The sequence below is a fragment of the Ectorhizobium quercum genome (genome assembly GCF_026552795.1).
Lineage (GTDB): Bacteria > Pseudomonadota > Alphaproteobacteria > Rhizobiales > Rhizobiaceae > Ectorhizobium > Ectorhizobium quercum.
The window spans coordinates 57,672-170,395 of the sequence record NZ_JANFPI010000004.1; the positions used below are offsets into that span (position 1 = coordinate 57,672).

Genomic DNA, 112,724 nt, shown 5'->3' on the forward strand with positions numbered 1-112,724 from the left:
GGCGAAGCTCGAGGGAAAGTTTCCGCCTGTTCCCCTTATCGCAACGGATGAATATATCCGGCGGGTGGAGCGCGCCCAGGCGCTGATGCGCGAGAAGGGCATTGCCGCGCTCTATCTCGATACCTCGAAGAACCTGCAATACTTCACCGGCATCCAGCTGACGCTGAGCGAGCGCCTGCACGGGGCGATCATCCCGGCGGAAGGCGAGATCACCTATATTTGCCCGAACTTCGAAATCCCGAAGACGCGCGAGATGATCTCCTTCGGCGAGGAGGTCCGCGGCTGGCACGAGCACGAGGACCCGACCCGGCTGGTCATCGACATCCTTCGCCGCAAGGGCATCGAGACGGGTGTCGTCGCCATCGATCCGCAGACGCCGTTCTTCATCTTCAATGGCCTGCGCACCGCAGCCAACGCCTATGATTACGTCGACGGCGCGGTGATCGTCGGCGCCTGCCGCATCCGCAAGTCGGAACAGGAACTGGCGCTGATGAAGCAGGCCAACAGGATCACCTATGCGGTCCAGAAGGCGACCGCGGCGTTTCTGCACGAAGGCATCACCACGACCGAGGTCATGCAGTTCATCCGCCAGGCCTACACGGTTTGCGGTGCGGTTCTGCCGACCGGCAGCGGCATCGTCCTGTTCGGCGAGGCGACCGCCTTCCCGCACGGCGTTCCCTATGCGCAGACCCTGAAGCAGGGCGACGTCGTTCTGGTCGATATCAGCGGGACCTATGGCGGCTACCGCTCCGACAACACCCGCACCTATGTGTTCGGGGAGGCGAACGAACGCCAGCGCTTCATCTGGAACGCCGAGGCCAAAGCCCAGCAGGCCGGCTTCGACGCCGCGAAGCCCGGTGCGACGTTCGAGGAGGTCGACTTTGCGGCCCGCGCCGTCGTCGAGGCTGCCGGCTTCGAGAAGGATTACGGCGTTCCCGGCCTGCCGCATCGCACCGGCCACGGCATCGGCCTCGATACGCACGAATACGGCTATGTCGTGCGCGGCAACACGGCCAGGATTGAGCCCGGCAACTGCTTTTCGATCGAGCCCATGATCACCAGCTATGGCGAATTCGGCGTGCGTCTGGAAGATTGCGTCTACATGGCCGAAGATGGAGCGCACTGGTTCTCGCCCCCGGCGCGGGACATCGACGATCCCTTCGCCGCGGAAGCGTGAAAGGCAGGCCCGGTCCGGCGAGGGAACGTCACTCATGGAAGAAGCGGTTTCGTCATGACCTTCACCACACGCCCCGAGCTTCGGGGCACCTTCGGCGCGGTGGCGACGACCCACTGGCTGGCCTCCGCCGCCGGCATGTCGCTGCTCGAAAAGGGGCATACGGCCTTCGACGCTGCCGTCGCCGCCGGGTTCGTCCTCCAGATCGTCGAGCCTCATCTGGTGGGGCCGGGCGGCGAGGTGCCGATCATCGTAACGCCCGCCGGCGCGGATGAGCCGGTCGTAATCTCGGGACAGGGACCGTCACCGGCAAAAGCGACGATCGCCCGTTTCCGGGACCTGGGGCTGGACATCATTCCCGGCACCGGCCTGCTGCCGGCCTGCGTTCCCGGCGCTTTCGGTGCTTGGCTGACCCTGCTGCGCGATCACGGCACGGCCGAGCTGGAGGACGTCCTTTCCGCCGCGATCCATTATGCCGAACACGGACATCCGATCGTGCCGCGGATATCGAACACCATCGCCTCGATGAAGGACCTGTTCACGACGCATTGGCCAGGCTCTGCGGAGATCTATCTGCCCGGTGGAGCCGTGCCGCAGGCCGGAAAGCTGTTTCGTAACCCGCAGATCGCCACGCTCTACCGCACGATTCTCGATCATGCCAAAGGTGCCGGCAGCCGCGAAGCACGCATTCAGGCCGCCTATGATTTCTGGTATCGCGGCCCTGTCGCCGAAGCGATAGGAGACTATTGCGCGAGGCAGGACGTCTGGGACGTCTCCGGCCGGCACCACCGGGGCCTGCTGACCGCGCAGGACATGGCGGATTATCGGCCCCGGGTGGAAAAGGCCGTCTCCGTTGCCTACGGCGATTTCGAGGTTTTCAAGTGCGGAGCGTGGTCCCAGGGGCCGGTGCTTTTGCAGATGTTGCAGATCCTCAAGGGCACCGACATCGCCGATCTCGATCCGCTCGGCGCGGATTTCGTCCACTTGGTGGTGGAAACCGTCAAGCTGGCGATGGCCGACCGGGATTCCTGGTATGGCGACAGCCCGGACGTGCCGCTCGACACATTGTTGTCTGCGGCCTATGCGGATGCACGGAGGACGCTGATCGGCGAAACGGCGTCGCTGGACATCCGTCCGGGAGCGCCCGACGGACGCAACTGCAACATGCCGCCGTTGCGCACGGTCGGCACCATCGCCCAGCCGGGTCTGGGCGGCGGCGAACCGACGGTCGCCCGCACGCCGGACCTGCCCAATGATCGACAGGGCGAACCCTCCCTGTCGCGCGAGGGTGCCCAGCGCGGCGATACCGTCTACGTGAGCAGCGTGGACCGTTGGGGCAACATGGTTTCGGCGACGCCATCCGGCGGCTGGTTCCAGTCGAGCCCCGTCATTCCCGGCCTCGGTTTCAGCCTGACGACGCGCGGGCAGATGTTCTGGCTGGAAGAGGGGCTGAATTCCACGCTGCGGCCCTGCGTGCGCCCGCGCACGACCCTGACGCCCTCGATGGTCTACCGCGACGGCAGGCCCTACATGGCCTTCGGGACGCCGGGCGGCGACCAGCAGGACCAGTGGCAGCTCGTCATGTTCCTGCGTCACGTTCATGCCGGCATGAATCTGCAGGAGGCGATCGATGCGCCCTCCTTCCACACGGATCACCTGCCGAGTTCCTTCTGGCCGCGCGAGATCAGCCGCGGCGGCGTGACGCTCGAAGGGCGTTTTCCGCCGCAGGTGCAGCGGGAGCTTGCCGCGAAGGGCCATGTGCTGACCGTCGGCGATCCGTGGTCGGAAGGCCGTCTTTCCGCCGTCGCCCGCGAAATGGACGGAGACGTTCAGCTCGTGAAAGCCGCCGCCAACCCCCGCGGCATGCAGGGATATGCGGTCGCGCGCTGACAGTGCGCCGCCCGTTCGCGAAGGGTGCGCCCGAGCCCGGTGAGCCGGCTCATTGCGCTTTCCGCCCGAGTAGCCAGAGAAGATAGGGCCCGCCGATCAGCGCGGCGAAGAGGCCGACCGGCACCTGATAGGGGTAGATGACCACCCGCGACAGCCAGTCGGCCGCCATCAGGACGCCGGCGCCGATGAGGATCGCCGCCAGAAGCTGGTGATGCGGCCGTTGGAAGCCGATCAGCCGGGCAAGGTGCGGCGCGATCAGGCCGGTGAGGCTCAATGGCCCGACCAGAAACGACGAAATCGCCGTCAGCGTGGCCGCGAGGACCGCCAGCAACAGGCGGGCCGGCAGAACGGGAAGGCCGACGCTGCGGGAAAGGCCGCTGCCGAGCGGCAGGATGGTCAGCCAGCGGGTCATGGCGAAGAGCGGCGCCGTCAGCACGACGAGCGAGATCGCCGCCGCCCAGGCCTCGAAAGCGCCGGCGCGATTGGTCGATCCGGAAAGCCACGTCAGCAGGATGTAGCTGCGCATGTCGCCCTGGGCGAGCACCATGCTGACGACCGCCATCGAAAAGGCGCCGATGGCGATGCCGGCAAGCAGAAGGCGTTCGGCGGAAAGTCCGGATCGGCCGGCGATTGCGATCATCGCCAGAAAGGCGGCAAGCGCGCCGAGCGCCATGCCGAGCAGCATGACCGGGGGCGAGGGGAAGCCGAAGAGAAGGAGCGTCGCCGTCAGTCCCGCGCCGCCGCCGGCCGAAACGCCGAGCACTTCGGGACTGGCGATCGGGTTGCCGGTCACGCGCTGCATGACGAAGCCGGCCGCGCCCAGCATGGCGCCCGCGCCGCCGGCCGCCACGATGCGCGGCAGGCGGAATGGCAGGAGTTCGGAAAAAAGCGGCCCGAGCGCAAGGCTCCAGCCGCGATCCGCCGGACCGAGGGCAAGCACGAGGACAAAAAGGACGGCGAGCGCCGCCGCCAGCAGCGCGAGCGCGACAGCCGGCTTTCGAAGCTGGCGCAGGGCGGTATCGGCCGTGGCGGTCACGGCCGGGACCCCATGCACGCGCGGAAGCAGCAAGAGAAGCAGCGGCCCGCCGAAGAGGGCGGTGGCAGCGCCGGTCGGGGCGAGATCGGAAAAGCCGGACCCCAGCAATTGCGTCAGGCAATCGGCAAGGAAAAGCACGCCGGCACCGGTCAGCGGCGCCGCCATCGTCACCTGTCCGGTCGTGCGCGCGCCGCAGAGCCTTGCGATGCTCGGCGCGGCCAACCCCAGGAAGCCGATGATGCCGACCGTTGCGGTGACGGATGCGGCCAGCCAGACGGCAAGGACGAGGATCGCGAACCGCGCCGCATGGAGCGCGACACCCAGGCTTCTGGCACTGGCATCGTCGAGCGTCAGGATATTCAGCGGCCTGAGCAGCAGCATGGCGGCAAGGATGCCGGCGGCAAGCCGGGGTGCCAGCGCGATCACGCCGCTCCAGTCCTGCTGGTTGAGCGCGCCCGCGCCCCAGATATGGATCGACATCGCATATTCGCCGCGTGCCAGCACCAGCGTCACGCTGAGCGACGCCGCGATCAGGCTGACGATCATGCCGGAGATCGCCACCGTGACCGGGTCGAGCCCGCGCCGCCAGCTGAGCGCCAGCACGATGACGACCGCGGCGAGCCCACCGGCGAAGGCGACCAGCTCCCGCGACAGGCCGGTAAGGAGAGGGGCGAAACCCAGGCTCAGCGTCAGGGCCAGTTGCGCGCCGGAGGCGATGCCGAGCGTCGAGGCGTCGGCGATCGGATTGCGCAACACCCTTTGCAGCAATGCGCCGGCAAGGCCGAGCGCCGCGCCGGCGATCAGCGCGATGGCGGCCCGCGGCAGAAGGCTGTTCCACAGCAGGATGGCGTCGAGCGCCGCAGCGTCCGATGCGTCTCCCGGCACATGCGGGCGCAAGACCAGAAGCAGGACGAACGAGGCGATGCAGGCGGCGCCAAGCGCGGCGGCGGGCAGGACGGACGGCAGGCCGGCGCGCACCGGCAGGGAAAGACTAGCCGTTCCGGGCACGGGAAAACCTTTCCGCGAGGAAATCGGCAAAGCGGCCCGCTGCCGGAAGCGCTCCGTAGGGATTGATCGAGCCGACCGTCAGCGCGCGGTTGTCCCGCACGGCAGGCAGCGCCTTCCAGAACGCGCTTGCGGTCAGCGCCCGGACGGCATCCTCCGGATGCGGCGGAATGAGGACGATCCAGGCCTCGGGCATCGAGGCAAGCGTCTCGATGCCGAGCGGCGCGGTGGCCGAATAGCTGGTCGTGCCGGTCCAGGCATTGGTCAGGCCGACGCGCTTCAGGACTTCGCCGAACATGCTGTCGGAGCCGAAGACCCGATAATGGCGTGCATCGCCGAGATTGATCGGCAGGACGGGCCGGCCGTCGCCGCCGGCGAAGAGGGCCCTGTAGCGATCCAGCCGGGCGGCGAGTTCGTTGACCGTCCGCCGCGCCGCCGGCAGCTGCAAACGCTCGCCGATTGCCAGCGTCGCCCGTTCCGCAAGCGTATAGGGGCTTTCGCCGGGCATGTAGATCGCATGGTTTTCGACCGGCGCGATGCGGCGCATCAGCGGATCGGCCCAGGCATAGAAATTCGTATTGAAGATCAGGTCGGGGCGGGCGGCGTGGAGCGCTTCGAAATTCGGCGTGCCGCGCAGGCCGATATCCATCGTGCCCTCGCCAACCTCGGGCGTGACCGCGACCTGCCGGAACTGGCGCAGCTCGCTCGCCGCGACGACGTTGGCGCCGATGGCGAGCAGCGTTTCCAGAAGCGCCCAGTCCAGCGTCGCGACGCGCGGCCCCGCCGTTTGCGCAGGGGCGCGGCCCGCAGCGGCGAAGGCGGCGGTTCCGGCAAGCATCCCGCGGCGGGTGAACAACGGCACTTTCGATATGTCTCCAATCGCATGCGAAGCCCGGCCTTCCCGCAGGCGTCACCCGGGAAATGGCGGGCCTACCAGACCTTGCTGACCTTGAACGTCACTGTGCGGGCTTCGCCGTAGCCGCAGAAATACTGCGTGTTGCAGCCCGCGACATACTCCTTGTCGAAGAGATTGGCGACGTTCAGCGACGCCTTCCAGTCGTTCTTTTCATAACGGATCGCCGCGTCGAAGACAGTCGCGTCGGGAACGCGCAGGGTGTTGGCGTCGTCCGCCCAGGACTTGCCACGATAGCGGACGCCCGCGCCGAAGCCCAGCCCTTCCAGCGGCCCCTGCGTGACAGTGTAGTCCAGCCAGAGCGAGGCGACGACGTTCGGCACGACATTGGGCGTGTTTCCGACCAGACCGGGGTTCTCGGTAAATTCGAGATCCGTATAGGACGCCGCGGCGATCGCCTTCCAGTTCTCGTTGATGTTGAACTTGCCCTCGACCTCGACGCCGCGCGAGCGAACCTCGCCGACCTGCCTGTCGCCGAGGGCCGGCACGTTGACGGTGTAGTTCTGCTTGGTGATGTCGAAGACGGACGCGGTCAGGCTGCCGTCGAGCCAGGTCGGCTCGTACTTCACGCCGGCCTCGTACTGATAGCCTTCCTCGGGCTTCAGCGGCCCGTCGGCGCTGGTGCCGACCAGCGGGCTGAAGAACGACGCAACGCTGACGTAAGGCGTCAGGCCGTTGTCGAATTCGTAGGCCAGACCGGCGCGGCCGCTCCAGGCGGTATCGTCGGTGGAGTAGCTCGCCGTTCCCGCAAAGCGATCCTCGATCTCGTTGCTGAGGTAGTCGTAGCGGCCGTTCAGCGTCACGATCCAGCCGTCGCCGAATTTGATCTGGTCCTGAAGATAGATGCCGACCTGATTGATCGTGTAGACCTGATTCAGGTTGCGGACCAGGTCGACGGGAAAATCATAGTCCGGGTTGTTCGGGTCGAACGGCGGAAGACTGCCGAAGGGCGTCGCGAACTGGTCGGTGTGCAGGCGATAGTAGCGATAGTCGATGCCGGCCATCACCCTGTGCGACGTTCCCCCGAGGTCGAATTCGTTTTCGAGGCGATTGTCGATGTTGAATGCGTCTGCCTTCGAAGTGATGTCTTCCCCGTAAACGCCGATCGTCGCGTCGGTCTGGTCGAGGTCGAAGGGGTAGACGTACTTCTCGTGCTTGTAGAGATTGGCGTAGCGCGCGTTCTGGGTGAATGTCCAGCCGCCCTCGAATTCATGTTCGAACTCATAGCCGATCATCTTCTGCACGGCCGTGCCATCGTCGAAATCCGGTTGCCCGATGAAGGCGTCACGGTCGATCCTGCCGTAGCCTGCGTCGACGACCGTGCCGCCATAGGGAAGCAGGCCGTTGGTCGTATGACGCTGGTCGAGCCCGCTGATATGGGCCCAGATCGTCAGGTTCGTGGCGTCATCGGGCGCGTAGGTGAACTGCGGCATGATGAAGCCGCGCAGGTCCTCGCTGTAGTCGGTGTAGTTGTCCCCGCCGGCGATCTTGCCGGTCAGGCGGTAGGTGACGGTGCCGTCCTCGCTGACCTTGTCGGAAAGATCGAAGCCGAAGAAGGCGTTGCCGTTCGAGTTGATGCCGGTTTCCGTGTAGTAATAGGGCTCGTCGGTCGGGCGCTTGCGCACCAGGTTGATGACGCCGCCGGCATTGGCGCCGCCGAGCAGCACGGAGGCCGGCCCCTTCAGGACCTCGACACGCTCCAGCAGGAACGGATCGATCTGGAAGTTGCCGTAGGAATGACTCGTAAGGGCCAGGTTGTCGAGAAACAGGCCGGTCTGCGACGCATTGAAACCGCGCACATATACCCAGTCCGTATCCGGGTCCGAGCCGTAGGGCTGGGCGAAGACGCCGGGCGTATAGAGAAGCGCCTGGTCCATCTTGCTGACCGTGCCGCGGTCCTCCATCTCCTGCTTGCCGATGACGGAAACGGATTGCGGAATCTCGTTGACGGGCGTGTCGGTCTTGGAGCCGGTCGTCGTGCGTTTCGCCACGTAGCCCCGGACCGGGCCGGTCGCGTCCTCGCTGTCGCCCTCGACGACGATCGGCGCCAGCGTCGTTTCCCCGCCGGTCGCCTGCGCCTGCGCCGACCACGCCGCGCAAATCCCCAGCACTGCGACGCCGGCGCCAAGGCCCGCCCGCATCGTCGACGTCTTCATCCGTTTAATCATTGTCCGCCCCGCTCGCCCGCTTTTTCACCGCCGCTCCCCCGGAGACGGCCTTCGCTAAGGTGAGTGATTAACTCAAATTAACCGGGCCGGCTTGGCTCGATCTGCGAGAATTGTACGATTTTGGGCAATTCTTGTTGGCGAGGGCAAATCTTTGCGAAAACGCCCGGATCCTGACCCTAGGCCCGCTTGACCTTTTTCCAGCGGGCAGGCGTCGTGCCGGTATGCTTGCGAAACATCCGGGTGAAATGCGCCTGATCGGAAAACCCGGTGTCCGCGGCGACGGAGGTCAGAGGCTGATCGCCGGAGAGCAGAAGTTCCTTTGCCCGGTCCAGCCGCGCCTTCATCTGCCAGTCGTGCGGGGCCATCCCGGTCGAAGCCTTGAAGGAGTGGCTGAAATGCGATTGCGACAGGCCGGTCAGTTCCGCGAGTTCCTGCAAGCGGATGTTGCGCATGCAGTTTTCGGTGATGAACTCCGTGGCGCGGCGAAGCTGCCAGGAGGCCAGCGTGCCGCGTTTGCGGGGCAGGGTCTTCATCATCTTCAGCACGTCGATGACCAGCGCCAGCGCCAGCCCGTCGCCGTAGAGATCGTGCAGGGGCGCGGGAGCTGCGATCTCGCCGGCGATCAGTTCGGCCAGCGCCATGACGCGCCGGTCGAAGAACCGCAGCCGGGGGGACCTGAGCTTGTCCGGGTCGATTTCCTCCATCAGCCGCTGGCTGACGATGTCGGCATCGAAGTGGATATCGAGATGGCGGATGGACTGCACGTCGGTGATGTCGAGCCAGAGATCCATTTCGGCGGGGATATAGGAGATCGGGCTCTCGCGGCTGTCCTGCGGCGCGCCGCGCATCCGGGGCGAAAGCTTGACGTCCGGGCGGCCGCGGCCGCGCTGGTCGAGGAGGATGAAGAGCCGCGGGTCGCGCGCCACATAGTAGCCGCCGGCATAGGCGGCGCATTCCACGTCCCAGAGATCGGCGGTGATGCCGTTCCAGCAGCGGCGCTTGAGGCCGCCGATGACCGAGAACCCCTCGATCCTGTTCTGCATCCGCGGCTGGAATGTCATCCGGGAACCCCGTGCGAGTAAACTTGTTGCAATTTATCAACTTTGTCGGCCGCCTTCAATCCCGGCCCCTGAACGTGATTGACCGCGGCCGGGAAATTGACGAAACAGGCCCTGGTTCTCCATATTGATGCCGGCCTGCAAGGGATATCGCCTTATGTCGCTCACTCCAGACGATCGAAATCCACCCGTCCTGTCGCTGAAGGACGTGAGCTTTGCGATCGACGGGCGCGTCCTCCTGCATCCGCTGACGCTCGATCTCGCCGCAGGCAGGTCCGTTGCGCTGATCGGCCATAACGGCTCGGGCAAATCGACCCTTCTCAAGCTGATCGGCAGGCAGCAGGCGGCAAGCGGCGGCACGATCCGTTTCGAGGACAGGCCTCTGGACGCGTGGGGCGCGCGTGCCTTTGCCCGCCGCCTGGCCTATCTGCCGCAACGCACGCCCGCTGCGCCGGGCATGCTGGTCAGGGAACTGGTGGCGCTCGGCCGCTATCCCTGGCACGGCGCGCTGGGGCGTTTCAGTGCAATCGACCGGGAGAAGGTCGAGGAAGCGATCGAACTCACCGGAATTTCCGCCTTCGCGGAGCGGATGGTCGACAGCCTGTCCGGCGGCGAGCGCCAGCGCGTCTGGCTTGCCATGCTGGTGGCGCAGGATGCGGCCTGCCTGCTGCTCGACGAGCCGATCTCGGCGCTCGACATCGGACACCAGCTCGAGGTCCTGTCGCTGACCCGCGACCTCTGCCGCGAAAAGGGCATCACCGTCATCACCGTCCTACACGACGTGAACATGGCGGCACGCTTCTGCGACGAGATCGTCGCGCTGCATTCCGGCCGGCTGATCGCCCACGGCACGCCGGAAGACGTGATGACCGCCGACGCGCTTTCCCGCATCTACGACGTGCGCATGGACATCATCCGCCAGCCGTCGAGCGGAAGGCTGGCAGCCCTCGCCCGGTAAGGGGACGCCGTCGCTCAGGCTTGCCGCAGCGTCCGGGTCGCCTCCGGATCGACGCCGTGGTCCGCCGTGAGGGCGACCCCGAACAGCCGGGCGGCCTCCTCCGGGGAATAGCGCCCGAGGCGCACGTCCTCGGCCACGGCCTCCGGCGCGCGGGTCATGGGATCGCCATAGCCGCCGCCGCCGGGCGTGCCGACGCGCACGCGGTCGCCGGGCTTGAGCGGAATGTCCTGCGCCTTCGAGAGATGTTCGGGCGTGATCGCCTCTCCGTCCTTCCAGATGGTGACGGAATTGGGCCTGCCGGCCTTGCCGCCGAGCGCGCCGGGTGGGCCGAAGCGGCCGTGGTCCATCACGAAGCTTGCCGTCGCCTGTCCCCGCCGCAGTTCGATCTCGTAGTCGAGCCCGAAGCCGCCGCGGTGGCGGCCCGCACCGCCCGAACCCTCGCGCAGCGCGTAGCGGTGATAGAGGACCGGGAATTGCTGTTCCATGATCTCGACGGGCGGGGCCTTGGAAATGCCGATGGTCGAGCAGCCGTTCGCCAGCCCGTCATTGTCGATATTGCCGCCATAGCCGCCGCCGGAAATCTGGTACATGACGTAGCCGCGCCCGAGTTCGGGGTCGGTGCCGCCCAGCGCGAAATTGCCGGAACTGCCGGCGGGGGCTGCGGTGACGCGGTCCGGCAGGGCCTCGACCAGCGCGAGGAACACCGCCTCGGCGATCCGCTGGCTGACTTCCGCCGCGCAGCCGGAGACCGGGCGCGGATAATGAGCGTCGAGGAAGGTGCCTTCCGGGCGCTTCACCAGCAGCGGCTCGAAGGCGCCGGCCGAGATCGGCACGTCCGGGAAGATATGGCGCATGGCGAGGTAGACGGAGGAGAGCGTGGTGGCGAGCACCGAGTTCATCGGGCCGAGGCAGGGCTTCGACGAGCCGGTGAAGTCGAATTCGAGCGTGTCGCCCTTCGCCGTGATCGCCAGGCGGATTTCCAGCGGCTCGTTGACCACGCCGTCGCTGTCGATATGGGCGACGGAGCGGTAGACGCCTTCCGGGATGAGGCGGATGCAGGCCCGCATCTGCTCCGCCGCGCGGGTGCGCAGTTCCCCGATCGCCTGCCTGACGGTCTCGTCGCCGTAGCGGTCGAGAATGCGGCCGAGCCGTTCCGCGCCGACCAGAAGGGCGGCGGCCTGCGCCTTCACGTCGCCGATGCGCTGCTCGGAAACGCGGATGTTGGAACGGATGATGGCATAGATCTCCTCGTCCAGCTTGCCCTCCTTGAACAGCCGCACGGGCGGCAGCCGCAGGCCCTCCTGCTCGACGGAGGTGGCCGAGGCGGAAAAGCCGCCGGGCACCGCGCCGCCGGTATCCGGCCAGTGGCCGGTGTTGGAAAGCCAGCAGAAGATCTCGCCGTCGCGGTAGAAGGGCATCGCGAAGCGCACGTCCATCAGGTGCGTGCCGCCGAGATAGGGGTCGTTGACGATGTAGATGTCGCCCGGCACCGGGGCGGCGGCCCGTCCGTCGCGGATCATCTCGATCAGCGTGCGGGTGGAATATTGCATCGTGCCGACGAAGACGGGCAGGCCGCCCGCGCCCTGCGCGATCAGCGCGCCGTCTTCCGCCGAATAGATGCCGTCCGAACGGTCGTTGGCCTCGGCGATGACCGGCGAGAAGGCCGCGCGCGAGAAGGTGAGGTCCATCTCGTCGCAGACCTGTTGCAGGCCGGACTGGATGACGCTGAGCGTGATCGGGTCGATGCTCATCGGTCTTCTCCCACGGTGATGATGATGTTGCCGTCGCGGTCCTGTACTGCCCGGTCGCCCGGCTCGATGACAATGGTCGTGTCCATCTGCTCGACGATGGCCGGCCCCTCGATGACGGCGTCGGCGGGCAGGTGGTCGCGCCAGTAGACCGGCGTTTCGACAGGCTTCCCGAACCAGACGCGGCGGGTGCCGGTCTGCGCCTCGGCTAGCGTCGCCTTGCGGCCGGCCGGGTCGATGAGAATGGAAAGGTCGATTTCCGCCCGCCGCCCGATGATCGAGGTGTTGACGTTGACGAGGTTCGCCCGGACCTCGGGCAGGTCGACGTGGAAGCGCTGGAAATAGGCGGCCTCGAACCGGCTTTGAAGCTCCTCGCGGCTTGGCACCGGCCCGTCGAGCGGCACGCGCAGCAGATGGGTCTGGCCGATGAACTGCATGTCGACCGAATGGATTTCGCGGATTTCGCGGATCGCCACGGCCTCCTTGTCGATCAGCCGGCGCCCCTGTTCCGACTGTTTCGCGAAAAGCCCATGCACGGCCTCCATGTCGGCGGCTTGCAGGGGCCGGTTCACGGTGTTGACGAAATCGTGGCGCAGATCGGCGACGACGCAGCCGAGCGCGTTGGTGATACCCGGTCGCGACGGGGCGAGCACTCTCGGAATGCCGAGTTCGCGGGCAATCGCCGTCGCATGCAGCGGCCCGGCGCCGCCGAAGGCGAACAGCGCGAAGTCGCGCGGGTCCTCGCCGAGGCTGACGGACACCATGCGCACCGCGTCCGCCATGCGGGTGTTGGCGACCTTCAGCACGGCTGCGGCGGCCTGCACCGCGTCGAGCCCGAGCGGCCGCCCGAGCTTTTCCGCGAAGACGGCGGCGATCCGGTCGAGCGAGGGGCCGCCCGGCACCGAATTCAGCCGTCCGGGATCGAGGCGTCCGAGCAGCATGTTGGCGTCGGAGATGGTCGGCTCGGTGCCGCCCTTGCCGTAGCAGATCGGGCCGGGGTCGGCGCCGGCGCTGTCCGGGCCGATCTGGAGCAGGCCGGCGGCATTGATGCGGGCGATGGAGCCGCCGCCCGCGCCGACGGTGCGCACGTCGACCATCGGAACGTGGATCGGCATGGCATATTCGACCTCGATCTCGTTGGAGACCGCCGGTTCGGCGTTGCGGATCAGCGCCACGTCGGTCGAGGTGCCGCCCATGTCGTAGGTGATGAGATCGGGAATGTTCGCCCGCCGCCCGGTATAGGCCGCGGCCATGACGCCCGAAGCGGGGCCGGACATCACGGTCTTGGCAGCTTCCTCGGCCACGTGGCGGGCCGAGACCATGCCGCCGTTGCCGTTCATGACGAGCACCTCGTGGGCATAGCCGCGCGCGGCAAGCTGGTCGGCGAGGCGCTCGACATAGCGGCGCAGCAGGGGCTGCACCGAGGCGTTGACGGCCGCCGTCACGCCGCGTTCGAATTCGCGGCTTTCCGAAAGCAGCGCGTGGCCGAGCGTGATGTTGCCGTTCGGCCAGACCTCGGCGGCGATCTCGCCGGCGCGCCGTTCATGCGCCGGATTGGCATAGGCGTGCAGGAAGTGGATGACGACCGCCTCGCAGTCCTTTTCGGCCAGATATTGCAGCGCCGCGCGCAGCGCCTGCTCGTCGAGCGGCACGAGTTCCCGCCCCGAAGCGTCCATCCGTTCGGGAACCTCCACCCGGAGATCGCGCGGCACGATGGGCCGGAAGACGCCCTTCATGCCATAGGCCTGCGGGCGGGTGCGGCGGCCGAGTTCCAGCACGTCGCGGAAGCCTTGCGTGGTGATGAAGCCGGTGCGGCACAGGTTGCGTTCCAGAACGGCGTTGGTCGTGGTCGTCGTGCCGTGGACGATCAGGTCGAGCGCGGCGATATCGGCCTCGGCCGCGTCGAGCGCGTTGAGAACGCCCGCCGCCTGGTTGTCGAGCGTGGTCGGCGTCTTGGCGAGGCGCACCGTGCCTTTCGCGGCATCGAACAGCACGAGATCGGTAAACGTGCCGCCGACATCGATGCCCGCGACCTGGGATTGGGTGTCCGGCGGACAGAGTCCGCCCTTCGGTTCGCTGCTTGAAGACTGAGACACGGCTGTTCCTGATTATTTGTTAGTATACGAACAATTAATGGCTTGACAGAGCCGCTGTCAAGCGGCCTCCTTCGCTTGTTGCACGGGTTTGCCGGATGAGCGGCGAAAGGATGGTCGGCGTGGCGGAGATGATGCCAGAAAGCGGATTCCGGCCGCAGACGGATGCGCTTTCGGTGGCGGCCCGCTGGGCGGCGCAGGGGCGCCGTCTGGCGCTCGCCACGGTCATCGAGACCTGGGGGTCGGCGCCGCGCCCGGCGGGAAGCCACATGGTGGTGGATGCGGACGGAAATTTCGAGGGATCGGTCTCGGGCGGCTGCGTCGAGGGCGAGGTGATCGCGCAGGCGGTCGACGCCATTACGGGCGACCGTGCCCTGATGCTGGAATTCGGCGTGGAGGACGAGACGGCCTGGCGGGCGGGTCTTGCCTGCGGCGGGCGGATCCGGGTCCGGCTGGAGCGGCCGGCCTTCGATCTTTCGGCGCTTGAGGCGGCGCGCCGCGACCGCCGGGCGGTCGTCGTCGCAACCGCCCTCGAAGACGGTCAGGCGCGCCTCCTGCCGCTGGCGGAGGCCGCCGCGATGGTTTCTCCCGAGACGGCGGAGGCGCTCTGCCGGTTCGGAAAAGCGGTTCTGGCCGAGACGGCGGACGGCCGCGCCCTGTTCCTCAACCCCTATCTGCCGGCGCCGGAAATCGTGGTGATCGGCGCGGTGCAGATTGCCCAGTCGCTCGCCGCGCTGGCGGGCGTTGCGGGCTACGACCTGCGGATCGTCGATCCCCGTTCCGGTTTCGCGGCGCCGGAGCGTTTTCCCGGAATCGCGCTGGAAACCGGCTGGCCGGAAGAGGTTTTCGCCGCGCGTCCGGCCGGTGCCTGCGATGCGCTGGTGGCGCTTTCCCACGATCCGCGCATCGACGACGACGCGCTGGTTGCGGCGCTGGGGGCCGGCTGCTTCTATGTCGGCGCGCTTGGCAGCCGCAAAACGCATGCGAAGCGGCTGGAGCGCCTGAAGGCCGCCGGGCTCGACGAGGCAGTGCTTTCGCGCATCGCCGCACCCGTCGGCCTCGATATCGGGGCCGTCACGCCCGCCGAGATCGCGCTCGCCATCCTTGCGGAAATCGTCTGCGCCCGCCGCAAGGGCGCGGTTCCGCCCCGCAGGACGGCGAAGGCATGAGCGGTGTTGCGGCCATCGTCCTGGCGGCGGGAACCGCGAGCCGCATGGGCGGCCGCCACAAGCTGCTGGCGGAATTCGGCGGGGAGCCGCAGGCGCGCCGCGCCGCCCGCGCTGCGCTCGATGCCGGCGCAAGGCCGGTCGTCGTCGTCACCGGCCATCGCCATGCCGAGATCGCGGCCTGTCTCGACGGCCTTTCCGTTTCCGTCGCCCGCAACCCGGATTTTGCCGCCGGCATGGCCGGTTCGTTGAAGGTCGGGCTCGCCGCGCTGCCGGGAGAGGCGGTTTCCGGCGTTCTGGTCGTTCTCGCCGACATGCCGCTCGTCACCGCGGCGCATATGGCGGCGCTGGTCGCCGCCTTCGAAGCCGCTGAGGGTCGGGCAGTCGTCCGCGCGACGGCCGGCGGCGTCGCCGGCAATCCTGTGGTCCTGCCGGCCGCGCTCTTTCCCGCGCTCTCGTCGCTTCGGGGCGACCGCGGCGCGCGCGAGGCGATCCGGCTGAGCGGCTTGCCGGTGGTGTCGGTGGAGATCGGCGCGGCGGCGCTGGCCGATGCCGACACGCCGGAGGCGGTCGAGACGCTCGGCGGCGTATTGCGCGGCTGAGCCTGCGACGGCCCGGCAAATTTCGTTTGCATGCCAACGATTATCTTCTATTCTGCCCGGACAGAGGGAACATAAGAACGGGCGGAAAACATGCTCGGCATTTGCGACAAGACGGCGCCCCGTCCGGGGTGGTCCGGCGTGGCGAACCGCTGCGGATATCGCCGGTCCCGGAAGGGCGGCCGATGACGGTGCGCGCCGTGACGCTTCACGTCAATGGCGAGACCCGGACCTTCGACATCCGGCCGGAAACGCCGCTGCTCTATATCCTGCGCAACGATTTCGGCCTCAACGGCCCCAAATACGGCTGCGGCCTCGGCGAATGCGGCGCCTGCGCCGTGCTGGTGGATGGGCGGGCGGTGCGCTCCTGCGTCCTGAAGGCCGGTGCGGCGGAAGGCCGGCGCGTCGTCACGCTCGAAGGGCTCGGCACGCCGGAGGCGCCGCATCCCGTGCAGGCGGCGTTCATCGAAAGCCAGGCGGCGCAGTGCGGCTATTGCATGAACGGCATGATCATCGCCGCCGCCGGCCTGCTGAACCGCGATCCGCATCCGGACGAAGCGGCGATCCGCAAGGCGCTCAGCCACCATCTCTGTCGCTGCGGCACGCATATGGAAATTCTCGCCGCCGTGCGCCGTGCCGCCGACGCCGGCGAAGGAGGCGGCCATGATGCCGGCTGATCCGGGCGGCCATCGCGAAACGCCGCGCATCGACTATCTGGCGGAGGGGGACATCCTGCTGGTGATCCGGCCGGGCACGGCCAACGACCCCGAAATCTATCTGGCGATCCACGGCGACGGGCGGGTGAACGCCTTCAACGGCCATGTCGACCTCGGCACCGGCATCCGCACGGCGCTGGCGCAGATCGTCGCCGAGGAACTGGACATCGCCTTCGAGCGGGTGGCGATGGTGCTGGGCACCACGACGGCGGTGCCCAACCAGGGGCCGACCATCGCCAGCGAAACCATCCAGGTGACGGCTGTGCCGCTGCGCAAGGCGGCGGCCACGGCGCGCAGGCATCTTCTGGCGCTGGCGGCGGAGCGCCACGGCGTCGCCGCCGACACGCTCGCGGTCGAGGACGGCGTGGTCCGTCCGAAGGCAGGCGGCGGCTGGTCGGTCTCCTATGGCGAACTCGTCGCCGGCGCGCATGAGCGGATCGAGATCGACCCGGCGGCTGCTGTCAAGGCGACCGGCGACTATCGTATCGTCGGCAAATCGCAGCCGCGCAACGACATCGCGGCGAAGGCGACGGGGCAATGGACCTATGTTCATGACGTGCGCGTGCCGGACATGCTGCACGGGCGGGTGATCCGCCCGCCGCATGCGGGTTTCGACCAGGGGCCGCATGTGGGCCACGGCCTTGCCGGCGTCGACGAAAGCTCGGTCGCGGACGTGCCGGGCCTCGTCGCGGTGGTGACGCAGGGCGATTTCGTCGGCGTCGTGGCGACCCGCGAGGAATATGCCATCGAGGCGGCGGAGAAGCTCAAGGTGATCTGGCGCGCGCCGCCCGCGCTTCCCGATCTCAACCGGCCGGAGCAGCCGCTGCGCGACAATCCGGCGACCGAGCGGCTGCTGCGCGAACAGGGCGACGTGCGGCGCGGGCTCGAGGGCGCCTCTCCCCGCATGGACCGCACCTATGTCTGGCCCTACCAGATGCATGCCTCCATCGGCCCCTCCTGTGCCGTCGCCGACTGGCGGCCCGACCGGCTGGTTGTCTGGTCGGGCACGCAGAACCCGTTTCCGATGCGCCGCGACCTGGCGCTGCTGATGGACATGCCCGAGGCGGCAATCGTCGTCGAGCGGCTGGAGGCGGCGGGCTGCTACGGGCGCAACTGCGCCGACGACGTGACGGCGGACGCGGCGCTGCTGTCGCGCGCCGTGGGCCGGCCGGTGCGCGTGCAATTGACCCGCGAGCAGGAGCACGGCTGGGAGCCGAAGGGCGCGGGGCAGGTGATCGACGTGCGCGGCGGTCTCGACGGCGAGGGCGGGCCGGCGGCCTACGATTTCGAGACGCGCTATCCCTCGAACCTCGCGCCGACGCTGGCGCTCGTCCTCACCGGCAAGGTGTCCTCGACGCCCGATGTGGCGCAGATGGGCGACCGCACCGCCATCCCGCCCTATGCCTTCGGCAACATGCGGGTGGCCGTCCACGACATGCCGCCGATCGCCCGCGCCTCGTGGTTTCGCGGCGTGTCGGCCATGCCGAATTCCTTCGCCCATGAAAGCTTCATCGACGAACTGGCCTTCGCGGCCGGCGTCGATCCGGTCGAATACCGGCTGCGCTACCTCACAGATCCGCGCGCCGCCGCTCTGGTGCGGGCGGTGACGGAAAAGGCGGGCTGGACGCCGCGCACCCGGCCGGGCACGGCGGGCCGGGAGGGCGACGTGCTCTACGGGCGCGGCTTTGCCTACGCGCTCTACGTCCACGGGCCGTTTCCGGGCACGCCGGCGGCGTGGTCGGCCTGGGTCGCCGATGTCGCGGTCAACCGCCTGACCGGCGAGATCGCGGTGACGAAGGTGACGGTCGGCCAGGACAGCGGCATGATGATCAACCCCGACGGGGTCCGCCACCAGATCCACGGCAATGTCATCCAGTCGGTCAGCCGCACGCTGAAGGAGAAGGTCGGCTTTTCGCAGACGGCGGTGGAAAGCGTCGAGTGGGGCGGCTATCCGATCATCACCTTTCCGGAGGTGCCGGATATCGACGTGCTCATGCTGCCGCGCCCCGACGAGGAGCCGCGCGGTGTCGGCGAATCCGCCTCGGTGCCGAGCGCGGCGGCGATCTGCAACGCGGTGTTCGACGCGACCGGCATCCGCTTCCGCGAACTGCCGCTGACGCCGGACAAGGTTCTGGCGGCGCTGGAGGAGGCCGAGGGGCGCGGCCTGCCGAAGCCGCCGGAAGCGGCCCCGAAGCGCCGCTGGTGGCGTCTCGGGGCTACGGCGGCGGGGCTCGCGGGGGCCTTTGCGGGCGGCATCGCCCTTTCATCGCCGTGGCGCGCGGCCTATCCGGAGGTGCCGAGGCCAGACCCCGGCCTTTACAGCGCCGCCACCATCGAGCGCGGGCGTCTGGTCGCGGCGGCGGGCGCCTGCAATGTCTGCCACGAGGGCAGGGACGGCCAGCCCTTCGCGGGCGGGCGGGCGCTGGAGACGCCGTTCGGCACGGTCTACGCCACCAATATCACGCCCGATGCGGCAACCGGCATCGGCGGCTGGTCCTATCCCGCCTTCGAACGGGCGATGCGGCAGGGCGTTTCCCGGGACGGGCATCACCTCTATCCGGTCCACCCCTACACATCCTTCAAGGATGCGAGCGAGGCCGATCTTCAGGCGCTCTACGCCTATCTGATGACGCAGGCGCCGGTCGCCGTGAAAGCGCCGGAGACGAGGCTGTCCTTTCCCTTTTCCATGCGCGGCCTGATGGCGGGGTGGAACATGCTGTTCCTCGCGCGGCCCGCTCCGGCGGCATCACGTCCCGCCGACCCGGCGGCGGCGCGGCTGGCGCGCGGCGAATATCTGGTCGAAACGCTCGGCCACTGTTCCGCCTGCCACAGCGGCCGCAACGCGCTCGGCGCGGAAATCGGCGGCAAGGCGCATCTTTCCGGCGGTTATGCCGATGGCTGGCATGCGCCGGCCCTCGGCGGCGCGGGCGCGGGACCGGCCGGCTGGAGCGAGGCGGCGCTTTACGACTATCTTCGTTCCGGCCACTCCGCCGATCACGGCAGCGCCGGCGGGCCGATGGCGGCGGTGGTGAAATCGCTGGAACCCTTGCCCGACGAGGATATCCGCGCCATGTCGGCCTATCTCGCAAGCCTCGGCGAAGCCGTTCCGGCGGAGGAGGCCGCAGCGCGCAAGGCCGCCGCGATCGGAGCGTCGGAAGCGGCGGAGGCTAGGGCAGCGCTGGTTTCCCCGGAAGGCGCGCGGATCTTCGCCGGCGCCTGCTCGGCCTGCCACAATCCGTCCTCGCCGCTGGCGAGCCTCGCGCTCAACAGCAATCTGCACGGCGCGCATGCCGACAATCTCGTTCAGGCGATCCTGCACGGCATGGAGGCGCCGTCGACGCTGACCGCCCGCGCGAAGGCCGCCGATCTGGAGGTGATGTCGATGCCGGGTTTCGCCGCCAGCCTCAGCGACCGCCAGATCGGCGCGCTTACCGATTATCTGCGCGCCCGCTTCGCGCCGGGGGCGGCGCCCTGGCAGGGGGCGGCGGACACCGCCGCCCGGCTGCGCAAAAGCGCCGGGCATTGAAAAGGGCCGTCAGCCGACCCCGACATAGCGGTTGAGCAGCGACGGGTCCTCGCGCAGGGCCTCGACCGGCATGCTCGCCTTCGACTGGCCGTTTTCCACGAAGCAGACGCGGTCGGCGAGGGAGAGCACCGCGTCGACCCGCTGCTCGACGAGCAGGATGGCCTTGCCGCGCTCGCGCAGCTTCAGCACCACGTCGCGGATCGTCGCGATCATCGAGGGCATCAGCCCCTCGGTCGGCTCGTCGAGCAGGATGACGGACGGGTCGAGGCAGAGCGCGCGGGCCGTTGCCAGCATCTGCTGCTCGCCGCCCGAAAGCGTGCCGGAGACCTGATCCATGCGCTCGCGCAGGCGCGGGAAGAGGTCCAGCGCCTCCTCCAGCACCCGCCGGTCGGTGTGGCGGGTCATCAGGCCGATCTCGAGGTTCTCGCGCACCGTCATCTCCGCGAACAGGCGGCGGCCCTGCGGCACGTAGCCGATGCCGCATTTCGGCACCTCGTGGGCCGGCATGGCGGTGAGTTCGCGCCCGTCGAGGGTGATCGAGCCGGAGCGGGCCCGCAGCAGCCCCATGATCGCCTTGAGCGTCGTGGTCTTGCCCGCGCCGTTGCGCCCGAGCAGGCAGAGCACCTCGCCGGGGGCGAGCGACAGCGAAAGCCCCTTCAGCGTGCGGCTGTTGCCGTGATAGACGTCGAGATCCTTGATGGTCAGCATGGTCAGCCGCCTCCGAGATAGGCTTCCTGGACGGTGCGGTCGGCGCGGATTTCCTCCGGCGTGCCGCTGGTCAGGATTTCGCCGTGGTTGAGCACGGTGATGCGGTCGGCAAGCTGCATGACGACCGGCATGTTGTGTTCGATGAGAAGCACCGTCGCGGTCTTCGCGATCTCCTTCACCAGCCCGCAGAAATTCTCGATCTCGCCGTCGGAAAGGCCCTGCGTCGGTTCGTCGAGAATGAGCAGCTTCGGCTTGAGCGCCAGCCCCATCGCCACTTCCAGCAGGCGCTGGTGGCCGTAGGAGAGGTTGCCGGCGATAACCTCCCGGCGTTCGATCAGGCCGACCCGTTCGAGCGCGGCCAGCGCATCGGCGTCGAGCGCCTTTCGGTCGATGCGCGAAAGGAAGCCGCGATGGCGCTGGAGCGCGCTTTGCGCGGCGAGCGCGGCATTCTCGTAGACGCTCAGATTGGGATAGATGCTAGTGATCTGGAACGTGTAGGCGATGCCCTCGCGCACCCGCCGGAAGGCGGGCTTTGCGGTGATGTCGCTGCCCATGAAGGAGATCGTGCCCGAAGACACCGGGATGCGGCCGGACAACAGCGAGACGAAGGTGGTCTTGCCGGCGCCGTTCGGCCCGATCAGCGCGCGGATCTCGCCCTGCCGGATCTCGAAGTCCACGTTCTGCACGGCCTTCAGCCCGCCGAAATGGCGGCTGAGGCCCTTCGTTTCGAGGATCGTCACGGCAGCCATGTCATCCACCTTTCGCGGATCGTGCCGAGAATCCCCTTGGGGAAGAACAGCACGAGAAGGACCAGCGCCAGCCCCGTGACCAGCATGTAGGCCGGGGTATATTCGCTGGCGATGTCGATCATGTAGAACATCGCGGCGGTGCCGAGCAGCGGTCCGAGGATCGTGCCCGCGCCGCCGAGCAGGGTGAAGAGCAGCGCCTCGATGGAATACTGGATGGAGGCGAAGGACGACCCGACATAGGCGAACAGCAGCGCATAGGCGGCACCCGCCATTGCCGAGATCGTGCCCGAGACGGTGAGCGCCATGAGCTTCAGCCGGAAGGTGTCGTAGCCGAGCATCAGCGTACGCGGCTCGTTCTCGCGCACGGCGATCAGCGCCCGGCCGGCCGGGCCGCGCACGAGCGCCAGCGTCACGAGAAGCGTCAGCACCATCAGCGCGAAGGCGATGTTGTAGCGCACCGTGGCGTCGGTCAGGTCGAAGACGGTGCCGAACAGCTCGAAGCTGCGGGCGCGCTGCGGCAGCATCAGCCCTTCCTCGCCGCGCGTCCATTCGGAGAAGTACATGCTGGCCATGTAGGCGACCTGCGAGAACATCATGGTCACGATCATGAAGGACACGCCGGTGGTGCGCAGCGAGATCAGCCCGATGGCGAAGGAGACGACCGCACCAGTGGCGATGCCGGCCAGAAAGGCGGCCGGCACGCTCCATTCGAGGTGGAAGACGGCAAGGCCCGCGCCGTAGAGGCCGCTTGCGAAGAACAGCGCATGGCCGAGGCTGAGCAGCCCGGTATAGCCGAACAGCAGGTTGTAGCCCATCGCGAAGATCGCCAGCACCATGATGCGGGTCACGGTCAGCTCGTGATACTCGGGCAGGACGAATTGCAGCGCGAAGAAGACGAGGATGACGGCCGCATGCAGGAGGGCCGATTTGGTGAAGCCGGCATTCTTCATCGCGCTTTTGCTCCGAACAGCCCTTCCGGCTTGAAGATCAGCACCAGCGCGACCAGAAGCGTGGAGAGCATCTTGGCAAGCGTCGGCGAGAAGAAGACGGAGATGATGCCGTCGCTGAGCCCGATCACCAGCGCCGCCGCCACGGTGCCCCGGATGGAGCCGAGGCCGCCGATGATGACGACGATGAAGGACATCAGCAGGGGATCGAGGCCCATCAGGTAATGCGCCTGGCGGATCGGCACGATCAGCACGGCGGCGAGTGCGGCCAGCATCGCGCCCGCGGCGAAGACGAAGCCGTAGACCCGCCCGATGGGAATGCCGAAGGCCTGCGCGGTCTCGCTGTCGTATTGCGTGGCGCGCATGACGAGGCCGATGCGGGTGCGCGTCAGGACGAACCACACGACGCCGAGGATCGCGAGCGCAGCGGCGATGACGAAGAAATTATAGGCTGAATAGCCGAACCACGGAAGCTGGATGCGATAGTAGAAGGGCGGCGCGACGGATTGCGCATCCGGCCCGAAGGTGATGAGCACGGTCTGCTGGATGATGTAGAGCATGCCGATGGTCGCGACGATGGTCGCCTCGGGATTGTAGGAAAGCCGTTGCAGCACCAGCCGCTCGCCGGCGAAGGCGACGGCGCCGACCACCAGCGGGCTGACGATCAGCGCCGCGAAGAAGCCGACCGCCGGATGGAAGCCGAGCAGCGAGGCGACCCACCAGGCGACGACCGCGCCGAGCATGTGGAACTCGCCGTGGGCGACGTTGACGACACGCATCACGCCGAAGACCAGCGACAGGCCGAGCGCGGTCAGCGTCAGCACTGCTGCCTGCAACAGGCCTTCCAGCGTCGCCAGAAAAAGGAATGGACCGAATGCCACGTCATGAACCTCGTCATTTGTCCGGTTGTCCCATCCGGCAAGCGCGTGCCGGACGAAAGCGCTGCGCCGCATGGGCGCGGTTCCGGAAATATCGGGGAAAGAGCAGGGCTTGAGGCATTGGGGCCGCGCACGTCGGTGCGCGCGGCCCGGATGCCATCAGAGCGCCATCTGGGTGTAGTCGGCGGTCACTTCGTAGGCGCCGTCCTCGATGGAGGTCTTGTGGACCACGTTGAGCCTGCCGTTTTCCACCTTCGAGATGAACTGGTGGCCGTAACACTGGTGGTTCTTGCCGTTGAATATCTTGTCGCCCTGCGGATATTCGCGGCTTTCCGGCATGGTCTCGATGGCCTCCATCGCCTCGATGAAGGCGGCCTTGTCCTGCGGGCCCTGATAGTTGGCCGCTTCCATAGCCTGCTTGATGAAGAACAGCGATTCCCAGCAGCCGAACATGTGGGCATAGGTGGAGATGTCGCGCGGGTCCGCCGTGCTGGCGCCGTTGTCATCGACGCCGACGGCGGCACGGTAGAACTTGTCCCACTCGCTCTGGTTCTCCTGGGCGTAACGCGGCATGCCTTCCCAGAAATAGGTGCCTTCCAGGAAGGAAAGCTGCGGCGTGGCGAGGTCGACCGCCTCGATGCTGTCGATGAAGCCGAAGATTTCCGGGCGGTTGGAACCGTAGAACTGGCCGAGTTCCGTCGCGAAGGTCAGCACGGAGGGGCCGATCATGACGTGGTAGAGCACGTCCGTGTCGCTGGGGATGCGTGGGAAATAGCGCGTGAAGGACTTTTCCGTGGGCGGAATGGGGATGAGTTCGGCGATCTCGCCGCCCTGCGCCTTGATCGCGGCCGAAAAATAGTCGCGATGATCGTGGCCGAAGGCGTAGTCGGGAAAGATCATCGTGACCTTCTTGCCCAGGTTCTGGGAAACCCAGGGCGCCATCGCCGTCACCTGGCTGCGCACATCGGTGATGCAGGGCTGGAAACAGTAGCGGTTGAGCGAGCCGGACGGTATGTGGGTGCCTTCCGACACGGCGATATAGGGCATCTTCAGTTCACCGGCCCGCGGGGCGGAGCCGATGACGACATGCGAGAACAGCGCGCCGTAGACCGCGTCGACCCTGTGCTGGGTCGCGAATTTCTCGACCACCTCGGCGCCGCGCTTCACGTCGGTGCCGTCATCCTCGATGACGAGCTCGAGCGGCCGGCCGTTGATGCCGCCGTCCTCATTGATGACCTTGACGGCGGCAAGCGCCGTGCGCTCGTACCAGCGGCCGTAGGAGGCGCCGATGCCGGTGCGGTGCAATTGCATGCCGATGCGGATCGGGGCGGAAGTCTGCGCCTGGCTGTAGCGCACGAAGCCGGGTGCGACGCCGGCGGCAAGCCCGGCGCCGGCGGCAGCGCCAATTCCCAGGAGGGTGGAGCGGCGCGTGATCGCATTTCTGGACTGGATGATCTTGTCTGGCATTGAATTTCCCCTCTGTTGGAAATTGACGTCGGCCGTTGTTTTGTAATGTGGCAGATCGTTCGTCTACTAACAAAACATGAGATCCCGCCTTTGACAAGCGCCGTCTTTCGGGCTGGCTCGCCGATGGCGGTGCGATGCGTCTCCTTGTTTTTTCGTAGCGCTTTCTTGCAGGAAAGGACAGCATGGGATGCGATCGTTTTCGCGCGCGATGGACAGGCCCGGTGCGATCATGTTTGTATACCAACGATTGGCGGGGCAAGGGGATTGCGGCATGGGGGCAGGCAGGCAAGAGGCGTTTTGCGGACGGGTCGGGCTGGGCGTTACGGCGTCGGCATTCTGGTTGTGCGCCTCGGCGCCGGCCTTCGCGCACGGGGCGGAACGCGGTCTCGTGATGCTTCTTCCCGTGGGCTATTACATGACCGGCGGCGCGCTGGCCGTTCTGTTGTCCTTCTTGCTTCTGGCCGCGGTGCCCGGCCGCTGGCTGGCCGGAAAAGGGGTGCCGGCCCTTGCCTTCGCGCCCGCCGTGACCGTGCCGAAGGCGCCGGTCAGCCTGCTGGCGCTCGCCGTGCTCGCCGTCTGCGTCGTGTCCGGCTTCGTGTCGACGGGCGATCCGCTGACGAATCCGCTGCCGCTCGTCATCTGGACCGGCTGGTGGGTCGGGTTCACATTGGCCCAGGCGGTTTTCGGCAATCTCTGGCCCTGGTTCAACCCGTGGAGCGGATTGCTGGCGCTGATGCGCCGCGTCTCGGGCGGCGACGTCGGGCTGCGTCCGCTCGTCGCCCTGCCGGTTCGTCTGGGCTATGGGCTGGCCATCCTGCAATTTGCCGTGTTCGCCTGGTTCGAACTCGTGTCCATCGCGCCGGAGGACCCGCCCCGGCTGGCGCAGGCCGTCCTGCTCTACTGGGCCGTCAATCTGGCGGCGATGATCGTGTTCGGCGAGGCGGAATGGACGAAGCGCGGCGAGCCCTTTTCGGTCTTCTTCCGCATGATCGGCCTGTTCGCGCCGTTTTTCACGATGCGGACGCCACAGGGGCCGAAGCTGGCGCTGACCTGGCCCGGACTGCGCTGCCGCGAGGCCGATCCGATGCCCGTGAGCGGAACACTGCTCATCCTGCTGACGCTCGGCACCGCCTCCTTCGACGGCTTTTCCGAAACCTTCACATGGTTCGATCTCATCGGCCGGAATCCGCTGGAATTCGCCGGCCGCAGCAGCGTCACGCTTCCCAATTCCCTCGGCCTCTACGCGGCGGCGGCGATGCTCGGCCTCCTGTTCTACGGCGCGGTCGCGGCAGGGGCCGCGCTCGCCGGCGGATCGCTTTCGGACGTCCAGCCGCTTGCCGGAAGGCTGATCTATTCCATCATTCCCATTTCCATCGCTTTCCACGGCGCGCATTACCTGACGATGCTGCTGATCAACGGCCAGTATCTCGCGGCCATGCTGTCCGATCCCTTCCTGCGCGGCTGGGACCTGTTCGGAACAGCCCACTGGCACGTCACCACCTCCTTCCTGCAACATCTGGAAGGCGTGCGGATGATCTGGATCGCGCAGACTGCGGTGATCGTCACCGGCCATGTCGTCGGCATCCTCGTCGCCCACATGATCGCGCTCGATTATTTCGGAAAAGCCGGGGCGGCCGCCCGCTCGCAGCTTTTCCTTGCGGCCGCGATGGTGTTCTACACGGTCTTCGGGCTCTGGCTGCTGTCGACGCCCTCCATCGGATGAGCGTTTTGCGTGCCGCGCCGCAACATCCTCCGTTGCGATTTTAAATTCATTCGTATACAAACGAATTTAAAATCGCGCGAGAAAAGGGGATCTCCATGACCGACGTCGCAACCGCCGCAACCGGGGGGCAGCCCGCCCCGCAGCCCGCAAACTGGCCCGTTCCGGACAATGTCTTCGCCGAAACCGTGACGGCCGTCGAGCATTACACCGACCGGCTCTTCCGCTTTCGCATCACCCGTCCGGCGAGCTTCCGCTTCCGCTCCGGCGAGTTCGTGATGATCGGCCTGCCGAACGCGGCCAAGCCGGTGTTCCGGGCCTATTCGATCGCCAGCCCGTCCTGGGACGAGGAAATCGAATTCTTCTCGATCAAGGTTCCCGGCGGCCCGCTGACGGAGCATCTCCAGAAGATCCGGCCGGGCGATACGGTGCTGATGCGCAGGAAGCCGACCGGCACGCTGGTGCTCGACGCGCTCGTTCCCGGCAAGCGGCTCTACATGCTCTCGACCGGCACCGGCGTCGCGCCCTTCGCGAGCCTCATCCGCGATCCCGAGACCTACGAGAAATTCGAGGAGGTGGTGCTGGTGCAGACCTGCCGCGAGGTGGCCGAGCTTGCCTATATCACCCGCATGGTGGAGGCGCTGAAGGAGGACCCGCTGGTCGGCGAAATGGTCGAGGGCCGTCTGCGGCTCCACACCACGACGACGCGCGAGCCGTTCGAGCGCATGGGCCGCATCACCGACCTGATGACCTCCGGGCGGTTCTTCGAGGATGCGGGCCTGCCGCCCATCGCGCCCGAGGACGACCGCGCCATGATCTGCGGCTCGATGGCGATGCTGAACGACACCAAGGCCGTGCTTGAGGGCTTCGGGCTCATCGAGGGGGCCAACAACGCGCCCGCCACCTTCGTGGTCGAGCGCGCTTTTGTCGGCTGAGGCTGTCTTGCACCCGCCCATAGCGTCTGGCTGCGGGCGGGTGCGAGGGTTCAGTCGTCCTCCAGCATCCTGGCCTTGCGGCCGATGGCCGGCAGCAGCGGCAGGAGAATGGTGGCCAGCGTGATGACGATGAGGGTCGCCGACACCGGCCGCTCGATGAAGATCGACCACGAGCCCTTGCTGAGGATCAGCGAGCGGCGGAAATTCTCCTCCATGATGGGGCCGAGGATGATGCCGAAGGCAAGCGGCGCGGCGGGGATGCGCATCAGCAGCATGATGTATCCGAGGCCGCCGAAGGCGATCATGATCATGATGTCGGACACGCTGTTGCGGATGGCATAGGCGCCGACGACGCACAGAAGGGCGATGGCCGCCATCAGGATATGCGTCGGCGTCTTCATCACCAACACGACGAAGCGGATCAGGCCGAAGCCGATGAAGAAGGTCAGCACGGTGCCGAAGAAGATCGCGGCGTAGATCGTCCCGACGATCGTCGGGTTCTCGGCAAACAGCATCGGCCCCGGGCGAAGGCCGTGGATCAGCAGCGCCCCGATCAGCACCGCCGACATCGAATCGCCGGGAATGCCGAGCGTGATCATCGGGATCATGGCACCGCCGGTATTCGCGCTGTTGGCCGATTCCGGCGCGACGATGCCGGCCGGCTCGCCCTTGCCGAACGTCGCGCCGGGCCGGGCGAAGCGCTGCTCCTGCGCATAGGCGATGGCGACGGCGATGGCCGAGCCCGCCGCCGGCACGGCGCCGATGAAGGTGCCGATGGCGCTGCCGCGCAGGGTGGTCTTCCACAGGCCGGCGACTTCCTTCAGGGGCGGGAACAGCGAGCCGATCGGCGGCACCTTCGGCAGCTTGCTCTGGTCGAGGGAAATCGTCCGCAGCACCTCCGTCAGGCCGAAGATGCCGATGGTGACGGGGATGAGGTCGATACCGTTCTGCAGGGTGTGCGAGCCGAAATCGAAGCGGGCGATGTCGGTCATCATGTCGAAGCCGACCATGCCGCAGATCAGGCCGATGACGCCGGACAGGATGCCGGCGAAGGTGGAGCCCTTGGCGGTGAAGGCGAGCAGGACGAGGCCGAAGACCGCCAGCATGGTGAATTCCGGGCTGCGGAACGCCATCGCCGACTGCGCCACCAGCGGCGCGATGAGGATCAGCACGACGAAGCCGATGAGGCCGCCGAGCGTGGAGGCGATGAGGGCGTGGCCCAGCGCATGCCCGGCCCGGCCCGACTGGGCCATCGGAAAACCGTCGAACTGCGTGACGATCGCGCCCGGCGTGCCGGGAATGTTGATCAGGATCGCCGAGATCGAGCCGCCGAAGACGCTGCCGACAAGCAATGCGATCAGGAAGATGATGGCGCTGGCGGGCTCCATGCCGTAGGTCATGGGCAGAAAGATCGCCAGCGCCATCGTCGAGCTGATGCCGGGCAGGGCGCCGAGGATGATCCCCAGCAGCACCGACAGGCAGAGCATCACCATCAGGAACGGGCTTTGCAGGATCGACAGCGAAACCTGCGCGAAGGAATCGATAAGCATTTCCCGGTCTCCCTCAGGGAAGGAGTACGCCCAGAAGGCGGACGAAGGTGAAGTGGACGGCGAGCGTCAGCAGGATCGACAGCACCGCCGCGACGGCCAGCCGCTGGGCCACGGAGCCGGTGCCGGGCGAGAGGAGGAAGATCCACAGGGTGGTGAAGACGAAGGCCGGGGCGATGAAGCCGATGCGCGTGATGGCCAGCACTTCGAGCAGGATCGTTGCCAGAAAGGCGACGGGCCTTGCCATCTGCACCGCCTTTTGCCGCAGCATGCGGCGCGTCCTCTCCATGCCCGGAAACCGCGCGATCCCGGCCGCGACGAAATAGAGGCCGCCCAGGCTCAGCGTCGAAAGACACAGCACGGGCAGCATAGCCGGCCCGGGGTCGAAGCCGGGCGCCCACAGGCTTTCGGCAAGGCCGGGACTGGTGAAATAGGAATACCAGCCGACGGCGGCCCAGCCAAGGAAGAACAGCCCCCCGGCGAGATTCGCTCCGGCGGCGCCGTCTTTTTCATCGATCATCATGGCATGCTCCAAAACGGAAGAGGGGCCGCGGGTGGCGGCCCCCTGCTGGGATCAACGCTTGTTGGCCTTGACGAGGCCGGCGCCGTCCAGCACCGGATAGACGGCGTCGTCCTGCTGCTGGATGAAGGCCGCCATGTCGGCGGCGCCGGATGGCGCGAGCATCAGGCCCACCTTGCCGGCGGCTTCCTTGAAGGCGTCGTCGTCCATCGCCTCGAGCAGCGCCTTTTCGAGCAGCGCCACGCGGTCTTCCGGAACGCCGACCGGCAGGAAAAGGCCGACGAAATCCGAAAACTCGAAGGGATAGCCAGCCTCGGTGAAGGTCGGCACGTCGGGCGCGAAGAAGTGGCGCTCCGCGGCGGCGACGCCGAGGATCTTCACCTGGCCGCCATTGTGCAGGTCGGCGACGAGCGGCACGGGAACGGTGGACGACATGGACTCGCCGGAGACGAGCGCGGCCACGGAAGGGGCGAAGCCCTGATAGGGAACCGTCGTCAGCTCGATGTCGAACTGCTTCTGGATGAGCATGGCGCTCAGGAACGCGAAGCCTCCGGGGCCGTCATTGCTGTTGATGATGGCGTTCGGCTCGGCCTTGGCCTTCTCGATGAATTCGGCGAGCGATCCGATGCCGGAATCGGCGCGGACGCTGAGTGCCGCCGGCCCCTTCTCGACAAGCGCGAGCGGCGCGATTCTGGAAAGCGGCGTGGCGTTGGGGTTCATGTAGCTCTGGGCGATGGCGTGCAGGCCCATCACGCCGACCGTGTAGCCGTCCGGCGCGGCCTGCTCCACCTGCCGCACGCCCGTCGAGCCGGCGGCGCCGGGCACGTTGCTGACGACGATGGAAACCGGCAGGCGCTTGCCCAGATGTTCGGCGACCAGCCGGCCGACGATGTCATGCCCGCCGCCGGCCGGCCAGGCGACGACGAGGGTGATCGGCTTTTCCGGAAAGGTCTCCGCGCTGGCCGGAGCGCCGAATGACAGCGCCGCAAGACAGGCCAGAGCCGTCCGAATGATATTCCGTCCGTTCTTCAGTTTCATTTTCTGGTTCCTCTGGAGTTTTGGAATAACGATACGAAACACACCGGGATTGAACCCCCGATGCTCGCATGTCTTCTCTTTATTATGTCGTCTGTTTCAGCTTTGCCGATTTCGGCCGCCGCGCGGACGATCGCCCGCGCGTCGATTCCGGGCGTCAGCCAGCCAGGTTGCATGGACACGGAGTGCGCCACGGAACCGCTTTATCGCGTGAAGTCGGCATCGGTCATTCCCCTTTTATTTGTATACGAATGAATATTCGCATTCGAAATCCATCCGTCAAGCGCTTATTGCGCAGTGCGGGCCTGTTCGACGGTCAGGCCGCCGACCCTCGGCAGCGGCCGCCCGCCGGTGGTGACGGCGACGGCGATGACGATTTCGCCGGCGCGCGGCGCATCGTTGAGGCGGATGCGCATTCCGTCGAAATGCGAGCGGACATAGGCGGAATCCTTGTAGCCGAGCGGAATGTCGACGATGTCGCCCGGTCCCCCGATGGCCTTGGAGGAGGGGATGATCGCCGCACCGCCGCCCACCGCCACGCGCAGCGGCTTGCCCAGCGCCGGGTGAAGCACGGCGGCGGCGTGTTCCAGTTCGCCTGCCTCGCCGACCAGCGCGGCCTTGCCGTAGCTTTCGGCCTCAGCGGGTTCGATGCCAAGCGCCTCCATGCATTTGCGTCCGAGAAGGCCGCCCATCTCCGCGCCGATGTCGATCAGCGGCGAAAGATCGTCGGCATAGGCTCCGGCGAAGGGATTGCGCAGGACCGCGCAGGCCGCCGCCTTGCGGATCGGCGGGGAAACGGGCCGGCCCATTTCGCTGCGCGTTTCCTCGACGAAGACCGCGATCTTGCGGATATCGGCCGTCATCGCAACCCGTCCTCGCCCTCGATCTCGCTGGCCTTCAGTCCGCCGACGCGGGCATGGATGCGCGCGCCGGTGGTCATGACGAGCGCAAGCACGATTTCGCCGGCGCGGGGCGCATCGGCAATGCCCACTTCCATCGCGTCGAAATGGCTGCGCACGTAGGAGGCGTTGATATGCGTGACCGGCACGTCGAGCCGGGCGCCGGGACCGCCGACCTTCTTCGTCGAGGGCACGATGGCCCTGGCGTCGCCCAGCACGGCGCGCATCGCATAGCCGCCCGGCACATGCCAGAGCGCGCCGTGTTCCAGCTCTCCCGCCTGTCCTACGATGGCGCCCTTTCCATAGCCCTCCACCTTGTCGGGGCCGCCGAGCGCTGCGGCAAGCCGCGTCGCCATTTCGACGCCGAGCGGTTCGAGATCCTTCATGAAGCCCTCGATCTCGTCGTGATAGGCGCCGGCGAAGGGGTTCTCGATCACGGCGAGGATCGCGCCGCGCTTCAGAGGCGTTGCTGCGGGTGCACCGCCTTCGTGCAGGATCTCTTCGACGACGGTTGCGAATTTGCGGATTCTCGGTTCAGGCATGCGGTATCGTCTCCCGGTGAGGTTGAGCCGGAAACGCGGGTTCCGGCAGGGGCGGGAAGGCGGCGGCCCGGTCGGCGATGCGGCCTTCATTCTTGAGGAAAAGCGCGGCGCGGCGGATCAGGCCGCGGGCGATGAGGTGGTCGGCTTCCGCCAGGCCGGCGTCGAGCGCCCTGTCGATTTCTTCGGCGGTCAGAGAGCCGCAATCGCGCGTCACCAGCCGGTCGCCGAGGTCGCTGTCGGGGGCGATGCGGCTGGCGGGACAGCGGATAATCGCCGGATGGCCGGGCAGGTCGACGGCATTGGCGATCAGCGTCGCGGCGGCATCCGCCTGCGCGGCGCTGGCAGCGACGACGGTGACGGAATCGGCGATGCCCAGCGAGAAGCTGCGGCCGCCGCGGCCGCTGGTGGCGATGCCGCGCTCCCGTTCGGCGCCGGTCATGGCGAACGTCCCGAGGCGCGTGCCGTCCTCGCCGCTCATGGCGATGTGGAAGGTGGCTTGCGGCGACAGATGCAGGGCGATGTCGCCGCCGTTGTTGACATGGATGCGCGGCGGGCATTCCCCCGGCGGGAAGGCGGCCAGCATGGCGTCCCGAATCTCGTCGGCGACCGCACCGGCGACGGCCGCCATCGGCGTGATGAAGCGCCGGCCGGAAAGGGGACGCACGGCGGCGGTCATGCGCCGGGCCACGGTGCCCTGCGGGTCGGGTCCGTCCGGCGCGGCCGGGTTTCTCAGAAAGGCAAGTTCGGCGACGAGTTCGTCGAGGATCGTGGCGAAGCGGCGGCGAGCCGCCTCGAAGGCGCGTTGTCTCGTCCCGGATGGGATGGCTTCGCCCGGCAACCCGTCGACGCCGATGATGAGGTCGATGGGGCCGTGCTGCAAGTGCAGACGCCCGTCCGGCCCGCCGTCGAGATATCGTGCCGCAGCGCCGTCCATCGCCGTCCCCGCCTCAGTTGCCCCAGCGGAAATTGGCGGGCGCGGACGGCCACGGGATATGGTCCATCGCCGCGACCTTGCGTTCCGCCAGTTCCAGCGCCCGCTCGATGGGCACGACCGCTTCCATATGGCCGCCGAGCGCCCGGTAGTCGTCGAGCCGCATGGTGAATTCGATGGGCGCGACCAGCGCGGGGGTGGGGACGTAGCCGAAGGCGTTGCTCGGCATCTGCGTCACGTCCGCCATCACCGTGATGCCGCCGCCGGGCCAGACATAGGCCGGCGCGCCGCCGCAGGAGACATGGGTGAGGGCGTCCTTCACCGAGCGGGTGAGCTTCACCGGATTGCTTGTCACGCCGGCGCGCAGACTGCCGCCTGCGCCGCCCATGAAGAGCACGGAGGTAAGCGCCGGCTCGCAATTGTCGGCGATGATCTCGACCGATTCCTGAAGCGGCGCGGGAAGGCGCTCCTGAAGCACCGGACAGAGGTTTTCGTCGAGGACGTAGTAGGCATATTGCTCGCCGGTCGTCGAGACCATCAGCAGGCGCAGGCCCGGATAGGCGGTCTTGGGGTCGAAGTCACCGATGATCGACAGCGGATCGGAGATGTTCGTCCCGCCCCATCCCGTGCCGGGATCGGCGACCTGGAAATAGCGGCCGGGCGTCGAGCGGCGTCCCTTGATCCTGATGCCGGTCGGCGGAATATGCAGCAGCTTGCCGGCCTGGTGTTCCGACAGGACGCCGGTGATATGGTCGTCCACGACCACGACGTCGTCGACATGGCCGAGCCATTGCCGGGCGAACATGCCGATGGTGGCCGATCCGCAGCCGACGCGCATGCGCTCTTCCGTCTCGCCGTTGACCGTTGGGGCGGTGCCCGCCTGGGCGATGACGGTGGCGCCGCCGTCGATGGAGAGTTCGACCGCCTCGCGGTTGCAGAGCTTCATCAGCGTGTCGCAGGTCACGCGGCCTTCCTTCTTGGAGCCGCCGGTGAGGTGATGCACGCCGCCGAGCGAGAGCATCTGCGATCCGTATTCGCTGGTCATGACATGGCCGACCGCCTCGCCGTCGACCCGGACGATGGCGGTTTCCTCGCCGAGAAAGCGGTCGGTGTCGATCTTCACCTTGGCGCCGCAATAGCTGAAGATGCCCTCGGTGACGACAGTCACCATGTCGATGCCGTTTTCCTTCTGCGAAACGATGAAGGGTGCCGGCTTGTAGTCGGGATAGGTCGTGCCGGCGCCGACGGCCGTGACGAAGCTGCTGTGTGAATGGACGAGGTCGCCGTCCCAGTCGCCGTCCTCTGCGGATTTCAGGAAGGAAACGACCTTGCCGCCTTCCTCCAGCGTGGTCTGGATGATGGTGAAGGGATCGACCCTCACGAGCGCGCCGTTGTCGTTGGCGTAGCGGTCGCAGGCGCCGGAGCGGCCGTTGGCGATGTAGCACATGACCGGACAGGCGTCGCACCGTATCTTGTCGCCCGCGACGCTTTCCACCTGTTGCTTTACCATTCGCGTCCCCTACGTATTATCTCGGGCAGGGTGCTGCGGGACGATGCCCGTTCCCGCCTCGTGCCGACCGGCCCTGGTTCGAAGGTCGTTGCATGTTATTATTGTTAGTGTACAAATGAGTATCCGTCGCGGAACCGGTTCTGTCAAGCGCGATGCGGCCACAGCCGGAGCGTGCGGGCATGCTTGATCGGCGGAAACCGGCTCGTTATGAGCTTTTGTATATGCATTCGACGCAACGGACGGTTTCTGAGGAGCTGTTGGCATGAACGGAGAGGAAATGGCGGCGACGGAAGAGAGGATCACGATCTCGAACCGGAACGAAAAGGCCGCCGCAGGGGGCTCGTCCGCGGACGATTACCATGTGGAGCAGCAGATCGGGTTCGTCCTGCGCCAGGCGAACCAGCGCCACGTGTCGCTGTTCACCTCGATGATCGGCGACCGGCTGACGACGACGCAATGGGCCGCGCTGACCAAACTGCGGGAATTGCAGCCGACCTCGCAGAACTTTCTGGGCCGGGAGACGGCGATGGACGTCGCCACCATCAAGGGCGTGGTCGACCGTCTCGTCAGTCGCGGCCTGATCCACACCGCGCCCGACCCGAAGGACGGCCGCCGGCTGGTCCTGTCCCTGACCGAGGAAGGCAATGCCGTGATCGACCGGAACATGGACATGGCGATCGCCGTCTCCGAGGAGACGCTCGCGCCGCTCACGTCCCGGGAGCGGGCGGTGCTGGCCGAACTCTTGCGCCGAATCTGCTGAACCGCACGTGCCTGCTGAAAGCCTTGCCGCAGGCCTGAGGCGCGTCCCGGATATGTCAAAGCGGATGAGAGATGCGACGCGGCCGGTCCATTGGAAATGCGACACCGGCTCCGATGGTCAATCCCCGACCGGACCGGCTGGGCCGGGGTGCAAGGGAAGGGGCGGAGATGGAACTCCCTCTTCGGTTTTGATTTCCTCAGTTTTTCTGCCAGGTCATTTCCGCTTCGCGCCAGAGGCGTAATGCCTCGAAACGTTCATATAGGTTCGCCCCCGGCCTGTTTCGGTTTTTCATGGCAGGAGGCAAGGATGCTTAAAGCAAACCTTGGAAGTCGCCGTTGTCTTCGAGCACATCTGTGGCGGTTTCGGGATTTTGCAACAGCCTGTTTCGCTCTAGACTTCACCATTCCCGTAATATACCTTGATGCTGTAGCTGACTTGAAAATTACATCAGGTTTCAGCCCCATCGCATAGTCTCTCGCAATGAATTGCGGTTTGGGCCAGCGCTTTACTCTCCGAACATCAACATAATCTTACCGCCCAAGCGGAAGGAGTTTCTATGGCCGACGCCCAATGCGCCTGCGGCGCTCTTAGACTCACGTTTAGCGAGCCACCACAATTGACTGCGCTATGTCACTGTTTCGCTTGCCAGCGAAGAACCGGGGCGCCGTTCAGCGCCAATGCGTTCTATTCGGTTGAGTGTGTTGAAATATTTGGAGCAGCTACCGAATTTGTTCGCACCGGCGATAGTGGCCGCAAGGTCCGCATGTATTTTTGCCCCATTTGCGGTTCGACCGTCTATTGGAAGGCCGTTGCCTCACCGTCTTGGATAGGGGTGGGAGTAGGTTGTTTTGCTGACCCGGCGTTCGCGCCACCATCCGTGTCAGTATTCGAGCAATCGAAACATGAGTGGGTGAAGCTTGGCGAAGCGGTAGAGCATTTCCAAGGTCGTCCAACCGGCCGAGAGTAGGCGACGGCCTTTCTCGTGTCGCGCAATCCCAAGTTTCGCAACATAGCGGCCGCCTTGCAATCGAAGAGGAATTTCCGTCGCACAAGTCGGGCGCAAAAAAACTCGGTGACATCGTGAGGATTCTTGCGACACCTTGGGCTGCTTTCTGGCCAGCCGATTTTGAACGCTGCCATTCGGCTCCCCACCCCAATCTCAGACATGCCATCTCGGTCCTGCAATGGCCGCTTCGGGCCACAAGTGGCCGATCACTTAGCCGCTCGGCAACATGTGACCGCATTCATCCAGTCGCTTGTTCTCAATCACTGGCGACCGGTGGACCGTGTGCCGCGTGTCGAAGGTTCTGTAAGGCAGGGTGAAACGCTCATGCATGATCTCCCGGTTGCCGTCGTTTCTTCGAAACGGGCCCCGGGATGCCAGGCCCACCGGCAGCCGGGACGATGCTCGGCATTATCGCGTAATCTATGTTATGGAACTTGATCCGGCGGCATCGTTCGTTTGCGGTGTCGCAATCGCAGCGGTCGAACCTATATTAGGGAAAGAACCGATTCTGTTGACGGATGTCAACCGAATCGCAGGCTTGCAAACCCTTCGGAATCGCTCATGTGGACGCAACATCGTTATCAGGCTCTCTCCGAGCGTTTCTATGCGCCGGTCACGCTGACGCCCTGCGCGGAGCCGTCGCTTCTTCTGCTCAATGAAGCACTGGCCGAGGATTTGAACCTCGACGCGGAATGGCTGCGCTCGGCGGAGGCGGTATCCTGCCTGGCAGGCAACACGGCGCTTGACGGCGCCGAGCCGGCTGCGCTGGCCTATGCCGGCCACCAGTTCGGCAATTTCGTGCCGTCGCTCGGCGATGGCCGCGCCCTGCTTCTCGGCGAAGCCATCTCGTCGGACGGCCGTCCGGTGGAAATCCAGCTCAAGGGCTCCGGTCCCACGCGCTTTTCCCGTGGCGGCGACGGCCGGGCGCCGCTCGAGGCGGTGCTGCGGGAGTATATCTTCTCGGAAGCGATGCATGCGCTGGCCATTCCGACCACGCGCACGCTGGCGGTGATTTCCACCGGCGAACGGGTGCTGCGCGAGACCATGCAGCCCGGCGCGGTTCTGGTGCGTGTCGCCGAAAGCCATGTCCGGGTCGGCACGTTCCAGTTTTTCGCGGCGCGCGGCGATCACGAGGCGCTGCGGTTGCTCGTCGACGATGTGGTGGAGCGCAGCTATCCCGAGCTTCGGCCTCTGGAAGGGCGCGAGCGCGTGCTGGCCCTGCTCCGCGCCGTCTGCGGCCGGCAGGCCCGGCTCGTGGCGCGCTGGATGGGCGTCGGCTTCATTCATGGCGTCATGAACACGGACAATATCGCCCTTTCCGGCGAAACCATCGATTACGGCCCGACCGCCTTCCTCGATCCCTACAGTCCGGCGGCGGTTTTCAGTTCCATCGACCGGCGCGGCCGCTATGCCTATGGCAATCAGCCGGGCATGGCCGCCTGGGGCATGGCCCGCCTTGCCGAAACGCTCCTGCCGCTGATCGCCGCCGACGCCGATGAGGCGACCGCCGCGGCGCAGGCGGTGCTGGACGGCTTTGCCGACGCCTTTCAGGAGGCCTATGATCTGGTTTTCGCGCAAAAGCTCGGTTTCGCGGCAGCCGATGCGGAGGTCGCCGGTCTGTCGTCACGCCTGCTTGCGCAGATGAGCGAGGTCGAGGCCGATTTCACCGCGACATTCACCGGCCTGAACGACATCGTCGCCGGCCGCGAGCCGGAGCTTCTGCCGCAACTGCTCGGCGCCTCCCCGGCCTTCGCGGCATGGCGTCAGGAATGGGCCGATGTGCGCTCGGAGCGGGGCATGTCGCCGGAGGCCTCGCTGGCGCTCATGCAGCGCGCCAATCCGCGCTATATCATGCGCAACCATCGCGTGGCCAATGCGGTGGAAACGGCCGCGGCCACCGGCTCGCTGGCGGGTGTGTCCGACCTTCTGGACGCGGCGCGCAACCCGTTCGAAAAGAACCCGAAGCTCGACTATCTGGCGGTTCCGCCCTCGCCGGAGGAGCGCGGCCTGCGCACCACCTGCGGCACCTGAAGGCGCGTCCCTTGGCGGCATCGCCGGGCGGCGGTGCGCTTCAGCCCCTTTTCTGCGAGAGCCAGACGCCCCAGACGATCAGCACGACGCCGAGCGCGCTGGCCCACAGCACCGGCTTCTGGTCCATCAGCAGATCGAGTGCGATCCCCGTCACCATCTGCCCGCCGATCACCAGCAGCGCCGTGTTGGTCGCGCCGATCCTGACGATCAGCCAGCTTCCCGAGGCGACGAAGATCACCCCGAGCGGCCCGCCGAAATAGGCCCACCAGGGCGATCCTTCCGCGCCCGGCGGAAAGATGCCGCCGATCACCAGTCCGACGGCGGTCAGGGCGGCGAGCCCGACGACATGGTTCCAGAAGGATGCGGCCAGCGGCGAGGTGGACAGGCTGAGGCGCCCGTTGATCTGCCGGCTGAGACTGATGAGAAGCCCGGCCGAAAAGGCGAGAACGGCAGCGGAAATCACAGGCTCACCCTGCCGAACAGGATGATCAATGCGCTGCCGGCGGCGATCAGCCCCAGCGATGCGGCATCCTTCGCCGAAAGCCGGCGTCTGGCCAGTCCGAACAGGCCCCAGCGGTCCGCCGCCAGGCTGAAGGCCACCTGCCCCGCCAGCCCGAGCGCCAGTGTGCCCGACAGCGCCAGCGGCGAATTGACGGCTTCCGCCGTGAAGATCACGGTCAACCCGCCGGAAAGGCCGCCGAGATAGGCCCATAACGGCGCGCGGCCCTTGAGCGCCCTGCCCTCGCCACGGCGAAAAAGAAGGGCGATCAGCAGGATGGCGGCCACGGTGCCCGTCGCATGGGCCGTCCACGAGGCGAAGAACGGTCCGCCATAATGGCCCAGCGTGCCGTTGAAATGCGCCATCAGCGTCAGGATGCCGCCGGAGGCGAAGGCGAAAAGAAAAGGCAACGCCCGAGGGCGCGGCACGGCGGGGCTGTCCATGAAAACGATGTCCTGATCGAATCGGGAAACGGGAGACCGCCACCTTGCCATCGCCACGATGCGAAGGCTAGTGTCACTCCCAGAGACGTGGAGGAGCGGCGATGGCGGCGGTCGAGGACAGGGTGGAGATTTTCGGAACGCTGGAAAACGGCGAGACGGTGCGGCGCGCGACGATCCGCGGCGGCGGGCTGACCGTTTCCGTCATCACCTACGGCGCGGTGATCCAGGACGTGCGCCTTGAAGGCTACGGCCCTTCCCTCGTGCTCGGCTTCGACAATTTTGCGGATTACCGGCAGCATTCGCGTCATTTCGGCGCCTCGCCCGGGCGGGTCGCGAACCGCATCGGCGGCGGCACGTTCACGCTCGACGGCGCCGTCTATCATCTCGAACTGAACGAGAACGGCGTGACGCACCTGCATGGCGGCAAGGAGGGGTTCGGCAAGCGCAACTGGACGCTCACCACCCTGTCCGAAAACAGCGTCACGCTGTCGATCCACGATCCGGACGGCCATGCCGGCTATCCCGGCAATGTCGATGCGAGCGTGACCTATTCCCTGCCCGGCGACGGCGTCCTGTCCTGCATCTATCGCTCGCGCACCGACAGGCCGACGCCGGCCAATCTCTGCCAGCACAGCTATTTCACGCTGGACGAGGCGGAAACCGTGCTCGGCACCCGCTTTGCCATCGCCGCCGATCATTATCTGCCGGTGGACGAGCGCAGCGTGCCGACGGGCGAGATCCGCCCGGTGGACGGCACCCCCTTCGACCTGCGCCGCGAAACGGTGCTCGGCGACAGGATCGGGGCGGACTTCGCCGGCTTCGACCATAATATCTGCCTGTCGCCGGAACGGGTCGCCAGACGCCACGTCGCCCGCGCGGTCAGCCCGGCAAGCGGCATCAGCCTGGACGTGGCAACGACGGAGCCGGGCGTGCAGTTCTACACGGCCCACAAGCTTTCCGTGCCGGTGCCCGGCCATGACGGCCGCACCTACGGCCCCTTCGCCGGCTTCTGCCTGGAAACCCAGATCTGGCCGGATTCCATCAACAGGGAGAATTTCCCGAACGCCGTGCTGCGGCCGGGCGAGGAACTGGTTCAGGAGACGGATTACATCTTCCGCAAGGCCTGACAGCGTTAGGAAGCGGTATACCATGCCCGTTGACCGGAAATTTGGAGAGCTGCGCTAGGTTTTTCCCAAAACACGGGAGAATGACCATGCAGCAACTGCCAGTAACGTCGCGCATCATCGAATCCGTCCATTTCAGCCAGGAGGACGGCCAGTTGTACATCTGCTTCCGCAATGGCGAGCAGCGCCGCTTTGCCGACGTGCCGCCAGAGGAAGCCGCCTCGCTCTGCGAGGCGAAGTCGCCGGGCCAGTACTATCTCGACCATATCCGCCGCCGTTTCCGGCGTCTCGCCGCCTGACCGGCGCTATTTCATTGTTTTTCAAGCGATCCCGGGTGGATAACCGCAGCGCGCTGTTCCCGGGATTGCCCTACGCCTGCGAGTCGACCGGGCGCGGCTTGCCGTCCTGGTCGAGGGCGACCATGACGAAAACGGCCTCCGTCACCATTTCCCGCGTCTGGTCGTAATGGCGGCGCGCCCAGCTCTCGATCTTCAGCGTGATCGAGCTGCGCCCGACCTTCTCGATCTTGGTGTAGACACAGAGCGTGTCGCCGATCTTCACCGGCTTGCGGAAGACGATTTCATGAACGGCGACGGTGGCGGTGCGGCCCCGCGCCCGCTCGTCGGCGCGCACGGCGGCGGCAAGGTCCATCTGCGACATGACCCAGCCGCCGAAAATGTCGCCGGCCGGGTTGGCATCCGCCGGCATGGCCAGCGTGCGCAGCGTCAGTTCCATCCCGGGAGGCGTGTTCGATTCCGACATCGCATGTTCCTTCGACTGATTATAGACTGGTGTTTCCAGTGTCTGACACAGGCTCCGGCCGCAAGCAATGGTCAGGACGCATGGCAGACCCGCATTGTGCGAGCTGCAAAAATGCAATTTCCCAGTGGCGGGAATACGTCCGTACCATTATGAGGGAGCTATGAAAAACAAGCTGCATGGCTATATCTTCACGCTCGCTGCGGTCAGCATTTTCGCGGCACAGGACGGGCTGTCCAAATATCTGGGCACGCATTATCCGCCCGTGCTGGTGGCGATGATCCGCTACTGGGCGTTTGCGGCTTTCGTGCTGTTTCTGGCGGCGCGCGCCGGCGGCATCCGCCGGGCGGCGACCACCGCGCGGCCGTTCCTGCAGATCTTCCGCGGCGTCATCCTCGCCGCCCAGATCGTGGTGATGATCTATGCCTTCGCCGAGGCCGGCATGGCCATGTCGCAGGCCATCCTTCAGGGCACGCCGCTGCTCATCACGCTTCTGTCGGCGCCGCTGCTCGGGGAGAAGGTCGGCTGGCGCCGCATCACCGCCATCACCATCGGGCTGTTCGGCGTGCTCCTGATCATCAATCCGATCGGCGCGGATTTCGGTCCGCTTCTGCTCGTTCCGGTGCTCGGCGCCTTCATGTTCGCGCTCTACGGCATCGCCACCCGCGCCGTGGGCCGGGTCGACCGGTCGATGACCAGCTTCTTCTATACCGGCGTGGCCGGCGCCGTCGCCATCTCGCTGGTCGGTCCGTTCTACCTGACGCCGCTGGCCCCGCAGGACTGGTTCTGGATGGGCGTGCTGTGCATGTCCGGCATGCTCAGCCATTATCTGCTGATCCGCGCCTATGACATTCTCGAGGCGTCGGAAGTGCAGCCGCTCACCTATTTCCAGCTCGTCATCGGCTCCTTCATCGCCGTTATGGTCTTCGGCGAGCGCCTGAGCTGGAACATGGTGGCCGGCGCGATCATCGTCGTCGGCGCCGGCCTGTTCACCGTCTGGCGCGAACACCATCTCGCGGTGAAGAAGGCCAAGGGCGAGCTGACGGCCCGATAGGAAAAAGCAAGGCTGCCGCGCATTCGCGCATGCCCCCCCGCCTCATTCTGCCGGAAAGACATGCGCCCGCGCCAGCGTGACGACGCCGCGCGCGCCGGCGCTGACCGGCGTGTCCGGCGCGACGTCCAGTTCCACCTGCTCCCCGGTGTCCGTCACGGCGATCAGCCTGCGTCCGTCGGGGCGGTCGAGCACACGGGTGATCGTCGCCGCAACCCCCTGCCCTTCCGTGGAAAAGCCGAGATCTCCGGGCCGCGCATAGGCGTCCGCCGGGCCGTCGGCGATGCCCGGCGCTGCGACCCGCGCATTGCCGATGGCCGCGACTTCGCCGGAAACCGTGGCCGTGAAGCGGTTCGTATCGCCCAGAAAGCGCATGACGAAGGCGTTGAGCGGCGCGCGGCAGACCTCTTCCGGCGTGCCGCTCTGCTCGATCCGGCCGTCCTTCAGGATCACCACCCGGTCGGCCAGATCGAGCGCCTCCTCCTGATCGTGGGTCACGAACAGCGTGGTGATGCCCAGCTCGTCGTGGATTTCGCGCAGCCAGCGGCGAAGCTCGCGGCGCACATTGGCGTCGAGGGCGCCGAAGGGCTCGTCGAGCAGCAGCACCTTCGGGTCGACGGCAAGCGCCCTGGCCAGCGCCACGCGCTGGCGCTGGCCGCCGGAAATCTGCGCCGGATAGCGCTCGGTCAGCCCTTCCAGCCGCACCAGCCGCAGCAGGTCGGCAACACGCGCCGCGATGTCCTGACGGCTGCGCTTCCGTTTCGAAACCTTCATGCCGAAGGCGATGTTCTCGCCCACCGTCATGTGCGGGAAGAGGGCATAGTGCTGGAACACGAAGCCGACGCCGCGCTCGCGCACCGGAATGTCGGTCGCGTCCTCCGCGCCGAAGCGGATCTGGCCGCCATCGGCATATTCGAGACCGGCCACCATGCGCAGGATCGTGGTCTTGCCGGAGCCCGAGGGGCCGAGCAGCGCCACGAGTTCGCCGCTGCCGATGTCGAGCGACACGCCGCGCACGGCGCGGAAGGTATCGAAGGTCTTTACGACATTGTCGAGGGTGATGTTCATGGCGTTTCCTTCAAGGGCGGCTCCGCCACGAAGGCGGGGCGGTTGCGGCGGCCCGCGCCGCGCTTTTCCAGCGCCACCTTCACGACGAGGGTGACGACTGCGAGACCGGCGAGAATGGAGGCGGCGGCGAAGGCGCCAGCAGTCTGGTAGTCGTGATAGAGCAGTTCGACGTGCAGCGGCAGGGTGTTTGTCTGGCCGCGGATATTGCCGGAGACGACCGAGACCGCGCCGAATTCGCCCATCACGCGGGCGTTGCACAGCACGACGCCGTAAAGCAGCGCCCAGCGGATGTTAGGCAGGGTCACGGTCAGGAACGTCCGCCAGCCCGAGGCGCCGAGCGAGGCGGCGGCCTCTTCCAGATCGCGTCCCTGCGCCTGCATCAGCGGGATCAGTTCGCGCGCTACGAACGGCGCGGTGACGAACAGCGAGGCGAGCACGATGCCCGGCAGGGCGAACAGGATCTTGATGTCGTGGGCGGACAGCCATTCGCCGAACAGGCCCTGGAGGCCGTAGACGAAGAGATAGGCGACGCCGGCGACGATGGGCGAGATCGAGAAGGGAATCTCGATCAGCACGATCAGCAGCCGCCGGCCGGGAAAGTCGAACTTGGTGATGGCCCAGGCGGCGGCGACGCCGAACAGGGTGTTGACCGGTACGGCGATCAGCGCCGTCACCAGCGTCAGGCCGATGGCATGCAGCGTGTCGGGGTGGGCGATCGCCGCCAGATAGGCGTCGACGCCGCGGGAAAAGGCCTGCACGGCGATGACCGCCAGCGGCGCGACGATGACGATGGCCGAGACGAGCAGCACGGCGGCGACGAGCGTCCGGCGCACGGCCGGGCTGTCGCCGATGCGCGCCGTCCGGCGCGGGGAGGTCGGAGCGCTCATCTCAGCCCCTCAGCGTGTAGCGCAGGGCACGGGCCTGCATGAGATTGGTGACGGCCAGCATGACGAAGGCGGCGATCAGCAGCACCGAGGCGATGGCCGCGGCGGCCTGATAGTCGTACTCCTCCAGCCGGATGAAGGCCAGCAGCGCGGTGATTTCCGTCGACATCGGCTGGTTGCCGGCGATGAAGATGATCGCGCCGAATTCTCCGAGCGAGCGGGCGAAGGACAGCGACAGGCCGGCGAGAATGGCGGGAGTGAGCAGCGGCAGGATCACCCGCGCGAAGATGGCCCCGTCCGATGCGCCGAGCGAGATCGCCGCCTCCTCCAGTGCCGGATCGAGATCCTCCAGCACCGGCTGCACCGTGCGCACGATGAAAGGCAGGCTGGTGAAGGTCATGGCGACCATGATGCCGAGCGGCGTATAGGCGACCTTGATGCCGAGCGCGGCCAGCGGCGCGCCGAACCAGCCGGAGGGTGCGAACAGCGCCGTCAGCGCGATGCCGGCCACGGCGGTCGGTAGCGCGAAGGGCAGGTCGACGATGGCATCGAGAAGGCGCCGTCCGGGAAAGCGGTAGCGGGTCAGAACCCAGGCGAGCGCCAGGCCGAAGACGAGATTGACGGCGGTCGCGCCGAGCGCCGACAGCACCGTCACCCTGTAGCTGGCCACGGCGCGGGGCGAGGAGACGATCTGCCAGTATTCCGCCGGGCCGAGGCTCGCGGCCTTGAAGACCAGCGCCGCCACCGGCAGGGCGACGATCAGCGCCATGTAGAAAAGCGTGAAGCCCAGCGTCAGCTTCAGGCCGGGCAGAACGGGGCGGCGTTTCAACGGACATCCTCTTCAACACGGCTTCACCCGGCGTTGCGGCCGGGTGAAGGTCTCTTGCCAGATAATCTTATAGGGGAGGATCAGCGCTTGCCATAGAGGCGGTCGAGCGTGCCGCCCTCGGCGAAGTGTTCCGTCTGGATGGCCTGCCAGCCGCCGAAGACGTCCTCGACGGTGACGAGGCGGACGTCCGGGAACTGGTCCTTGTACTTGGCCGCGACCGTCTCGTCGTGAACGCGGTTGCCGTTCGCCGCGAGGATTTCCTGGCCTTCCGGCGCGTAGAGGAAGGAGAGATAGTCCTTGGCGAGTTCCTGCGTGCCGTGCTTTTCGGCCACCTTCTCGACCACCGCGACCGGGAATTCGGCCAGCAGGCTGACGGAGGGGACGACCGTCTCGAACTTGTCCTCGCCGAATTCCCTGGCGATGCCGCGGGTTTCGGCTTCGAAGGTGATCAGGACGTCGCCGATCTCGCGTTCCACGAAGGTGGTGGTGGCGGCGCGGCCGCCGGTGTCGAACACCGGAACGTTGTCGAAGATCTTCTTCACGAAGGCCTCGACCTTCACCGGATCGTTGCCGAAGGCTTCCTTGGCATAGGCCGTGGCGGCCAGATAGGTATAGCGGGCGTTGCCCGAGGTCTTCGGGTTCGGGAAGACGATCTTCACGTCGTCGCGCACCAGATCGTCCCAGTCCTTCACGCTCTTCGGGTTGCCGGTGCGGACGAGGAAGGCCGGCAGCGAGTAATAGGGCGACGCCTGGTTCGGGAAGGCCTCCTGCCAGTTTTCGGGCACGAAGCCGCCCTTCACCAGTGCGTCGATATCCGTCACCTGGTTGAAGGTCACGACATCGGCTTCCAGACCTTCGAGAATGGCGCGGGCCTGCCGCGACGAGCCGCCATGCGACTGGTCGATGGTGACGTCCACGCCCTTGTCCGCCTTGTACCTGGCGATGAAGCCCTCGTTGACCTCGGCGAACAGTTCGCGGGCGATGTCGTAGGACGCGTTCAGCAGCTTGTCGGCGGCCTGGGCATGGACGGACGAGCCGAGGATCAGGGCAAGCGCTGCGCCGGCAAGGGTGAGGCGTTTCATTTCATTCTCCGCTGATGGGTGTTTCCTCTTGATTGTGCAGAGCATAGGTGGCGCGGCCGGGGCGAACGAGGCACCGGAGGCCAAGGGAGCGAGGGGAATGACAAAATTAATCCTGAAAACCAGAAAAGGCGGGAATGAAATTCTGAATCCGCCGTAAAGCCGCCGCAGAACAAGGATTTGGCAAGCTTCGTTCATGTTTCGTTAACTATAAAAGCCGGAAAGTTGATCGTGGCGCGATGGCCGCATGCGCCCGGAACGAGCGATGACCTGCTCAGGCAAGACCCAATGGGGACTCGACATGCCCATCATCACCTTCGCCAATTCCAAGGGCGGCGCCGGCAAGACGACAGCCGTGCTTCTTCTCGCCACCGAGCTTGCCCGGCGCGGCTACCGGGTGGACGTGCTCGACACCGACCCGCAGCAATGGTTCGCCCGCTGGTTCGACGTCTCCGGCCGCGCCGTGCGCAATCTGGACGTCGTCAGCTACGTCACCGAGCAGGCGCTGTCGGACCGCATCGCCGAAAGCAGGCAGCGCGCCGATTACACGATCATCGACCTGCCGGGCGTCCGCTCGCCGCTGCTGGCCCGTGCCCTCGGCCATTCCGACCATGTGCTGATCCCCGTGCAGGGCTGCGCGATGGATGCGCAGGGCGGTGCGCATGTGCTGGAAATGCTGAAGTTTCTGGCCGACAAGGCCAAGCTGGTCATTCCCCATTCCGTGGTTCTGACCCGCGTCAATCCGCTGGTCACGACCCGTGCGCTCGCCGCCGTGCGCCAGCTTCTCGCCTCGCGCAACGTCCATGTCCTCGATACGCCCATCGTCGAGCGCGCCGCCTTCCGCGACATCTTCGAACTGGGCGGAACGTTGCAGGATCTCCATCCGGAAAGGGTTTCCAATGTCGATAAGGCCCGCGAAAACGCCCGCGCCTTCGCCCATGAGGTGCTGTCGCGCGTCTGGGGCCGCCTGAGCGACGACGACCTTGCCGCCGCCGACACCGAGCATCGCATAGGCAAGACCGCCGCCTGACGCGAACGGCAATGCCGCAACGAAAAAGCCGCCCGGAGGCGGCTTTCGTCAGGATGGAAGGGCGGCGTCCGTCACTTCGGCGCCAGCACCATCATCATCTGGCGGCCTTCGAGCTTGGGCTCGGCTTCGACCTTGGCGATCTCCTGGGTGTCTTCCTTGACCTGGAGAAGAAGCTTCATGCCGAGTTCCTGGTGGGCCATCTCGCGGCCGCGGAACTTCAGCGTCACCTTCACCTTGTCGCCGTCTTCGAAGAAGCGGTTCATGGCCTTCATCTTCACCTCGTAATCGTGGGTGTCGATGTTGGGGCGCATCTTGATTTCCTTGATCTCGACGATCTTCTGCTTCTTGCGCGCTTCAGCAGCTTTCTTCTGCGTGGCGTATTTCAGCTTTCCGAGATCGAGGATCTTGCATACCGGCGGTTCGGAGTTCGGGGAAATCTCCACCAGGTCGAGTCCCGCATCCTCCGCCATTTTCAACGCCTGATCGGTGGCGACGACGCCCAGATTCTGCCCCTCATCATCGATGAGCTGTACGCGCGGGATGCGGATTTCCCGGTTGGCGCGGGGGCCGTCTTTCGTGGGAACGTCGGCTTTGAACGGTCTGCGAATGGTCGTATTCTCCTAAAAATTGACAGTGCGCTCGTCGGGCGGCTCATGGCGAATGGGCCAAGCGTACGCGGCTGATGGCAATGTCGTGATTGCGGCTGGCGAGTCAATAGCACACCTCATCAAAAAAATCACCTGCTCCCTTAGTTTTCAGCGGTTTTAGGGTCGATGCGGCGCAAATGGACATGGCATTACTTGGCAAGGGCCCGCGCACCCGCGTAAAACGGCGCGAAAACGAACGCACAAGGAAGACGACATGAGCGCGACGAACGGTATTTCCTCCGGTTCCATCACCGTCGGACAAGGAGCCGAGGCCCGCGAGATTGCCTGGAAGCGCCGCGGCGCCGCCGGCAAGGGCCCTGCCCTCGTCTGGCTCGGCGGCTACAAGTCCGACATGGAGGGGACGAAGGCGCTGGCGCTCGATGCCTTCGCCGCGGAAAAGGGCTTCGAGGCGATCCGTTTCGACTATTCCGGCCACGGCATCTCCGGCGGCGCATTCAGCGACGGTACGATCTCGCGCTGGCTTGAGGAAAGCCTTGCCGTCATATCCCGTTTCGCGCCGGAGGAGGTCATCCTCGTCGGCTCGTCGATGGGCGGCTGGATCGCCCTGCGCGCCGTTCAGGAAATCCTTGCGCGCGGACTGCCGGTCAGGGTGAAGGGCCTCGTCCTGATCGCCCCTGCCCCGGACTTCACCGTCGAACTGATCGAGCCGGCGCTGAGCGAAGCCGAAAAACACGCGCTGGAAACGCTGGGCTATTTCGAGGAGCCGTCCGAATACGGTCCCGAACCCTATATCTATACGCGCGGACTGATCGAGGACGGGCGGAAGAATCGGGTGCTGGACGGCCTGATCGCCACGGGATGCCCGGTGCATATCCTCCAGGGCATGCGCGACACCTCGGTGCCTTACGCCCATGCGCTGAAGCTGATGGAACACCTGCCCGCCGACGATGTGGTGCTGACGCTGATCCGCGACGGCGACCATCGCCTGTCGCGGCCGCAGGACATCGAACGGCTGAAGGCCGCGCTCTGCGAAATCGCCCGCGCCTGACGCCTCGCGCGTTAACCATGTCCGCGTTCATATTCTGTTAAGGTTTGCCCGGCCGTTGACTCGTTGCGCCTTTGGTTCTTAACTCTTTGTTAAGAATTCAAAGGGACGAACCGATGTTGAGTACGGGTAAACGCATTTTCGTTGCTCTGGCCGCGCTTGTCGCCGCAAGCACGGCTGCCGGCGGCAGCGATCTGCGTCCGGCTGCCGCCATGATCACCGGTTCCGTCACCTCGCAGCCCATCGGTCACTACGAGTTCTGCCAGCGGCATGTGTCCGAATGCGCCGTGCGCAGCAAGGTCGCCGCCGCGCCGAAGCTGACCGAACACGGCTGGCAGGTTCTTCGCGACGTCAACATGTCCGTCAACGCCGAAATCATCGCGATGACCGACATGGAAGTCTACGGCAAGGAAGAGTTCTGGACCTATCCGGTCGATGCCGGCGATTGCGAGGAATTCGTTCTCGAAAAGCGCAAGCGCCTGCTCGAAAAGGGCTTTTCGGTCGCCGACCTGCTGATCACCGTCGTGCGCAAGCCGGATGGCGAGGGCCATGCCGTCCTGACCGTCCGTACCTCGCAGGGCGACTACATCCTCGACAACCTGTCGCCGGACGTGAAGCCCTGGACGGAAACGTCCTACACCTATCTGAAGCGCCAGGCGAGCTTTCACACCGGCCGCTGGGTCACGATCGAGAACGGCAACGTGCAGGTGGTCGGCGCCCTGCGCTGACGGCCGCCTTGCCGGGCAAAGGCCGGCAAGCACGCTTGCAATGCCCCGCATCCGCTCCTAAATAAAGGCCATCTTCATTCAGGCAGGACGGTGCAGTCATGGATTTCCACCCTTTCGCAATCGAACGTCAATTTGCGAATGGGGAAATCCGCCACCATGTCTGCCTTCATCTCCCTCTCCCGTCTTTCCTGGTCCACGCCTGACGGACGGCCTGTCCTTTCCGATCTCACGCTTCGTTTCGAACCCGAGCGGACCGGCCTTGTCGGGCGCAATGGCGTCGGCAAGTCGACCCTGTTCGGGCTGATCGCCGGCACGCTCCGGCCGCAATCGGGAACCGTAACCGTCAGCGGGCGGCTGGGCTGGCTGCGGCAGTCCGCCCAGCTTGCCGGCGATGAAACGGTGGCCGACCTGTTCGGCGTGCGCGAGGCCCTCGCGCTTCTCGGGCGGGCCGAGGCAGGCCGGGCCGGCGCCGACGAACTGGCGGAGGCGGACTGGACCCTGCCGGAGCGGATCGCGGCCTCGCTTGCCCGTGCCGGGCTCGATGCGGTGCCGGCAACGGCGCTGGCCTCCCTTTCCGGTGGGCAGCGGACCCGGGCCGCGCTGGCGGCAATGACCTTCGCCGACCCGGATTTCCTGCTTCTCGACGAACCGACCAACAATCTCGACCGGGACGGACGCGTCGCCGTGCGCGATCTTCTCGCCGGCTGGCGCAAGGGCGCGGTCGTCATCAGCCATGACCGCGAACTGCTGGACAGCATGGATGCGATCGTTGAGCTGACGTCGCTGGGCGCCACACGCTTCGGCGGCAACTGGACCCATTACCGGGCGGCGAAGGCCGTGCTGCTGGCGGCTGCCGAGAGTGATCTCGCCCATGCCGAAAAGCAGGTTTCGGAGCAGGCCGGCGAGGCGCAGCGGCGCCGAGAGCGGCAGGCGCGGCGCGACGGCGCCGGGCGGAAAATGGGCGCGAAAGGCGACATGCCGCGCATCGTCGCCGGCTTGCGGAAGGACCGCAGCGAGGATACCGGCGGCCGCAACGCGCAGCTTGCCGCTGACAGGCAGGCGAAGGCGGCCGAAGCGCTGGCGGCGGCGCGCGAGCGGGTCGAGATCCTCCAGCCCTTCGGCGTGCGGCTGGCCTCGGCCGATCTTCCGCCGGGACGCCGCGTCTTGCAGTTCGACAATGTGACGGCGGGCTACGAGCCCGGCCGCCCGGTGCTGCGCGGGCTTTCGTTTACGGTGACGGGGCCGGAGCGCCTTGCCGTCACCGGGCCGAACGGTTCGGGCAAGACGACCCTGCTGGCGCTGATCGCGGGCCGGCATGCGCCGGATGCCGGCGCCGTGCGGCGCTTCGTGCCCTTCGCCATGCTCGACCAGCGGGTAAGCCTCATCGATCCGTCGCTGTCGATCCGCGACAATTTCAGGCGGCTCAACCCCGATGCCGACGAGAATGCCTGCCGGCTGGCGCTTGCCCGCTTCATGTTCCGCGCCGATGCCGCGATGCAGCCCGCCGGCACGCTCAGCGGCGGCCAGCTTCTCAGGGCCGGGCTCGCCTGCGTCCTCGGCGGCGGGGCGCCGCCGCCGCTCCTCCTTCTCGACGAGCCGACCAATCACCTCGACATCGAATCCGTGGAAACCGTCGAGGCCGGCCTCAGGGCCTATGACGGCGCTCTCGTCGTGGTGAGCCATGACGAGGCGTTTCTGGAGGCGATCGGCATGACGCGGCGGCTTGAGCTTAGCCCTGCCCGATGAGGATGCCGGCGGCCAGAACCAGCGAGCCGCCGAGGACGACCTGCATGACGGCGCGGAAGAACGGCGTGTCCATGAACCGGTTCTGGATGAAGGCGATGGCCCATAGCTCGATGAACACGACGATCACGGCGATGGTGGTGGCGATCGTGAAGTCCGGGATCAGGTAGGGCAGCGCGTGGCCGAGGCCGCCGAGGGCCGTCATGACGCCCGAGGCAAGCCCGCGCTTCCACGGCGCGCCGCGGCCCGACAGCTTGCCGTCGTCATGGGCGGCTTCGGTGAACCCCATCGAAATGCCGGCGCCCACCGAGGCGGACAGGCCGACGAGGAAGGTCTGCCAGGTGTTGCCGGTGGCGAACGCCGCCGCGAAGATCGGCGCCAGCGTCGAGACGGATCCGTCCATCAGTCCGGCGAGGCCCGGCTGGATCCAGGTCAGCACGAGCTGGCGGCGGGCGGTCTGCGTTTCGCCGGCGGCCACGTCGTCCGGCCTGTGCCGGTCGCTCAGCGCATGGGCGATGCTGCCGTGGCTCTCCTCGGCCATCGCCAGTTCGCCGAGAAGCGCGCGGGTTCCGGCATCCGTCACCCGCCCGGCGGCCTCGCGGTAGAAGCGCGCCGCCTGCCGTTCCATGCGTTCCGTTTCCTCGCGGATTTTCCCGAAAGGCAGGTTCTTCTGCAACCAGTCCGGCCTGCGGTCGTAAAAGCCGCGCACATGCTCGCGGCGGATCGGTGGAATGACTTCGCCGAAACGCTGGCGATAGAGGACGATCAGGTTGCGGCGGTGGGCGTCCTCCACCTCCGCCATGTCGCGGAATATGGCGGCGGTCGCCGGATAATCCTGTTCCAGCCGCTGCGCATAGGTCATATAGATGCGTCCGTCTTCCTCCTCGGAAGCGATGGCGAGCGCGAGAATTTCCCGTTCGTCGAGGGAGTTGAAGGAGCGCCTGGAAGGGCCGAGGAGAGAAAACATGATCGCGAAAACCTTAGTTTAGAATAATTCTAAATTAGGGTGCGGCATGCGGCAGGTCAAGACGAAAGTCGGGCCGTGCCGTCATGCCGCAGGAAAAAATGCCGTCATCCGGCCGGAACGCGGCGGACGAAGGAGATGGAAATGAGCGACGAATTGCGGGTGCATGCCGCCCACCGGGCGGACATGCAGGCGAAGGCCGCGGCGGACATGGCGGCGATCGGCATCGATGCCGCCTTTCTCGACCGGCTGGTGGACACCTTTTACGGTCGCGTGCGGGCGCATCCCGCGCTCGGCCCGGTTTTCGAGGCAAGGCTTGCCGGGCGCTGGCCGGAACACCTCGCCCGGATGAAACGGTTCTGGCAGGCCGTCGCCCTGCGCAACGGCGCCTATTCGGGCCGCCCCGTTCCCGCCCATCTCGCCGTTTCCGGCCTCAGCGAACCGCTCTTTGCCGACTGGCTGGCCCTGTTCGGTGAAACGCTGGACGATATCGCCCCGACGCAGGCGGCGCGCGATGTCCTGATGGCGTCGGCCGAGCGCATCGCCCGCAGCCTGATCCTGTCCATCTTCCACAATCCGGCCGTCACGGGCACGGCATGAAAACACTTACGCGCGGCGGAAATATCGGTTAGATCATTTCAGCGTTTCCATGAAACGCTGAAATGATCTAACTATTTGTTTTTGCGCAATTCCGGACGGAAAGCCGCTTCACATTTTTCCTGGAATCGCTCTCACCAGACCGCGGAATAACATGAACGGGTACTCATATCATGCACGGTGAATACAAGGTCCACGGTGGAAAGCTCGTCGTCGTCGATCTCGATGTGGTGGACGATAGGCTTTCCGGTGTGCAGGTCGCGGGCGATTTCTTCCTGGAGCCGGCCGAGGCGCTGGCCGATATCCGCGCCGCGCTGGATGGCCTGCCGGTCACGTCGTCTGCGGCGGACATCGCCGATGCCGTGAATGCCGGCCTTCGCCCCGATGCAGTGATGATCGGCTTCAGCCCCGAGGCCGTGGCCATCGCCGTCCGCCGCGCTTTGGGCGTGGCCGGCACCTGGCGCGACTACGAATGGCAGATCATCGAGGCGCCCGCCGTGCCGCCGGCCATTCATCTCGCGCTCGACGAGGTGCTTGCGCAGGAAGTGGCCGCCGGGCGGCGGGCACCGACGCTGCGCTTCTGGGAGTGGGAGCGGCCCGCCATCATCATCGGCGCGTTCCAGTCGCTGCGCAACGAAGTGGACATGGAGGCCACGGCGAAGTTCGGCGTCCAGACGGTTCGCCGCGTGACCGGCGGCGGCGCGATGTTCGTGGAGCCCGGCTCGACCATCACCTATTCACTCTACGCACCCGCCGCGCTGGTGCGCGACATGAGCTTTGCCGAATCCTACGCCTTCCTCGACGAGTGGGTGCTGAAGGCGCTGAACTCGCTCGGGATCGACGCCGTCTACAAGCCGCTCAACGACATCGCCAGTTCCAAAGGCAAGATCGGCGGCGCGGCGCAGAAGCGCTTCCACGGCGGCGCGATCCTCCATCACGTCACGATGGCCTACGACATGGACGCGGAGAAGATGACGCAGGTGCTGCGCATCGGCCGGGAGAAACTGTCCGACAAGGGAACGGCGAGCGCGGTCAAGCGCGTCGACCCGGTGCGCAGCCAGACCGGCCTGCCGCGCGAGGAGGTCATCCGCCGCATGCGGGAAACCTTCGTTTCGCTGAACGGCGGCAAGGCGGGATCGATCACCGCCGAGGAATATGCCGCCGCCGAAAAGCTGGCGGCGGAAAAGTTCCTGACGGAAGACTGGCTGCGCCACATTCCGTAAACACGGGCGCATCGGGGGAAGCAACGGGCCGCCCCTTCCCTCACTCACTTCGCCTCCGCTTCGCCCGGCGGCCATCTCCCCGTGGGGAGAGGGTATCCGAAACGCTGCGGCATATGCCATCTTCTCCCCTCGGGGAAGAAGATGGCCGAAGGGCGGATGAAGGCCCTTCGGCAGTTTTGTGGAGGGTGGTTCCCCTTTCACAGGAAAGGCTCCAGCCCGGCCTCACCCCTTGCCGTAGGGCCATTTCCAGTCGCGGATTTCCGGCATGTCCTCGCCGTGCTCGCGCACCCAGGCATTGTGCTCGGCAAGCTTGGCCTCGAATGCCGCGACGGCTTCCGCGCCCTTGCGGCCGAGTGACGGCAGGCGCCGGATCGCCTCGATGGCGAGGTGGAAGCGGTCGAGATCGTTCATCACCACCATGTCGAAGGGAGTGGTCGTCGTGCCCTCCTCCTTGTAGCCGCGCACATGGAAGCTGTCGTGGTTCCTGCGCTTGTAGACCAGGCGGTGGATGAGCCAGGGATAGCCGTGATAGGCGAAGATCACCGGGCGGGAGGTCGTGAACATCGCGTCGAAGGCCTCGTCGGTCAGGCCGTGCGGATGCTGGTCGGGCGATTGCAGCGCCATCAGGTCCACCACGTTGACGACGCGGATGCGCAGGTCCGGCAGTGCCTGGCGCAGGAGATCGGCGGCGGCGAGCGCTTCCAGCGTCGGCACGTCGCCGGCGGCGGCGAGGACCACATCCGGCTCGAACCCTTCCTCTTCCGTTCCGGCCCATTCCCATATGCCGGCGCCCGTCTCGCAATGGGCGATGGCCTCGTCCATCGTCAGCCATTGCGGCGCGGGCTGCTTGCCGGCGACAATGACGTTGATGCGGTCCCAGGTCTGGAGGCAATGGTTCCCCACCCACAGCAGCGTGTTGGCATCCGGCGGGAAATAGACGCGCACGACGTCGGCCTTCTTGTTGACGACGTGATCGACGAAGCCCGGGTCCTGATGCGAGAAGCCGTTATGGTCCTGCCGCCAGACATGCGACGTCAGCAGGTAGTTGAGCGAGGCGACCGGCTTGCGCCATTCGATGCCGCGCGTCACCTTCAGCCACTTGGCATGCTGGTTGAACATCGAATCGACGATGTGGATGAAGGCTTCGTAGCAGGAGAAGAAGCCGTGGCGGCCGGTCAGCAGGTAGCCTTCCAGCCAGCCCTGGCACATATGCTCCGACAGGACCTCCATCACCCGGCCCTCGCGGGCGAGATGATCGTCCGTCGGCAGGATTTCCGCCTGCCAGACGCGATCCGTGACTTCGAACACGCTTTGCAGGCGGTTCGAGGCCGTCTCGTCCGGACCGAAGATGCGGAAATTCCGCTCCGTCGCGTTGAGCGTCAGCGCGTCGCGCAGGAAATCGCCGAGGATCTTGGTGGATTGCTCGTCGGCTGCCCCCGGCGTCTCCACCGTCACCGCGTAGGTGCGGATGTCGGGCAGTGTTAGCTCCTTGCGGAGCAGGCCGCCATTGCCCTGAGGGATGGCGCCCATGCGTTTGGCGCCGGAGGGCGCCAGGGCCTTGAGTTCGGGCTTGAGCGCGCCGTTTTCGTCGAACAGGTCGTCGGGGTGGTAGGATTTCAGCCAGTCCTCCAGAATGATGCGGTGGCCCTCGTCGTCGCGGCAGCCGGAAACCGGCACCTGATGCGAGCGCCAGTGGCCTTCCACCACCTTGCCGTCCACCGTCTTCGGGCCGGTCCAGCCCTTGAGGCTGCGCAGCACGATCATCGGCCAGCGCGGGCGGGAGAGATCGCCGCTTTCGGCCCGGGCGCGGATCGCCGCCAGCCTGTCGAAGACCGTGTCCAGCGTCGCCGCCATCTGGCCGTGCATGTCGGTGGGATCGGAGCCTTCCACGAAGAACGGCTCATAGCCGTAGCCGCTGAACAGATCCGTCAGCTCCGTGTCGGAAAGCCGGGCAAGAACCGTCGGATTGGCGATCTTGTAGCCGTTGAGATGCAGGATGGGCAGAACGGCGCCGTCGCTCAGGGGATTGAGGAACTTGTTGGAATGCCAGGCGGCGGCTAGCGGCCCGGTTTCGGCCTCGCCATCGCCGACGACGCAGGCGACGACCAGATCCGGGTCGTCGAAGGCCGCGCCGAACGCATGCACCAGCGCATAGCCCAGCTCGCCCCCTTCGTGGATGGAGCCCGGCGTTTCGGGCGCGGCGTGGCTCGGAATCCCGCCGGGGAAGGAGAACTGCCGGAAGAGCCTGCCGATCCCCTCCTCCGTTTCGGGAATGTCGGGGTAGATCTCGCTGTAGGTGCCTTCCAGATAGGTGTTGGCGACCATGCCCGGCCCGCCGTGGCCGGGGCCGCAGATATAGAGCACGTTGGCGTCGCGCGCCTTGATGATGCGGTTGAGATGCGCATAGATGAAGTTGAGCCCCGGCGTCGTGCCCCAGTGGCCGAGAAGGCGGGGCTTGATGTCCTCGGGCTTCAGCGGTTCTTTCAGCAGCGGATTGCCGAGAAGATAGATCTGACCGACCGAGAGATAGTTCGCCGCCCGCCAGTAACGGTCGATCAGCGCCAGTTCCTCTGCGGGGGGACGCGCTGCCGTTGCTACGCCTGCTTCTGCCATCGAATTTCTCCTCGTTCCTTGGTCGTTTCCGCACTTCATACATCGGCCGGATGTCGGGCATGTTAAGGCGGTGACGGGCAGAGGTTAGTTCCCTGCGCCGGGGTCTTCAAGCGCAACGGCAGGAAACTTGACGATTGTCAGGAAGTTTCAGGTGCGGCAAAAGATCGGCCCCCGCACGGGGGTGCCGTGCGGGGGCCTGATGGCGGGCCTGCTTGCGTCAGGCGTTCACGGCGGTCTCCTGCGTCGCGGCCAGCATCTTCTGCGCCGCGACGAAATCCGCCTTGCCGGAGCCGAGCACCGGCACCTTGCCGATGCGGACGCTCGAAGGGATCATCATCTCGTTCGCCCCCTTGCCGCGGGCGAAGTCGAGGAAGGCGGCGCGGCTCGCCTGTTCGGCATCGGTCAGCATCACCAACCTTTCGCCCTTCTTCGGATCCGGCAGCGCGACGACCACCGTCAGGTTCTGCGGCCAGAGTTCGCCGGCCAGCGCCTCGACGGCGGCGAGCGACACCATTTCGCCGCCGATCTTGGCGAAGCGCTTGGCGCGTCCGCGGATCGAGATGAAACCGTCCTCGTCGACGACCACGATGTCGCCCGTGTCGTGCCAGCCGTCGGGCAGCGTTTCCAGCACGCCGGGATTTTCGGCGCGCAGGTAGCCGGCCATGACGTTCGCGCCGCGCACGTAGAGGCGGCCCCCCTCCTCCACGCCGGGAACCGGATCGAGGCGGTATTCCATGCCCGGCATGATCTTGCCCACGGTGCCGGCCTTGTTGAACATCGGCGTGTTGAGCGAGATCACCGGCGCGGCCTCGGTCACGCCGTAGCCTTCCAGGATGCGCACGCCGAACTTCTCCATGTAGAGCGCCCGGGTCGAGGCCTTCACCGGCTCGGCGCCTGCGAAGCAGTAGCGGATGGAGCGGAAGTCGTAGGGGTGCGCCGTGCGGGCGTAGCCGTTGAGGAACGTATCCGTGCCGAAGATGATCGTGGCGTTCGATGCGTAGATCAGTTCCGGCACGATGCGGTAGTGCAGCGGCGACGGGTAGAAATAGACCGGCACACCGGAGGTGAGCGGCAGGATCGTGCCCGCCGTCAGGCCGAAGGAGTGGAACACCGGCAGGACGTTGAACACCTTGTCGCCCGGGCCGAAATCGATGCGCGAGGCGGCCTGAGCGGCATTGGCCAGCACGTTGCGGTGGGTCAGCACGACGCCCTTGGGGGTGCCCTCCGAGCCGGAGGTGAAGAGGATCACCGCCGGATCGTCGGGCTTGCGGCGAACGAGCGGCCTGCCCTTGCGCCATGCGCCGGCAAGCTTGTCCCATAGGCCGATGGTCTCGCGGATGTCGTCCAGCCAGTGGATCTCGACCGTGCGGCCGACCTCCTCGATCACCGGGCCGAGCTTCGCCTGCGCGACGAAGGCGCGGGAGGTGAGTATATGGCCGATTCGCGCCGCCTTGCAGGCCGAGAGGATGTTGGCCGCCCCGGCGGTGAAGTTCAGCACCGCCGGCACCTTGCCCGCCGACATCACGCCGAGAATGGTCGCGACCGAGCCGTTGGCATTGGGCAGCAGCACGCCGAGCGCATCCTCGCCGGGAAAGCGGCGGCGGAACTGCGCGCCGAGTACGGCGGTGGCCGTCAGCAGCTTGCGATAGGTGAGCGAGCCGGTCACGGGGTCCTGCGTCGCCAGATGGCCGAAGCCGTGCTCGTCCGCCGTGGCGACGATCTTTTCGAGAACCGTGGTCGAGGTGTCGGTCGTCTCGAACATCAGTTTCGACATGACCTGGTAGAGCGCGGCGCCCGCCGCCAGCCGCCGCTTGCGGCCCTTCAGCTCCTGCGGCACCTCGAGGCGAACGGGTTCGAGAATCGTCACCTTGACCTTCGGGAACAGGCGGCGGCGCACATGCCGCGACGTCAGGCGCGAGAAATAGCTCTTCTCCAGCCCGTCGATGCGGATCGGTACGACCATCGATCCCGTCTTGTCGGCCACCATCGCCGCACCGTCATAGACCTTCATCAGCGTGCCGGTAACGGTGATGCGCCCTTCCGGGAAGATCACCAGCGGATCGCCGGCATTGACGGCCTTGATCAGCGTGCGCGTCGCCATCGGCTTCGAGGGGTCGAGCGGCAGGAACTTGCACAGCTTCAGGAAGGGCTTCACCCACCAGGCCTGCGCGATGGTGTGGTCGACGGCGAAGATCGGCTCCTCCTCCGTCAGGGCCAGCGCCAGCGCACCGTCGAGGAACGAGACGTGGTTGAGGGCGAGGATCGGCGCGCGGCCGGCCTTCCTGACGTTTTCGAGGCCCTCCACTTCCAGCCGCAGGAAGGCGCGGAACAGGATGGAGACGAAATCGCGGAAGGGATTGGTCGGCAGGTGCCTCAGCATCAGCCAGGCGGCGGCGGCATTGGCGAGGGAGAGCAGGACGACCAGCGCCGGGATGGACAGGCCAAAGGCCTGAAGGGCCGCGACCAGCCCGCCGCCAGCGGTCATGAAGCCCGCCGAAAGCACGTTGGCGGCGGCGATGACGCGCGAACGCTCGTCCTCATGCGCCCAGGCCTGAAGGGCCGCGAAGCTCGGCACGACGACGAAGGCGCCGGCAATCGCAAGCCCGGCCAGATCGAAGCCGATGCGGATCGTCTTTTCGCCCGCGAAGAATTCGGAAAGCGAGGCGGCCTGCGCTGTTGCTTCCATGCCCCAGGCGTTCCAGGCGAGGTCGAGGCCGAAGATTGCCATCAGCAGCGCGCCGAGCGGCGCCTGCACGAGAACGATGCGGCCGGCCGACATCCAGGCCGAGACGGCGGAGCCGATGCCGACGGCGACCGCGAAGACGGCGAGATAGGCGGTGATCGCCGTCTCCCCGCCGCCGAGACCGTTCCTGACGAGCGGCGGCAGCAGCGACAGCACGATGGCGCCGACCAGCCAGAACCACGCGGCCATCAGCGCCGTGCGCCACAGCCGCGTATCCCGACGCAGGCTGGAGACGAGGCGGGCGGTGGAGCGGAAGACGTTGCCGTCGATGACGAGGTCCGGGGCCTTGGAGCCGGTCGGCGGGATGAACCGGCTCGCGGCCCAGCAGACGCCGGCAAAGCCCATCATCATCGGGCCGAAGACCCACACGTCGACGCCGCCGGCCGCCGCCAGCCCGGCGACGATGGTGCCGCCGAGAATGGCGATGAAGGTGGCGGCCTCTACCCAGGCGTTGGCGCGGGGCAACTCGCGGCGCTCCAGATGGTCCGGCAGGATGCCGTATTTGATCGGCCCGAAAAGGGCCGAGATGACGCCGAAGAGGAAGAGCGCCAGCATCAGCACGAAGATGGAGGAGAAGGCGAGGCCGACGACGGCGACCGCCGCCGCGCCCACTTCGGCGAGCTTCAGCCGTCGGGCGAGGCGCGCCTTGTCGTAGCGGTCGGCCATTTCGCCGCCGAGCGCCGAAAACAGCAGGAAGGGCGCCATGAACACCGCGCCCGCCAGCGTCACCAGCGAGGCCGCCTGCGCGGCGGCCACCTTGGCGAGAATGAGGAAGACGAGCGTGTTCTTGAGGAAATTGTCGTTGAACGCGGACAGGAACTGCGTCCAGAACAGCGGCGCGAACTGCCGTGAGGTCATGAGATTGCGTTGCATCAGTTTCGCCCCTTCATGGCGGTGTCGCCTTCCGGCCGGGCCGGTCGGGACGGGAGACGGTTCATGGCGGCCCTGCCCGCGCAAAGGACGAAGCCTTCTTCAAACCTTTGCGGCTGTAAAGGGCATCGCGGCCGGAAAAGGACTGCAATCCGTTTGAACATCTTTCCTGCTCCGTGTATGAACGTTGTTCATGAATCTTTTGTTGCATGAAAATGAACAATGTTCAATATAGAATATGAACAACGTTCATGAAAATTTGGAGCCCATGCCTTGGCCGGAAAACGGGAAGCGAAACGCGAGGACCTGAAGGAGCGGCTGATTGCCGCCGCCTATGAGCTGATCCGCGACCACGGCCTGAAAAGCCTGCGCGCCCGTGACGTGGCCGAAAAGGCCGGCTGCGCGCTGGGCGGGCTCTATACCGTCTTCGACGATCTCGACGGGCTGATCCTGCATGTCCATTCACGCACGCTGGGCGCGATGGATGCGGCGCTGCGCCAGCCGGGTCTTGCCGGCGCCGACCTTCGCGAGACCTTCCGGCATCTGGCGCTCGCCTATCTCCGCTTCGCGCGGGAAAACTACAATCTGTGGAGCGCGCTGTTCGAGCATCGCCTGCCCGAGGGCGCCCGCATGCCGGAATGGCTTCAGGCGGAGCAGACTTTCCTCATCCGCCTGATCGCCGAGCCGCTGGCTCTGGCGCTGCCGGGCGCGTCCGAACAGGAGCTCGCCCTGCGCGCCCGCACGCTGTTCGGCGCCGTCCACGGCGTCGTGTCGATCAGCCTGGAGGACCGTTTCACCGGCATCGCTGCGGACAAGCGCGAGGAGGAGGTCGCCATGCTGGCCGACATTCTGGCGAGCGGCATCGTCCGCCGCTCATAACGGCGCGATCACTTCCGCTCGCGATCATGTGATCGCCCCCCTCCCCTTGAAAATCGTCAGGACCGCGACCAAATCTTCCCCAACCCCTGGTCCGGGCCCCTCTGGCATGAGCCGCCGGCTCTCATGTGATGTCGGACCTTTTTTCGACATCGCAGCCGGCAGAGGACCTGTAAGGGTATGGATTTCGCTTTTCTGTTCGCGGAATGGCTCGGCAAGCCCGTGTGGATGTGGGCTTCCTTCATTTCGCTGGTAATCACCATTCTCGCATTCGATCTCGGCGTCCTGCACAGGGACAACAAGGAGATCGAGGTCTCCGACAGCCTGAAACTCTCCGCGCTCTATATTTCCCTCGGCCTCGCCTTCGGCGCGTGGGTCTGGTGGTATCTCGGCGCCGAGTCCGGCATGAACTACCTGACCGGCTTCGTGGTCGAAAAGACGCTGGCGCTCGACAACGTCTTCGTCATCGCCCTGATCTTCTCCTTCTTCGCCGTGCCGCGCCTTTATCAGCACCGTGTGCTGTTCTGGGGCATTCTTGGCGTCATCGTGTTGCGCGCGATCATGATCGGCCTCGGTGCCGCGCTCGTGACCGAGTTTGCCTGGGTGCTCTATCTCTTCGCCGCCTTCCTCATCGGCACGGGCCTGAAGATGCTGTTCGGCGAGGACAAGGAGCCCGATCTCGCGAAGAACCCGCTCATCAATTTCATGCGCCGCCGCTTCAACGTGACGAACGAACTGCACGGCGAGCGCTTCTTCGTGCGCCAGGAAAATCCGAAGACCGGGCGTGCCGCCCTGTTCGTGACGCCGCTGTTCATGGCGCTCGTCGTCATCGAGGTGGCGGACGTGATCTTCGCCGTCGATTCCGTGCCGGCGATCTTCGCCATCACCACCGATCCGTTCATCGTCTATACGTCGAACATCTTCGCGATCCTCGGCCTGCGCGCCCTTTATTTCGCGCTTGCCGCGATGATCCACCGTTTCGAGTACCTGAAGCCGGCGCTCGCCATCGTCCTGATCTTCATCGGCTCGAAGATCTTCATGGCCGACCTGCTCGGGATCGAGAAATTCCCGCCGGCCCTGTCGCTCGGCATCACGCTGTCGATCATCGCGGCCGGCGTGGTCTGGAGCCTGGTCAAGACCCGCAAATCCGAAGAATCCGCCTGAGGGCGGCCTCCCGGGGCTCCGGATGGGTGGGTTGCCGCCCATCCGGAGCGACCTTTTTCAGGCGATCCGCTTGTAAAAGAACGTCGTGCCGCAAAAACTGCCGTCCGGATAGAGCGCGTAATCGGGCACGACGCCGACGCGCGTCCAGCCGAACCGCGGATAGATCGCCTCAGCCGGGCTTCCGGTCGCCGTGTCGAGAACCAGCAGGGTCTTGCCTCCTTCGGCGGCCTTGCGTTCCGCAGCCTCCATCAGCAGGCGCGAAAGGCCAAGCCCGCGGGCGGCGCGATGGACAAGCAATTTCTTCAGGTCGCCGCGATGCGGCTGGTTCGACGTCTGCTTCATGCCGACCTGAACCGTTCCGGCGACCCGGCTGTCATGGAGCGCGACCGCCAGCAGCGTGTCGCCCTCGCCCGCCGCATCGGCGATGCCGCGCCAGTAGTCGCGCGCTTCCTCCATCGCAAAGGGCAGCATGAAGCTGACGGATGCGCCGCCATGCACGCAGTCGGAAAGAACCTCGCTCAGCTCTTCCAGCCGTTCGAGCGTCTGTTCACGTCCCAGGAAGCGGATTTCGGTCATGGGTGTCCTCGATTTCTCAGGCGGGCTTTTCGATGATGACGGCGTATCGGGCCGGCCCGGGGCCCGGATTGTGAAAGGCATGCGGTGTCGAAAGCGTCATGAACAGGCAGTCGCCCGGCTGCATCCGGTGGGTCGCGCCGTCCGCCGTCATGTCGAGCAGGCCGGAAAACAGCCAGACATGCTGCACCATCGCCGGCTGGCCGGAGAGCGACGGATAGGAGACCGTCCCGCCCGGCGGAAATTCCACCTCGACGATATCGGCGCGCGCCGGCATGCCGGCAGGCGACACCGAGCGGCGGACATAGCCGGTTTCCGGATCGCGCCACACCGGCTGGCCGGCGCGGCGGGCAAGCGGCGAGGCGTTCCGCTCCGCTTCCTCGAAAAAGGCCGAAAGCGACAGTCCGAAGGCCGAGACGATCCGCGAAAGCAGCGTCGCGGTCGGGCTGGCATCGCCCCGCTCGATGCGCGAGATCATCGCCCGGCTGACGCCCGAAAGGCCCGCAAGCTCGTCGAGCGTCAGCCGTTTCGCCGTCCGCAGGGCTTTCAGTCGAAAGGCGATGCGCTGGTTCAGTTCGGTGTCGTTTTCCATTATCGTAGATTTATTGATTATCATGATGGAGTCAAGCGCGCCCCGCATATCGGGAAAATTCTCGGGAAAGCAACTGAACGCTTGCACTTTAGCCTACATCCTGCCCATTTCCCGGTTCAGATGGCATCCTGACGATTCGCCGGCAAGCGGCGCCTAGGAGAGAGGCATGAATGATGTAATGAGACCGCAGATTGCGGAGATGCGGCCGAAGATCACGGTCATCGGCGTGGGCGGCGGCGGCGGCAACGCCGTCAACAACATGATCGCGGAAGGCTTGCAGGGGGTCGATTTCATCGCCGCCAACACCGACGCGCAGGCGCTCACCATGTCGAAGGCAGAGCGGCTGATCCAGCTCGGCTCGGACATCACCGAAGGTCTCGGGGCCGGCTCGGTGCCGGATGTCGGCCGCGCCGCCGCGGAGGAATCCCTGCACGAGATCATGGACCACCTGAACGGCACGCATATGTGTTTCGTCACCGCCGGCATGGGCGGCGGCACGGGCACGGGTGCTGCGCCGGTCATCGCCCGCGCGGCCCGCGAGGCGGGTATCCTGACGGTCGGCGTCGTCACCAAGCCCTTCTCCTTCGAGGGGCGTCGCCGCCTGCAGGCCGCCGAGGAGGGCATCGAGCGTCTGCGTGAAGCGGCCGATACCGTCATCGTCATCCCGAACCAGAACCTGTTCCGCATCGCCGACGCCAACACCACGTTTGCCGATGCCTTCGTCATCGCCGACCGGGTGCTGTTTTCCGGCGTGTCGTGCATCACCGACCTGATCGTCAAGGAAGGCCTCATCAACCTCGACTTCGCCGACGTGAAGTCGGTGATGAAGGGCATGGGCCGCGCCATGATGGGCACCGGCGAATCCTCCGGCGAGGGCCGGGCGCTCAAGGCCGCCGAGGCCGCCATCGCCAACCCGCTGCTGGACGAGGTATCCATGAAGGGCGCGCGCGGCGTGCTGATCTCCATTTCCGGCGGCATGGACATGACGCTGTTCGAGGTGGACGAAGCCGCCACCCGCATCCGCGACGAGGTCGACGACGAGGCCGACATCGTCGTCGGCGCCATCTTCGACAAGAATTTCGACGGCCGCTTCCGCGTTTCCGTGGTGGCGACCGGGCTCGGCGAAGGACCGCTTCCGCTCTGACCTTGCGCAAGGCCATTCCGGATCGTCCCGAAACGGGCGTCCGGAATGGCTTCAGAGCCGGTCGAGCAGTTCCGCCTTCTTGGCCTGGAATTCGGCTTCCGTGAGAATGCCCTTCGCATGCAGGGCGGCCAGACGCTCGATCTTGCCGAATATGTCGTCGTCAGCCGGAGCTTCGCCGGCGGATACTTGCGTCACCGGTGCCGGTTGCGCCGGAGCGGGCGGCACGGCTGCCTCGCTGGCGGCAGGCGCTTCGCCTCGTCCCTCTTCGCCCGCGACCGGCACCTCTTCCAGTTCCGACAGCGAGACCAGTCCGTATTGCGAGGTGAAGGTCAGGCTCTGGTCCCCGCCCTGCTGCTGCGAGAAACCGCCGATCCGGTGGTCCTTCGTGTCAAAGACCCGGATGCGCCCGCCGATATCGATAGCCAGCCGCCGCGTGGCGGGGAAAAACGCATAGCGCAGGTTGTTCTGCCCGCCCGTCGAGGCGGGAACACCGAGATCGCCCGACCACCAGTTGCCGGACCCTGCCCCACCCGGAACGAACAGGCTGACGCCGCCGCCCTGCTGCTGCGACTGAAAGGCGGCCGGCGCGGCCAGCATCGCCTCGTTGCCCAGCAGGCCGGCCAGCTCGCGGCAGATCCCGTCCACCGTCGCCTTCAGCCCGTTGTTGAACATGTCGCCGATCATGATCATGCCGCCCGCCGACCATTGGCCCATGCCGCCGAGTTCGGGATGGTTGAACTGCGCCTGCGATCCATAGCCCGCCATGACGGCGGCGAGCAGATGCTCCACCGCCGCCGGGCTGACCCCGTAGCGCCGCGCGATATCGTCCAGCACGCGCCGGCCTTCCTCGTTGAGCTGTCTCATCCTGCCGCCCGTATCCATGTTCGTTACCGGGCGGCACCTGCCGGCCCTTGCTGCCGTTTCCTACCACGGACCGCCGCGGCTGGACAGGGCCGGCCGGCCTCCGGTTCCGGCACCACGGCGGGTTGCGCACGGGAAAATCGCTACCCCCCTTTTCCCGTGCGGCGTCTCCTGTAGATTGCACTTTCCGCCGCGATTCGCCGGCGGCATCCAAACCGGAATTCCTGTCATGAGCGTGATACAAGAGCCTGGGCCGAGGGCGGCCTCGCCCTTTTCGATTGCCGCCATCATCCTGTCGATGACGATCCTTGCGCTCGGCAACGGCATCATCTTCACCTACGTGCCCTACACGCTGGCACGCTCGCCCGACACGCAATGGGCTGCCGGGCTTTCCATCGCGGCGGTGGCGTTTGGCGGGCTGGTCGGCAGCGTGATCGCCGGGCCGCTGATCCGCCGCGCCGGTCATGCGCGGCTGTTCGCGGTCTCGTTCGCGCTGGTCATCATTTCCGAGGCCGTCATCGCGATGGGCGTCAGCCCGTGGGCGTGGATCTTCGCGCGCGGCCTGTTCGGCGCTGCCGGCAACATGAATTTCATCATCACCCAGAGCTGGATCAACCATGCCGCCTCCAACGACTGGCGCGGCAAGGCGATGTCCTTCTTCTACATGACCTATGTGATCGGCCTCGGCCTCGGCGCCCTGCTGCTCGGCCGCCTTCCCGAAGCGGGCAACATCGCCCCGGTCGTCGCCATCGTCTTCTGCTCGCTCGCCATCCTGCCGGTCAGCCTCACCCGCCTGCCGATCCCGCCCGCGCCGGCCAGCGTCAGGATCGACCTGCCGCTCGCCTGGCGCAATTCCCCGGTCGCCTTCGTCGGGATCATCGCCGCCGGCGGGCTTTCGACCTCCGTGCAGAGCTTCACGCCGATCTACGCGGCAATGAACGGCGTCTCCCAGGACACGATCGCGACGCTGATGTTCGTCATGGCGCTCGGCCTGCTCTTCGTGCAATACCCGCTCGGCGCGCTTTCCGACCGCATCGACCGGCGGATCGTGCTGGTGCTGACCTGCGCGATCATCGCCACGGCCGGCAGCATCGCGCTCGGCGTTTCCTTCTCGTCCTTCGTTCTGCTGATGATCGTCTTTTCCGTTCTCGCCGGTTCGGCGGAATCGGTCTATTCCATCGCCTCGGCGCATGCCAACGACCGGGCCGACCCGTCCTATTTCGTGCCGCTCGCCTCGACGCTGCTGATCGCGTGGTCGATTTCCGCGACCTGCGTGCCGCTGGCGATCTCGGCGCTGACGCCGGTGTTCGGGCCAAAGACCTTCCTGTTCTCGGCCATCGCGGTGGCGGTCTGCTATGCCGCCTTCACCCTGCTGCGGCTGCGCGAACGGCCGCAGGTTCCCCCGGAGGACCGCGAGAGTTTCGAGATCAAGAGCGCGCAGGTGCCCGATGCCGCGGCCCTGACGCAGCCGGGCGCGGGCACGCCTGCGGAAAATCCTTAAAATTTTCCCCAATAGCCCGGTTCCGGCGCCTCTTTCCGCTTTGCGGGCGCTTGCACCCCTGCTATAGCGCGGAGCATGAGCACCAGTTCCCGCACGCCCCTCGACCATATCCGCAACTTCTCGATCGTGGCGCATATCGACCACGGCAAATCGACGCTGGCCGACCGGCTGATCCAGACCTGCGGCGGTCTGGCCGAGCGCGAAATGTCGGAACAGGTGCTCGATTCGATGGATATCGAGCGCGAGCGCGGCATCACCATCAAGGCCCAGACCGTGCGCCTGCACTACAAGGCGAACGACGGCGAGACCTACGTGCTGAACCTCATCGACACGCCCGGCCATGTCGACTTCGCCTACGAGGTGTCGCGCTCGCTTTCGGCCTGCGAGGGATCGCTGCTGGTGGTCGACGCCAGCCAGGGCGTCGAGGCGCAGACGCTCGCCAACGTCTACCAGGCCATCGACAACGACCACGAGATCGTCACCGTGCTCAACAAGGTGGACCTGCCCGCAGCCGAGCCAGAGCGCATCAAGGAACAGATCGAGGAGGTGATCGGCATCGACGCCTCCGAGGCGGTGCTGATTTCGGCCAAGACGGGCCTGGGCATTCCCGACGTTCTCGAAGCCATCGTCCACAAGCTTCCCGCCCCGAAGAAGGGCGACGAGAAGGCGCCGCTCAAGGCGCTGCTGGTCGATAGCTGGTACGACACCTATCTCGGCGTCATGGTTCTGGTGCGCGTCATCGACGGCGTGCTGGCCAAGGGCCAGCAGATCCGCATGATGGGCACGGGTGCGAAATACGGCGTCGAGCGCGTCGGCGTCCTCACCCCGAAGATGCTCAATGTCGACAGCCTCGGCCCCGGCGAGATCGGCTTCATCACCGCCTCGATCAAGGAAGTGGCCGATACCCGCGTCGGCGACACGATCACCGACGACAAGCGCCCGACGGCGGAGGCCCTGCCGGGCTTCAAGCCGGCGCAGCCGGTGGTGTTCTGCGGCCTCTTCCCGGTCGATGCCGCCGATTTCGAGGACCTGCGCGCGGCGATGGGCAAGCTGCGCCTCAACGACGCCTCCTTCTCCTTTGAAATGGAAAGCTCGGCGGCGCTCGGCTTCGGCTTCCGCTGCGGCTTCCTCGGCCTGCTGCACCTCGAAATCATCCAGGAGCGGCTGGAGCGCGAGTTCAACCTCGACCTCGTGGCGACGGCACCTTCGGTCGTCTACCAGATGACGCTGACCGACGGCACGGAGAAGGAGCTTCACAACCCGGCCGACATGCCGGACGTGGTGAAGATCAAGGAAATCCGCGAACCGTGGATCAAGGCGACGATCATGACGCCGGACGAGTATCTCGGCTCGATCCTCAAGCTCTGCCAGGACCGCCGCGGCATCCAGACCGAACTGACCTATGTCGGCAGCCGCGCGATGCTGACCTACGAACTGCCGCTCAACGAAGTGGTGTTCGATTTCTACGACCGCCTGAAGTCGATCTCGAAGGGCTATGCCTCCTTCGACTACAACATCATCGACTACCGCGCCGGCGACCTCGTGAAGATGTCGATCCTCGTCAACGGCGATCCGGTCGACGCGCTGTCGATGCTCGTCCACCGCTCCGCCGCCGACCGGCGCGGCCGCGGCATGTGCGAGAAGCTCAAGGAACTCATTCCGCCGCACATGTTCCAGATCCCGATCCAGGCCGCCATCGGCGGCAAGGTCATCGCCCGCGAGACGGTACGCGCGCTGCGCAAGGACGTGACCGCCAAGTGCTACGGCGGCGACGCCACCCGCAAGCGCAAGCTGCTGGACAAGCAGAAGGAAGGCAAGAAGCGCATGCGCCAGTTCGGCAAGGTGGAAATCCCGCAGGAAGCCTTCATCGCCGCGCTGAAGATGAACGACGAGTGAGGCGATTGCCAGCGCGATAATAACCCAAAAAGGGGAGGCTTTCGCCTCCCCTTTTTACATCTGTCGCAGGCGCGGAGCGTATCAGGCCTTGCCGGCTTTGCTGGCCTTGCGGGCGCGGATTTCTTCCTGTTTCACGCTTTGCCGCACGCCTATGCCGATGGCCGCGCGCAGGCCGAGGAACACCAGCACCGAAAGGCCGGCGAGAATGCTGGCGAAAAGCGGAACGTCGCTGTCGCGCAGGCCGGGGAAAAGTCCGGCTCCGTTCATGGCTGCGAGCGAATAGGTTCCCCACAGGAACAGGAGATGCAGGGCGATGGTGAGGACGGCGCACAGAAAGGCGATTTTCCACATCCGGCCCGATGCGGGGCGCTCCTTCTCGCGCGAATACCAGAACTGGCCGGTGGCGGACCCTGCGACGAAAATGACGACGAAACCCATAGCGGTGTTTCTGAACTCGATCTGGAAGAAGATATCGAGCGCCACGACCAGGACGGCGACAAGAATCAGGGCGCCGATCAATGTTGCCAGATAAATGGAAACGAGCTTGAGGGCGGAAATGGAACGGGCAGGCTGAGGGGTCATGTCTGAATTCTCTGAATCATGCTGAACACGATTATGTGAATAGCACTCCGCATGCGGGGAGACAAATCTTCGCGCGGCGCGCCGTGATTTGTTCAGATCAGCCCGAAGGAACTGCCGGCGAGGCTGAGGGCGAACACCATGAGAAAGGCCGCGGCCACCCGGCAGAACAGGCTGGGAAAGCGCCGGCTGGCCAGTCGCAGAATGGAGGCGCCGGCCGAAAGCCAGAAGGCGGCGACGACGGCGACGATGCCGGCGAAGACGACGAGGCGCGGCAGGGTCTGGAGGAACTCGCCGTTTGGCAACAGGACGATGCCGAAGATCAGCGCCTTGGGGTTCAGCATGGTGGTGACGAAAACCTGGCGGAAGGTCACGAGCCCGGTTTCCCCGGCTTCGCCGAGCGGCGTCACCCACAGTTTCAGCGCGAGAAGCGTGACCCAGACGGCGGAGCAGAGCTTCAGCGCGCTGGCCGCCACCGGATGACCGTCCAGAAACGGACCGGCAAAAGCCACCAGCGGCACGATCGTGACCATGTAGCCGAGGTTTTCGGCGAGGATGAGCGGCAGGCTGCGCCGGAAACCGGCGGACGCGCCGCCGACGGCAAGCAGCGTGTTGGTCGGGCCCGGCGTCAGCAGCAGCAGGAAGATCGCCATCGTCAGGCTTGCCGTCATCATTTCTCTTCCCGCCTTTCCTGCCGAACCGCTTCGCAACCGCCGTCACATTATCGCCGTCAGCCCTGTTTTTCTTGATTCAGGACAAACCGGCAAGAAAACATTGTTGCGGATCAACGGCGCCCTGGCGGTTTCGTCTGCTTGTGAAAAGGCGGGGCCGGCGCTACACCGGGCAGAGGCAGGGAGACGCATCATGAGCGAAAGCGCATCGACCGGACCGGCGCAATCCGGCCCCCGCATCGCCATCACCTATTGCACCCAGTGCAACTGGCTGCTGCGCGCCGGCTGGATGGCGCAGGAACTGTTGCAGACCTTCGGCCAATCGCTCGGCGAAGTGGCGCTGGTCCCCACCACCGGCGGGGCGTTCGAGATCACGCTCGACGGCCAGACGATCTGGGAGCGCAAGCGCGACGGCGGCTTTCCCGGTCCGAAGGAACTGAAGCAGCGCGTGCGCGACGTCATCGATCCCGGCCGCGACCTCGGCCACACGGACCGCGAGGGCAAGGAAGGCCGCTGACGGTCTTCGCGCCTTTTTTTCACTTTCGGCGAAATCGTTTTGCGGCGGAAGCGCTTGCCGCGCGGGCTTCGTTCGCCTTTGGCAGCTTGCGGGCGAATGCCATGCTCGCAGCCGTCTCTTGACATACCCCCGGGAGTATATGTATCGCTCTTTCGGAGAGGTTCCATGCCCCATTCACCCGAGGACAAGAAGCGCGCCCTCGTGCGCCTGAAGCGCATCAAGGGACAGGTCGAGGCGCTGGAGCGCGCCGTCGATGCCGGAACGGAGTGCAGCCTGCTCCTCCAGCAGATCGCAGCCCTTCGCGGCGCGGCGGGCGGGCTGATGGCCGAGGTGCTGGAAAGCCACCTGCGCGAGACCTTCGGGCAGAGCGGTGAGGACATCCCGCCGGTTTCCGGTCCTCCCGGAACCGATGACGAAATGAACGCCATCATGAAGATCCTGCGCACGTACCTGAAGTGAGCGTGGGGCTCGACAACCGAGGAGACAGACTATGAAAAGCCGCGCCGCCGTTGCCTGGGAGGCCAACAAGCCGCTTTCCATCGAAACCATCGAGATCGGAGGTCCGAAGGCGGGCGAGGTTCTCATCGAGATCATGGCGACGGGTGTGTGTCACACCGACGCCTACACGCTCTCCGGCCTCGATTCCGAGGGCAAGTTCCCGGCGATCCTCGGCCATGAGGGCGCGGGCATCGTGCGCGAGGTCGGCGCGGGCGTTACCTCCGTCAGGCCGGGCGATCACGTCATTCCGCTCTACACGCCGGAATGCCGCGGCTGCAAGACCTGCCTGTCGCAGCGCTCCAACCTCTGCACGGCCATCCGCGCCACGCAGGGCCAGGGCCTGATGCCCGATAAAACCACGCGCTTTTCCTGCGATGGCGGCGAGGTGTTCCACTACATGGGCTGCTCGACCTTCTCCAACTTCACCGTCCTGCCGGAAATCGCCGTCGCCAAGGTGCGCGAGGACGCGCCCTTCGACAAGATCTGCTACATCGGCTGCGGGGTTACGACCGGCATCGGCGCGGTGATCTACACTGCCAAGGTGCGTCCCGGCTCGAACGTCGTGGTGTTCGGCCTCGGCGGCATCGGCCTCAACGTCATCCAGGGCGCGCGCATGGTGGGGGCGGACAGGATCATTGGCGTGGACATCAATCCGTCCAAGGTCGAGATGGCGAAGAAGTTCGGCATGACCGACTTCGTCAATCCGCGCGAGATCGGCAATGACAAGGTGGTGCAGGCCATTCAGGACCTGACCGATGGCGGCGCCGACTATTCCTTCGACGCCACCGGCAATACCGACGTGATGCGCCAGGCGCTGGAATGCTGCCACCGCGGCTGGGGCGAGTCGATCGTCATCGGCGTGGCGGAAGCGGGCAAGGAAATCGCCACGCGCCCGTTCCAGCTCGTCACCGGCCGCGTCTGGAAGGGCACGGCCTTCGGCGGCGCGCGCGGCCGTACCGACGTTCCGAAGATCGTCGACTGGTACATGGACGGCAAGATCAATATCGACGATCTCATCACCCACACCATGCCGCTTGACGAGATCAACACCGCCTTCGACCTGATGCACGAGGGCAAGTCGATCCGCTCGGTCGTCGTCTATTGAGGCCCGCCATGACGCCTGAAACGAACACGCTCGAAACCGTTTCCACAGCCAGGGCCCACGGCGGCGTGCAGGGTGTCTACCGCCACCAGTCGGTCGAAACGAAGACGCCGATGACCTTCGCCGTCTTCGTGCCGCCGCACGGCGAAGGCGAAAAGCTGCCGGTGCTCTGGTATCTCTCGGGGCTGACCTGCACCCACGCCAATTGCATGGACAAGGGCGAGTACCGGCGGCTGGCCGCCGAACTCGGCCTGATCGTCGTGCTGCCGGACACCTCGCCGCGCGGCGAGGAAGTGCCGGACGAGAAGGACAACTGGCAGTTCGGTTCGGGCGCCGGCTTCTATCTCGACGCGATGCAGGCGCCCTATGCCGAAAACTACCGCATGTATTCCTATGTCGTGAAAGAACTGCCGGACCTGATCGCCGCCCATTTTCCGGCGGATATGAACCGTCAGGGCATCGCCGGCCATTCGATGGGCGGCCACGGCGCTCTGACGATCGCGCTGAAGAACCCGGAGCGTTTCAAAAGCGCTTCGGCCTTCGCTCCCATCGTCAAGCCGTCCGTCGCCGGCTGGTCGCGGCCGGCGTTCGAGAAGTATCTCGGGACCGACGAGGCCGCATGGCGCGAATACGACACCTGCCTGCTGATCGAGGACGGCCGGCGGTTCCCGGAATTTCTCGTGGATCAGGGCGGGGCCGACAGCTTCCTGACGACCGGCCTGATGCCGGAGCTTCTGGTGGAGGCGGCGGACAAGGCCGGCCAGAAAGTGGTGCTGAACCTGCGGGAAGGCTACGACCATTCCTACAACTTCATCTCCACCTTCATGGACGATCACCTGCGCTGGCACGCGGCACGGCTGAAGGGATAACAGGCGGCGAGACGCCGGAAAAGGATTGCTCTCGTGAACATCGTCGCCCATGTCGAAATACCCGTCGCGGATCTGGAGCGGGCGATGGCGTTCTACGCCGCCGTTTTCGGCATCGGCTTCGGGGAAATCGTCGAGATTCACGGAAGCCGGATGGCCTTTTTCCCTTTCGAGGAGGGAAAGGACGGCGCGAGTGGCGCTCTGGCGCAAGGCGAGGTCTACGTGCCGACCGTCAACGGGGCCATCGTCTATTTCAGCGTTGCGGATATCGACGCGGCTCTTGAGAGAGCCGTGGCGCAGGGCGCGGCGCTGCTGTTTCCCAAAACACCGGTCGGCGATGGCGGTTTCGTCGCCGAGATCGGCGACAGCGAAGGCAACCGGATCGCCCTGCAATCCCCGCCGGCGGGCTGAAGCCGCCGGCGCCTATGGGATTTCCGGGTGATGGTGGTGCGGATGCTGCTGCTTCAGCGGTGTATCGTCCTTGAGCGGCACGGTCTGGCGCTCGATCATGCGATGGACGCGGGGCTTTTCCGTGCCCCGATGCAGCGCCAGCAGGCGTTCCGCCACGTCGGCGTCGGCCTGCGTGCGCCGCTGGTTGTGGCGGATATATTCGACCCAGGTCGGAACGTGATAGGTCTCGGTCCAGATGTTCGGGTTTTCCAGGTCGCGCAGCAGCGCCCATTGCTGCGCCCCGTCGCGCAGGCGGATGCGGCGGCGGTCGGACATGGCGGCGAGAAAGGCCGGAATGTCCTTATGGTCGATCTGGTAGTCCACCATGATCATGATCGGCCCGCTGCGGGAGCGCAGGTCGAGGCTCAGTTCCGGCTCGCTGAAGCGATTGAGCGGATCGAGGTTCAGGTCATTGAAAGGCGGCAGCGGCTGGCGGATGCCGATCAGCACGCCGCCGATCATGGCCATGCTCGCGATCACCAGCGCGGTTTCCGGGCCGTAGCCTTCGGAAATCAGGCCCCAGATCCAGCTTCCCAGCGCCATGCCGCCGAAGGTGGCCGTCTGGTAGATGGCGAGCGCCCGTCCGACGACCCAGCGCGGCGTCGAAAGCTGGACGGTGACGTTGAAGAGCGAGAGCGCCATGACCCAGCAGGCGCCGGCCGGCAGCAGCACGAGACAGTCGAGCAGGATCGAGCGGCTGACGGCGAGTACGCCGATGCAGGCGGCGAAGCCGGCGAAGGAGAAGCGCACGATGGTCTCGTTGGCGAAGATTTCGCGGATGCGGGCATTGCCGAGCGCGCCGAAAATCGCCCCGAAGCCGAAGCAGCCGAGCAGGACGCCGTAGACGAATGCGCCGCCGCCGATGATGTCGCGGGTGATGACCGGCAGGAGTGCCAGTACCGAGATCGCGAACGCACCGAACAGGAACCCCCGGATCATGACCTTGATGAGGTTCGGCGACATCGACACGTAGCGGACGCCCGCCATGACGGCGCTGCCGAAGTGTTCGCGCGGCAGGCCCCGCGGCCGGGGCTCCGGTTTCCACGAGACAAGCGCGCCGATGAGCGCGACGTAGCTGAAGGCGTTGAAGGCGAAGGCCGCGGCCGCCCCGGCCGTCGCGACGATGCCGCCGCCGATGGCCGGGCCGATGGAGCGCATGAGATTGAAGCTCATGCTGTTCAGCGAGATGGCCGCCGCCACGTCCTCGCGCGGCACGATATCGCCCACCGACGCCTGCCATGAGGGGTTGTGCAGCGCCGTTCCGCAGCCGATCAGGAAGGTGAAGGTCAGCAGCAGCCACGGCGTGATGTGTCCGGCAAACGCCAGGAAAGCCAGAAGGACGGAAACCGCCAGCATGAAGAGCTGCGCGGCGAGCATGATCCTGCGCCGGTCGAAATTGTCGGCAAGCGCTCCGGAGGCGAGCGAGAAGATCATGACCGGCAGCGTCGTGGAGGCCTGCACCAGCGCCACCATGTCCTGCGAGGGCGAGATCGTCGCCATCAGCCAGCCCGCGCCGACGCCCTGGATGAGCCCGCCCAGATTGGAAACCAATGTTGCAAGCCACAGAGTGCGAAACACGGGATGGTGGAAAAGGGCAAGTGTCGACCTTCTCTGCGGCACGTCTTTCCTCCTCCGGCTACGCACGAGTCTTTTGATTGACGACAGGCTACATTGAAATGGCGCGGAGGCAACCGCCGGTGGGAACGAAAAGGCGTTTGTCCGTACCATTTCCCGCTTGCGCGCCGGCGGCGAATGGGGAAATGCTGCGCCCGTCCCGCATCCTGCGTTGCGGCAAGAAAAACACCAGAGGATGAACGATATGCACGACATGACCGGCCTTCCCGAAATCGACGGCGCGCGCCTGTGGTCCGACCTGATGACGATGGGTGCCATCGGCGGCACGGCGCGCGGCGGCTCCTTCCGCCCTGCCCTGTCCGGCGCGGATGCCGAAGCCCGCAATCTCTTCGCGCACTGGGCGCGCGAGGCCGGGCTTGCCCTGTCCGTCGACCGGGTGGGCAACATGTTCGCCCGGCGCGAGGGGCGCGATCCGTCGCTGCCGCCCCTGATGATCGGCAGCCACCTCGACACGCAGATGCCGGGCGGGAAATTCGACGGCGTGCTGGGCGTTCTGGCCGGGCTTGCGGTCGTGCGCGCGCTGAACGCGGCCGGCCTCGAAACGCAACGCGCCATCGAGATCGTCAACTGGACGAACGAGGAAGGCGCGCGCTTCCAGCCCGGGCTTATGGGGTCTGCCGTCTTTGCCGGGCTTCTGCCGCTCGACGAGGTTCTGGCGCGCACCGACCGCAAGGGGCTTTCGGTCAGGGACGAGCTGGCCGCCACCGGCTATGCCGGGCCGGTGCCGGCCGGCGGGCGCGAGGTCCACAAGTATCTGGAGCTGCACATCGAGCAGGGACCGGAACTGGAGAAGAACGGCGCCGTGATCGGCGCGGTCACGAACAGTTCATGGGGCTGCTCCGGCTTCATCGAAATCCGCGGCGAGAACGGCCATTCGCAGACGGCGGCGATGTCTCGGCGGCGCAACGCGCTGGTCGGCGCGGCGAAGCTCATCCTCGCCATCGAGGAGATCGGCGCCGCGCAGGAGCCGGCGGGCATGGTCAGCGCCACGGTCGTCGAGAACTGGCCGAACAACCGCGTCAACATTCCGCACCTGGCGAAGCTTTCCTATGTCGTGGTCCACGAGACGGCGGAAGGCCGCCAGGCCATCATCGACCGGATCGAAGAGGCGGCCCGGCGGATCGCGGAAGACAGCCATCTCGACATCGAGACCACGACCGCGCATTTCCGCGACCGGCTGGATTTCTCACCCGATCTTCTCGACCTCACCGTGAAGACGGCGGAAGGCCGCGGTCTTTCCGTGATGACGCTGCCGACACTCACCGCCCACGATGCGCTGTCGATCCACTTCGTCGCGCCCGTGGCCATCGTCTTCGTGCCCTGCCGTGACGGCATTTCGCATTCGGAGCTGGAATGGTGTGAGCCGGAACACGCCACCGCCGGCGCCCGGGTGCTGCTCGACATGGCTCTGGCCGCAGCGAACGAGGGGTGAGAACCCGTCGCTATTCGTGCATTTCGGCATCGCCGGCGGGCAGGCCGTGTTCGCTCCATTCGGCTTCCGGAATTTCCGCGCCGAGGGAGAAGGCGAGCCTTGTGACCGCTGCGAGGTCGCCCGAGCCCGTGCAGGCGTAGCGCAGCCGGAACCAACGGCCGGAAATGCGAACCGCCGCCCCCTCGGCGGTGAGTTCGCGGCCGCGCAGGCGGGTATCGGTCGTCGCGTAGGCAATGACGAAGTCCGGCGCGAGGTCGGGCTTCCACAGGCGCACCTGTTCCATGACCTCCAGATTGCACAATTGTTCCAGACGCGTTTCCGGCGCAAGTGTTTGCAGCGCCTCGCGTGCGCTGGCGCTGCGGGGATCGGAAAGCACCTCTGCCGCGCGAAACCGGGTGGCGGCGATCATGTCGTCCTCGGCGGCGGCGGGCGGGTCGGCAGGCTGCTCCGGCGCGGCGCTTTCGGGAGAAATCGGTCGGGTCGATACCGGCGGCGCAGAGCGGGGATCGGCGGGAAACAGCGTGACGGCAATCGGCTCCTCCGGCTCCTCCTGTAACGGGTCGATCGTTGCGAGCATGGCAAGCAGCGCAAGCGCCCCGACGTGGACGAGAAGGGAAACGACAAGCAGACGGAGCGACAGCCGGCGGTTGCCCGGCGGGGCGAACGGCCCGCCGGGCGGGCCGCCTGAAAGCGCCGCTCTCATCCTTTCCTCGCCTCTTCGTGCCTGCCTTGACGCTTGCCGAGCGCCGCCCCGAGCGAAGCCGCCGCCGCCTTCATCTCGTGGGTGGTAAACCCGGAAAAGCCGAGCACGAGGCCCTGATCGCGCGGTTGTCCGAGATACATCGGCGAAAGCGGACGCAGCCCCGTCTCCGCCGCCACGGCGGTTTCGAAGGCGAGCGCCGGCGCGCTGCCGGCCTCCCGCGCGCCGAAACGGGTGAAACGCGCCACGAGGTGAAGCCCCTGCGCCGGCGGGCTGATAAGAAGGGCCTCTCCGCATTCGGCCTTCAGCGCCGCCACCAGTATGTCACGGGCCCGTTCAGCCGTGCGGCGGGCGCGTTTCAGGTGGGCGGAGAAATGGCCCTCCGAAATCAGCCGGGCGAGCGCCTGCTCGGCCAGAACCGGCGGCTGGCGGTCGCTGGTGCGGCGCAGGTCGAGCACGCGCGGCAGAAGCCGTTCCGGGACGACGGCATAGCCGGTCCTGAGGCCCGGAAAGAGCACTTTCGAGAAGGTCCCGAGATAGACGACGGAGCCGGTGTCGTCCATGCCTTGCAGGGCGGCCAGCGGCGGCCCGGCATAGCGGAACTCGCTGTCGTAATCGTCCTCGATAATGATCGCGCCGTTCGCTTTCGCCCAGTCGATCAGCGCCAGCCGGCGGCGCATGGTCATCGTCACGCCCAGCGGAAACTGGTGCGAGGGGGTGACGTAGATGACCCGCGCCGACCTGCCTGCCGGGCCGATCAGGGCGGGATCGAGCCCCTCCTGATCGACCGGAACGGCAATCGGCCTGCCGCCGGCCCCGCGCACGGCGGCGAGCGCCGAAGGATAGCACGGATCCTCGACCAGAACGCCGTCGCCGCGCTCCAGCGTGGCGCGCAGCACCAGATCGAGCCCCTGCTGCATTCCCGAGGTGATGACGATCTGTTCGGGCGCGCACCGCACGCCGCGTGCCGTCTGGAGATAATCGGCGACTGCCTGCCGCAGCGCGGCGCTGCCGCGCGGATCGCCGTAGCGGAAGAAGCTTTCGTGCGGGCGGGCCAGTTCATGGGCGATCAGCCGGCGGAAGATGTCGAAGGTGCGAAGGTCGGGCGTCGCGACGCCGAGCGCCAGCAGCCCCGGCGCCGGCGGCTCGATCTGCGGCAGCGTGGCGGGGCGCAGCGGCGGCGCATCGCCGAGGAGCGGAACGGCCTCGGCCACGAAGGTGCCAGCGCCCACCCTCGCCTCGGCAAACCCTTCCGCCACCAGCCGCTCATAGGCGGTGACGGCCGCCGCGCGCGACAGTTTCAGCCGCTTCATCAGGTCGCGGGTCGGCGGCAGCTTGGCGCCGGGCGGCGCCAGCCCGGTTTCGATCAGCCGCCGCAGGGCATTGTAGAGGGCCGCCGCCCGCGTTCCAGCCTCGGGCAGCACCGGCATGAGGGCAGACCAGTCGGGCAGATTGGTCTTTCGATTTGTTCTCATATTGGCTCTATCCCGGTCCAATCGCGACATGCAGACATAACGCCACGATATGCGCCGCGGCAAGCGCGCGATTGAAAACCGGAAAGGACGACAGAATGAGCGACGGCTCGACCACCACCGCCTATCCCGTGACGCCGAGAAACCGCGTCAGGCGCCTGCATGAGCGCGGGCGCTACGATCACGAGGCGGTTCATGCGGTTCTCGATGCGGGCATGCTCTGTCATGTCGCCTATGTGATCGACGGGCAGCCCTATTGCACGCCGACCATCCATTGGCGCGAGGGCGACAGGCTCTACTGGCACGGCTCCTCCGCCAGCCGCATGCTGCGCCATGAAAAGGCCGGCGCGCCGGTCTGCGTCACCGTTTCCCATCTCGACGGGCTGGTTCTCGCCCGTTCGGGCTTCAATCACTCGGCCAACTACCGTTCGGCCATGTGCTTCGGAACGGCGTTTATCGTGGACGATCCCGAGGAGAAGGCGCGGGCTCTGGCCGCCGTCACCGACCGGTTCTGGCCGGGACGGGCCGCAACCCTCAGGCCCGTCGACCCGCAGGAGGCGAAGGCGACGACGGTGATCGGCATGACGATCGAGGACGCGGCGGTGAAGGCGCGCGCCAAGGGCGTCGGCGATGACGACACGCAGGACGCGGCGTTTCCGGTCTGGGCGGGCGTCATCCCGGTCGAGACCGTGATCGGCGCGCTGCGGCCGAGCCCGGTCATGCCCCCTGCCGTTCCCGTGCCGGACAGCGTGCGGCTTTATGGCGAGGGGCGGCGGCTCGACGAGGCGCTTGTGGAAACCCAGGCGCTTTATGAAAAGCGCTGAGGTCCGCCTTGCCTGCGGTTTCTAGCCTTCCGACGCCCAGCAGTTGAAGCCGTGCTTCTTCAGCGCGCCGCAGGCCTGCCATGCGCTGTCCTTGCCGGAGAAGCCCGCAAAGCGGGCGCGGTAGACCGTCTGCCCGCCGGTCCGGTATTCCACGACCAGCGGCGCGGCGTCACGCAGGGGGCCCGGCACACGGGAGCGGGCGCGCTCCAGAATGCTCAGCGCATCGTCGCGGCCCGGCGTAGCGGCGATCTGGATCGTCCAGCCGCCGGCGGCCTCCTGGAAGGTTTCGGACTGGTCCGCCGCCTGCGCGAGGGCGGCGACTTCGGCCTGCGCGCCGCGCGGTTCGGGCACGGGCAGCATGCCGAGGCTTGCCGATTGCACCGTCTGTTCGGCGCGCAGCGTCGGCACCGGCGCCTGGCGGATTTCCGGGGCGATGGAACTGGTCACGACCGGGCTGACGCCCCGCTTGGCGACGAGGCCGCCGCCGCCGCGGGTGGATGCCTTCGGCATGTAGCGGGCGATCAGGTCGCGCATGTGGGCGTCGCGGCTGGCCGCCGTGTTGCCGCCCATGACGACGGCGACGATCGAGCGGTTGCCGCTGCGCGCCGAGGTCACGAGATTGAAGCCCGATGCGTTGATGTAGCCGGTCTTGATGCCGTCGACCCCCTTGACCTGTTGCAGCAGCCGGTTGTGGTTGCCGAACACCTGCTTGCCGAAGCTGAAGCTGCGGGTCTGGAAGATCGCGTAGCGCTGGGGGAAATGCTCGCGCAGGGCGATGCCGAGGATCGCCATGTCGCGGGCGGTCGTCACCTGCCGCGGATTGGGCAACCCGTGCGCGTTGCGGAACGTGGTGTTGCGCATGCCGAGCGCGCGGGCCTTTTCGGTGGCCATGCGGGCGAATCCGGCTTCGGAGCCGCCGAGATGCTCGCCGAGCGCCGTCGCCGCGTCGTTGGCCGATTTCGTCACCAGCGCCAGCATCGCGTCGCGCACGGTGATCGTCGAGCCGGCCTTCAGGCCGATCTTCGACGGCGGCTCGGCGGCGGCGCGGCGCGAGACGGCGATGCGCGTCGTTTCGCGCATGCGTCCGGCATCGAGCGCCTCGAAGGCCAGGTAGAGCGTCATCATCTTGGTCAGGGATGCGGGATAACGCCGGGCATCGGCATTCTCGGCGTAAAGCACCTTGCCGGTCCGGGCATCAATGACGAAGCCGGCATAGCGTGGATTGGCCGCGGCGGTTCCGGCAATGCCGAGAACGAGCGCCAGCGCCACGAGGAGTCGGGTGAGAAACGTCATCTTCAAAGCGAGCGTCCAGGTCTGGTTTGTGTGAATGCGGCGCCCGGCGCCGGCATGGCAGTCGTCGTCACGCGGCCCGGTCAAAGATATTAACGAGCCGTTAAGACAGGCTATGCGCCAAGCGTTACCGCTTCCTTAACGCAACCGTCTTTTGCCGTCCCGAAGCACTGAAGGTTCGATCACAAGAACGCGACCTGCGCCATCCTGAGGCACTTTGTGTCGGAAGCGTGGCGGTGCCCCGGGAAAACGGGCGATCGTGAATGGACAGACGCGGCGCGATGGGCCTAAACCAAAGAACGGATGATGGAACGGGATCGTCGGGCGATGATGAATATTCTGGAAAAGGCGGCGCTGGAGGCGGGCCGCGCCATTCTGGACATCCATGCCAGGGGCGCGCAGGTCATGTTCAAGGCCGACTGTTCCCCCGTGACGGAGGCCGACCGGACGGCGGAAACGATCATCCTGTCCCATCTGGCGGATGCGTTTGCGGATATTCCGGTGATCGCCGAGGAATCGGTCGCCGCCGGCCGGATACCGGATATCGGCGCCGGCCGCTTCTTCCTCGTCGATCCGCTCGACGGCACCAAGGAGTTCATCGCCCGCAACGGCGATTTCACCGTCAACATCGCCCTGATCGAGGCGGGCGTTCCGGTCGCCGGCGTGGTCTATGCGCCGGCCTGCGGACGGGCCTATAGCGCGGCTGGCACGGGCGCGGAAAAGCTGGAGGTGACGGCCGGCTTCACCGTCGCCTCGCGAACCGCCATCGGCGTCCGTCCCTGCCCGACCGAGCCGGTCGCCCTCGTCAGCCGCTCGCACAATTCTCCCGAAACCCTTGCCTTCCTCGACGGCAAGGGGATCGCCGCGCGGCGGGTGGTCGGATCGTCGTTGAAATTCTGTCTCCTGGCCGAAGGCGCAGCGGATGTCTATCCGCGCTTTTCCCGCACGATGGAGTGGGACACGGCGGCCGGCGACGCCATCCTGCGGATCGCCGGCGGCACGGTGACGGATATCGAAGGCGCGCCGCTTTGCTACGGCAAGCCGGGTTTCGCCAATCCCTTCTTCATCGCGACCGGCGGCCTGCCGGCGTGAAGCGTCCCGTTAGAGCATTTCATCTTTTCGCTGAAATGCTGAAATTCTCCAACTCTTTGTTTTTACGCGATTCCGAACGAAAAACCGCTTCACACTTTTCCTGGAATTGCCCTAGGCGAGAAGCTTGAACGGCACGCCGGACAGCAGGGCGCGGACATAGCGGCGCTTCTGGTAATAGCCGTTGAGCGAGACGCGCGGCAGGCGGGTGGTGGCGTTCAGCAGGCCCGGATGCAGCACGCCCGGCCGCGTCGTCACGCCGACCTCGATGCCGGCACCGGCGACGGCCCGTTCCGCGGCGGCGCAGAAGGCCGACGCCCAGCCATAGGGATAGGAAAAGGATCGCGGGCGGACGCCGACATAGGATTCGATCCTGTCGAGCGAGGTCTCGACCTCGAAACGCTGGCGCGCCTCGTCGAGACGGCAGAGGTTGGCATGCGTCATCGTATGGCCGCCGAAATGGACGAGTGCATCTTCCGCTGCGTGATCGGCCAGTTCGGCGGCGGTCATGGTCAGGTCGTCGACGATGGCGAGCGGATCGACGCCGTAGGCGGCGGCCGCCGCGTCGATGCGGGCGACGGCCTCGTCCTCGTCGACGGCGCGGATGAAGCGGGCGAAGCGCTCGAAGACGGCGCTCTTCTCGGAAAGGCTGCGGCTGGCGACCCATTCCTCGCCGCTGCCGAAATCGAAGCGGAAGCTGTCGCGGCCGGCCGCCAGCGCCTCGGCGGTTTCCCACCACATGGAGCGGCTGCGCTCGACGAAGCCGGGTGTGATGAAGATCGTGTAGGGAACGCCGTAGCGCCTGAAGACCGGCGCGGCGAATTCGCGATTGTTGCGATAGCCGTCGTCCAGCGTGAAGGCGACGAAGTTGCGTGCGTCCTGCGGATCGGCGAGCAGGGCCGGCAGGTCGTGCAGGTGAACGGGTGTGAGGCCGGCGGCGAGACTTTCCTCGATGGCCTCGGCCAGAAAGTCCGGCGTGACGGCAAGATAGGCGTTCGGCGCGTAGGCCCTGCCCGCCTCGGGCCGGACGTGGTGCAGCGTCCAGATCACGCCGCGTCCGCCGGCTTTCGGAAACAGCGCCCTCACCGGGCGCAGGGCGGTGATTTCGAGCCCTGCCCGGATCAACGGATATTTAAGCCGGGATTTCACATTGGGCCAGAAAGACATGCACGGGTGCCCGCACGAACCTGAAAACGATCCCCCGGTCGTACAGCGAGAGTCTTAACGGACCACAAACAACGGGTTGTCCTGGCGGGCGCTATTCACTCACCGGGCGCAAGAAGCATGTCGAGAATGGCCGTGTCGTCCTCGTCCGACATGATGTCCGGGTAGGAGGCCATGACGAAGCGCAGGACGGCGGCGATGCCGTCGATATGCACCTTCATCAGCCTGACGGCCTCCGCCTCGTCATGGGCGGCGATCGCCTTCTGGATCGCGGCGTGTTCCTCGACCACCTCGTCGAAGAAACCTTCCTTCGGGTAGGCGCGCCGGCGCAGCCGGTCGAGCTGGCCGGTCGAGGCATGGATCGTCTGCCAGATATTCGGGAAGCCGGCGACGGTGCAGATCAGCCGGTGGAACTCATTGTCGATGGCGAAGGCATCGTCCGCGTCGGCGCGCTTGGCGGCTTCCTGCTGGCGGAACATCAACAGGTCAAAATCGCGCTGCCGGTCCGGCTGGAAATTGCGGGCGGCAAGGCGCACCATCCGCATTTCCAGCGCATCGCGCACGATCTGCCCCTCGATGACGTCGCGCACGGAGATCTTGTTGACGAAGGTGCCGCCGCTCGGAATGACGTTGACCAGCCCTTCCTGCGCCAGCCTGAGAACGGCCTCGCGCATCGGCGTGCGGGAAATGCCGAGCTGTGCGCAGATTTCCCTCTCGTGCAGGGCGGCCCCGGGCGGCAGCTTCATGGTGATGATCGCGTCACGAAGCTCGTTATAGGCCTTCACGGCCTTCGGCTGGCCGTCACCCGCTTCCATCGGCCGGAATTCGAAGTGCATGCGGTCCTTTCCATGTCTCCTGGGCCGGGTTAGCGCGTCCGCCACGCTCAGGCAAGCTCCATCAGTACAGCCTCAAGCGATTCGAGGAAAATATCGGCATGCTCGCGCCGGAACGGCAGGGGCGGACGGATCTTCAGCACATGCCCGTGAGGGCTGGCTGCGGAAATCAGCACGCGCCTGCGTCTCAGCCCGTTCACCACCTTCAATGACAGCGCGCCGTCCGGCTCGCCGCTTTCCCGGTCCCTGACGAATTCGAGGCCGAGAAAGAGGCCCGCGCCGCGCGCCGCGCCGACACAGGCGAAGCGCTCCTGGAGCCGCTTCATTCCCTCCAGCATATGATGGCCCGTCGCGGCGGCGTTTTCCATCAGATTTTCGTCGCGGATCACGTCGAGCACGGCGGAGGCCGCGGCGATGGAAACGTGATTGGCGCCGAACGTGTTGAAATAGCGGATGTCGCGGCCGAATTTCTCCTGCACCTCGGCCTTCATCACGGTGGCGGCGATGGGAATGCCGTTGCCCATCGGCTTGCCCATCACGGCGATGTCCGGCACGATGCCGTGGCGCTCAAAGCCCCACATGTGCGAGCCGGTGCGCCCGAAGCCCGGCTGCACCTCGTCGGCGATGTAGAGCGCGCCGTGCGCGTGCATCACCTCAACGGTCTTTTGCAGGAAGCCGGCGGGATCGGGAAAGATGCCGTCGGTGGAGAAGATGCTGTCGGCGATGAAGGCCGCCGGCCTGATACCGTGGCGCAGCATGAAGGCGATCGCCTTCTCCACCTCCTCGGCCAGAACATCGCCCACGTCGCGGCCGTTCGCCCTGGCCGGGTCGGGCGCGGGCACGGTGAAGACATGGGCTCCGAGCGGCACGTTGGGGCCGAGCGACGGCGAGATTTCGGCGGCCGCGGCCGTCACGCCGTGATAGGCGTTCTCGGTGATGATGATGCCCGTGCCGCCTGTGTGATAGCGGGCGATCCTCAGCGCCAGGTCGACGGCCTCCGATCCGGTGCAGGTGAACATCACCCGGTCGATTTGCTCAGGGAAGGTCGCGAGCAGCCGCTCGGCGTAGTCGAGGATGGTGTCGTCGAGATAGCGCGTGTGCGTGTTGAGGATCGCCGCCTGCTTCGCGACCGCTGCGACGACATGGGGATGGCAATGGCCGACCGAGGGCACGTTGTTGTAGACGTCGAGATAGGCTTCCCCCTCAGCGTCGTAGAGCCAGACCCCCTCGCCGCGCACCGGATGCACCGGCTCCTCGTAGAACAGGCGGTAGGAGGGGCCGAGCAGCGCCTGTCGGCGCTCGATCAGGCGGCGCTCGCCTTCGGGCAGGCTTGCGAGCCGTGCCGGGTCGAAGCCGTTGATCATGACGGGGGCGGGTTTGGACATGACGGTTCCTTCTCGGACGGCTTACTTGAAGACGGATTGCAGGCGGCGGGCGGCCTGCGCCGCGCCGATGGCGTCGAGGCGGGCGAACTGCCGCTCGACCGTCGGGCTGTTGCGGGTCAGGAACGGACGCTGGTCGGGGAAAAGACCGCACCGCCATTCCGGGATGACGAGACGCATGGCAAGGCGCGTGACGATGGCCGGGTAGAGCAGGTCGAGCTCGGCCGCGCCCAGCGTCCTGAGAGAGGCGTAGCCTTCGAGGAAGTCGCAGGCGGCGGCAACCGGGTCCTCTTCCTCGCCCATCTGGTAGGCCGCGCCGACGGCGACGTCGAACAGCAGCGGGGCATGCACCATGTCGCCGAAATCGATGATGCCGCTGATCCTGTCCGGGTCGTCCGGATCGACGAGGATGTTCTCCATGTTGAAATCGTTGTGGACGACCTGGGCCGGAAGGCCCGCCATCGCCGGCACGATCCGCGCGTCGAAATCGTCGACCGCCTTTTCGAGCCGCGCGCGGATCGGCCGGTCGCCGAAGGCCGGCAGCAGGTCGCGCAGGCCGCTTGCATGCTTCATGTCCCAGGTGATGCGGTGATGCGCCGCCTCGTGGGTGAAATCCGCCAGCGCGTTCTGCATGCGCGCCAGCCAGACGCCGACGGCGCGGCGTTGCGTCCGGGAATGCGGCGCGCTCTTCTGCGCCCTGCCCGGCACGAACGTCACCATGCGCACGCTACGCTCCTGCCCTCCCGCATCCACCATGCGGAAATCCGCCTCGCCGTCCAGCGTGCGGATGATGCGCTGCACCGGAATGTCCGGGTCGCGCGCCGCGACATGGATGAGCGCCTGGCTGTGCATGGCGGTCACGGCCCGGCTTTCGGCGGGATTGAGGATTTTCAGGAGGTATTCCGTGCCGTCGGCCAGCGACAGGCGATAGTTGGAATCCTTCTCGCCCCACAGCCATTCGGCCCGGCCGTCGAGGCCGTACCGGTCGCGGGCGATGGCCTGCGCCTCCTCCGCACTGACGATGACGGCTTCCGTCTTCAGTTCCGCGCCCACCGTGGGCGATTTCACGGCCGTTGCCGTCATGGTGTTTCCTTTGTCTTTTCTGCTTTGTCTCGCCCTTCCCTCTCCTCCGTCATGCCCGGGCTCGACCCGGGCATGACGGAGGAGAGGCGGTCCGCCGGATTCACCTTCCCGGCGGACCGGGAAGGGCTTGCATCGAAGGCCTTACGCCGCCTTGCGCGGCGCGGTCAGGAACTCTTCCGGCCAGGCCGCCTGATAGGCGGCGGCGAGCCTCAGCACGATATCGTCGCGATAGCGCGGGCCGACGAATTGCAGGCCGACGGGCAGGCCGCCGCCGTCGAAGCCGCAGGGCACGGACACTGCCGGCTGGCCCGTCATGTTGAAGGGATAGGTGAAGGGCGACCAGTCGGACCAGTCCTTGCCCTCGACGCCGCCGGGGAAATCGACACCCGCCTCGATGGCCGTCACCGGCATGGTTGGCAGCATCAGCGCGTCGTATGTCTCGTGGAACAATGCCATCGTCACCTTGAGATCGGCGCGCACCTGCTCGGCGGCGACGTAGTCGATGGCCGAATAGGTCTTGCCCTTCTCGTAGATTTTGATCAGGCCGGGGTCCATCAGCGCCTTCTGCGCCTCGGTGGGATTGGCGAGTTCCACGCTGCGGGCTTCCGCCGCGTACCAGAGCGCGATGAGCGCGTCCTGGGGGTTGGAGAAGCCCGGATCGGCCTCCTCGACGATCGCCCCCATGTCGGCGAGGCGTTCGGCAGCGCGCTCTATCGCCGCGGCCACGTCCGGCTGGACCTCGGCATAGCCGAGATTGCGGCTGTAGCCGATCTTCAGGCCCTTGACCGACGCGCCCTTGATCGCGGCGTTCCAGTCGGGAACCGGCGTCGGGCAGGTGCCGTACATGGCAAGCGGCGTCGGCCCGGTCGCGGCGTTGAGGAACAGCGTCGCATCCTCCACCGTGCGGGTGAGCGGGCCGCGATGGGCAAGCTCGAACAGCGGCGACGGCGTATCGGCGGGTATCCAGCCGAAGGTGGGCTTGATGCCGAAGCAGCCGGAAAAGGAGGAGGGAATGCGGATGGAGCCCGCGCCGTCCGAACCCTCGTGCAGCACGCCCATGTTGAGGGCGGCCGAGACCGCCGCGCCTCCGGACGAGCCGCCGGAGGCGCGGTCGGTGCGCCAAGGGTTGAGCGTGTTGCCGAAGGCGGGGCCGTGCGTGACGCCCTTCCAGCCGAATTCCGGCGAGGTCGTGGTGCCGAGCACGGTGACGCCAGCGCCGCGCAACCGCTTCATGATGGTGAATTCCTTGTCCGAAGGCTCCTTCGAGCCGAGCGCGGAGCCGCGACGCCACGGAATGCCCTTCACCGGCGTCAGTTCCTTGATGGTGGTCGGCGCGCCGTCGATGGGCGAAAGCGGTTCGCCCTTCTTCCAGCGTGCTTCCGATTCCTTCGCCGCCGCGAGCGCCATGTCCGGCACCACATAGGCGAAGGCGTTGACGTCCGGGTTGAAGCGCTCGATCCGGTCGAGCGAGGCTTTCGCCGCCTCGACGGGCGAGGCCTTGCCGGAGGCGAAGAGCTTCAGAAGCTCGGTGGCGCTCATCTCTCCCAGATCGGTCTTTTCGGAACCGCTCATAATCATTTCCCTTTAATGCTTCCTGACGGAAGGAGGCGCGGACGCCTTCTTCCCGATTGAAATCTCGCGAATACCTTTCATTCGTCATCCTCGGGCTTGACCCGAGGATCCATCCGCGAATGCGGACGGTGGATGCCCGGGTCAAGCCCGAGCATGACGGGGAGAGGTGTGCGGCCTATCACTGCCGGAACGGAGAGGGCGGCAAGCCCCCTCCCCTCCTTGCGATCACGCGCGGGTGGCGGCGACCTTGTCCAGCGCGCGGGCGACGGCGGCGAACATCTCGTCGATCTGCTCGGCGGTGATGATCAGCGGCGGGCAGAAGCACAGCGCTTCCGCGACGTTGCGGACGATCAGGCCTTCCTGCTCGCAGGCGGCGGAAAGGGCGGCGGCGGCGTCGCCGGCGGCAGCGCCTTCCCACGGCTTCAGTTCCAACGCGCCGAGGAGGCCGACGCCGCGCGAGGAGTGCGCCAGCGGATGTTCGGCGAGCTTCGCCAGACCGCCGAGGAACTTCTCCTCCAGCCGGGCGGCGTTGCCGACCAGATCGCGCTCCTGGATGATCTTGAGGTTTTCGAGGCCGACGGCGGTCGCCACCGGATGGCCCGACGCCGTGAAGCCGTGGCCGAAGACGCCGATACGGTTCGATTCGTCGGCGATCGGCTGGTAGAAGTTGTCGTTCACGATGATCGCGGAAAGCGGCATGTAGGACGAGGAGATCTGCTTGGAGACGACCAGCACGTCCGGCTCGATGCCGAAGGTCTCGCAGGCGAACATCTTGCCGGTGCGGCCGAAGCCGCAGATCACCTCGTCGGCGACGAGCAGGATGTCGTATTTCTTCAGGATCTTCTGCACGCCTTCCCAGTAGCCGGCCGGCGGAACCAGCACGCCGCCGGCGCCCATCACCGGCTCGCCCCAGAAGGCGGCGATGGTTTCCGGGCCTTCCTTCAGGATCAGGTCTTCGAGGTCCTTGAGGATGCGGGCGGTGAAGTCGGCTTCGCTTTCGCCTTCCAGGCCGAAATGGACGTAGGACGGGCAGGACGTGTGGATCATCCGGTCCAGCGGCAGGTCGAAGCTTTCATGGTTGCGCGGCAGGCCGGTGATCGAGGCCGAGGCGATGGTGACGCCGTGATAGCCCTTGATGCGGCCGATGATCTTCTTCTTGTCCTTGTTGCCGAGCGCGTTGGAGCGATACCACACCATCTTGGCGGCAAGGTCGTTGGCCTCGGAGCCGGAGGAGGTGAAATGCACCTTCGACATCGGCACCGGGGCGATCTTGATCAGCAGTTCGGCGAGGTCGATGGAGGGGCCGTGCGTCTTGTAGGAGAAGGTGTGGTAATAGGGCAGCTTCTCCATCTGCGCCTTGGCGACTTCGGCCAGACGCTTCTCGCCGAAGCCGAGCGCCACCGACCACAGGCCGGCCATGCCCTCGATGTAGCGCTTGCCGGACGTGTCGGTGACATAGATGCCGTCGCCGGATTCGATGACCAGCCCGCCTTCCTTCTCGTATTTGCGAAGGTTGACGTTGGGGTGAAGCTGGTAGGCGATATCGCGGGCTTCGATGGAGTTGGGTACGACTGTCATGGGGTGCTCCGTTGTAAAAGCATGAGGATTCTGGAATGGCGGGGGCCGGATCAGGCCATTGCGGCTTCTTTCTCCCGGCCGGGAATCGCGTCGATGAGGCTTTGAGTGTAGGCGTGTTTGGGCGCGCCGAAAATGGCGGCACCGGGGCCGATTTCGACCACCTCGCCTTTTTGCATCACCATGACGCGGTCGCAGATCTGGGCGGCAACGCGCAGGTCGTGGGTGATGAAGATCAGCGACAGGTTCAGCTCCCGCTTCAGCGTGCCGAGCAGGTCGAGAACCTGTGCCTGGATGGAGACGTCAAGGGCCGAAACGGCCTCGTCGGCGACGATGATTTCCGGGTTCAGCGCCAGCGCCCGGGCGATGCCGATGCGCTGGCGCTGGCCGCCGGAAAATTCATGCGGGAAGCGGTTGATCCCCTTGGGGTCGAGGCCGACCAGCTCCATCAGTTCGGCCGCGCGGGTGCGGGCCTTCTTCTCGTCCTCGCCGTAGGCGATGGGACCGTCCGCGATGATGCGGCCCACCTTCTCGCGCGGATTGAGCGAGGAGAACGGGTCCTGGAAGATCATCTGGATGCGGCGGCGCACGGCGCGCAGTTCCGCGCCCTTCAGGAGCGCCATGTCCCGGTCGCCGATGAGCACGCGGCCGCTGTCGGGGTCCTGAAGCCTGACGAGGCAGCGCCCGACGGAGGATTTGCCGGAGCCGCTCTCGCCGACGATGCCGAGCGTCTCGCCGCGCCCGAGGGTGAAGGACACGTTCCTGACGGCCGGCACCTCGCGCTTCTTCGAGAACAGCCCGCCGCCGAGATGGTAGGTCTTGGTCAGGTTCTCGACGGTCAGGACCGGTGCGGCCGCCGTCTTTTCCTCCACGCCCGCCCTGAGCTTCGGGATCGCCGCGATCAGCTTCTTCGTATAGGAGTGCCGCGGTGAATAGAGCACATCCTCCGCCGGGCCGCTTTCGACGATCCGGCCGAGCTGCATCACGCTCACATAATCGGCGATTTCCGCCACCACCCCGAAATCGTGGGTGATGAACATCACCGCCATGTTGCGCTCCTTCTGGAGCGCGGCGATGAGCTTGAGGATCTGCGCCTGCGTGGTGACGTCGAGCGCGGTCGTCGGCTCGTCGGCGATCAGCACCTGCGGTTCGAGCGCCAGCGCCATCGCGATCATCACGCGCTGGCGCTGGCCGCCGGAAAGCTGGAACGGATAGCTGTCGGCGGCGCGCGGCGGGTCGGGCAGGCCGACCTCGGTCAGAAGCTTCAGCGCCCGTTCCCGGCGTTCCTTCGGCGTCAGCAGGCCGTGCGCCTCGAAGACCTCCTCGATCTGCGCCGAGACCTTCATCAGCGGGTTGAGCGCCGACATGGGCTCCTGGAAGATCATCGCGACGCGGCGGCCGCGCACGTCGTAGAGCTTTTCGGGCGGCTGGGTCAGCAGGTCGATGCCTTCCAGCAGGATGCGGCCTTCGGCGACGCGCACCGTGTCGGGCAGAAGGCCCATCAGCGCATTGGCCGACATGGACTTGCCGGAGCCGCTTTCGCCGACCACGCAGAGCATCTCGCCGGGGCGCAGCGTGAAGTTCACGCGCTCCACCGCGAAGGGGCGGTCGGCCCCTTCCGGCAGGGCGATGGAAAGCTTCTCGATGCGCACCACCGGCTCCGGGCGGCCCTCGGCCGGCTCGGGATGGATGACGGGCTTGTAGAGATCGTCGATCATCGGGCTTCCCTCACTTTCCGCGCCGCGCAAGGCGCGGGTTGAGCGCATCGTTCAGCCCCTCGCCGATCAGGTTCAGCGCCAGAACGGTGAGCAGGATGGCCGCACCGGGGAAGAAGCTCACCCACCACGCCTGCCGGATGACGGTGCGGCCCGCGCCGATGATGTAGCCCCACGACATGACGTTGCGGTCGCCGAGGCCGAGGAAGGACAGCGAGCTTTCGATGAGGATCGCGGCGGCCACCATCATCGAGGCCAGAACGATGATCGGCGACAGCGTGTTGGGCAGGATCTGCCGCCAGATGATCGTCGCATGGGTCTGGCCGGACAGCACGGCGGCCTCGACGAATTCCCGCGATTTCAGCGACATCACCTCGCCGCGCAGGAGCCGTGCCACCGGCGGCCACGAGACGATGGCGATGGCCGCGACGATGGAGGCGATCGACGGCTGGAAGATCGCCACCAGCACGACGGCGAGCGCGAAGCTCGGCACCGACTGGAAGAATTCGGTGAAGCGCATGAGAACGTCGTCGACCCAGCCGCCGAAATAGCCGGCCAGAGCCCCGATCGGAATGCCGATCGCCAGCGAGACGACGGTGGAGACCAGGCCGACCAGCAGCGAGATGCCCGCGCCGTGCGCCAGGCCGGCGGCAAGATCGCGGCCCATCGGATCGGTCCCGAGCAGGAAGCCGTTCATCGTGAAGGGCGGAATGAAGGGGCGCTGCACCATCGCCCAGGGCGAGCGGGGAAAGAGGAAGGGCGCAGACGCCGACAGCACGACGACGGCAAGCAGGATGACGAGGCCGAGGACCGCGCCCTTGTTGCGCGAGAAGCGTTTCCAGAAATCCTTCATGACGTCACCCGGATACGCGGATCGACGATGCGGTAGAGAACATCGGTGATGAGGTTGAAGAGCAGCACCATCGCCGCGGAAATGACGAAGACGCCGAGCAGCAGGTTGTAGTCGCGCTGGGAGAGCGCCTCGAACATCAGCCGCCCGATGCCCGGCCACGCGAACACCGTTTCGATGAGGACGGCGCCGCCGACGAGCTGGCCGGCCTGGAGCCCCGCCAGCGTGACGACGGGCAGGATGGCGTTGCGCAGCACATGGCGGCGCTGGATGACGCCGGGCCGCAGGCCCTTGGCCTTGGCGGTCTTGACGAAGTCCATCGTGTTGACCTCGAGCATCGAGGCGCGGGTCATGCGCACATAGACGGCCATGAAGAACAGGCCGAGGGTGAGTGCCGGCAGGACGAGATGCCGGAGAATGTCCAGCGCGCGCGCCAGGCCGGTATGGCCGGCCCCGACCGTCTCGTAGCCGAAGCCGGGCAGCCAGCCGAGCTGGACGGAGAACAGCAGCACCGCCATCAGCGCCAGCCAGAACAGCGGCGTGGCATAGAAGATCAGCGCGACCGTCGAGATGATCGTGTCCGACCAGCGGCCCTGCCGCGCGGAGGCGACCGCGCCGGCGAGAATGCCGAGGCCGAGCGAGATGACGAAGGCGGAAACGGACAGGAGAAGCGTCGCCGGCAACCGGTCGAGGATCAGGTCCAGAACGGGAAGCTGCTGGCGGTAGGAATAGCCGAGGTCGAGCTGCACGACCGAGGAGAGGTAGATGAAAAGCTGCATGTAAAGCGGCTTGTCGAGGCCGAAGCGCTCGCGAAGCTGCCGGAGGAAGACTTCGTCCGTCTCGCCCGCCTCGCCCGCCATGACTGCGGCGGGATCGCCCGGCGCGGCATGGATGAGGAAGAAGTTGAGAATGGTGATGCCGATCAGGATGACGACCGCCTTGAGAAGCCGTCCCGCGATGAACCGCGCCATGAGACCTATCCGTTTGTGTTGCAGGAAAGGACCGGCCGCTTTTCGCCGCCGGTCCGCCCGTCGAAGCCGTTACTCTTCGATGTAGGCGTCACGCAGGGATTCGGCGAGGCCGTTGGCCGTGGTCACGACGTCCTTGAACTTGCAATTGTAGATCGTCGGGAAGCCGAGTTCGAGCAGCCAGGCGACGGGAACGTCTTCCAGCAGCCTGGCTTGCACCTGATCGTAGAGCTTCTGGCGCTCCTCGGCCGGGTAGGCGATGGCCGCGTCCTCGAACAGCTTGTCCACCTCGGGGTTGGAATAGCCCTCGACATTGTTCCACGGCGATCCCTTGACGATCTGCGAGGTCTTGTAGTTGCGGTCGACGCCGATGGCCGGATCGCCGTTCTGGTAGAGGAAGGTGAAGGCGATGTCGTATTCCCAGTTCGCCGTGCGCTGGTTCCAGCCGGCGACGTCGGTGGATTCGATTTCGACCGGAATACCGACGTCGGACAGGTTCTGCTTCACGGCCTCGGCCCAGCGCTGCCAGGTCTCGCCATAGGGAAGCGGCAGCAGTTTCAGCGGCTTGCCGTCATAACCGATTTCCTCGAGCAGGGCCTTGGCCTTGTCGGGATCGTAGGAATATTGCGGTTCCTGCTTGCTGTAGAAGGGCAGTTTCGAGGAGAACGGGCCGGTGGCGACCTCGCCATAGCCGTTCCACAGCACCTCCTTGGCGAATTCGCGGTCGAGCGCGAACATGATCGCTTGGCGGAACTTCGGATTGTCCATCGGCGCGGTGCGGTTGTTGAGCCACAGCCAGGAGAGCGGCGCGAAATATTCCCAGCCCTTTTCGGTGGTGCAGGTGTTCGGCAGAGCCGTCAGGCGCGGAATGTCGAAATTCTCGACCGAGCCGCCCGGCAGGATGTCGACGGCGCCGGTTTCGAAGGCCACCGCGCGCGAGGCGCCGTCCGGGATGATCTGGTAGATCAGTTCCTCGAGATAGGGCTTGCCTTCGAGATAGTAGTCCGCGTTCTTTTCCAGCCGGATGAAGCTGCCCTTGCGCCATTCGGCGAACTTGAACGGGCCGGTGCCGACGGGCTTCTCGTTGGCCGGGTTGGTCATGTAATCCGTGCCCTCGTAGATATGCTTCGGCACGATGGGCATGGCGCCGAAGGCGAAGGCGCGGATGAAGGGCTCGAACGGCTGCTTCAGCGTGAAGACGACGGTCTTTTCGTCCGGCGCCGTCACGCTTTCGACCTGGGTCATGGCGTTGCGGTGGCGCGGCTGCGTCTCCATCAGGAAGTCGTTGACCGAGAACAGGACGTCTTCCGCCGTCATCGGCGTGCCGTCATGGAACTTCACATTGTCCTGAAGCACAAAGGTGTAGGTGAGGCCGTCTTCCGAGATCGTCCATTCCTTCGCCAGCGACGGCATCGGCTGGAGCGTCTCGTCGTAGCGCAGCAGGCTTTCGTAGATGTTGCCGCCGACCGCCAGCGCCGGGCCGTTGGTGACGATGCCGATCATCAGGCCCGGCGGTTCCGGCTGAACGATGAGATTGGCCTTGCCGCCGGCGGCGGGAGCCGCGAAAGCAGCGCTGGCCGTCAGGAACAGGGCAAGGGAGGTGGAAAGCAGACGTCGCATGAAGTTCCCCTTATGGTTTTTCGTTAGAACGCGCGCGTGATCCGTTGCAGTATTCAATATACCGATATATCGCGACGGCATTAAATGCCGCGCCACAAACACTGTCAAGCGAGGAGCCTTGCAATTTGCACAAAGCTTGGCTTCCGTTTCATGTTGCCAATTTAATATGCAGGCCGCAACCGTTGCCGGGCATCCGGGCCGGCGGCCCGCTCCTGACCCTGGGTCCTGCCGCGCCGGGTGGCGGTTCGGATCTTGGATCGTCGGCAGGCGTGGAAAATCGAAACCGAATGTCGATTCAGTGTATTTTTGATGTATTCGTTCCTCGGCGAGACCGGGCCAGGGGGCCGGGGAGCGAAGAAAGGGAACAGAAATGACCGACGAGACGATCCTGACCGTAGCGGCGCTGCATGAACGCGTGGAAGCCATCTTTCTCAACGCCGGCCTGAACGGCGTTCAGGCGGGTGCTCTGGCGCGGGTCATCGTCGCGGGCGAGCGCGATGCCTGCAAGTCCCACGGCATTTACAGGATCGAGGGGGCGTTGCGGACGGTGAAGGCCGGCAAGGTGAAGCCGGATGCCGTGCCCGTCCTCGTGCCGCAGGAGGCCTCGGCCATCGTGCGGGTGGATGCCGGCCGCGGCTTCGCCAATCCGGCCTTCGAAGCCGGCCTTCCGGTTCTTGCCGAGCGGGCGCGCAGCCAGGGGCTCGCGGCGCTGGTCATCAACGACTGCACGCATTTCTCGGCGCTCTGGCCGGAGGTGGAGGCCGTCGCACGGGAGGGGCTGGCCGCGCTCGTCATGTGCCCGAGCTATGCCACGGTGGCGCCGGCCGGCGGCAACAAGCCGCTGCTCGGCACCAATCCCTTCGCCTTCGGCTGGCCGCGCATCGGCAATCCGCCCTATGTCTTCGATTTCGCGACCTCTGTCGCCGCCCGCGGCGAGATCGAGCTGCACCGGCGCGCCGGAAAGCCGTTGCCCGAAGGCTGGGCCATCGACGCGGCCGGCCAACCGACGACCGATCCGGAAGCGGCGCTGGCCGGCGCGATGCTGCCTTTCGGCGGGCACAAGGGATCGGCGATCTCGACGATGGTCGAGCTTCTGGCGGGGATCATGATCGGCGACCTGACCAGTCCCGAAGTGCTCGATTTCCTCGGCACGACGACGCTCGCCCCGGTCCACGGCGAACTCATCCTTGCCTTTTCGCCGGAAGCGTTCGCGGCAGGCCGTCCCGGCAATCCTTTCGATCGCGCCGAAGTCCTGTTCGATGCGATTCTCGGCCAGGGCGCGCGCCTGCCCTCGCAGCGCCGCTTTGCCGCCCGCGCGAAGTCCGAAAGCGAGGGCATCGCGCTGACCGGCGCCGAGATCGCGCAACTCGACCGCCTGCTGGAAAAGGGGCTGGACGCCGTCGCATAAGCGGCCCGCCATGCGGCATGCCGGCAATGGCTACGCTTCGGCCTCGCCCGGTGCAAGGCGAGGCACCGGCCGAGCCCGCGGCCATACCTTGCCAACCATCGTGTCGTGAGGTAAGTGCGCACTCCTTTTCAACCGGAAGAACAGCGTGAAACTGGCCCGTATCCTGACCCTCGTCATCCTTGCCGCAGTCTTCGTCATCGGCGGCTTCTGGTATCGCTACGTGACGAACACCGACAGCCCCTATGACGAGGTCGGTATCGAGTTGAACAGCCGTATGCCCGGCCCCGTCAACAAGTGGGGCTGCGAAAAGCTTCACGCGACATTCGGAAACGTTTTGCCGCCGTACGGCTGCCAGTCCGAGGCCGACAGCCGTTCGTGGCGATAGACGGCTGGCGGAGAGGTCGATGGTCCTGCGGGCAAGCGATGGCGCTCAGGGCTTGCAGGACCGGACGGCGCCCGGCAGTTCGCTCCATCCGGCATACCAGCTGTTGAAGAGCGTGAACTGGGTCTCGACATAGCCGCGCTGGCTGTCGGTCAGCACGTCGGTCTCGTTGAAGTGCAGTGTGTATTCCGCATCGCCCTTCAGGACCATCATGTATTTGAAGAACAGCACGAGATCCGGGCCTTCGTCGAAGGAGGACAGAACGGCGAGCGCCTGTTCCAGTTCCTGCGCGCGGCTGCGGGCGTCGGGGTCGCCGGCCGCTGCCGCCTGCGCCAGCCTGCACAGGTGGATCACTTCCTTCGGCAGGACATTGCCGATGCCGGTGATCGCGCCCGTCGCGCCGCAATTGACGAAGCCGTGGAACACCGCGGTGTCGACGCCGATCATCAGCGTCACCTCGTCGTCGCGGCTGGTGATGTTCTCGGCCGCATAGCGCATGTCGGCCGGCCCGCCGAATTCCTTGAAGCCGACGAGGTTGGGATGCTCGGCGCGCAGCGCGAAGAACAGGTCGGCGCGCGTGGCGAAACCGTAATACGGGCTGTTGTAGATGACGGCGGGCAGGTCCGGCGCGGCGGAAAGGATCGCCTTGAAATGCGCCTTCTGGGCGGCGATGACCGAGCCGCGCGAAAGAACGCGCGGGATGACCATGAGGCCCTTGGCGCCCACCTTCTGCGCATGGGCGGCATGGGCCACGGCAGACGCCGTGTTGACCGCACCGGTGCCGACGATGACCGGAATGCCGGCCTTGGCCAGGCGCTCGACGCCTTCCATGCGCTGCGCGTCCGTCAGCAGCGGCCAGTCGCCCATCGAGCCGCAGTAGACGACGGCGGACATGCCGGCGTCGATCAGTTCCCGGCCCTTGTGGACGAGGGCATCGAAATCGGGGGTGCGGTCGTTTCTGCACGGGGTCATCAAGGCGGGGATCACGCCGGAAAAAATGCTGGCCGTCATCTGAAGCTCCTGTCGGTCTCTCGTTTCGGGAGGCCGCGCGTACGGGTCGTGACGCCGTGATCCGCCCTTTTCGAGCGGCATATTATCACTTGTATTTTATTTGTCGACAAAATTTCAGCGGGGTCTACAGCGAAATGTCCAGCCGTTCCTCGCGCACCAGAAGCTTCTGCACCTGGCGCACGATCTGCTCGGCATGTTCGCGCGCCAGCCGCTCGGAAAGATCGAGGTCGCGGGCCGCGATCGCCGCGATCATCTCGTCGTGCTCCTCGACGAAGCGGCGCGGCAGACGGTCGTCGTAGGACTGGTAATAAAGGCGCAGGATGCGGCGGCCCTCGTCGAGAAGCCGCTTGAAGAGGCCGGTGAAATAGGAATTGCGCCCGGCCTCGGCGATGGCGAGGTGCAGGGCGGCGTTGCTGGCGATCATCGCCAGCGCGTCCTGCGCCTCGACGGCGGCGGTGAATTCGGCCTGGCGCTCGCGGATGATCTCGAGGTCCTCCGGACGATGATATTTCGCCGCCAGCTGGGTGGTGGCGCGATACATCAGCACCAGCGCGTCGAAATAGGTGTGCATGTTGAGGAAATCGATGTTCGAGACCATCGTCGAGCGGTTCGGCAGCGTGTCGATCAGCCCCTCGCCCGCCAGCCGCACCAGCGCCTCGCGAATCGGCGTGCGCGACATGCCGAAGCGCTCGGCCAGTTGCACCTCGTCGATGGCGCTGCCCGGCGGCAGTACCAGATCGAGAATCTCGTCGCGCAGCACGTCGTAGACCATCTTCACGCCGGAGCCGCGCTTGCGTTCGCCTGTCGGGGTGGTGTCTGTGTCCGTCATCGCTCGATCCTCGTTGTCGACACAGGGAGTACAATCCCTTGCCGGCGGGATCAACATTGCCGCGACCCGGTTGCCGCAGGCGCAGGGCACGCCGTGTCGCGAAGGGGCTGTGGCCGCGCGGCACGTCCCGGCGGCAAAACGTCGCAGCCCTGGCCGCACCGAACCGGCTGTGGAGAAAGGTGCGCCTTGGTTTTTCCTTTCAATATGGCCATTTGCAGGCATGCGGATGGCCCGCATTTTGCCCCCGCCGGGCCGGCCGGCCGGCTTGTGCTTTGGAATAACAGGCGAACTCGGTTGAAATTGACCGACATCAACTATAAAGCCAAGCGATAAAACAACATGAAGCGTGACCCCGATGCAAAATCTCACCCGCTTTCTGACCCGTCTCGGCATCCTGCCGCTGCTCGTCTTCCTCGGAAGCTGCGACATGGTCCTTCTCGACCCGTCCGGCGATATTGCGCTCCAGCAGCGCAATCTCATCTATACCGCCGTCGGCCTGATGCTCCTCATCGTGGTGCCGGTCATCATCATGACGCTGGTCATCGCGTGGAAGTACCGCGCCTCCAACACGGAAGCCGAGTACGACCCGGATTTCCACCACTCCACCAAGCTCGAATTCGTGGTCTGGGGCGCGCCGATCGCCATCATCCTCGCTCTCGGTGCCGTGACGTGGGTCGCCACGCACAAGCTCGACCCCTACAGGCCGCTCGAGCGCATCGACGCGTCGACGCCGCTGCCGGATAACGTCAGGCCGCTGACGATCGAGGTCGTGGCGCTGGACTGGAAGTGGCTGTTCTTCTACCCGGAACAGGGCATCGCGACCGTCAACGAGCTGGCGGCGCCGGTCAACGTGCCGATTCATTTCAAGATCACCGGCACGACGACGATGAACTCGTTCTTCATTCCCGCGCTGGCCGGCCAGATCTATTCCATGCCGGGCATGCAGACGCAGCTCAACGCGGTGATCAACCGCGAGGGTGTCTACAAAGGCATGTCCGCCAACCTGTCGGGCCGCGGCTTCTCGCACATGAACTTCAAGTTCCACGGCGTTTCGGCCGGCGGCTTCGACGAGTGGGTCGCCAAGGTCAAGGCCGATGGCGACACCCTCGACCGTCCGCGTTACGTCGAGCTTGCGAAGCCCTCCGAAAAGGAGCCGGTCCGCTATTTCGCCGCGGCCGATCCGGAACTGTACGACGCGATCCTCAACCGCTGCGTCGAGGAGAACAAGATCTGCATGCGCGACATCATGCATATCGACGCGCTCGGCGGCGGCGGCATCAAGGGTATCGACAAGGAAGAAGCGCTGCGGCTGGGCCTCTGCACCCCGGCGACGCCCTTCGGCTCCGCCGCGCTCTCGCCCGTCAGCGAAGACACCGACAAGAACGGGGAGAAGAAGGCGATCTGACCCTCGCGGCGCGATTTCCGGCATTCTCCCTAACGTTTCCGATGCACGAAGAGACAGGCCATGTCCTCACACTTTGATCTAATGACGTTCATTTTCGGACGTCTTTCGCTCGACTCGCTGCCGCTGCACGAGCCGGTCGTCGTCGCCACCTTCTTCGGGGTGGCGCTCGGCGGCATCGCGCTCGTCGGCGCGCTCACCTATTTCCGCCTCTGGGGCTATCTCTGGAAGGAATGGTTCACCTCGATCGACCACAAGAAGATCGGGATCATGTATATCATTCTCGCCATCGTCATGCTGTTCCGCGGCTTCGCGGACGCGCTGATGATGCGTCTCCAGCAGGTCTGGGCCTCCACGGGGTCGGAAGGCTATCTCAACGCGCATCACTACGACCAGATCTTCACCGCCCACGGCGTGATCATGATCTTCTTCGTGGCGATGCCGCTGGTGACGGGCTTCATGAACTTCGTCGTGCCGCTCCAGATCGGCGCCCGCGACGTGGCCTTCCCCTTCCTCAACAACTTCTCCTTCTGGATGACAGTCGGCGGCGTGATCCTGACCATGATCTCGCTGTTCGTCGGCGAGTTCGCCCAGACCGGCTGGCTGGCCTACCCGCCGCTTTCGGGGAGCGACTACTCGCCCGGGGTGGGTGTCGACTATTACATATGGGCGTTGCAGATCGCCGGCGTCGGGACATTGCTGTCGGGCGTCAACCTGATCGTGACCATCGTCAAGATGCGCGCGCCGGGTATGACGCTGATGAAGATGCCGGTCTTCACCTGGACCGCGCTGTTCACCAACATCCTGATCGTCGCCGTGTTCCCGGTCCTGACGGCCACGCTCGCGCTGCTCTCGCTCGACCGCTACGTCGGCACGAACTTCTTCACGACCGATCTCGGCGGCAACCCGATGATGTACGTGAACCTGATCTGGATCTGGGGCCACCCGGAAGTCTACATCCTCGTGCTCCCGGCCTTCGGCATCTTCTCGGAAATCGTCGCGACCTTCTCCGGCAAGCGCCTGTTCGGCTACACCACGATGGTCTGGGCGAGCGGCGTCATCACCATCCTGTCCTACATCGTGTGGCTGCACCACTTCTTCACGATGGGCTCGGGCGCCAGCGTCAACACCTTCTTCGGCATCACCACGATGATCATCTCGGTGCCGACGGGCGTGAAGATCTTCAACTGGCTCTTCACCATGTACAAGGGCCGCATCCGCTTCGACGTGCCCATGCTGTGGACGATAGGCTTCCTCATCACCTTCACCATCGGCGGCATGACCGGCGTCCTGATGTCGGTGCCCCCGGCGGACTTCGTGCTGCACAACTCGCTGTTCCTGATCGCGCACTTCCACAACACGATCATCGGCGGCGTGGTGTTCGGGCTGCTCGCCGGCATCGTCTACTGGTTCCCGAAGGCCTTCGGCTACAAGCTGGATCCGTTCTGGGGCAAGCTGTCCTTCTGGTTCTGGTTCATCGGCTTCTATTTCGCCTTCATGCCGCTCTACGTGCTCGGCCTGATGGGCGTCACCCGCCGCCTCAGCCAGTTCGAGGCCGACCCGACGCTGACGGTGCTGTTCGGCACCGCCGCCTTCGGTGCGCTGCTGATCGCCGCCGGCATCGGCTGTTTCGTCATCCAGCTCGTCGTCAGCTACCTGAAACGCGACCAGCTTCGCGACGAGACCGGCGATCCGTGGAACGGCCGCACGCTGGAATGGTCGACGTCCTCGCCGCCGCCGGAATACAACTTCGCCTTCACGCCGGTCGTCCACGACATCGACGCCTGGTGGGACATGAAGGCGCGCGGCTACAAGCGCCCGCTGTCCGGTTTCCGGCCGATCCACATGCCGAAGAACACCGGCGCCGGCATCGTCATCGCTGGGCTTGCCACGGCCACCGGTTTCGGCCTGATCTGGCACATGTGGTGGCTCGCCATCGGCGGCCTCGCGGCCACGATCGCCGTGTCGATCATCCATACCTTCAACTACAACCGTGATTATCACATCCCGGCCGAAACCGTCGCCTCCACCGAGGAATCGCGCACGGAAGCGCTGGCAAAGCAGGCTTGATAGAGATGTCGAACCACGCACCCACCATGACGACGGCCGGCGGCGATCCGGTCTTCATGATGACCGAAGAGGATCATCACCCGGAAAACGGCACGTCGCTCGGCTTCTGGCTCTACCTGATGAGCGACTGCCTAATCTTCGCAGCGCTCTTTGCAACCTATGCCGTCGTCGGCCGCAATTACGCGGCCGGCCCGGCGCCCAAGGACCTGTTCGACCTGCCGCTCGTCGCCATCAACACGGCGATGCTGCTCTTCTCGTCGATCACCTACGGCTTCGCCATGCTCGAGGCCTACAAGAAGAACATCAACAAGACGCTGATGTGGCTCGGCATCACCGGCCTGTTCGGCGCGGCCTTCATCGGGCTCGAACTCTACGAGTTCCATCACCTGATCGAGATCGGCGCGACGCCGCAGCGTTCGGCCTTCCTTTCGGCCTTCTTCACGCTGGTCGGCACGCACGGCCTGCACGTCACCTTCGGCCTGATCTGGCTGGTCGTGCTGATGGTCCAGGTTAGGAAGGTCGGCCTCGGAGCGGCGAACATGCGCCGCCTGAACTGCCTGTCGATGTTCTGGCACTTCCTCGACGTCGTCTGGATCGGCGTCTTCTCCTTCGTCTATCTCATGGGAGTCGTCGGATGAGCGCGACCACGGACAATCACGCATCTCACGGGCACGATCATCACGACCATGACCACGGGCATGGCCATGACGACCACGCGCACGGCACCTTCAAGAGCTACCTGACCGGCTTCGTCCTGTCCGTCATCCTGACCGCCATTCCCTTCTGGCTGGTCATGGGCGACGTGCTGGCCGACAAGACGGTTCTGGTGCTGGCGATCATGGGGCTCGGCGTCGTCCAGATCTTCGTTCACATGATCTACTTCCTGCACATGAACGGGAAGTCGGAAGGCGGCTGGACGCTGATGGCGCTCCTCTTCACCGTCATCCTGGTTCTCATCACGCTCGTCGGCTCGCTCTGGGTTCTGTTCCACCTGAACACGAACATGATGCCGCCGATGACGATGGATCAGATCAGGAACCTGCCCTGACAACCATGAGTGTGGCGGCGATGACAACGGCAACCGAAGAGCGGACGGCACGCAGGGGCGGCAAGGCCTTTGCGTTCGCGCTCGGCTTCGCCATCTTCGCCACGCTTCTCATGCTCGGCCTCACCGCCTGGCAACTGGCGCGGCTGGAATGGAAGACCGATCTGATCGCGCGGATCGAGGCGCGCGTCTCGGCCGATCCGGTTCCCCTGCCGGCGCCGTCCGAATGGGCGGCACTGCAACCGGCCGATTACGAGTATCGCCGCGTCACCGTCACGGGCACCTACGTTCCCGACGCGCAGGCCGATGCGCTGGCGCTGACCGAGAGAGGCTCGGGCTTCTGGGTCATGGCGCCGCTGCGGCTCGAAACCGGCGAGATCGTCTATATCAACCGCGGATATGTGCCGCAGGAACGCAAGGGCGTCTTCGCCGTGCCGTCCGAACCCGTCTCGGTGACGGGCCTGATGCGCGTGTCGGAGCCGGATGGCTTGTTGCTGCGCCCCAACGATGCCGGAAGGGGCCGCTGGTATTCCCGCGATGTCGCGGCCATGTCCGCGGCCGCAGGCCTGCCAGCGCCGGCGCCCTTCTTCATCGACCGGGCAGCCGACGCCGATGCCGAAGCGCTGCCGGCCGGCGGGCTGACGCGCGTCAGCTTCACCAACCATCATCTGCTTTACGCAATCCAGTTCCTGCTTCTCGCTCTGGTTTCCGCCGGCGGCGCGATCTTCCTGATCCGTCATCGCCGGCGTAATCCGACGACCGGAAACGACGCCGAAGCGGCATAGACGGAAACGATTCATGTCAGTCACGGGCCACCACGAAACGACCGTCGCAACGTCCAGCCTGCGTCTTCTGGCGCCGAGACTGCGCGACTATTTTGCCCTGATGAAGCCGCGCGTCATGTCGCTGGTGGTGTTTACCGCCTTCGCCGGCCTGTTTCTGGCGCCAGGCGGCATCGCGCCGGCGTCCGGGGCGCTCGCCATTCTCTGTATCGCCATCGGCGCCGGTGCGTCCGGCGCCCTGAACATGTGGTATGACGCCGATATCGACGCGGTGATGAGCCGCACGGAGAACCGCCCGGTTCCCGCAGGCCGCGTGTCTCCCGCCGAGGCGCTCATCCTCGGGCTTGCGCTTTCCGCCGCCTCGGTCGTCACGCTTGGCTTCGGGGTGAACTGGCTCGCCGCCGGCCTTCTCGCCTTCACCATCTTCTTCTACGCCGTCATCTACACGATCCTGCTGAAGCGCCGCACGCCGCAGAACATCGTGATCGGCGGCGCGGCCGGCGCCTTCCCGCCGATGATCGGCTGGGCCGCCGTCACCGGCGGCATCTCGATGGAAAGCGCCCTGCTCTTCCTCATCATCTTCCTGTGGACGCCGCCGCATTTCTGGTCGCTTGCCCTGTTCAAGTGCGGCGACTACGACAAGGCCGGCGTGCCGATGCTGCCGGTGGTCGCCGGCGAGCGCACGACCAAGATCCAGATCGTCGTCTATGCCGTTCTGGCGGCCTTCGTCGGCATCGTGCCGACGCTGATCGGCATGGCGGGTGTGACCTACGGGCTGTTCGCGGCCCTGCTCGGCATCATTTTCATCGTCTACTCCGTCGGCGTCATGCGCATGCCGGAAAAGGACGCGCGGATGCTGCCGGCCAAGAAGAACTTCGCCTTCTCGATCTTCTATCTCTTTGCGATCTTCTCCGGCCTGATGGCGGACAAGCTGATCGACCGCCTGCCCGCCTTCTTCTGACCGGGGCGGGATCGTCTTCAGAATGTGATTGAAGAACAAACGGTATCACGGAGCCAGATCGGGGAAAGATCGGGCATTTCGCGCCACTTTCCCGGCTTGAAACGATCCCTGAGCGTGGCAGGATCTTGCTCCTGCACCGCAGCCAGCCGTTCGCGATAAAGGGCGCTCTGATCGCGGGCCAGTTCGATCATGTCTGCCCAGGCCTGGTATTGCCCTTTGTCCGGCACGACCGGTTTGGACAGGTCAGCCACCGTCCTGTCCCACTCGGCGGCAATGCCCGTCAGAGTGAAAGGAGCATCTAGCGGGATCGGTTCGCCTGTATATATTTTCTGGAACAATTCGAGTGACTTCGTTGCCAGTCGCCTATAATTTTCCGAGGTATGGCGTTCTACCGTCGCTTCGCAGGCCAATATGGCCGGTTCGACAAAGCCGGCCTCCTGAGCGTGACCATGCGTGGAAAATCCCGGCTGGATAACGCATGCGATCAATGCACACCGGAGTAATTTCCGATAATGAAATCCGAAAAGGGACACGCTGCTTTCTCCTGTGCCGGTCACGACTCGTCTGTGAAGCGCCTTTTCACACCGGGGGCATTTCCCGGGTTCAACAGAACCCAGCCGGAAGCCGGCGACGTCCAGCAACTGAAATAAGGTCGCCCTCACGGGTGGTGAACCGGTGTCAAATTGCAGAAATATGTTTATGAGAGTTCCGTGACTCCGTTTGAAACGGAAGCTCTCGAGGGCAATTCCAGGAAAAGTGTGAAGCGGTTTTCCGTTCGGAATTGCGCGAAAACAAATAGTTAGATCATTTCAGCGTTTCCATGAAACGCTGAAATGATCTAACAACGATGAAACGCTTCCGCACGCCGGACAGAACAGGAGCATTCCCGTGGAAACGGTCACGATCGAGAACCGCAGCGACTTCGCCCAATGGGCCATCGAGCGCGCCGGCGCCATCATCGCCGATCAGGGCAGCAATCTGGCGCTCGCCGCCCGCGACGGCGAGGACGGCAAGATCGCCGAATCGGCCAATGCGCTCGGCCAGGCCATCGTCGATGCGTTGCTCGACGTGTTCGACGCGCTCGTCCCGGAAGAGTGAGCCCGCACCGCAGCTTTTGTTCCCGCTGGCAGTTTCATGGCTTTCTCGCTCGCCTTCCTCGCCCTTCTCATCGAACGGTTCACCGGCTATCCGGACTGGCTGTTTACCCGCATCGGCCATCCGGTGACGTGGATGGGCGCGCTGGTGTCGCGGCTCGACCGCAACTGGAACCGTGAGAGCGACAATTTTTCCGCCCGCAAGCGCCGCGGCGTGCTGGCGCTTGCGGTTCTCCTCCTCGTCACCGCCGTGCTGGCCTATTGCCTGGAAACGGCCCTGCTCGCCCGGCCCTTCGGGCTGCTGCTCGCCGCACTGGCCGCTGCCAGCCTGCCGGCCCAGAAAAGCCTCGAAGCGCATGTCGAGGCCGTCGCCGACGCGCTGGAACGCGACGGCATAGAGGGCGGCCGCCGCGCCGTTTCGAGGATCGTCGGGCGCGACCCGGACCAGCTCGACGAGGCCGCCGTCTGCCGCGCGGCCATCGAAAGTCTGGCCGAGAACTTTTCCGATGGCATCGTCGCGCCCGCCGTCTGGACCGGAATCGGCGGGCTGGCGGGCGGCGCGGCCTACAAGGCCGCCAACACCGCCGACAGCATGATCGGCCACCGCAATGCCCGTTTCGAGGCGTTCGGCTGGGCGGCGGCGCGGTTCGACGACTGGATCAACCTGCCCGCCTCGCGCCTGTCCGGCCTGCTTTTCCTCGCCGCCGCCTTCTTCGTTGCCGGCGCCTCGCCGGCGAACGGCTGGAAGGCGATCCGCCGCGACGCGCGCCATCATCGCTCGCCCAATGCCGGCTGGCCGGAAGCGGCACTGGCCGGCGCGCTCGGCTTCGCGCTGGCCGGCCCGCGTTCCTATGGCGGCCAGATGATCGAGGCGACCTTCATGGGCGAGGGCGGGCGCCGCGATCTCGGCCCCGCCGATATCCGCCGGGCCTTGAAACTCGCCCGCATCGCAAGCTGGATGCTGATCGCGCTGTTCGGGCTGCTGGCGCTTCTCACCGCGCCATAGCGAGCAGCGTGTCGAGGTCGAGATGGCGCTCCATATGCGCGGCCAGCCGGTCGAGCACGTCGTCCACGCCCGCCTCGTAATCGAACCCCGCAGCCTTGCCCCCCAGCCGCGCAAGCCACGCGGCGCGCTGGCGGTCGTCCGCGAAGAGCCCGTGCAGATAGGTTCCCGTCACCCGCCCGTCGGCGGAGATGGCGCCTTCCGCCCGTCCTCCGACGGTTGCGAAGGGCCGCGTTCGATCCGGCCCTTCGGTCACGCCCATATGCATCTCGTAACCCTTCAGCGGCATGCCGTCGACGCTTTCGCCGGAGACTTCCTCAAGCCGCTTCTCGCCGGACAGCACGGTTTCGACGTCGAGCAGGCCGAGGCCCTCGACCGTGCCCGGTTCGCCCTCGATGCCATCGGGGTCGGACACGGTGCGGCCGAGCATCTGATAGCCGCCGCACAGGCCGAGTACATGCCCGCCCCGGCGGCGATGGGCCAGAATATCGATATCGAAGCCCGCCGCCTTCAAAACGGCGAGGTCGCTCATGGTCGCCTTGGAGCCGCACAGCAGCACCAGCGCGCAATCGGCGGGAATCACTTCGCCGGGCCGCACGCGGATGATCTCCACATCCGGCTCGACGGCGAGCGGATCGAGATCGTCGAAATTGGAGATATGCGGAAGGATCGGTACGGCGACGCGGATCGTCGCGCCCTGCTTGCGTTCGCCGGGGCCGGCAAGGCCGAGCGCATCTTCGGCCGGCAGGCGTGCGGCCTCGGGAAAATGCGGCAGAAGGCCGATGGAACGCCAGCCGGTCGCGTCGGCGATCATCCGCATGCCATCCGAAAACAGCGCCGGATCGCCCCGGAAACGGTTGACGACGAAGCCCTCGATCAGCGCAGCGTCCTGCGGCTCGATCACCGCCTTCGTGCCGACGAGGCTGGCGATCACCCCGCCCCGGTCGATGTCGCCGATCAGCACCACCGGCACGTGCGCCGCGCGGGCGAAGCCCATATTGGCGATGTCGTTGGCGCGCAGGTTGATTTCCGAGGCGCTGCCGGCCCCCTCCACCAGCACCAGATCGGCGTTTGCGCGCAGGATGTCGAAGCTTTCCAGCACGCGCGGCAGAAGCTGCGGCTTCCAGCCCTGATAATCGGCGGCCTTCGCATTGCCCTCGACGCGGCCCTGCACCACCACTTGCGCGCCCACGTCGCTCTGCGGCTTCAGAAGCACCGGGTTCATGTGGACGGAAAGCGGCGCGCGCGCGGCGCGGGCCTGAAGCGCCTGCGCCCGACCGATCTCGCCGCCATCGGCGGTCACGGCAGCGTTGTTCGACATGTTCTGCGGCTTGAACGGCAGCACCTTCAGCCCGCGCAGGGTAAAGGCCCGCGCCAGCCCCGCCACCATCAGCGACTTGCCGACATCCGAGCCGGTGCCCTGAAACATCAGGGCCCGCGCCCTCCTGCCCGTCGCCGCCGCCATCTCAGAACTCGACGCCGGCCTGCGCCTTCACGCCCGCCTTGAAATGATGCTTCACCAGCGTCATTTCCGTCACCAGGTCGGCGACCTCGGTCAGGAGCGGTTTGGCGTTGCGGCCGGTGACGACGACATGCAGCTCCGGCCGGCGGCCGGTGAGCGCCGCGACCACCTCCTCCAGCGGCAGGTAGTCGTAGCGCAGCGCGATGTTCAGCTCGTCGAGAACGACGAGCGAAATCGTCGGGTCGGCCATCATCGCAAGCGCTGCCTCCCACGCCTTGTGGGCGGCAGCGATATCGCGGGCGAGGTCCTGGACGTCCCAGGTGAAGCCCTCGCCCATCGTCTTCCACACGATCCGGTCGCCGAAGGCGTCGCACAGCGCCTTCTGCTCGCCCGTCGACCACGCGCCCTTGACGAACTGCACGACGCCAACCCGCCCGCCATTGCCGAGCATGCGCAGCGCCAGCCCGAAGGCCGCCGTCGACTTGCCCTTGCCCGGCCCGGTATGGACCATCAGCAGGCCCTTCTCGACGGTCTTTTCCGCCACTTCGGCATCCTGAACCGCCTTGCGGGCGATCATCTTGTCGCGGTGGCGGGCGGCGCGGGCCGGATCGATCTCCGTCATGCCGGAACCCGGGCGGAGGTTTCCGGCAAATGGTCCTCGCCGGCCCGGAACCTCGGCCGGATGAGCGCGGCAAGAACGCCGATCGTCGCCCAGAAGACGAGGCTGGTGGCGAAGACGCCGGCGACGAAGCGCTGATGTACATCGGCGGGCACCAGCGTTTCATGGCTTTCCGGCTGCGGCGGGCCGACGAGATGCGGGGCGACGAGCAGGACGAGCGCGACGGCGGCCAGAACCGGCGAGCGGGAAAAGACGAGCAGCGCCAGCGCCGCGGCCGTGGCGGCGGCGGTCGCCGTCCACCAGACCTGGCGCGGGAAAAGCTCGGCGGCGGGCATGCCGGGCAGTTCCGGCGCCAGCCCGATCCCCGGCACGAGGCTGAAGACGAGGAAGCCGGCCAGCCCCCAGTGGAGGCCGTTGCGCCAGCCCTTCAGGCCGCCGAAGGCTTCCGAGGCCGAGATGAGCAGCAGGGCGAAGCCGATGCCGGCTAGCACATTGGCGATGCCGGTGTAGAGATAGCGTTCGAAGCCGTCGGAAGGCATCCAGCCATCCTCTTCTTCTTCCGCATGGTCGTGACCGCCGGCCGGGCCGGGAACGGCGAGCGCGGTGTCGGCGGCGGGTTCGCCGCCGCTCTCGAAGGTTTCGGCTTGGAGAATGAGCGGCACGGTGACGGCGCCCTGCATCAGCGTCAGGAAGAGGCCGGACAACAGCCCGACGAGCGCCGCCACGAAGACGACGTTACGGAAAAGCGACATGGGACCGTCTCCTCAGTGGCAGGGGAAGGCCAGCGAATGGCGCGTGTCGTGCGTGGCGTTGTGGACCGCGCTGATGTGCGAGAAACCGACGATGCCGATGACGAACAGCCCGAGGGCCGTCGAGCACAAGAGGGAAGCGGCGCGCGAACCGGAAAGGCCCGCCGCGGATGCGGAGGAAGTTTGAGCCGTCATGATCGATCCTTTTCCCCTCCACCCGAGGGGCGTTTGATTCAGTTGCGCCTCGGGCAGGTCTCCTGGCTCGCGGATCGGGCGCTTCGCCCGCCTTCCCGGACAAAAATCCAGTGGCGCTTGGGCAAAACTCTCCGCCTACAGTTGCGGGGGCAGCCGCGGACTTGACGATTGACGTCGCACCGCATTCCCTCTCGGTCCTTCCGGACACCTTCGGCAGGAGAACTATATAACCGGAAGCTTCACGGTTGCAATCGGCAATCGGTGCGCATGGCTGGCGCGCCTGACCAAGGCGCATTGACAGACGGCCGAAACGCTCTTAACTCGACGAGTGACGGTCCTTCTTCCGCAAAGGAGAAGGCGAGAAAGGGAATGCGGTGCGCCTTGAAGTTCAGGGCAATGCCGCGGCTGCCCCCGCAACTGTAAGCGGAAAGCCTTGACCGAAAAGCCACTGGGAAACCGGGAAGGCGGTCATGGGCGTTCGATCCGCGAGCCAGGAGACCTGCCGTCGAACCTTCGAATCGAGTCCGCCGGGCGGGGTGCCCCGGAGGGATATGCACGGCTTCCGGCATGGGGACGATCCGTCCCGCCGCCCGCACCCCATCTGTTAAGGCCGCAAGGCGGAAGGATGGTCGCATGGGCGAGGAAACGGGCTGGGACGCCGATAAAGTCACCCTTTTCGTGTGCAAGACCTGCCGTGGCGCGGACGGGACGAGCCGCCCCGGCGCGGGCCTGATCGGCCTTCTGCGCGAAGCCTTCGGCGATGCCGAGGCGGCCAGCCGCGCCATCCGCCCCGTCACCTGCCTCGTTCAGTGCAAGAGCCCGGCGAGCGCCGCCCTCGTCCATCGCAACGGCTGGTCCTACGTCTTCCACGGCCTCACCGAGGACCATATCGCCGATCTTTCCGCCGGCGCGCGCATGCTGGCCGCTGACGAGCGCGGCTTCCTGCCGCTGAAGGGCCGCCCGCCATCGCTTCGCAGCGGGCTCGCCGCCCGCATTCCGCCCTTTTCCCATCAGGAGGACCTGTCATGAGCCATCTCGCCCGCCTTCCCGCCACCGTCGTCACCGGCTTTCTCGGTGCCGGCAAGACCACGCTGCTGCGCCATCTCATCGAAACGCTCGACGGCAAGCGGCTGGCGATTATCGTCAACGAGTTCGGCGATGTCGGCATCGACGGCGAGGCGCTGAAGGCCTGCGGCGTCGCCAATTGCCCGGACGAGAACATCATCGAGCTGGCGAACGGATGCATCTGCTGCACGGTGGCCGACGATTTCCTGCCGGCGCTCGACCGCATCCTGTCGCTCGAACCGCCGGTCGACCATATCCTCATCGAAACCTCCGGCCTCGCCCTGCCGAAACCGCTGGTGAAGGCCTTCCAGTGGCCGAGCGTGAAGGCGCGGGTGACGGTGGACGGCGTGGTCGCCGTGGTCGACGGGCTGGCGCTCTCCGAAGGCCGGGTCGCCAGCGACCACGACGCGCTGGAGGCCCAGCGTTCGGAACTGGAAACGCTCGACCACGACGATCCGGTGGAGGAGGTGTTCGAGGATCAGGTGGCCTGCGCCGACCTCATCGTGCTGACCAAGGCCGACCTGCTCGACCCCGCCGCCCTCGAAGCGGCCAAGGCCCGCATCGCCGAGCACCTGCCGCGCGCGGTGAAGATCGTCACCGCCGAAAACGGCCGGCTCGACCCGGCGGTGCTGACCGGCCTCGGCCTTGCGGTGGAGGACGATATCGACAGCCGCCACACCCATCACGACCACGAGGAAGACCACGACCACGACGATTTCGACAGCTTCATCGTCGACCTTGCCGAAATCCGCGACCCGGAAGCACTGGCGAAGCGGATTTCCGAGACGGCAGAGGCTGAGGACGTGCTGCGCATCAAGGGTTTCGTCTCCGTCGCGGGCAAGCCGATGCGGCTTCAGGTGCAGGCGGTCGGCCCGCGCGTCAGCCATTATTTCGACCGTCCGTGGGGCGAGGGCGAAGCGCGCCTCAGCCGCCTCGTGGTGATCGGCGAAAAGGGCATTGACCGCGACAGGATCGCAGCCCTTCTGGCGGCGTGATCCCATGCACATCCTCGCCGGCACTTCCTCGTCGCTCGACGACATCGCCGAACCGGTCGACCTTCGTCAGCCGGCGGCGGATGTGCTGGTGCTGTCCTTCTCGCCGAGCGACCTGTCCGGCCTCGCGGCTGCATGGGGCGAAGGCGATGTGAGCCTCGGCCTGACGCAGCTTTCCGAACTGCGCCACCCCTTTTCCACCGACCTGTGGATCGAAAAGACCGGCTCGAAGGCGAAGGCCGTTCTGGTGCGCATTCTCGGCGGGCACGACCGCTGGGCCTATGGCGTGGCCGAGCTTTCGCGGATCGCCCGCGAAAACGGCATCGCGCTCGCCCTGCTGCCCGGCGAATGCAGCCAGCGCGACGAGCGGCTGGAAGCCGCCTCGACGGTTTCCCCGGAGGTGCTGGCCGCGCTGCTCGCCTGCTTCCGTGAGGGCGGGCCGGAAAACCTCAAGCGCGCCGTCGGCCACCTGAAGGCGCTGGCGCGCGGCGAAACGGCTGAAATCGATGCCGCCGAGCCGGTCGAAAAGGCCGGCTTCTACCGCCCCGGCCACGGCATTGTGCCGCTCGAAACCCTGCTGGCGGGCTTTCCGGCGGAGGCGCGGCGCATTCCGCTGCTCTTCTACCGCTCGATGCTGCTGGCGAACGACGCCGTCCCCATCGACGCGCTGTTTACGGCGCTGGAACGGCACGGCTTCGCGCCGCTGCCGTTGTTCGTCACCGGGCTGAAGGACAGGCCGGCGCTCGCCTTCGCGGAAGATGCTTTCGCGGCGATCCGCCCGGCGGCCATCGTCACCGCCACGGCGTTTTCCAGCGGCACGGACGAGCGGGGCGAAACCCTGTTCGACCGGTTCGACGCGCCGGTGTTCCAGGTCGTCACCGCCACCACGCCGCGCGCCGGCTGGGCGGAGAACCGGCGCGGCCTCAACCCCGCCGATCTCGCCATGCACGTCGTCCTGCCGGAACTCGACGGGCGGATACTGGCCGGCGCCGTCTCCTTCAAGGAAGCGAACGAAGCGGGTCTTGC

Annotated in this window: 102 protein-coding genes and 2 riboswitches (2 of these 104 cut by a window edge); of the genes, 47 read left to right on the forward strand and 55 right to left on the reverse strand. The window is 66.1% G+C overall.

Annotation, left to right across the window (positions count from 1 at the left end):
- Positions 1-1,177: the 3' portion of a M24 family metallopeptidase gene (locus NOF55_RS12655; RefSeq protein WP_306411746.1), read on the forward strand. It extends 41 nt beyond the left edge of the window; the window shows 1,177 of its 1,218 coding nt (coding positions 42-1,218); its start codon lies off the left edge, out of view; the stop codon is at positions 1,175-1,177.
- A gap of 54 nt (positions 1,178-1,231) precedes the next feature.
- Positions 1,232-3,064, forward strand: coding sequence for a gamma-glutamyltransferase family protein (locus tag NOF55_RS12660; RefSeq protein WP_306411747.1), 1,833 nt, complete (start codon positions 1,232-1,234; stop codon positions 3,062-3,064).
- Between the two features lie 49 nt (positions 3,065-3,113).
- Here the strand turns inward: NOF55_RS12660 and fhuB are convergent, their stop codons facing one another.
- From fhuB to NOF55_RS12680, 4 genes are all read right to left on the reverse strand, one after another.
- Positions 3,114-5,108, reverse strand: coding sequence for a Fe(3+)-hydroxamate ABC transporter permease FhuB (gene fhuB / locus NOF55_RS12665; RefSeq protein ID WP_370868977.1), 1,995 nt, complete (start codon positions 5,106-5,108; stop codon positions 3,114-3,116).
- Positions 5,092-5,967: an ABC transporter substrate-binding protein gene (locus NOF55_RS12670; protein WP_306411748.1), complete on the reverse strand. Its 876-nt coding sequence runs from the start codon at positions 5,965-5,967 to the stop codon at positions 5,092-5,094. Before NOF55_RS12670 ends, fhuB begins: the two co-directional genes overlap by 17 nt.
- Positions 5,968-6,035: 68 nt before the next feature.
- Positions 6,036-8,174, reverse strand: a complete 2,139-nt coding sequence (locus tag NOF55_RS12675; RefSeq protein WP_370868978.1) for a TonB-dependent siderophore receptor — start codon at positions 8,172-8,174, stop codon at positions 6,036-6,038.
- A gap of 188 nt (positions 8,175-8,362) precedes the next feature.
- Positions 8,363-9,247 carry a helix-turn-helix domain-containing protein gene (locus NOF55_RS12680; protein WP_306411750.1) on the reverse strand — a complete coding sequence of 295 codons (885 nt, stop codon included), beginning with the start codon at positions 9,245-9,247 and terminating at the stop codon, positions 8,363-8,365.
- 154 nt (positions 9,248-9,401) lie between these two features.
- On the opposite strand from NOF55_RS12680, the gene NOF55_RS12685 reads away from it, so the two are divergent.
- Positions 9,402-10,202, forward strand: a complete 801-nt coding sequence (locus NOF55_RS12685; RefSeq protein ID WP_306411751.1) for an ATP-binding cassette domain-containing protein — start codon at positions 9,402-9,404, stop codon at positions 10,200-10,202.
- A 14-nt stretch (positions 10,203-10,216) separates the two neighbouring features.
- On the opposite strand, the gene NOF55_RS12690 is transcribed toward NOF55_RS12685, so the two are convergent.
- Both NOF55_RS12690 and NOF55_RS12695 read right to left on the reverse strand, forming a co-directional pair.
- Positions 10,217-11,953, reverse strand: coding sequence for a hydantoinase B/oxoprolinase family protein (locus tag NOF55_RS12690; RefSeq protein WP_306411752.1), 1,737 nt, complete (start codon positions 11,951-11,953; stop codon positions 10,217-10,219).
- Positions 11,950-14,046, reverse strand: a complete 2,097-nt coding sequence (locus tag NOF55_RS12695; RefSeq protein ID WP_306411753.1) for a hydantoinase/oxoprolinase family protein — start codon at positions 14,044-14,046, stop codon at positions 11,950-11,952. The genes NOF55_RS12690 and NOF55_RS12695 overlap by 4 nt, the downstream gene beginning before the upstream one ends.
- Before the next feature lie 95 nt (positions 14,047-14,141).
- On the opposite strand from NOF55_RS12695, the gene NOF55_RS12700 reads away from it, so the two are divergent.
- The 4 genes from NOF55_RS12700 to NOF55_RS12715 all read left to right on the forward strand — a co-directional run bounded on the left by NOF55_RS12700 (position 14,142) and on the right by NOF55_RS12715 (position 20,050).
- Positions 14,142-15,212: an XdhC family protein gene (locus tag NOF55_RS12700; protein WP_306411754.1), complete on the forward strand. Its 1,071-nt coding sequence runs from the start codon at positions 14,142-14,144 to the stop codon at positions 15,210-15,212.
- Entirely contained in the window at positions 15,209-15,811 is a 603-nt protein-coding gene (locus NOF55_RS12705; RefSeq protein WP_306411755.1) for a nucleotidyltransferase family protein, read from the forward strand. Before NOF55_RS12700 ends, NOF55_RS12705 begins: the two co-directional genes overlap by 4 nt.
- Before the next feature lie 182 nt (positions 15,812-15,993).
- A complete protein-coding gene (locus NOF55_RS12710) occupies positions 15,994-16,485 on the forward strand; it encodes a (2Fe-2S)-binding protein (protein WP_306411756.1) in 492 nt (163 codons plus the stop codon).
- Entirely contained in the window at positions 16,472-20,050 is a 3,579-nt protein-coding gene (locus tag NOF55_RS12715) for a molybdopterin cofactor-binding domain-containing protein (RefSeq protein WP_370868979.1), read from the forward strand. Before NOF55_RS12710 ends, NOF55_RS12715 begins: the two co-directional genes overlap by 14 nt.
- A 9-nt stretch (positions 20,051-20,059) precedes the next feature.
- On the opposite strand, the gene NOF55_RS12720 is transcribed toward NOF55_RS12715, so the two are convergent.
- From NOF55_RS12720 to NOF55_RS12740, 5 genes are all read right to left on the reverse strand, one after another.
- Complete coding sequence (locus NOF55_RS12720) at positions 20,060-20,758, reverse strand: ABC transporter ATP-binding protein (RefSeq protein ID WP_306411757.1); 699 nt, start codon at positions 20,756-20,758, stop codon at positions 20,060-20,062.
- A gap of 2 nt (positions 20,759-20,760) precedes the next feature.
- Positions 20,761-21,507 carry an ABC transporter ATP-binding protein gene (locus tag NOF55_RS12725; RefSeq protein WP_306411758.1) on the reverse strand — a complete coding sequence of 249 codons (747 nt, stop codon included), beginning with the start codon at positions 21,505-21,507 and terminating at the stop codon, positions 20,761-20,763.
- Positions 21,495-22,457 (reverse strand): branched-chain amino acid ABC transporter permease, encoded by a 963-nt coding sequence (locus NOF55_RS12730; RefSeq protein WP_306411759.1) that lies wholly within the window; start codon positions 22,455-22,457, stop codon positions 21,495-21,497. Before NOF55_RS12730 ends, NOF55_RS12725 begins: the two co-directional genes overlap by 13 nt.
- Positions 22,454-23,335, reverse strand: a complete 882-nt coding sequence (locus tag NOF55_RS12735; RefSeq protein ID WP_306411760.1) for a branched-chain amino acid ABC transporter permease — start codon at positions 23,333-23,335, stop codon at positions 22,454-22,456. The genes NOF55_RS12730 and NOF55_RS12735 overlap by 4 nt, the downstream gene beginning before the upstream one ends.
- 156 nt (positions 23,336-23,491) lie before the next feature.
- Complete coding sequence (locus tag NOF55_RS12740) at positions 23,492-24,799, reverse strand: ABC transporter substrate-binding protein (protein ID WP_306411761.1); 1,308 nt, start codon at positions 24,797-24,799, stop codon at positions 23,492-23,494.
- A 388-nt stretch (positions 24,800-25,187) separates the two neighbouring features.
- Between NOF55_RS12740 and NOF55_RS12745 the strand changes: the two genes are divergently transcribed.
- Positions 25,188-26,522, forward strand: coding sequence for a hypothetical protein (locus NOF55_RS12745; protein ID WP_306411762.1), 1,335 nt, complete (start codon positions 25,188-25,190; stop codon positions 26,520-26,522).
- Positions 26,523-26,617: 95 nt separating this feature from the next.
- On the forward strand, positions 26,618-27,454 hold the full coding sequence (locus NOF55_RS12750; RefSeq protein WP_306411763.1) for a ferredoxin--NADP reductase: 837 nt from the start codon (positions 26,618-26,620) through the stop codon (positions 27,452-27,454).
- Between the two features lie 50 nt (positions 27,455-27,504).
- Here NOF55_RS12750 and NOF55_RS12755 read toward each other — a convergent pair whose 3' ends face one another.
- From NOF55_RS12755 to NOF55_RS12785, 7 genes are all read right to left on the reverse strand, one after another.
- Complete coding sequence (locus tag NOF55_RS12755; RefSeq protein ID WP_306411764.1) at positions 27,505-29,004, reverse strand: tripartite tricarboxylate transporter permease; 1,500 nt, start codon at positions 29,002-29,004, stop codon at positions 27,505-27,507.
- 13 nt (positions 29,005-29,017) lie between these two features.
- Positions 29,018-29,524 carry a tripartite tricarboxylate transporter TctB family protein gene (locus tag NOF55_RS12760; protein WP_306411765.1) on the reverse strand — a complete coding sequence of 169 codons (507 nt, stop codon included), beginning with the start codon at positions 29,522-29,524 and terminating at the stop codon, positions 29,018-29,020.
- Positions 29,525-29,575: 51 nt separating this feature from the next.
- Positions 29,576-30,559, reverse strand: coding sequence for a Bug family tripartite tricarboxylate transporter substrate binding protein (locus tag NOF55_RS12765; RefSeq protein WP_306411766.1), 984 nt, complete (start codon positions 30,557-30,559; stop codon positions 29,576-29,578).
- Positions 30,560-30,843: 284 nt separating this feature from the next.
- Positions 30,844-31,419: an amino acid synthesis family protein gene (locus tag NOF55_RS12770; protein WP_306411767.1), complete on the reverse strand. Its 576-nt coding sequence runs from the start codon at positions 31,417-31,419 to the stop codon at positions 30,844-30,846.
- Positions 31,416-31,997 (reverse strand): amino acid synthesis family protein, encoded by a 582-nt coding sequence (locus NOF55_RS12775; RefSeq protein ID WP_306411768.1) that lies wholly within the window; start codon positions 31,995-31,997, stop codon positions 31,416-31,418. The genes NOF55_RS12770 and NOF55_RS12775 overlap by 4 nt, the downstream gene beginning before the upstream one ends.
- Positions 31,990-32,931, reverse strand: a complete 942-nt coding sequence (locus tag NOF55_RS12780) for a UPF0280 family protein (protein ID WP_306411769.1) — start codon at positions 32,929-32,931, stop codon at positions 31,990-31,992. Before NOF55_RS12780 ends, NOF55_RS12775 begins: the two co-directional genes overlap by 8 nt.
- 13 nt (positions 32,932-32,944) lie before the next feature.
- Positions 32,945-34,438: a 6-hydroxynicotinate reductase gene (locus tag NOF55_RS12785; RefSeq protein ID WP_306411770.1), complete on the reverse strand. Its 1,494-nt coding sequence runs from the start codon at positions 34,436-34,438 to the stop codon at positions 32,945-32,947.
- A gap of 262 nt (positions 34,439-34,700) precedes the next feature.
- On the opposite strand from NOF55_RS12785, the gene NOF55_RS12790 reads away from it, so the two are divergent.
- From NOF55_RS12790 to NOF55_RS12800, 3 genes are all read left to right on the forward strand, one after another.
- Positions 34,701-35,198 carry a MarR family winged helix-turn-helix transcriptional regulator gene (locus NOF55_RS12790; protein WP_306411771.1) on the forward strand — a complete coding sequence of 166 codons (498 nt, stop codon included), beginning with the start codon at positions 34,701-34,703 and terminating at the stop codon, positions 35,196-35,198.
- Between the two features lie 556 nt (positions 35,199-35,754).
- Positions 35,755-36,165, forward strand: a complete 411-nt coding sequence (locus tag NOF55_RS12795; protein ID WP_306411772.1) for a GFA family protein — start codon at positions 35,755-35,757, stop codon at positions 36,163-36,165.
- A 600-nt stretch (positions 36,166-36,765) separates the two neighbouring features.
- Positions 36,766-38,235 carry a protein adenylyltransferase SelO gene (locus NOF55_RS12800; RefSeq protein WP_306411773.1) on the forward strand — a complete coding sequence of 490 codons (1,470 nt, stop codon included), beginning with the start codon at positions 36,766-36,768 and terminating at the stop codon, positions 38,233-38,235.
- A 40-nt stretch (positions 38,236-38,275) separates the two neighbouring features.
- On the opposite strand, the gene NOF55_RS12805 is transcribed toward NOF55_RS12800, so the two are convergent.
- Together NOF55_RS12805 and NOF55_RS12810 are read right to left on the reverse strand one after the other, a co-directional pair.
- Positions 38,276-38,698 carry a DMT family transporter gene (locus NOF55_RS12805; RefSeq protein WP_306411774.1) on the reverse strand — a complete coding sequence of 141 codons (423 nt, stop codon included), beginning with the start codon at positions 38,696-38,698 and terminating at the stop codon, positions 38,276-38,278.
- Positions 38,695-39,177 carry a DMT family transporter gene (locus NOF55_RS12810; protein WP_306411775.1) on the reverse strand — a complete coding sequence of 161 codons (483 nt, stop codon included), beginning with the start codon at positions 39,175-39,177 and terminating at the stop codon, positions 38,695-38,697. Before NOF55_RS12810 ends, NOF55_RS12805 begins: the two co-directional genes overlap by 4 nt.
- A 101-nt stretch (positions 39,178-39,278) precedes the next feature.
- Here NOF55_RS12810 and NOF55_RS12815 point away from each other — a divergent pair, with 101 nt between their 5' ends.
- Together NOF55_RS12815 and NOF55_RS12820 are read left to right on the forward strand one after the other, a co-directional pair.
- Positions 39,279-40,304: an aldose epimerase family protein gene (locus NOF55_RS12815; RefSeq protein ID WP_306411776.1), complete on the forward strand. Its 1,026-nt coding sequence runs from the start codon at positions 39,279-39,281 to the stop codon at positions 40,302-40,304.
- Between the two features lie 86 nt (positions 40,305-40,390).
- Positions 40,391-40,600 (forward strand): KTSC domain-containing protein, encoded by a 210-nt coding sequence (locus tag NOF55_RS12820; protein ID WP_306411777.1) that lies wholly within the window; start codon positions 40,391-40,393, stop codon positions 40,598-40,600.
- Positions 40,601-40,670: 70 nt separating this feature from the next.
- Here NOF55_RS12820 and NOF55_RS12825 read toward each other — a convergent pair whose 3' ends face one another.
- On the reverse strand, positions 40,671-41,063 hold the full coding sequence (locus NOF55_RS12825) for an acyl-CoA thioesterase (RefSeq protein ID WP_306411778.1): 393 nt from the start codon (positions 41,061-41,063) through the stop codon (positions 40,671-40,673).
- Positions 41,064-41,223: 160 nt separating this feature from the next.
- On the opposite strand from NOF55_RS12825, the gene NOF55_RS12830 reads away from it, so the two are divergent.
- Entirely contained in the window at positions 41,224-42,114 is an 891-nt protein-coding gene (locus tag NOF55_RS12830; protein WP_306411779.1) for a DMT family transporter, read from the forward strand.
- Between the two features lie 42 nt (positions 42,115-42,156).
- Here NOF55_RS12830 and NOF55_RS12835 read toward each other — a convergent pair whose 3' ends face one another.
- The 4 genes from NOF55_RS12835 to NOF55_RS12850 form a co-directional block, all read right to left on the reverse strand.
- On the reverse strand, positions 42,157-43,179 hold the full coding sequence (locus NOF55_RS12835; protein WP_306411780.1) for a sulfate/molybdate ABC transporter ATP-binding protein: 1,023 nt from the start codon (positions 43,177-43,179) through the stop codon (positions 42,157-42,159).
- The gene (gene cysW / locus NOF55_RS12840; protein ID WP_306411781.1) at positions 43,176-44,066 is read right to left on the reverse strand and encodes a sulfate ABC transporter permease subunit CysW; all 891 of its coding nucleotides are present in this window, start codon (positions 44,064-44,066) and stop codon (positions 43,176-43,178) included. Before cysW ends, NOF55_RS12835 begins: the two co-directional genes overlap by 4 nt.
- Before the next feature lies 1 nt (position 44,067).
- Entirely contained in the window at positions 44,068-44,892 is an 825-nt protein-coding gene (gene cysT, locus NOF55_RS12845; protein WP_306411782.1) for a sulfate ABC transporter permease subunit CysT, read from the reverse strand.
- A gap of 80 nt (positions 44,893-44,972) precedes the next feature.
- Entirely contained in the window at positions 44,973-45,974 is a 1,002-nt protein-coding gene (locus NOF55_RS12850) for a sulfate ABC transporter substrate-binding protein (protein WP_306411783.1), read from the reverse strand.
- Positions 45,975-46,272: 298 nt separating this feature from the next.
- Between NOF55_RS12850 and NOF55_RS12855 the strand changes: the two genes are divergently transcribed.
- The gene (locus NOF55_RS12855; protein ID WP_306412211.1) at positions 46,273-47,001 is read left to right on the forward strand and encodes an AAA family ATPase; all 729 of its coding nucleotides are present in this window, start codon (positions 46,273-46,275) and stop codon (positions 46,999-47,001) included.
- Positions 47,002-47,072: 71 nt separating this feature from the next.
- Here NOF55_RS12855 and infC read toward each other — a convergent pair whose 3' ends face one another.
- Complete coding sequence (gene infC, locus NOF55_RS12860; RefSeq protein ID WP_306412212.1) at positions 47,073-47,609, reverse strand: translation initiation factor IF-3; 537 nt, start codon at positions 47,607-47,609, stop codon at positions 47,073-47,075.
- A 253-nt stretch (positions 47,610-47,862) separates the two neighbouring features.
- Here infC and NOF55_RS12865 point away from each other — a divergent pair, with 253 nt between their 5' ends.
- The 3 genes from NOF55_RS12865 (at position 47,863) to NOF55_RS12875 (ending at position 51,128) form a co-directional block, all read left to right on the forward strand.
- Positions 47,863-48,657 carry an alpha/beta hydrolase gene (locus NOF55_RS12865; protein ID WP_306411784.1) on the forward strand — a complete coding sequence of 265 codons (795 nt, stop codon included), beginning with the start codon at positions 47,863-47,865 and terminating at the stop codon, positions 48,655-48,657.
- A 113-nt stretch (positions 48,658-48,770) separates the two neighbouring features.
- Positions 48,771-49,382 (forward strand): transglutaminase-like cysteine peptidase, encoded by a 612-nt coding sequence (locus NOF55_RS12870; RefSeq protein ID WP_306411785.1) that lies wholly within the window; start codon positions 48,771-48,773, stop codon positions 49,380-49,382.
- A 156-nt stretch (positions 49,383-49,538) separates the two neighbouring features.
- Positions 49,539-51,128, forward strand: coding sequence for an ABC-F family ATP-binding cassette domain-containing protein (locus NOF55_RS12875; protein WP_306411786.1), 1,590 nt, complete (start codon positions 49,539-49,541; stop codon positions 51,126-51,128).
- On the opposite strand, the gene mbfA is transcribed toward NOF55_RS12875, so the two are convergent.
- Positions 51,112-52,092, reverse strand: coding sequence for an iron exporter MbfA (gene mbfA, locus NOF55_RS12880; RefSeq protein WP_306411787.1), 981 nt, complete (start codon positions 52,090-52,092; stop codon positions 51,112-51,114). The two genes, NOF55_RS12875 and mbfA, sit on opposite strands and share 17 nt — an antisense overlap.
- Before the next feature lie 141 nt (positions 52,093-52,233).
- Here mbfA and NOF55_RS12885 point away from each other — a divergent pair, with 141 nt between their 5' ends.
- Together NOF55_RS12885 and lplAB are read left to right on the forward strand one after the other, a co-directional pair.
- Entirely contained in the window at positions 52,234-52,689 is a 456-nt protein-coding gene (locus NOF55_RS12885) for a group III truncated hemoglobin (protein ID WP_306411788.1), read from the forward strand.
- Between the two features lie 170 nt (positions 52,690-52,859).
- On the forward strand, positions 52,860-53,909 hold the full coding sequence (gene lplAB / locus NOF55_RS12890) for a lipoate-protein ligase LplAB (RefSeq protein WP_306411789.1): 1,050 nt from the start codon (positions 52,860-52,862) through the stop codon (positions 53,907-53,909).
- A 222-nt stretch (positions 53,910-54,131) separates the two neighbouring features.
- Here lplAB and NOF55_RS12895 read toward each other — a convergent pair whose 3' ends face one another.
- Positions 54,132-56,522, reverse strand: a complete 2,391-nt coding sequence (locus NOF55_RS12895) for a phosphoketolase family protein (protein ID WP_306411790.1) — start codon at positions 56,520-56,522, stop codon at positions 54,132-54,134.
- Positions 56,523-56,739: 217 nt separating this feature from the next.
- Positions 56,740-60,138, reverse strand: coding sequence for an acyl-[ACP]--phospholipid O-acyltransferase (locus NOF55_RS12900; protein WP_306411791.1), 3,399 nt, complete (start codon positions 60,136-60,138; stop codon positions 56,740-56,742).
- 270 nt (positions 60,139-60,408) lie between these two features.
- Here NOF55_RS12900 and NOF55_RS12905 point away from each other — a divergent pair, with 270 nt between their 5' ends.
- Positions 60,409-61,014, forward strand: a complete 606-nt coding sequence (locus NOF55_RS12905) for a TetR/AcrR family transcriptional regulator (protein WP_306411792.1) — start codon at positions 60,409-60,411, stop codon at positions 61,012-61,014.
- Between the two features lie 177 nt (positions 61,015-61,191).
- Positions 61,192-62,175, forward strand: coding sequence for a TerC family protein (locus NOF55_RS12910; protein ID WP_306411793.1), 984 nt, complete (start codon positions 61,192-61,194; stop codon positions 62,173-62,175).
- Positions 62,176-62,232: 57 nt separating this feature from the next.
- Here the strand turns inward: NOF55_RS12910 and NOF55_RS12915 are convergent, their stop codons facing one another.
- Both NOF55_RS12915 and NOF55_RS12920 read right to left on the reverse strand, forming a co-directional pair.
- Entirely contained in the window at positions 62,233-62,751 is a 519-nt protein-coding gene (locus tag NOF55_RS12915) for a GNAT family N-acetyltransferase (RefSeq protein ID WP_306411794.1), read from the reverse strand.
- A gap of 16 nt (positions 62,752-62,767) precedes the next feature.
- Positions 62,768-63,340 carry a helix-turn-helix domain-containing protein gene (locus tag NOF55_RS12920; RefSeq protein WP_306411795.1) on the reverse strand — a complete coding sequence of 191 codons (573 nt, stop codon included), beginning with the start codon at positions 63,338-63,340 and terminating at the stop codon, positions 62,768-62,770.
- Positions 63,341-63,506: 166 nt separating this feature from the next.
- Here NOF55_RS12920 and ftsZ point away from each other — a divergent pair, with 166 nt between their 5' ends.
- Positions 63,507-64,484 carry a cell division protein FtsZ gene (gene ftsZ / locus NOF55_RS12925; RefSeq protein WP_306411796.1) on the forward strand — a complete coding sequence of 326 codons (978 nt, stop codon included), beginning with the start codon at positions 63,507-63,509 and terminating at the stop codon, positions 64,482-64,484.
- A gap of 51 nt (positions 64,485-64,535) precedes the next feature.
- Here the strand turns inward: ftsZ and NOF55_RS12930 are convergent, their stop codons facing one another.
- Positions 64,536-65,348 (reverse strand): SHOCT domain-containing protein, encoded by an 813-nt coding sequence (locus tag NOF55_RS12930; RefSeq protein ID WP_306411797.1) that lies wholly within the window; start codon positions 65,346-65,348, stop codon positions 64,536-64,538.
- A 226-nt stretch (positions 65,349-65,574) separates the two neighbouring features.
- Between NOF55_RS12930 and NOF55_RS12935 the strand changes: the two genes are divergently transcribed.
- Positions 65,575-66,846: an MFS transporter gene (locus NOF55_RS12935; protein WP_306411798.1), complete on the forward strand. Its 1,272-nt coding sequence runs from the start codon at positions 65,575-65,577 to the stop codon at positions 66,844-66,846.
- A 75-nt stretch (positions 66,847-66,921) separates the two neighbouring features.
- On the forward strand, positions 66,922-68,742 hold the full coding sequence (gene lepA / locus NOF55_RS12940; protein WP_370868980.1) for a translation elongation factor 4: 1,821 nt from the start codon (positions 66,922-66,924) through the stop codon (positions 68,740-68,742).
- A gap of 81 nt (positions 68,743-68,823) precedes the next feature.
- Here lepA and NOF55_RS12945 read toward each other — a convergent pair whose 3' ends face one another.
- Positions 68,824-69,324: an ABZJ_00895 family protein gene (locus NOF55_RS12945; protein ID WP_306411799.1), complete on the reverse strand. Its 501-nt coding sequence runs from the start codon at positions 69,322-69,324 to the stop codon at positions 68,824-68,826.
- A gap of 92 nt (positions 69,325-69,416) precedes the next feature.
- Complete coding sequence (locus tag NOF55_RS12950; protein ID WP_306411800.1) at positions 69,417-69,995, reverse strand: LysE family translocator; 579 nt, start codon at positions 69,993-69,995, stop codon at positions 69,417-69,419.
- Between the two features lie 190 nt (positions 69,996-70,185).
- On the opposite strand from NOF55_RS12950, the gene NOF55_RS12955 reads away from it, so the two are divergent.
- The 5 genes from NOF55_RS12955 to NOF55_RS12975 all read left to right on the forward strand — a co-directional run bounded on the left by NOF55_RS12955 (position 70,186) and on the right by NOF55_RS12975 (position 73,386).
- Positions 70,186-70,509: an Rdx family protein gene (locus NOF55_RS12955; RefSeq protein ID WP_306411801.1), complete on the forward strand. Its 324-nt coding sequence runs from the start codon at positions 70,186-70,188 to the stop codon at positions 70,507-70,509.
- A 165-nt stretch (positions 70,510-70,674) separates the two neighbouring features.
- The gene (locus tag NOF55_RS12960) at positions 70,675-70,968 is read left to right on the forward strand and encodes a metal/formaldehyde-sensitive transcriptional repressor (RefSeq protein ID WP_306411802.1); all 294 of its coding nucleotides are present in this window, start codon (positions 70,675-70,677) and stop codon (positions 70,966-70,968) included.
- A gap of 31 nt (positions 70,969-70,999) precedes the next feature.
- Positions 71,000-72,112, forward strand: a complete 1,113-nt coding sequence (locus tag NOF55_RS12965; RefSeq protein ID WP_306411803.1) for an S-(hydroxymethyl)glutathione dehydrogenase/class III alcohol dehydrogenase — start codon at positions 71,000-71,002, stop codon at positions 72,110-72,112.
- An 8-nt stretch (positions 72,113-72,120) separates the two neighbouring features.
- Positions 72,121-72,978, forward strand: a complete 858-nt coding sequence (gene fghA, locus NOF55_RS12970) for an S-formylglutathione hydrolase (protein ID WP_306411804.1) — start codon at positions 72,121-72,123, stop codon at positions 72,976-72,978.
- A 33-nt stretch (positions 72,979-73,011) separates the two neighbouring features.
- A complete protein-coding gene (locus NOF55_RS12975; protein ID WP_306411805.1) occupies positions 73,012-73,386 on the forward strand; it encodes a VOC family protein in 375 nt (124 codons plus the stop codon).
- A gap of 12 nt (positions 73,387-73,398) precedes the next feature.
- On the opposite strand, the gene NOF55_RS12980 is transcribed toward NOF55_RS12975, so the two are convergent.
- Entirely contained in the window at positions 73,399-75,045 is a 1,647-nt protein-coding gene (locus NOF55_RS12980) for an MFS transporter (RefSeq protein ID WP_306411806.1), read from the reverse strand.
- A 190-nt stretch (positions 75,046-75,235) separates the two neighbouring features.
- Between NOF55_RS12980 and NOF55_RS12985 the strand changes: the two genes are divergently transcribed.
- Complete coding sequence (locus NOF55_RS12985; protein ID WP_306411807.1) at positions 75,236-76,492, forward strand: hydantoinase/carbamoylase family amidase; 1,257 nt, start codon at positions 75,236-75,238, stop codon at positions 76,490-76,492.
- A 10-nt stretch (positions 76,493-76,502) separates the two neighbouring features.
- On the opposite strand, the gene NOF55_RS12990 is transcribed toward NOF55_RS12985, so the two are convergent.
- Both NOF55_RS12990 and pdxR read right to left on the reverse strand, forming a co-directional pair.
- Positions 76,503-77,195 carry a DUF930 domain-containing protein gene (locus NOF55_RS12990; protein ID WP_306411808.1) on the reverse strand — a complete coding sequence of 231 codons (693 nt, stop codon included), beginning with the start codon at positions 77,193-77,195 and terminating at the stop codon, positions 76,503-76,505.
- On the reverse strand, positions 77,192-78,667 hold the full coding sequence (pdxR, locus tag NOF55_RS12995) for a MocR-like pyridoxine biosynthesis transcription factor PdxR (protein ID WP_306411809.1): 1,476 nt from the start codon (positions 78,665-78,667) through the stop codon (positions 77,192-77,194). Before pdxR ends, NOF55_RS12990 begins: the two co-directional genes overlap by 4 nt.
- Positions 78,668-78,762: 95 nt before the next feature.
- On the opposite strand from pdxR, the gene NOF55_RS13000 reads away from it, so the two are divergent.
- The gene (locus NOF55_RS13000; RefSeq protein ID WP_306411810.1) at positions 78,763-79,488 is read left to right on the forward strand and encodes a pyridoxamine 5'-phosphate oxidase family protein; all 726 of its coding nucleotides are present in this window, start codon (positions 78,763-78,765) and stop codon (positions 79,486-79,488) included.
- Positions 79,489-79,509: 21 nt separating this feature from the next.
- On the opposite strand, the gene NOF55_RS13005 is transcribed toward NOF55_RS13000, so the two are convergent.
- The gene (locus NOF55_RS13005) at positions 79,510-80,781 is read right to left on the reverse strand and encodes a D-alanyl-D-alanine carboxypeptidase (RefSeq protein ID WP_306411811.1); all 1,272 of its coding nucleotides are present in this window, start codon (positions 80,779-80,781) and stop codon (positions 79,510-79,512) included.
- A gap of 324 nt (positions 80,782-81,105) precedes the next feature.
- Here NOF55_RS13005 and cysQ point away from each other — a divergent pair, with 324 nt between their 5' ends.
- A complete protein-coding gene (gene cysQ, locus NOF55_RS13010) occupies positions 81,106-81,870 on the forward strand; it encodes a 3'(2'),5'-bisphosphate nucleotidase CysQ (protein WP_306411812.1) in 765 nt (254 codons plus the stop codon).
- Between the two features lie 111 nt (positions 81,871-81,981).
- Here the strand turns inward: cysQ and NOF55_RS13015 are convergent, their stop codons facing one another.
- From NOF55_RS13015 to NOF55_RS13060, 10 genes are all read right to left on the reverse strand, one after another.
- Entirely contained in the window at positions 81,982-83,034 is a 1,053-nt protein-coding gene (locus NOF55_RS13015; RefSeq protein WP_306411813.1) for a polysaccharide deacetylase family protein, read from the reverse strand.
- Positions 83,035-83,129: 95 nt separating this feature from the next.
- Entirely contained in the window at positions 83,130-83,867 is a 738-nt protein-coding gene (locus NOF55_RS13020) for a GntR family transcriptional regulator (RefSeq protein ID WP_306411814.1), read from the reverse strand.
- Between the two features lie 47 nt (positions 83,868-83,914).
- Positions 83,915-85,228, reverse strand: a complete 1,314-nt coding sequence (locus NOF55_RS13025) for an aspartate aminotransferase family protein (protein ID WP_370868987.1) — start codon at positions 85,226-85,228, stop codon at positions 83,915-83,917.
- Positions 85,229-85,270: 42 nt separating this feature from the next.
- Entirely contained in the window at positions 85,271-86,329 is a 1,059-nt protein-coding gene (locus tag NOF55_RS13030) for a phosphotransferase (protein ID WP_306411816.1), read from the reverse strand.
- 141 nt (positions 86,330-86,470) lie between these two features.
- Positions 86,471-87,901 carry an amidase gene (locus NOF55_RS13035; protein ID WP_306411817.1) on the reverse strand — a complete coding sequence of 477 codons (1,431 nt, stop codon included), beginning with the start codon at positions 87,899-87,901 and terminating at the stop codon, positions 86,471-86,473.
- A gap of 225 nt (positions 87,902-88,126) precedes the next feature.
- Complete coding sequence (locus NOF55_RS13040; RefSeq protein WP_306411818.1) at positions 88,127-89,479, reverse strand: aspartate aminotransferase family protein; 1,353 nt, start codon at positions 89,477-89,479, stop codon at positions 88,127-88,129.
- A gap of 50 nt (positions 89,480-89,529) precedes the next feature.
- Entirely contained in the window at positions 89,530-91,194 is a 1,665-nt protein-coding gene (locus NOF55_RS13045) for an ABC transporter ATP-binding protein (protein WP_306411819.1), read from the reverse strand.
- Positions 91,195-91,204: 10 nt separating this feature from the next.
- Positions 91,205-92,044 (reverse strand): ABC transporter permease, encoded by an 840-nt coding sequence (locus NOF55_RS13050; protein ID WP_306411820.1) that lies wholly within the window; start codon positions 92,042-92,044, stop codon positions 91,205-91,207.
- Positions 92,041-93,012 (reverse strand): ABC transporter permease, encoded by a 972-nt coding sequence (locus NOF55_RS13055; protein WP_306411821.1) that lies wholly within the window; start codon positions 93,010-93,012, stop codon positions 92,041-92,043. Before NOF55_RS13055 ends, NOF55_RS13050 begins: the two co-directional genes overlap by 4 nt.
- A 69-nt stretch (positions 93,013-93,081) precedes the next feature.
- Positions 93,082-94,629 (reverse strand): ABC transporter substrate-binding protein, encoded by a 1,548-nt coding sequence (locus NOF55_RS13060; protein WP_306411822.1) that lies wholly within the window; start codon positions 94,627-94,629, stop codon positions 93,082-93,084.
- A gap of 370 nt (positions 94,630-94,999) precedes the next feature.
- Here NOF55_RS13060 and NOF55_RS13065 point away from each other — a divergent pair, with 370 nt between their 5' ends.
- Together NOF55_RS13065 and NOF55_RS13070 are read left to right on the forward strand one after the other, a co-directional pair.
- Entirely contained in the window at positions 95,000-96,037 is a 1,038-nt protein-coding gene (locus tag NOF55_RS13065) for an Ldh family oxidoreductase (protein WP_306411823.1), read from the forward strand.
- A 145-nt stretch (positions 96,038-96,182) separates the two neighbouring features.
- The gene (locus NOF55_RS13070; protein ID WP_306411824.1) at positions 96,183-96,422 is read left to right on the forward strand and encodes a hypothetical protein; all 240 of its coding nucleotides are present in this window, start codon (positions 96,183-96,185) and stop codon (positions 96,420-96,422) included.
- Positions 96,423-96,467: 45 nt separating this feature from the next.
- Here the strand turns inward: NOF55_RS13070 and NOF55_RS13075 are convergent, their stop codons facing one another.
- Both NOF55_RS13075 and NOF55_RS13080 read right to left on the reverse strand, forming a co-directional pair.
- Entirely contained in the window at positions 96,468-97,430 is a 963-nt protein-coding gene (locus tag NOF55_RS13075; protein ID WP_306411825.1) for a dihydrodipicolinate synthase family protein, read from the reverse strand.
- A gap of 124 nt (positions 97,431-97,554) precedes the next feature.
- Positions 97,555-98,259, reverse strand: coding sequence for a GntR family transcriptional regulator (locus tag NOF55_RS13080; protein WP_306411826.1), 705 nt, complete (start codon positions 98,257-98,259; stop codon positions 97,555-97,557).
- A 355-nt stretch (positions 98,260-98,614) separates the two neighbouring features.
- Here NOF55_RS13080 and cyoA point away from each other — a divergent pair, with 355 nt between their 5' ends.
- The 6 genes from cyoA to cyoE are packed head-to-tail and all read left to right on the forward strand — an operon-like array spanning position 98,615 to position 104,519.
- Complete coding sequence (gene cyoA / locus NOF55_RS13085) at positions 98,615-99,664, forward strand: ubiquinol oxidase subunit II (protein WP_306411827.1); 1,050 nt, start codon at positions 98,615-98,617, stop codon at positions 99,662-99,664.
- Positions 99,665-99,724: 60 nt separating this feature from the next.
- A complete protein-coding gene (gene cyoB, locus NOF55_RS13090) occupies positions 99,725-101,731 on the forward strand; it encodes a cytochrome o ubiquinol oxidase subunit I (protein WP_306411828.1) in 2,007 nt (668 codons plus the stop codon).
- A gap of 5 nt (positions 101,732-101,736) precedes the next feature.
- Complete coding sequence (gene cyoC, locus NOF55_RS13095) at positions 101,737-102,369, forward strand: cytochrome o ubiquinol oxidase subunit III (RefSeq protein WP_306411829.1); 633 nt, start codon at positions 101,737-101,739, stop codon at positions 102,367-102,369.
- Positions 102,366-102,779, forward strand: a complete 414-nt coding sequence (gene cyoD, locus NOF55_RS13100) for a cytochrome o ubiquinol oxidase subunit IV (RefSeq protein ID WP_306411830.1) — start codon at positions 102,366-102,368, stop codon at positions 102,777-102,779. Before cyoC ends, cyoD begins: the two co-directional genes overlap by 4 nt.
- A 20-nt stretch (positions 102,780-102,799) precedes the next feature.
- Positions 102,800-103,561, forward strand: coding sequence for an SURF1 family protein (locus NOF55_RS13105; RefSeq protein ID WP_306411831.1), 762 nt, complete (start codon positions 102,800-102,802; stop codon positions 103,559-103,561).
- Positions 103,562-103,574: 13 nt separating this feature from the next.
- Positions 103,575-104,519: a heme o synthase gene (gene cyoE / locus NOF55_RS13110; RefSeq protein WP_306411832.1), complete on the forward strand. Its 945-nt coding sequence runs from the start codon at positions 103,575-103,577 to the stop codon at positions 104,517-104,519.
- Between the two features lie 17 nt (positions 104,520-104,536).
- Here the strand turns inward: cyoE and NOF55_RS13115 are convergent, their stop codons facing one another.
- The gene (locus NOF55_RS13115) at positions 104,537-105,052 is read right to left on the reverse strand and encodes a hypothetical protein (RefSeq protein ID WP_306411833.1); all 516 of its coding nucleotides are present in this window, start codon (positions 105,050-105,052) and stop codon (positions 104,537-104,539) included.
- A gap of 355 nt (positions 105,053-105,407) precedes the next feature.
- Between NOF55_RS13115 and NOF55_RS13120 the strand changes: the two genes are divergently transcribed.
- Positions 105,408-105,617, forward strand: coding sequence for a hypothetical protein (locus tag NOF55_RS13120; RefSeq protein ID WP_306411834.1), 210 nt, complete (start codon positions 105,408-105,410; stop codon positions 105,615-105,617).
- 36 nt (positions 105,618-105,653) lie between these two features.
- Positions 105,654-106,619 carry an adenosylcobinamide-phosphate synthase CbiB gene (gene cbiB, locus NOF55_RS13125; RefSeq protein WP_306411835.1) on the forward strand — a complete coding sequence of 322 codons (966 nt, stop codon included), beginning with the start codon at positions 105,654-105,656 and terminating at the stop codon, positions 106,617-106,619.
- Here the strand turns inward: cbiB and NOF55_RS13130 are convergent.
- From NOF55_RS13130 to NOF55_RS13145, 4 genes are read right to left on the reverse strand one after another with little or no spacing between them, the layout of a single operon-like run.
- A complete protein-coding gene (locus tag NOF55_RS13130) occupies positions 106,606-108,045 on the reverse strand; it encodes a cobyric acid synthase (protein ID WP_306411836.1) in 1,440 nt (479 codons plus the stop codon). The two genes, cbiB and NOF55_RS13130, sit on opposite strands and share 14 nt — an antisense overlap.
- A gap of 37 nt (positions 108,046-108,082) precedes the next feature.
- Entirely contained in the window at positions 108,083-108,700 is a 618-nt protein-coding gene (gene cobO / locus NOF55_RS13135) for a cob(I)yrinic acid a,c-diamide adenosyltransferase (protein WP_306411837.1), read from the reverse strand.
- Positions 108,697-109,449 (reverse strand): CbtA family protein, encoded by a 753-nt coding sequence (locus NOF55_RS13140; RefSeq protein WP_306411838.1) that lies wholly within the window; start codon positions 109,447-109,449, stop codon positions 108,697-108,699. Before NOF55_RS13140 ends, cobO begins: the two co-directional genes overlap by 4 nt.
- 12 nt (positions 109,450-109,461) lie before the next feature.
- Entirely contained in the window at positions 109,462-109,641 is a 180-nt protein-coding gene (locus NOF55_RS13145) for a CbtB domain-containing protein (protein WP_306411839.1), read from the reverse strand.
- Between the two features lie 35 nt (positions 109,642-109,676).
- Positions 109,677-109,868: riboswitch (cobalamin riboswitch) on the reverse strand.
- An 88-nt stretch (positions 109,869-109,956) separates the two neighbouring features.
- A riboswitch (cobalamin riboswitch) is annotated at positions 109,957-110,162 on the forward strand.
- Between the two features lie 112 nt (positions 110,163-110,274).
- On the opposite strand from NOF55_RS13145, the gene NOF55_RS13150 reads away from it, so the two are divergent.
- The 3 genes in view from NOF55_RS13150 to NOF55_RS13160 are tightly spaced (at most 4 nt apart) and all read left to right on the forward strand, a layout consistent with a single transcriptional unit that may run on beyond the window.
- On the forward strand, positions 110,275-110,670 hold the full coding sequence (locus NOF55_RS13150; protein ID WP_306411840.1) for a DUF1636 family protein: 396 nt from the start codon (positions 110,275-110,277) through the stop codon (positions 110,668-110,670).
- Positions 110,667-111,701, forward strand: coding sequence for a cobalamin biosynthesis protein CobW (gene cobW, locus NOF55_RS13155; RefSeq protein WP_306411841.1), 1,035 nt, complete (start codon positions 110,667-110,669; stop codon positions 111,699-111,701). The genes NOF55_RS13150 and cobW overlap by 4 nt, the downstream gene beginning before the upstream one ends.
- 4 nt (positions 111,702-111,705) lie before the next feature.
- Positions 111,706-112,724: the 5' portion of a cobaltochelatase subunit CobN gene (locus NOF55_RS13160; protein WP_306412214.1), read on the forward strand. Its footprint extends 2,500 nt past the window's final position; the window shows 1,019 of its 3,519 coding nt (coding positions 1-1,019); it begins with the start codon at positions 111,706-111,708; its stop codon lies off the right edge, out of view.

Bases quoted from the DNA above. Each gene is read 5' to 3' on its own strand.
- NOF55_RS12660 (WP_306411747.1), top strand. From the start codon at position 1,232: ATGACCTTCACCACACGCCCCGAGCTTCGGGGCACCTTCGGCGCGGTG.
- NOF55_RS12675 (WP_370868978.1), bottom strand. From the start codon at position 8,174: ATGAAGACGTCGACGATGCGGGCGGGCCTTGGCGCCGGCGTCGCAGTG.
- NOF55_RS12680 (WP_306411750.1), bottom strand. From the start codon at position 9,247: ATGACATTCCAGCCGCGGATGCAGAACAGGATCGAGGGGTTCTCGGTC.
- NOF55_RS12685 (WP_306411751.1), top strand. From the start codon at position 9,402: ATGTCGCTCACTCCAGACGATCGAAATCCACCCGTCCTGTCGCTGAAG.
- NOF55_RS12690 (WP_306411752.1), bottom strand. From the start codon at position 11,953: ATGAGCATCGACCCGATCACGCTCAGCGTCATCCAGTCCGGCCTGCAA.
- NOF55_RS12700 (WP_306411754.1), top strand. From the start codon at position 14,142: ATGAGCGGCGAAAGGATGGTCGGCGTGGCGGAGATGATGCCAGAAAGC.
- NOF55_RS12705 (WP_306411755.1), top strand. From the start codon at position 15,209: ATGAGCGGTGTTGCGGCCATCGTCCTGGCGGCGGGAACCGCGAGCCGC.
- NOF55_RS12710 (WP_306411756.1), top strand. From the start codon at position 15,994: ATGACGGTGCGCGCCGTGACGCTTCACGTCAATGGCGAGACCCGGACC.
- NOF55_RS12715 (WP_370868979.1), top strand. From the start codon at position 16,472: ATGATGCCGGCTGATCCGGGCGGCCATCGCGAAACGCCGCGCATCGAC.
- NOF55_RS12720 (WP_306411757.1), bottom strand. From the start codon at position 20,758: ATGCTGACCATCAAGGATCTCGACGTCTATCACGGCAACAGCCGCACG.
- NOF55_RS12725 (WP_306411758.1), bottom strand. From the start codon at position 21,507: ATGGCTGCCGTGACGATCCTCGAAACGAAGGGCCTCAGCCGCCATTTC.
- NOF55_RS12730 (WP_306411759.1), bottom strand. From the start codon at position 22,457: ATGAAGAATGCCGGCTTCACCAAATCGGCCCTCCTGCATGCGGCCGTC.
- NOF55_RS12740 (WP_306411761.1), bottom strand. From the start codon at position 24,799: ATGCCAGACAAGATCATCCAGTCCAGAAATGCGATCACGCGCCGCTCC.
- NOF55_RS12750 (WP_306411763.1), top strand. From the start codon at position 26,618: ATGACCGACGTCGCAACCGCCGCAACCGGGGGGCAGCCCGCCCCGCAG.
- NOF55_RS12755 (WP_306411764.1), bottom strand. From the start codon at position 29,004: ATGCTTATCGATTCCTTCGCGCAGGTTTCGCTGTCGATCCTGCAAAGC.
- NOF55_RS12760 (WP_306411765.1), bottom strand. From the start codon at position 29,524: ATGATGATCGATGAAAAAGACGGCGCCGCCGGAGCGAATCTCGCCGGG.
- NOF55_RS12765 (WP_306411766.1), bottom strand. From the start codon at position 30,559: ATGAAACTGAAGAACGGACGGAATATCATTCGGACGGCTCTGGCCTGT.
- NOF55_RS12770 (WP_306411767.1), bottom strand. From the start codon at position 31,419: ATGACGGCCGATATCCGCAAGATCGCGGTCTTCGTCGAGGAAACGCGC.
- NOF55_RS12775 (WP_306411768.1), bottom strand. From the start codon at position 31,997: ATGCCTGAACCGAGAATCCGCAAATTCGCAACCGTCGTCGAAGAGATC.
- NOF55_RS12780 (WP_306411769.1), bottom strand. From the start codon at position 32,931: ATGGACGGCGCTGCGGCACGATATCTCGACGGCGGGCCGGACGGGCGT.
- NOF55_RS12785 (WP_306411770.1), bottom strand. From the start codon at position 34,438: ATGGTAAAGCAACAGGTGGAAAGCGTCGCGGGCGACAAGATACGGTGC.
- NOF55_RS12790 (WP_306411771.1), top strand. From the start codon at position 34,701: ATGAACGGAGAGGAAATGGCGGCGACGGAAGAGAGGATCACGATCTCG.
- NOF55_RS12795 (WP_306411772.1), top strand. From the start codon at position 35,755: ATGGCCGACGCCCAATGCGCCTGCGGCGCTCTTAGACTCACGTTTAGC.
- NOF55_RS12800 (WP_306411773.1), top strand. From the start codon at position 36,766: ATGTGGACGCAACATCGTTATCAGGCTCTCTCCGAGCGTTTCTATGCG.
- NOF55_RS12810 (WP_306411775.1), bottom strand. From the start codon at position 39,177: ATGGACAGCCCCGCCGTGCCGCGCCCTCGGGCGTTGCCTTTTCTTTTC.
- NOF55_RS12815 (WP_306411776.1), top strand. From the start codon at position 39,279: ATGGCGGCGGTCGAGGACAGGGTGGAGATTTTCGGAACGCTGGAAAAC.
- NOF55_RS12820 (WP_306411777.1), top strand. From the start codon at position 40,391: ATGCAGCAACTGCCAGTAACGTCGCGCATCATCGAATCCGTCCATTTC.
- NOF55_RS12825 (WP_306411778.1), bottom strand. From the start codon at position 41,063: ATGTCGGAATCGAACACGCCTCCCGGGATGGAACTGACGCTGCGCACG.
- NOF55_RS12830 (WP_306411779.1), top strand. From the start codon at position 41,224: ATGAAAAACAAGCTGCATGGCTATATCTTCACGCTCGCTGCGGTCAGC.
- NOF55_RS12835 (WP_306411780.1), bottom strand. From the start codon at position 43,179: ATGAACATCACCCTCGACAATGTCGTAAAGACCTTCGATACCTTCCGC.
- cysW (WP_306411781.1), bottom strand. From the start codon at position 44,066: ATGAGCGCTCCGACCTCCCCGCGCCGGACGGCGCGCATCGGCGACAGC.
- NOF55_RS12850 (WP_306411783.1), bottom strand. From the start codon at position 45,974: ATGAAACGCCTCACCCTTGCCGGCGCAGCGCTTGCCCTGATCCTCGGC.
- NOF55_RS12855 (WP_306412211.1), top strand. From the start codon at position 46,273: ATGCCCATCATCACCTTCGCCAATTCCAAGGGCGGCGCCGGCAAGACG.
- NOF55_RS12865 (WP_306411784.1), top strand. From the start codon at position 47,863: ATGAGCGCGACGAACGGTATTTCCTCCGGTTCCATCACCGTCGGACAA.
- NOF55_RS12870 (WP_306411785.1), top strand. From the start codon at position 48,771: ATGTTGAGTACGGGTAAACGCATTTTCGTTGCTCTGGCCGCGCTTGTC.
- NOF55_RS12875 (WP_306411786.1), top strand. From the start codon at position 49,539: ATGTCTGCCTTCATCTCCCTCTCCCGTCTTTCCTGGTCCACGCCTGAC.
- mbfA (WP_306411787.1), bottom strand. From the start codon at position 52,092: ATGTTTTCTCTCCTCGGCCCTTCCAGGCGCTCCTTCAACTCCCTCGAC.
- NOF55_RS12885 (WP_306411788.1), top strand. From the start codon at position 52,234: ATGAGCGACGAATTGCGGGTGCATGCCGCCCACCGGGCGGACATGCAG.
- lplAB (WP_306411789.1), top strand. From the start codon at position 52,860: ATGCACGGTGAATACAAGGTCCACGGTGGAAAGCTCGTCGTCGTCGAT.
- NOF55_RS12895 (WP_306411790.1), bottom strand. From the start codon at position 56,522: ATGGCAGAAGCAGGCGTAGCAACGGCAGCGCGTCCCCCCGCAGAGGAA.
- NOF55_RS12900 (WP_306411791.1), bottom strand. From the start codon at position 60,138: ATGCAACGCAATCTCATGACCTCACGGCAGTTCGCGCCGCTGTTCTGG.
- NOF55_RS12910 (WP_306411793.1), top strand. From the start codon at position 61,192: ATGGATTTCGCTTTTCTGTTCGCGGAATGGCTCGGCAAGCCCGTGTGG.
- NOF55_RS12915 (WP_306411794.1), bottom strand. From the start codon at position 62,751: ATGACCGAAATCCGCTTCCTGGGACGTGAACAGACGCTCGAACGGCTG.
- NOF55_RS12920 (WP_306411795.1), bottom strand. From the start codon at position 63,340: ATGGAAAACGACACCGAACTGAACCAGCGCATCGCCTTTCGACTGAAA.
- ftsZ (WP_306411796.1), top strand. From the start codon at position 63,507: ATGAATGATGTAATGAGACCGCAGATTGCGGAGATGCGGCCGAAGATC.
- NOF55_RS12930 (WP_306411797.1), bottom strand. From the start codon at position 65,348: ATGAGACAGCTCAACGAGGAAGGCCGGCGCGTGCTGGACGATATCGCG.
- NOF55_RS12935 (WP_306411798.1), top strand. From the start codon at position 65,575: ATGAGCGTGATACAAGAGCCTGGGCCGAGGGCGGCCTCGCCCTTTTCG.
- lepA (WP_370868980.1), top strand. From the start codon at position 66,922: ATGAGCACCAGTTCCCGCACGCCCCTCGACCATATCCGCAACTTCTCG.
- NOF55_RS12945 (WP_306411799.1), bottom strand. From the start codon at position 69,324: ATGACCCCTCAGCCTGCCCGTTCCATTTCCGCCCTCAAGCTCGTTTCC.
- NOF55_RS12950 (WP_306411800.1), bottom strand. From the start codon at position 69,995: ATGATGACGGCAAGCCTGACGATGGCGATCTTCCTGCTGCTGCTGACG.
- NOF55_RS12955 (WP_306411801.1), top strand. From the start codon at position 70,186: ATGAGCGAAAGCGCATCGACCGGACCGGCGCAATCCGGCCCCCGCATC.
- NOF55_RS12960 (WP_306411802.1), top strand. From the start codon at position 70,675: ATGCCCCATTCACCCGAGGACAAGAAGCGCGCCCTCGTGCGCCTGAAG.
- NOF55_RS12965 (WP_306411803.1), top strand. From the start codon at position 71,000: ATGAAAAGCCGCGCCGCCGTTGCCTGGGAGGCCAACAAGCCGCTTTCC.
- fghA (WP_306411804.1), top strand. From the start codon at position 72,121: ATGACGCCTGAAACGAACACGCTCGAAACCGTTTCCACAGCCAGGGCC.
- NOF55_RS12985 (WP_306411807.1), top strand. From the start codon at position 75,236: ATGAACGATATGCACGACATGACCGGCCTTCCCGAAATCGACGGCGCG.
- NOF55_RS12990 (WP_306411808.1), bottom strand. From the start codon at position 77,195: ATGAGAGCGGCGCTTTCAGGCGGCCCGCCCGGCGGGCCGTTCGCCCCG.
- pdxR (WP_306411809.1), bottom strand. From the start codon at position 78,667: ATGAGAACAAATCGAAAGACCAATCTGCCCGACTGGTCTGCCCTCATG.
- NOF55_RS13000 (WP_306411810.1), top strand. From the start codon at position 78,763: ATGAGCGACGGCTCGACCACCACCGCCTATCCCGTGACGCCGAGAAAC.
- NOF55_RS13005 (WP_306411811.1), bottom strand. From the start codon at position 80,781: ATGACGTTTCTCACCCGACTCCTCGTGGCGCTGGCGCTCGTTCTCGGC.
- cysQ (WP_306411812.1), top strand. From the start codon at position 81,106: ATGATGAATATTCTGGAAAAGGCGGCGCTGGAGGCGGGCCGCGCCATT.
- NOF55_RS13015 (WP_306411813.1), bottom strand. From the start codon at position 83,034: ATGTCTTTCTGGCCCAATGTGAAATCCCGGCTTAAATATCCGTTGATC.
- NOF55_RS13020 (WP_306411814.1), bottom strand. From the start codon at position 83,867: ATGCACTTCGAATTCCGGCCGATGGAAGCGGGTGACGGCCAGCCGAAG.
- NOF55_RS13025 (WP_370868987.1), bottom strand. From the start codon at position 85,228: ATGATCAACGGCTTCGACCCGGCACGGCTCGCAAGCCTGCCCGAAGGC.
- NOF55_RS13030 (WP_306411816.1), bottom strand. From the start codon at position 86,329: ATGACGGCAACGGCCGTGAAATCGCCCACGGTGGGCGCGGAACTGAAG.
- NOF55_RS13035 (WP_306411817.1), bottom strand. From the start codon at position 87,901: ATGAGCGGTTCCGAAAAGACCGATCTGGGAGAGATGAGCGCCACCGAG.
- NOF55_RS13040 (WP_306411818.1), bottom strand. From the start codon at position 89,479: ATGACAGTCGTACCCAACTCCATCGAAGCCCGCGATATCGCCTACCAG.
- NOF55_RS13045 (WP_306411819.1), bottom strand. From the start codon at position 91,194: ATGATCGACGATCTCTACAAGCCCGTCATCCATCCCGAGCCGGCCGAG.
- NOF55_RS13050 (WP_306411820.1), bottom strand. From the start codon at position 92,044: ATGAAGGATTTCTGGAAACGCTTCTCGCGCAACAAGGGCGCGGTCCTC.
- NOF55_RS13055 (WP_306411821.1), bottom strand. From the start codon at position 93,012: ATGGCGCGGTTCATCGCGGGACGGCTTCTCAAGGCGGTCGTCATCCTG.
- NOF55_RS13060 (WP_306411822.1), bottom strand. From the start codon at position 94,629: ATGCGACGTCTGCTTTCCACCTCCCTTGCCCTGTTCCTGACGGCCAGC.
- NOF55_RS13065 (WP_306411823.1), top strand. From the start codon at position 95,000: ATGACCGACGAGACGATCCTGACCGTAGCGGCGCTGCATGAACGCGTG.
- NOF55_RS13075 (WP_306411825.1), bottom strand. From the start codon at position 97,430: ATGACGGCCAGCATTTTTTCCGGCGTGATCCCCGCCTTGATGACCCCG.
- NOF55_RS13080 (WP_306411826.1), bottom strand. From the start codon at position 98,259: ATGACGGACACAGACACCACCCCGACAGGCGAACGCAAGCGCGGCTCC.
- cyoA (WP_306411827.1), top strand. From the start codon at position 98,615: ATGCAAAATCTCACCCGCTTTCTGACCCGTCTCGGCATCCTGCCGCTG.
- cyoB (WP_306411828.1), top strand. From the start codon at position 99,725: ATGTCCTCACACTTTGATCTAATGACGTTCATTTTCGGACGTCTTTCG.
- cyoC (WP_306411829.1), top strand. From the start codon at position 101,737: ATGTCGAACCACGCACCCACCATGACGACGGCCGGCGGCGATCCGGTC.
- cyoD (WP_306411830.1), top strand. From the start codon at position 102,366: ATGAGCGCGACCACGGACAATCACGCATCTCACGGGCACGATCATCAC.
- NOF55_RS13105 (WP_306411831.1), top strand. From the start codon at position 102,800: ATGACAACGGCAACCGAAGAGCGGACGGCACGCAGGGGCGGCAAGGCC.
- cyoE (WP_306411832.1), top strand. From the start codon at position 103,575: ATGTCAGTCACGGGCCACCACGAAACGACCGTCGCAACGTCCAGCCTG.
- cbiB (WP_306411835.1), top strand. From the start codon at position 105,654: ATGGCTTTCTCGCTCGCCTTCCTCGCCCTTCTCATCGAACGGTTCACC.
- NOF55_RS13130 (WP_306411836.1), bottom strand. From the start codon at position 108,045: ATGTTTCAGGGCACCGGCTCGGATGTCGGCAAGTCGCTGATGGTGGCG.
- cobO (WP_306411837.1), bottom strand. From the start codon at position 108,700: ATGACGGAGATCGATCCGGCCCGCGCCGCCCGCCACCGCGACAAGATG.
- NOF55_RS13140 (WP_306411838.1), bottom strand. From the start codon at position 109,449: ATGTCGCTTTTCCGTAACGTCGTCTTCGTGGCGGCGCTCGTCGGGCTG.
- NOF55_RS13145 (WP_306411839.1), bottom strand. From the start codon at position 109,641: ATGACGGCTCAAACTTCCTCCGCATCCGCGGCGGGCCTTTCCGGTTCG.
- NOF55_RS13150 (WP_306411840.1), top strand. From the start codon at position 110,275: ATGGGCGAGGAAACGGGCTGGGACGCCGATAAAGTCACCCTTTTCGTG.
- cobW (WP_306411841.1), top strand. From the start codon at position 110,667: ATGAGCCATCTCGCCCGCCTTCCCGCCACCGTCGTCACCGGCTTTCTC.